The organism is Mycoplana rhizolycopersici (assembly GCF_013378445.1).
Lineage (GTDB): Bacteria > Pseudomonadota > Alphaproteobacteria > Rhizobiales > Rhizobiaceae > Mycoplana > Mycoplana rhizolycopersici.
Genome location: NZ_JABXYK010000004.1, coordinates 172221 through 287563, shown reverse-complemented (window position 1 = coordinate 287563; position 115343 = coordinate 172221). Strand labels below are relative to the sequence as shown.

100 protein-coding genes (2 of these 100 cut by a window edge) are annotated in these 115343 nt (G+C 63.4%); 42 read left to right on the top strand and 58 right to left on the bottom strand.

From position 1 onward, the window contains the following. A protein-coding gene (locus HV823_RS08620) for a DMT family transporter (protein WP_176949303.1) crosses the window boundary here: on the top strand, nt 1-2 show a 2-nt sliver of it. It extends 913 nt beyond the left edge of the window; only 2 of the gene's 915 nt are visible here; its start codon lies off the left edge, out of view; its stop codon straddles the left edge of the window (only 2 of its three bases are visible, at nt 1-2). 3 nt (nt 3-5) lie between these two features. Here HV823_RS08620 and HV823_RS08615 read toward each other — a convergent pair whose 3' ends face one another. Continuing rightward, on the bottom strand, nt 6-920 hold the full coding sequence (locus HV823_RS08615; RefSeq protein ID WP_176949302.1) for an SMP-30/gluconolactonase/LRE family protein: 915 nt from the start codon (nt 918-920) through the stop codon (nt 6-8). 119 nt (nt 921-1039) lie between these two features. Then, nucleotides 1040-1435, bottom strand: coding sequence for a VOC family protein (locus tag HV823_RS08610; RefSeq protein WP_176949301.1), 396 nt, complete (start codon nt 1433-1435; stop codon nt 1040-1042). A 237-nt stretch (nt 1436-1672) separates the two neighbouring features. On the opposite strand from HV823_RS08610, the gene HV823_RS08605 reads away from it, so the two are divergent. From HV823_RS08605 to HV823_RS08595, 3 genes are read left to right on the top strand one after another with little or no spacing between them, the layout of a single operon-like run. After that, nucleotides 1673-3064: an aspartate aminotransferase family protein gene (locus tag HV823_RS08605; protein ID WP_176949300.1), complete on the top strand. Its 1392-nt coding sequence runs from the start codon at nt 1673-1675 to the stop codon at nt 3062-3064. Further along, nucleotides 3061-4449: a glutamine synthetase family protein gene (locus tag HV823_RS08600; RefSeq protein ID WP_176949299.1), complete on the top strand. Its 1389-nt coding sequence runs from the start codon at nt 3061-3063 to the stop codon at nt 4447-4449. Before HV823_RS08605 ends, HV823_RS08600 begins: the two co-directional genes overlap by 4 nt. 27 nt (nt 4450-4476) lie before the next feature. Further along, complete coding sequence (locus HV823_RS08595) at nt 4477-5511, top strand: histone deacetylase family protein (protein WP_176949298.1); 1035 nt, start codon at nt 4477-4479, stop codon at nt 5509-5511. A gap of 117 nt (nt 5512-5628) precedes the next feature. On the opposite strand, the gene HV823_RS08590 is transcribed toward HV823_RS08595, so the two are convergent. The 3 genes from HV823_RS08590 to HV823_RS08580 form a co-directional block, all read right to left on the bottom strand. Beyond that, the gene (locus HV823_RS08590; protein ID WP_176949297.1) at nt 5629-6123 is read right to left on the bottom strand and encodes a nuclear transport factor 2 family protein; all 495 of its coding nucleotides are present in this window, start codon (nt 6121-6123) and stop codon (nt 5629-5631) included. 143 nt (nt 6124-6266) lie between these two features. Next, nucleotides 6267-7409, bottom strand: coding sequence for an L-lactate dehydrogenase (locus tag HV823_RS08585; protein WP_176949296.1), 1143 nt, complete (start codon nt 7407-7409; stop codon nt 6267-6269). Between the two features lie 60 nt (nt 7410-7469). Further along, nucleotides 7470-8747, bottom strand: coding sequence for an L-fuconate dehydratase (locus HV823_RS08580; protein ID WP_176949295.1), 1278 nt, complete (start codon nt 8745-8747; stop codon nt 7470-7472). Nucleotides 8748-8916: 169 nt separating this feature from the next. On the opposite strand from HV823_RS08580, the gene HV823_RS08575 reads away from it, so the two are divergent. Beyond that, on the top strand, nt 8917-9753 hold the full coding sequence (locus HV823_RS08575; RefSeq protein ID WP_176949294.1) for an amidohydrolase family protein: 837 nt from the start codon (nt 8917-8919) through the stop codon (nt 9751-9753). 89 nt (nt 9754-9842) lie between these two features. Here HV823_RS08575 and HV823_RS08570 read toward each other — a convergent pair whose 3' ends face one another. From HV823_RS08570 to HV823_RS08520, 11 genes are all read right to left on the bottom strand, one after another. Beyond that, complete coding sequence (locus tag HV823_RS08570; RefSeq protein WP_176949293.1) at nt 9843-10025, bottom strand: hypothetical protein; 183 nt, start codon at nt 10023-10025, stop codon at nt 9843-9845. Nucleotides 10026-10267: 242 nt separating this feature from the next. Beyond that, nucleotides 10268-11455 carry a saccharopine dehydrogenase family protein gene (locus tag HV823_RS08565; protein ID WP_176949292.1) on the bottom strand — a complete coding sequence of 396 codons (1188 nt, stop codon included), beginning with the start codon at nt 11453-11455 and terminating at the stop codon, nt 10268-10270. Nucleotides 11456-11586: 131 nt separating this feature from the next. Further along, nucleotides 11587-13092, bottom strand: a complete 1506-nt coding sequence (locus tag HV823_RS08560) for an aldehyde dehydrogenase family protein (protein WP_176949291.1) — start codon at nt 13090-13092, stop codon at nt 11587-11589. Nucleotides 13093-13209: 117 nt separating this feature from the next. After that, on the bottom strand, nt 13210-13557 hold the full coding sequence (locus tag HV823_RS08555; RefSeq protein WP_246300976.1) for a cupin domain-containing protein: 348 nt from the start codon (nt 13555-13557) through the stop codon (nt 13210-13212). A 32-nt stretch (nt 13558-13589) separates the two neighbouring features. Further along, the gene (locus HV823_RS08550; RefSeq protein ID WP_176949290.1) at nt 13590-13937 is read right to left on the bottom strand and encodes a cupin domain-containing protein; all 348 of its coding nucleotides are present in this window, start codon (nt 13935-13937) and stop codon (nt 13590-13592) included. A 9-nt stretch (nt 13938-13946) separates the two neighbouring features. Further along, a complete protein-coding gene (locus HV823_RS08545) occupies nt 13947-14309 on the bottom strand; it encodes a cupin domain-containing protein (RefSeq protein ID WP_176949289.1) in 363 nt (120 codons plus the stop codon). Beyond that, nucleotides 14302-15594 (bottom strand): nucleotide disphospho-sugar-binding domain-containing protein, encoded by a 1293-nt coding sequence (locus HV823_RS08540; RefSeq protein ID WP_176949288.1) that lies wholly within the window; start codon nt 15592-15594, stop codon nt 14302-14304. Before HV823_RS08540 ends, HV823_RS08545 begins: the two co-directional genes overlap by 8 nt. A 53-nt stretch (nt 15595-15647) precedes the next feature. After that, nucleotides 15648-16718 carry an ABC transporter ATP-binding protein gene (locus tag HV823_RS08535; protein WP_176949287.1) on the bottom strand — a complete coding sequence of 357 codons (1071 nt, stop codon included), beginning with the start codon at nt 16716-16718 and terminating at the stop codon, nt 15648-15650. Next, complete coding sequence (locus HV823_RS08530) at nt 16715-17563, bottom strand: ABC transporter permease (RefSeq protein ID WP_176949286.1); 849 nt, start codon at nt 17561-17563, stop codon at nt 16715-16717. The genes HV823_RS08535 and HV823_RS08530 overlap by 4 nt, the downstream gene beginning before the upstream one ends. Beyond that, nucleotides 17560-18357 (bottom strand): ABC transporter permease, encoded by a 798-nt coding sequence (locus HV823_RS08525; RefSeq protein WP_176949445.1) that lies wholly within the window; start codon nt 18355-18357, stop codon nt 17560-17562. Before HV823_RS08525 ends, HV823_RS08530 begins: the two co-directional genes overlap by 4 nt. 290 nt (nt 18358-18647) lie before the next feature. Next, a complete protein-coding gene (locus tag HV823_RS08520) occupies nt 18648-19706 on the bottom strand; it encodes a polyamine ABC transporter substrate-binding protein (RefSeq protein WP_343051810.1) in 1059 nt (352 codons plus the stop codon). A 221-nt stretch (nt 19707-19927) separates the two neighbouring features. On the opposite strand from HV823_RS08520, the gene HV823_RS08515 reads away from it, so the two are divergent. The 3 genes from HV823_RS08515 to HV823_RS08505 all read left to right on the top strand — a co-directional run bounded on the left by HV823_RS08515 (nt 19928) and on the right by HV823_RS08505 (nt 23708). Next, nucleotides 19928-20860: a GntR family transcriptional regulator gene (locus tag HV823_RS08515; RefSeq protein WP_176949285.1), complete on the top strand. Its 933-nt coding sequence runs from the start codon at nt 19928-19930 to the stop codon at nt 20858-20860. Between the two features lie 4 nt (nt 20861-20864). Next, nucleotides 20865-22160, top strand: a complete 1296-nt coding sequence (locus HV823_RS08510; protein ID WP_176949284.1) for a glycosyltransferase — start codon at nt 20865-20867, stop codon at nt 22158-22160. 69 nt (nt 22161-22229) lie between these two features. After that, entirely contained in the window at nt 22230-23708 is a 1479-nt protein-coding gene (locus HV823_RS08505) for an aldehyde dehydrogenase family protein (RefSeq protein WP_176949283.1), read from the top strand. Nucleotides 23709-23812: 104 nt separating this feature from the next. On the opposite strand, the gene HV823_RS08500 is transcribed toward HV823_RS08505, so the two are convergent. After that, the gene (locus HV823_RS08500; RefSeq protein WP_176949282.1) at nt 23813-24406 is read right to left on the bottom strand and encodes a TetR family transcriptional regulator; all 594 of its coding nucleotides are present in this window, start codon (nt 24404-24406) and stop codon (nt 23813-23815) included. Between the two features lie 184 nt (nt 24407-24590). On the opposite strand from HV823_RS08500, the gene HV823_RS08495 reads away from it, so the two are divergent. After that, nucleotides 24591-24986 (top strand): RidA family protein, encoded by a 396-nt coding sequence (locus HV823_RS08495; RefSeq protein ID WP_176949281.1) that lies wholly within the window; start codon nt 24591-24593, stop codon nt 24984-24986. A 155-nt stretch (nt 24987-25141) separates the two neighbouring features. After that, entirely contained in the window at nt 25142-26764 is a 1623-nt protein-coding gene (locus tag HV823_RS08490) for an ABC-F family ATP-binding cassette domain-containing protein (protein ID WP_176949280.1), read from the top strand. Between the two features lie 90 nt (nt 26765-26854). On the opposite strand, the gene blaOXA is transcribed toward HV823_RS08490, so the two are convergent. After that, nucleotides 26855-27661, bottom strand: a complete 807-nt coding sequence (gene blaOXA, locus HV823_RS08485; protein WP_176949279.1) for a class D beta-lactamase — start codon at nt 27659-27661, stop codon at nt 26855-26857. 107 nt (nt 27662-27768) lie between these two features. On the opposite strand from blaOXA, the gene HV823_RS08480 reads away from it, so the two are divergent. After that, nucleotides 27769-28686 carry a LysR family transcriptional regulator gene (locus HV823_RS08480; RefSeq protein WP_176949278.1) on the top strand — a complete coding sequence of 306 codons (918 nt, stop codon included), beginning with the start codon at nt 27769-27771 and terminating at the stop codon, nt 28684-28686. Here the strand turns inward: HV823_RS08480 and HV823_RS08475 are convergent. After that, the gene (locus HV823_RS08475; RefSeq protein ID WP_176949443.1) at nt 28680-29354 is read right to left on the bottom strand and encodes a hypothetical protein; all 675 of its coding nucleotides are present in this window, start codon (nt 29352-29354) and stop codon (nt 28680-28682) included. The genes HV823_RS08480 and HV823_RS08475 overlap by 7 nt on opposite strands. A 494-nt stretch (nt 29355-29848) precedes the next feature. Between HV823_RS08475 and HV823_RS08470 the strand changes: the two genes are divergently transcribed. Then, entirely contained in the window at nt 29849-31084 is a 1236-nt protein-coding gene (locus tag HV823_RS08470; RefSeq protein ID WP_176949277.1) for an AGE family epimerase/isomerase, read from the top strand. 143 nt (nt 31085-31227) lie between these two features. On the opposite strand, the gene HV823_RS08465 is transcribed toward HV823_RS08470, so the two are convergent. Then, entirely contained in the window at nt 31228-33990 is a 2763-nt protein-coding gene (locus tag HV823_RS08465; protein WP_176949442.1) for a DNA translocase FtsK, read from the bottom strand. Nucleotides 33991-34284: 294 nt separating this feature from the next. Between HV823_RS08465 and HV823_RS08460 the strand changes: the two genes are divergently transcribed. After that, nucleotides 34285-34473, top strand: a complete 189-nt coding sequence (locus tag HV823_RS08460) for a hypothetical protein (RefSeq protein WP_176949276.1) — start codon at nt 34285-34287, stop codon at nt 34471-34473. Here the strand turns inward: HV823_RS08460 and HV823_RS08455 are convergent. Beyond that, the gene (locus tag HV823_RS08455) at nt 34445-34987 is read right to left on the bottom strand and encodes a DUF922 domain-containing Zn-dependent protease (protein ID WP_176949441.1); all 543 of its coding nucleotides are present in this window, start codon (nt 34985-34987) and stop codon (nt 34445-34447) included. The genes HV823_RS08460 and HV823_RS08455 overlap by 29 nt on opposite strands. Nucleotides 34988-35078: 91 nt before the next feature. Further along, a complete protein-coding gene (locus tag HV823_RS08450) occupies nt 35079-35783 on the bottom strand; it encodes an SDR family oxidoreductase (protein ID WP_176949275.1) in 705 nt (234 codons plus the stop codon). A gap of 295 nt (nt 35784-36078) precedes the next feature. Between HV823_RS08450 and HV823_RS08445 the strand changes: the two genes are divergently transcribed. Next, a complete protein-coding gene (locus HV823_RS08445) occupies nt 36079-42564 on the top strand; it encodes a phage tail tape measure protein (RefSeq protein WP_176949274.1) in 6486 nt (2161 codons plus the stop codon). 10 nt (nt 42565-42574) lie between these two features. Then, nucleotides 42575-48343: a hypothetical protein gene (locus HV823_RS08440; protein ID WP_176949273.1), complete on the top strand. Its 5769-nt coding sequence runs from the start codon at nt 42575-42577 to the stop codon at nt 48341-48343. 18 nt (nt 48344-48361) lie between these two features. Here the strand turns inward: HV823_RS08440 and HV823_RS08435 are convergent, their stop codons facing one another. The 7 genes from HV823_RS08435 to HV823_RS08405 form a co-directional block, all read right to left on the bottom strand. Beyond that, nucleotides 48362-49480 carry an RHE_PE00001 family protein gene (locus HV823_RS08435; protein WP_176949272.1) on the bottom strand — a complete coding sequence of 373 codons (1119 nt, stop codon included), beginning with the start codon at nt 49478-49480 and terminating at the stop codon, nt 48362-48364. An 80-nt stretch (nt 49481-49560) separates the two neighbouring features. Next, complete coding sequence (locus HV823_RS08430) at nt 49561-50322, bottom strand: amino acid ABC transporter ATP-binding protein (RefSeq protein WP_176949271.1); 762 nt, start codon at nt 50320-50322, stop codon at nt 49561-49563. Further along, nucleotides 50319-50999 (bottom strand): ABC transporter permease subunit, encoded by a 681-nt coding sequence (locus tag HV823_RS08425; RefSeq protein ID WP_176949270.1) that lies wholly within the window; start codon nt 50997-50999, stop codon nt 50319-50321. The genes HV823_RS08430 and HV823_RS08425 overlap by 4 nt, the downstream gene beginning before the upstream one ends. Before the next feature lie 179 nt (nt 51000-51178). Continuing rightward, nucleotides 51179-51952, bottom strand: coding sequence for an amino acid ABC transporter substrate-binding protein (locus tag HV823_RS08420; protein WP_176949269.1), 774 nt, complete (start codon nt 51950-51952; stop codon nt 51179-51181). A 327-nt stretch (nt 51953-52279) separates the two neighbouring features. After that, a complete protein-coding gene (locus HV823_RS08415; protein WP_176949268.1) occupies nt 52280-52717 on the bottom strand; it encodes a DUF1810 domain-containing protein in 438 nt (145 codons plus the stop codon). 46 nt (nt 52718-52763) lie between these two features. Beyond that, a complete protein-coding gene (locus tag HV823_RS08410; RefSeq protein ID WP_176949084.1) occupies nt 52764-53045 on the bottom strand; it encodes a hypothetical protein in 282 nt (93 codons plus the stop codon). A gap of 61 nt (nt 53046-53106) precedes the next feature. Continuing rightward, nucleotides 53107-53541 carry a MerR family transcriptional regulator gene (locus tag HV823_RS08405; protein ID WP_176949267.1) on the bottom strand — a complete coding sequence of 145 codons (435 nt, stop codon included), beginning with the start codon at nt 53539-53541 and terminating at the stop codon, nt 53107-53109. 67 nt (nt 53542-53608) lie between these two features. On the opposite strand from HV823_RS08405, the gene HV823_RS08400 reads away from it, so the two are divergent. Beyond that, on the top strand, nt 53609-55975 hold the full coding sequence (locus HV823_RS08400) for a heavy metal translocating P-type ATPase (protein WP_246300975.1): 2367 nt from the start codon (nt 53609-53611) through the stop codon (nt 55973-55975). An 86-nt stretch (nt 55976-56061) separates the two neighbouring features. Continuing rightward, the gene (locus HV823_RS08395) at nt 56062-57291 is read left to right on the top strand and encodes an ABC transporter substrate-binding protein (protein ID WP_176949266.1); all 1230 of its coding nucleotides are present in this window, start codon (nt 56062-56064) and stop codon (nt 57289-57291) included. A 50-nt stretch (nt 57292-57341) separates the two neighbouring features. Here HV823_RS08395 and HV823_RS08390 read toward each other — a convergent pair whose 3' ends face one another. Then, nucleotides 57342-58169, bottom strand: a complete 828-nt coding sequence (locus HV823_RS08390) for a MerR family transcriptional regulator (RefSeq protein ID WP_176949265.1) — start codon at nt 58167-58169, stop codon at nt 57342-57344. A gap of 204 nt (nt 58170-58373) precedes the next feature. On the opposite strand from HV823_RS08390, the gene HV823_RS08385 reads away from it, so the two are divergent. Both HV823_RS08385 and HV823_RS08380 read left to right on the top strand, forming a co-directional pair. Beyond that, entirely contained in the window at nt 58374-59651 is a 1278-nt protein-coding gene (locus HV823_RS08385; protein WP_176949264.1) for a 4-aminobutyrate--2-oxoglutarate transaminase, read from the top strand. A gap of 91 nt (nt 59652-59742) precedes the next feature. Beyond that, nucleotides 59743-61224, top strand: coding sequence for an NAD-dependent succinate-semialdehyde dehydrogenase (locus HV823_RS08380; RefSeq protein WP_176949263.1), 1482 nt, complete (start codon nt 59743-59745; stop codon nt 61222-61224). 108 nt (nt 61225-61332) lie between these two features. On the opposite strand, the gene hpaR is transcribed toward HV823_RS08380, so the two are convergent. The 3 genes from hpaR to HV823_RS08365 all read right to left on the bottom strand — a co-directional run bounded on the left by hpaR (nt 61333) and on the right by HV823_RS08365 (nt 63792). Continuing rightward, on the bottom strand, nt 61333-61833 hold the full coding sequence (gene hpaR / locus HV823_RS08375; RefSeq protein WP_176949262.1) for a homoprotocatechuate degradation operon regulator HpaR: 501 nt from the start codon (nt 61831-61833) through the stop codon (nt 61333-61335). Nucleotides 61834-62037: 204 nt separating this feature from the next. Then, the gene (maiA, locus tag HV823_RS08370; RefSeq protein WP_176949261.1) at nt 62038-62712 is read right to left on the bottom strand and encodes a maleylacetoacetate isomerase; all 675 of its coding nucleotides are present in this window, start codon (nt 62710-62712) and stop codon (nt 62038-62040) included. A gap of 63 nt (nt 62713-62775) precedes the next feature. Further along, complete coding sequence (locus tag HV823_RS08365) at nt 62776-63792, bottom strand: fumarylacetoacetate hydrolase family protein (RefSeq protein WP_176949260.1); 1017 nt, start codon at nt 63790-63792, stop codon at nt 62776-62778. A gap of 85 nt (nt 63793-63877) precedes the next feature. Here HV823_RS08365 and HV823_RS08360 point away from each other — a divergent pair, with 85 nt between their 5' ends. Next, nucleotides 63878-64450 carry a DUF2585 domain-containing protein gene (locus HV823_RS08360; RefSeq protein ID WP_176949439.1) on the top strand — a complete coding sequence of 191 codons (573 nt, stop codon included), beginning with the start codon at nt 63878-63880 and terminating at the stop codon, nt 64448-64450. A 32-nt stretch (nt 64451-64482) separates the two neighbouring features. Here the strand turns inward: HV823_RS08360 and hmgA are convergent, their stop codons facing one another. Then, nucleotides 64483-65844, bottom strand: a complete 1362-nt coding sequence (hmgA, locus tag HV823_RS08355) for a homogentisate 1,2-dioxygenase (RefSeq protein WP_176949259.1) — start codon at nt 65842-65844, stop codon at nt 64483-64485. A 211-nt stretch (nt 65845-66055) separates the two neighbouring features. Here hmgA and HV823_RS08350 point away from each other — a divergent pair, with 211 nt between their 5' ends. From HV823_RS08350 to HV823_RS08330, 5 genes are all read left to right on the top strand, one after another. Continuing rightward, a complete protein-coding gene (locus tag HV823_RS08350; protein WP_176949258.1) occupies nt 66056-66352 on the top strand; it encodes a WGR domain-containing protein in 297 nt (98 codons plus the stop codon). A gap of 103 nt (nt 66353-66455) precedes the next feature. After that, nucleotides 66456-68165, top strand: coding sequence for an ABC transporter ATP-binding protein (locus HV823_RS08345; protein WP_176949438.1), 1710 nt, complete (start codon nt 66456-66458; stop codon nt 68163-68165). A gap of 113 nt (nt 68166-68278) precedes the next feature. Next, on the top strand, nt 68279-69163 hold the full coding sequence (locus HV823_RS08340; protein WP_176949257.1) for a helix-turn-helix domain-containing protein: 885 nt from the start codon (nt 68279-68281) through the stop codon (nt 69161-69163). 157 nt (nt 69164-69320) lie between these two features. Further along, the gene (locus HV823_RS08335; protein WP_176949256.1) at nt 69321-71540 is read left to right on the top strand and encodes a TonB-dependent siderophore receptor; all 2220 of its coding nucleotides are present in this window, start codon (nt 69321-69323) and stop codon (nt 71538-71540) included. Nucleotides 71541-71782: 242 nt separating this feature from the next. Beyond that, nucleotides 71783-71920: a DUF1127 domain-containing protein gene (locus HV823_RS08330; protein ID WP_176949255.1), complete on the top strand. Its 138-nt coding sequence runs from the start codon at nt 71783-71785 to the stop codon at nt 71918-71920. Nucleotides 71921-72127: 207 nt separating this feature from the next. Here HV823_RS08330 and HV823_RS08325 read toward each other — a convergent pair whose 3' ends face one another. The 12 genes from HV823_RS08325 to HV823_RS08270 all read right to left on the bottom strand — a co-directional run bounded on the left by HV823_RS08325 (nt 72128) and on the right by HV823_RS08270 (nt 84270). Beyond that, a complete protein-coding gene (locus HV823_RS08325) occupies nt 72128-72928 on the bottom strand; it encodes an NAD-dependent epimerase/dehydratase family protein (RefSeq protein WP_176949254.1) in 801 nt (266 codons plus the stop codon). A gap of 136 nt (nt 72929-73064) precedes the next feature. Next, the gene (locus HV823_RS08320; RefSeq protein WP_176949253.1) at nt 73065-74345 is read right to left on the bottom strand and encodes a TRAP transporter large permease; all 1281 of its coding nucleotides are present in this window, start codon (nt 74343-74345) and stop codon (nt 73065-73067) included. Continuing rightward, nucleotides 74345-74866 (bottom strand): TRAP transporter small permease, encoded by a 522-nt coding sequence (locus tag HV823_RS08315; RefSeq protein ID WP_176949252.1) that lies wholly within the window; start codon nt 74864-74866, stop codon nt 74345-74347. Before HV823_RS08315 ends, HV823_RS08320 begins: the two co-directional genes overlap by 1 nt. Before the next feature lie 88 nt (nt 74867-74954). Continuing rightward, on the bottom strand, nt 74955-75929 hold the full coding sequence (locus HV823_RS08310; RefSeq protein WP_176949251.1) for a TRAP transporter substrate-binding protein: 975 nt from the start codon (nt 75927-75929) through the stop codon (nt 74955-74957). A gap of 67 nt (nt 75930-75996) precedes the next feature. Next, on the bottom strand, nt 75997-76866 hold the full coding sequence (locus HV823_RS08305; protein ID WP_176949250.1) for an amidohydrolase family protein: 870 nt from the start codon (nt 76864-76866) through the stop codon (nt 75997-75999). Continuing rightward, entirely contained in the window at nt 76867-78003 is a 1137-nt protein-coding gene (locus HV823_RS08300) for a mandelate racemase/muconate lactonizing enzyme family protein (RefSeq protein WP_176949249.1), read from the bottom strand. Between the two features lies 1 nt (nt 78004). Further along, nucleotides 78005-78910, bottom strand: coding sequence for a 5-dehydro-4-deoxyglucarate dehydratase (kdgD, locus tag HV823_RS08295; RefSeq protein ID WP_176949248.1), 906 nt, complete (start codon nt 78908-78910; stop codon nt 78005-78007). Between the two features lie 63 nt (nt 78911-78973). Next, nucleotides 78974-79717, bottom strand: a complete 744-nt coding sequence (locus tag HV823_RS08290) for a FadR/GntR family transcriptional regulator (protein WP_176949247.1) — start codon at nt 79715-79717, stop codon at nt 78974-78976. Nucleotides 79718-79911: 194 nt separating this feature from the next. Then, nucleotides 79912-80943: an acyltransferase family protein gene (locus HV823_RS08285; RefSeq protein WP_176949246.1), complete on the bottom strand. Its 1032-nt coding sequence runs from the start codon at nt 80941-80943 to the stop codon at nt 79912-79914. Continuing rightward, nucleotides 80940-82229: an O-antigen ligase family protein gene (locus tag HV823_RS08280; protein WP_176949245.1), complete on the bottom strand. Its 1290-nt coding sequence runs from the start codon at nt 82227-82229 to the stop codon at nt 80940-80942. The genes HV823_RS08285 and HV823_RS08280 overlap by 4 nt, the downstream gene beginning before the upstream one ends. A 7-nt stretch (nt 82230-82236) precedes the next feature. Next, nucleotides 82237-83508 (bottom strand): polysaccharide biosynthesis/export family protein, encoded by a 1272-nt coding sequence (locus tag HV823_RS08275; protein ID WP_176949244.1) that lies wholly within the window; start codon nt 83506-83508, stop codon nt 82237-82239. A gap of 84 nt (nt 83509-83592) precedes the next feature. Next, the gene (locus tag HV823_RS08270) at nt 83593-84270 is read right to left on the bottom strand and encodes a sugar transferase (RefSeq protein WP_176949243.1); all 678 of its coding nucleotides are present in this window, start codon (nt 84268-84270) and stop codon (nt 83593-83595) included. A gap of 742 nt (nt 84271-85012) precedes the next feature. Here HV823_RS08270 and HV823_RS08265 point away from each other — a divergent pair. Both HV823_RS08265 and HV823_RS08260 read left to right on the top strand, forming a co-directional pair. Beyond that, on the top strand, nt 85013-85303 hold the full coding sequence (locus HV823_RS08265) for an exopolysaccharide production repressor protein (RefSeq protein ID WP_176949242.1): 291 nt from the start codon (nt 85013-85015) through the stop codon (nt 85301-85303). A gap of 136 nt (nt 85304-85439) precedes the next feature. Beyond that, nucleotides 85440-86444: a glycosyltransferase family 2 protein gene (locus tag HV823_RS08260; protein WP_176949241.1), complete on the top strand. Its 1005-nt coding sequence runs from the start codon at nt 85440-85442 to the stop codon at nt 86442-86444. Between the two features lie 209 nt (nt 86445-86653). Here the strand turns inward: HV823_RS08260 and HV823_RS08255 are convergent, their stop codons facing one another. Next, on the bottom strand, nt 86654-87607 hold the full coding sequence (locus tag HV823_RS08255; RefSeq protein WP_176949240.1) for a polysaccharide pyruvyl transferase family protein: 954 nt from the start codon (nt 87605-87607) through the stop codon (nt 86654-86656). Nucleotides 87608-87656: 49 nt separating this feature from the next. Then, nucleotides 87657-88616 (bottom strand): glycosyltransferase family 2 protein, encoded by a 960-nt coding sequence (locus tag HV823_RS08250; RefSeq protein ID WP_176949239.1) that lies wholly within the window; start codon nt 88614-88616, stop codon nt 87657-87659. Nucleotides 88617-88737: 121 nt separating this feature from the next. Between HV823_RS08250 and HV823_RS08245 the strand changes: the two genes are divergently transcribed. The 11 genes from HV823_RS08245 (at nt 88738) to HV823_RS08195 (ending at nt 101899) form a co-directional block, all read left to right on the top strand. Further along, the gene (locus HV823_RS08245) at nt 88738-90219 is read left to right on the top strand and encodes a lipopolysaccharide biosynthesis protein (RefSeq protein WP_176949238.1); all 1482 of its coding nucleotides are present in this window, start codon (nt 88738-88740) and stop codon (nt 90217-90219) included. 368 nt (nt 90220-90587) lie between these two features. Further along, entirely contained in the window at nt 90588-91742 is a 1155-nt protein-coding gene (locus HV823_RS08240) for an acyltransferase family protein (protein WP_281374056.1), read from the top strand. A 16-nt stretch (nt 91743-91758) separates the two neighbouring features. Next, nucleotides 91759-92538: an endo-1,3-1,4-beta-glycanase ExoK gene (gene exoK, locus HV823_RS08235; RefSeq protein WP_176949237.1), complete on the top strand. Its 780-nt coding sequence runs from the start codon at nt 91759-91761 to the stop codon at nt 92536-92538. Between the two features lie 89 nt (nt 92539-92627). Continuing rightward, nucleotides 92628-93839, top strand: a complete 1212-nt coding sequence (locus HV823_RS08230) for a glycosyltransferase family protein (RefSeq protein ID WP_246300974.1) — start codon at nt 92628-92630, stop codon at nt 93837-93839. Then, nucleotides 93829-94851, top strand: coding sequence for a glycosyltransferase family 2 protein (locus tag HV823_RS08225; RefSeq protein WP_176949236.1), 1023 nt, complete (start codon nt 93829-93831; stop codon nt 94849-94851). Before HV823_RS08230 ends, HV823_RS08225 begins: the two co-directional genes overlap by 11 nt. Beyond that, entirely contained in the window at nt 94848-95795 is a 948-nt protein-coding gene (locus HV823_RS08220) for a glycosyltransferase family 2 protein (protein WP_281374054.1), read from the top strand. The genes HV823_RS08225 and HV823_RS08220 overlap by 4 nt, the downstream gene beginning before the upstream one ends. Then, on the top strand, nt 95792-96787 hold the full coding sequence (locus HV823_RS08215) for a glycosyltransferase family 2 protein (RefSeq protein ID WP_176949235.1): 996 nt from the start codon (nt 95792-95794) through the stop codon (nt 96785-96787). Before HV823_RS08220 ends, HV823_RS08215 begins: the two co-directional genes overlap by 4 nt. Nucleotides 96788-96791: 4 nt before the next feature. After that, nucleotides 96792-97697 carry a UTP--glucose-1-phosphate uridylyltransferase gene (locus HV823_RS08210; protein ID WP_176949234.1) on the top strand — a complete coding sequence of 302 codons (906 nt, stop codon included), beginning with the start codon at nt 96792-96794 and terminating at the stop codon, nt 97695-97697. A 94-nt stretch (nt 97698-97791) separates the two neighbouring features. Then, complete coding sequence (locus tag HV823_RS08205) at nt 97792-100119, top strand: polysaccharide biosynthesis tyrosine autokinase (protein ID WP_176949233.1); 2328 nt, start codon at nt 97792-97794, stop codon at nt 100117-100119. 142 nt (nt 100120-100261) lie between these two features. Next, nucleotides 100262-100759 carry a DUF1269 domain-containing protein gene (locus tag HV823_RS08200; RefSeq protein ID WP_176949232.1) on the top strand — a complete coding sequence of 166 codons (498 nt, stop codon included), beginning with the start codon at nt 100262-100264 and terminating at the stop codon, nt 100757-100759. 48 nt (nt 100760-100807) lie between these two features. Beyond that, nucleotides 100808-101899 (top strand): AI-2E family transporter, encoded by a 1092-nt coding sequence (locus tag HV823_RS08195; protein ID WP_176949231.1) that lies wholly within the window; start codon nt 100808-100810, stop codon nt 101897-101899. A 23-nt stretch (nt 101900-101922) separates the two neighbouring features. Here HV823_RS08195 and HV823_RS08190 read toward each other — a convergent pair whose 3' ends face one another. The 10 genes from HV823_RS08190 to HV823_RS08145 form a co-directional block, all read right to left on the bottom strand. Beyond that, nucleotides 101923-102228, bottom strand: coding sequence for a hypothetical protein (locus HV823_RS08190; RefSeq protein WP_246300973.1), 306 nt, complete (start codon nt 102226-102228; stop codon nt 101923-101925). Between the two features lie 154 nt (nt 102229-102382). Continuing rightward, nucleotides 102383-102643 carry a YMGG-like glycine zipper-containing protein gene (locus HV823_RS08185; RefSeq protein ID WP_176949230.1) on the bottom strand — a complete coding sequence of 87 codons (261 nt, stop codon included), beginning with the start codon at nt 102641-102643 and terminating at the stop codon, nt 102383-102385. Between the two features lie 46 nt (nt 102644-102689). After that, nucleotides 102690-105797, bottom strand: a complete 3108-nt coding sequence (locus tag HV823_RS08180; protein ID WP_176949229.1) for a complex I subunit 5 family protein — start codon at nt 105795-105797, stop codon at nt 102690-102692. Then, nucleotides 105791-106159, bottom strand: coding sequence for a sodium:proton antiporter (locus tag HV823_RS08175; protein WP_176949228.1), 369 nt, complete (start codon nt 106157-106159; stop codon nt 105791-105793). The genes HV823_RS08180 and HV823_RS08175 overlap by 7 nt, the downstream gene beginning before the upstream one ends. Before the next feature lie 10 nt (nt 106160-106169). Beyond that, nucleotides 106170-106859, bottom strand: coding sequence for a hydrogen gas-evolving membrane-bound hydrogenase subunit E (gene mbhE, locus HV823_RS08170; protein ID WP_176949227.1), 690 nt, complete (start codon nt 106857-106859; stop codon nt 106170-106172). Further along, entirely contained in the window at nt 106856-107200 is a 345-nt protein-coding gene (mnhG, locus tag HV823_RS08165) for a monovalent cation/H(+) antiporter subunit G (RefSeq protein WP_176949226.1), read from the bottom strand. The genes mbhE and mnhG overlap by 4 nt, the downstream gene beginning before the upstream one ends. A 2-nt stretch (nt 107201-107202) precedes the next feature. After that, a complete protein-coding gene (locus HV823_RS08160; protein ID WP_246300972.1) occupies nt 107203-107448 on the bottom strand; it encodes a hydrogenase subunit MbhD domain-containing protein in 246 nt (81 codons plus the stop codon). Nucleotides 107449-107450: 2 nt separating this feature from the next. Continuing rightward, nucleotides 107451-107711 (bottom strand): MrpF/PhaF family protein, encoded by a 261-nt coding sequence (locus HV823_RS08155; RefSeq protein WP_176949225.1) that lies wholly within the window; start codon nt 107709-107711, stop codon nt 107451-107453. Continuing rightward, entirely contained in the window at nt 107704-108237 is a 534-nt protein-coding gene (locus tag HV823_RS08150; RefSeq protein WP_176949224.1) for a Na+/H+ antiporter subunit E, read from the bottom strand. Before HV823_RS08150 ends, HV823_RS08155 begins: the two co-directional genes overlap by 8 nt. A gap of 145 nt (nt 108238-108382) precedes the next feature. After that, nucleotides 108383-109525, bottom strand: coding sequence for an alpha/beta hydrolase (locus HV823_RS08145; protein ID WP_246300971.1), 1143 nt, complete (start codon nt 109523-109525; stop codon nt 108383-108385). A 335-nt stretch (nt 109526-109860) separates the two neighbouring features. Between HV823_RS08145 and HV823_RS08140 the strand changes: the two genes are divergently transcribed. The 4 genes from HV823_RS08140 to HV823_RS08125 form a co-directional block, all read left to right on the top strand. Continuing rightward, on the top strand, nt 109861-111291 hold the full coding sequence (locus HV823_RS08140; protein WP_176949223.1) for a basic amino acid/polyamine antiporter: 1431 nt from the start codon (nt 109861-109863) through the stop codon (nt 111289-111291). Nucleotides 111292-111533: 242 nt separating this feature from the next. Next, on the top strand, nt 111534-112967 hold the full coding sequence (locus HV823_RS08135; protein ID WP_176949222.1) for a basic amino acid/polyamine antiporter: 1434 nt from the start codon (nt 111534-111536) through the stop codon (nt 112965-112967). A gap of 24 nt (nt 112968-112991) precedes the next feature. After that, nucleotides 112992-114230, top strand: coding sequence for an arginine deiminase (locus HV823_RS08130; RefSeq protein WP_176949221.1), 1239 nt, complete (start codon nt 112992-112994; stop codon nt 114228-114230). 66 nt (nt 114231-114296) lie between these two features. After that, nucleotides 114297-115343, top strand: partial view of an efflux RND transporter periplasmic adaptor subunit gene (locus HV823_RS08125; RefSeq protein WP_176949220.1) — the 5' portion only. 57 nt of this gene lie beyond the right edge of the window; only the first 1047 of its 1104 coding nucleotides appear in the window; the start codon lies at nt 114297-114299; the stop codon falls past the right edge of the window.

The window sequence follows — 115343 nt, the reverse complement described above, 5'->3', positions numbered from 1 at the left end:
AGGACCTACGGAACCTGTGCGCCCTTTGCCGTCGTGTAGATCGCATAGACCGATGTCGTCGCAGTGATGAACAGCCGGTTGCGGCGCGGACCGCCGAAGGTGAGGTTCGACACGGATTGCGGCACGCGAATGCGTCCGAGCAACACGCCATCGGGTGCGAAACAATGAACGGCGGGACCGCCGCTGGTCCAGACATTTCCGTTCGTATCGACACGCAGGCCATCGGGCACGCCACCTTCGACGAGCGCGAACACGCGGTCGTTGGCAAGGCGCCGACCGTCCAGGACATCGAAGGCACGGATCTGCGGCGGCCATTGTGCGTCGTGGCTCGAAGCGGAGTCGGCGATATAGAGAATGCTCTCGTCCGGCGAGAAGGCGAGGCCGTTCGGCTGGCCGAAGTCGGTAACGACAGCGGCGATGTCCCCGCTCGCAGGGTCGAGGCGGTAGACGTTGCGCGTCTGCTGTTCCGGTTCGGCCTGATAGCCTTCGTAGTCCGACAGGATCCCATAGGTCGGGTCGGTGAACCAGACGGAACCATCTGAGCGCACCACCACGTCGTTTGGGGAATTCAGTCGCCGTCCTTCAAAGCGGTCGGCAAGAACGGTAATCGTGCCGTCATATTCCGTCCGCGTGACCCGCCGGGTTGCATGCTCGCATGAAACGAGCCTCCCCTGCCGGTCACGGGTGTGGCCGTTGGCAAAGTCGGAAGGCTGCCGGTAGACCAAAACGCCGCCGTCCGGCGTCCAGCGCAACATACGCTGGTTGGGGATGTCGCTCCAGAGAAGCTGGTTGGCGTCGGAAAACCATACCGGCCCCTCCGCCCAGCGGCAGCCGGTATAAAGCTCTTCCAGCCGTGCGCTGCCGACGATCAGGCTGCTGAACCGCGGGTCGAAAATCTCGTAAGGCTTTTCCTGCGTCATCGGGCCTCCCCTTCCCTGTCGCTCGCATCGTCCTTGCCGCAGTCTGCGTCCAGCAGAACGACGTGACGCAAAACTGCCAGTTGCAGTTTCCGCGATCAAGCGGCCCTGGATACCTCTGCCTACTTGTAACGGCCATGCCGCTGCAGGACCTCGATCTTGTAGCCGTCCGGATCGGTCATGAAAAAGAAGCGGGCGATCAATTCTCCATCGCGCTTGAACTCCACGATCTTGTTGGGATCAAGCCCCAGCTTTGTCAGCCGCGCATGCTCCGCATCCAGATTATCGACCGAAACGGCGAAATGCCCGTAGGCGTCGCCGAGAGCGTAAGGTTCGGTACGGCCCTTGTTGATCGTCAGTTCGAGCTCGAATTCGCTCTCCTCGTTGCTCAGGTAAACGAGCGTAAAGGTATCGAAATCCAGCCGCTCCGCCACGTCCAGGCCAAAGGCGTCGCGGTAAAAATCGACCGAGCGCTGCTCGTCGAGCACGCGGATCATGGAGTGGATGGACTTCGCCAAGGTGGCCTCCTTGTTCTCTTCAAAGTGCGGCAAGCATGCGCCGAAACTGCTGCGAGCGGTAGCAGCGCCTCGCCACAAACGCAATTTTTTCGCCACGGCTTCGTCAGGAATGCATACAGGCTCTGCGTTGACAATTGAGATCACATCTCAATATAAGTGATCACATTTCGGAAAGACGCAAAAGCGCGCCGAGCACAAGCTGAACACGATGAGCTTCGAGGGGTGCGCATCTTGTCAATGCACAAGGCAACAACGTCCGGCCAGAAGTCCGAACTGGAAGCGCGCGCGGCAGCGATGCTTGAGACCGAACGGGAACTTTTCGCCGAGCGCCGGCCACGCACAGCGGCAGCCCATGCGCAATCCGGACCCGGCTTCTTCGACGGCGTGCCGCAGCACTGGATGCTCGACTGGCCCTCCCCGTTCCCGCCGATCATCGAAACGGCGGCCGGGGTGACCCTTACCGATATTGACGGCAACCGGCTGACGGATCTCTGCCTCGGCGACACCGGCGCCATGTTCGGACACGGGCCCGAGCCGGTGCTGAGAGCCCTCGCCAACGCCGGCACCCGCGGGCTGACCACTATGTTGCCGTCCTCCGACGCCCATTCCGTCGGCAAGCTGCTTGCCGAGCGCTTCGGCCTGCCACAATGGCAGCTTGCCGCCACCGCCAGCGACGCCAATCGCTTCGCCATCCGTGTGGCCCGCGCAGTCACCGGCGGCGCTAAACTGCTGGTCTTCGACGGCTGCTATCACGGAGCCGTGGACGATACGCTGGTCGATCTCGTCGATGGGCGTACGGTCTCGCGTCGCAACCTGCTCGGCCAGGTGCGCGACCTCGGCGAACTGACCGTCTCCATTCCCTTCAACGACGAGGCGGCCCTTGCGTCGGCCCTTGCGGCCAATGACATCGCCTGCGTGCTCGCCGAACCGGTGATGACCAATTGCGGCATGATCCTTCCCGACCCGGGCTTCCACGACGTGCTGCGCCGGTTGACACGGGCTGCCGGCACGTTGCTCCTCATCGACGAGACGCACACCATCTCGACCGGCCCCGGCGGCTACAGCCGGAAGCATGGGCTTGAGCCTGACCTGATGGTCATGGGCAAGCCCATCGGCGGCGGCATTCCGGTCAGCGTCTGGGGCATGAGCGAAGCGGTGGCCGAGAGCCTGCACGTCGTTCGCCGCGAGCAGAGCGGCCACGGCCATTCCGGCATTGGCACCACGCTTTCCGGGAGCGCGATCCAGCTCGCCTGCCTGCGCGCCTGCCTGGAAGAGGTCATGACCGACGCGGCCTACGAGACCATGAATGCGCGCGCAGACCGGATCGAAGCCGGTTTCAAGGCCGCGATCGCGGCGAACGGGCTGGAGTGGACGGTTTCGCGCGTCGGGGCGCGGCTTGAGGTGGTGTTCTCGCCCCATACGGTGCGGAACGCCGTCGAAGCGCGCCTTGCCGCTTCCGACACGATCGAGCAGGCGCTGCATCTCTCCATGCTCAATCTCGGCTATCTGCTCACCCCGTTCCACAATATGGTGCTCGTCAGCCCGGCGCTTACGGCCGGAGAGGCCGACGGCCTCGTCGAGGCGTTTGCCGCAGTGCTCGGGCGGCTGGTGAAGGGGAAGGACGCATGAGCAGGGACACATCCGCACGCCCCGAGGGCATAGCCGACATCGTCGAAGCTGAAGCCTTCCTTGCTGCCCATCCGGAAATCAGCGCCTTCGATCTGGTCCTGATCGACGCCAACGGGATCGCGCGCGGCAAGATCATACGCCGCCACGAACTGCTACCGATCTTCCGCTCCGGCCGGCATCTGCCGGGCTCCATTCTTGGCCTGGACGTCTCCGGCGAGGACGTGGAGGAAACAGGACTGGTCTGGTCGGACGGTGATGCCGATCGCCGCGCCTGGCCGATTGCCGGTTCGCTGGTGCCGCTGCCGTGGACCAATCCACCGCGCGGCGAGGTCCGCCTGTCGCTGTTCGAACTGGACGGCTCGCCGATGGCCGCCGATCCGCGCCAGGTTCTCTCCCGACGCGACACGCTGCTGAAGGCACAGGGTTTTCATCCTGTTCTCGCCTACGAATTGGAATTCTACCTGCTGGACCGCGAAAGGGACGCAGCCGGCAACTTTCAGCCGCTACGGCTGCCGCTTTCCGGTGAGCGCCCGGAGGGCATCCAGGTCTACGGCGTAAACGAGCTCGACCGTCTTGAACCCTTCATCGACGCGGTCTACAGGGCGGCGGAAGCGCAAGGCCTGCCTGTCGAGACGATGATCTCGGAATACGCACAGGGGCAGTTCGAGCTGACCTTGCGCCACGGCAGCGCGCTACGCGCCGCCGACGATCTCGTCATGCTGAAACGGCTTCTGCGCGCGCTGGCGCTACGCCACGGCATGATGGCCTGCTTCATGGCCAAACCGTTTCCCGGCCGCGCCGGTTCGGGGATGCATGTGCATGCAAGCCTTGCCGATGCCGCGGGAGAAAACCTGTTTGCCGATCGCGCAGGCGCGCTTTCGCCGCTGATGACGCAGGCAGTCGCCGGGCTGTTGCAGACGATGGACGAATCCATGCTGGTTTTCGCCCCGCACCTGAATTCCTGGCGGCGCTTCTCCGCCCAGAGCTACGCACCGACGACGCCGACCTGGGGAACGAACAACCGCTCCGTCGCAGTGCGCATCCCAGCAGGCGCCGGTGCCGGACGGCATCTGGAACAGCGGGCGGCGGGGATCGACGCCAATCCCTACCTCGTCGGTGCGACCGTCCTTGCCGCCATGCAGAGAGGCATCGCTGCGAAGGCGGATCCGGGTCCGCAGACGACCGCGTACGCGGAAGGTGCCGGCGACAGCCTTCCACCGGACTGGCGCAGCGCCATCGACAAGGCGGCGGCTTCCTCGTTCCTGAAGGAGGCGCTGGGCGAAAGGATGCACCACGTGTTCCTGGCGCTCAAGCGCGCGGAATACCGCCGCTTCGCCGCCGAAATCACGCCCCTGGAGCGCTCGCTCTACGGTGAAATCGTGTGACGCCGTTCCCATCAGCAGGCCGACCGCATGAAGACCTTCTACACCGCCGACCACCACCTGCATCACAGCGGCATGGAGGTTTCCTTCGGCAGCATCGTCGAAACCTTCGAAAAGCCCGAGCGGGCGGAAATCGTGCTGTCCCGTATCAAGGAAGTCGGGCTCGGCCCGGTCCTCGATCCGCAGCGTTACGAACGCGAGCCGATCGAGCGGGTGCACACGGCCGACTATCTCGATTTTCTGGAGAACGTCTTTGCCGAATGGCGCGCGGCCGGCCGCGACGGCGAGGTCTGGCCCTATAGCTGGCGTCACCGTTCGATGCCGCCGATTGATAGCCCACCCTCCGGTCTCGACGCGCGGCTGTCCTACTACTCCTTCGACATGGCCGGCTCCATCACTGAGACCACGTGGCAGGCGGCGCGGCGCGCAGCCGATACGGCGCTGGCGGGCGCGGATGCGGTGCTTGCCGGCGACCGTGCCGCCTTCTCGCTGTGCCGGCCTCCGGGCCATCATGCCGGACGCGACTTCTTCGGCGGCTACTGCTACCTCAACAATGCGGCGATCGCTGCCCAGCGCCTGCGCGACCGCGGCCATGACCGCGTCGCGATCTTCGACATCGACTATCACCACGGCAACGGTACACAGGAAATCTTCTACGACCGCGCCGACGTGCTGCTCGCCAGCCTGCACGGCGATCCGGACTTCGAGTTTCCCTTCCATCTCGGCTATGCGCGCGAGCGCGGCGCAGGTCCCGGCGAGGGTTACAATCTCAACTATCCCCTGCCGGCCGGAACCGGCTGGGCGGAGTGGCGGGACGCCTTCGAGGATGCGCACGCACGCATCCGCGATTTCCAGCCGTCGGCCCTCGTCGTCTCGCTTGGCGTGGATACGTTCAAGGACGACCCGATCTCGCAGTTCATGCTGGAAGGCGGGCACTTCCTCCTCATCGGCGCGCGCATCGCCGCCTTCGACGTGCCGACGCTTTTCGTGATGGAAGGCGGCTATGCGGTGGAGGCGCTCGGCGTGAATGCCGTCAACGTGCTGCAGGGATTCGAACGCGCCTGACGCGTCCCGCAAAATTGTGCGGCGGTATTTCGACAACAAAAACCCCTTCACCGAGCATCGCCCCGCGATGCCCGGCCAATTGTCAGCTCGTGGAATCAGCCCGCAGGCTACGGTGCTTCAGGCTCTCGGCCTGCTTCCCGGATCCTTGGCGGCGCGCGGCTCCAACGGCAGGCCGGGCACACCGGTCCAGATGCCGGACGGCTTCACGAAGCCGATCATCTCTGCCGCCATCAGCGTATCGACGAACTCGACAAACTCGATGATGCGGCCGTCGCTGAAGGTCAGCTTGTCCAGCATCTCCGTATCGATGAAGGTGTCTGTCGGAATGAACCGTATCGAACCGGAACGATGGACCAGCACCGTGTCTCCGTCGACATGCATGCTCTCGATGTCGAGGCCCGAGACGTCCCAGTTCGTCATGAGGTCGCCGAACCGGGCGCTGATTTCGGACGTACCCTCGGTCATGTGCGTCAGCGGTCCGAGCCTGTAGTTTCCGGCGATGCGGAAGCAGGCGTTCGGATCGACCAACGCCATGATCTGTTCGATGTCGCTGTCGTTGCGTGCCCGGTAGAATGTCCGGACAGTCCTCTCGAGTTCTCTGCGATCCATCATGGATGCGTCCCTCCGTTTGAACGGCGGAAGTCTGCACCCGAATGCCCTGGCAGACAATCGGGTGGCAGCATCCAATGGTATTAGCGTAAACTAATATTAAGGGACGCACCAAACAGAGACGCAACCCGGTGGAATTGCACGCATCAGTTACCCTGGTGCAGATTGCGCCGCGAGAGGTTCCGCACGTCCCGCTCGCCGCAAAGCGCCATGGTGATGTCGAGTTCCTTGCGGATGATTTCCAGTGCCCTCGTCACGCCCGCCTTGCCGCCGGCTCCGAGGCCATAGAGGAAGGGACGCCCGATATAGGTGCCCTTGGCACCGTAGCAGAGCGCCTTCAGCACGTCCTGGCCGGAGCGGATACCACCATCGAGATGCACTTCGATGTCGCCACCGACCGCATCGACGATGCGTGGCAGCATGCTGATCGAAGACGGCGCACCGTCGAGCTGACGGCCGCCGTGATTGGAGACGATCATCGCGTCCGCGCCGGTCGAAACCGCCATGCGGGCATCCTCTTCGTCGAGGATACCTTTGAGGATCAGCTTACCGCCCCAGCGCTCCTTGATCCAGGCGACGTCCCTCCAGGACAGCTGCGGATCGAACTGCTCGGACGTCCACACCGAAAGGGAGGTGAGGTCGGTGACGCTTTTGGCGTGGCCCACGATGTTCCCGAACGACCGGCGCTTCGTGCCGAGCATCTGCATGCACCAGAGCGGCCGCGTCGCCATCTGCCAGATATGCTTCGGCGTGAACTTCGGCGGCGCCGACAGTCCGTTACGAATATCCTTGTGGCGCTGGCCCAGAATCTGCAGATCGAGCGTCAGCACGAGCGCCGAGCACTTCGCAGCCTTCGCCCGCTCGATCAGGTTGATGACGAAGTCGCGGTCCTGCATCACATAGAGCTGGAACCAGAACGGTTTCGTCGTGACCGAAGCAATGTCCTCGATCGAGCAGATGCTCATGGTCGAAAGCGTGAACGGGACGCCGAACTCTTCTGCCGCCTGCGCCGCCAGCATTTCACCGTCGGCGTGCTGCATGCCGGTCAGTCCGGTCGGCGCAAGCGCCACCGGCATGGAAACCTTCTGCCCGATCATCTCGCTTTCGAGGGACCGGTTGGTCATGTCCACGAGAACCCGCTGGCGCAGCTTCACCTTCTGGAAATCTTCCTCGTTGGCGCGGTAGGTGCCTTCGGTATAGGCCCCGGAGTCGGCGTAGTCGAAGAACATCTTCGGCACCCGGCGCTTGGCCCTCGCCTTTAGGTCGGCAATCGTCAGAATATCGTTCACGCTTCACCCCTACATGCGGCGGGGCGCAATGCGACGCGCCCCGAATTCGACTGTCATCTTTTAGGAGCGGAACGTGTATTCGGCAATGGATTCCGGCTTCATTTCGATGGAGAAGCCGGGGCGCGACGGCGGCATGTAGGCAGCATTGCGGATAATGCATGGATCGACGAAATGCTCATGCAAGTGATCGACATATTCGATGACCCTACCCTCCTTCGTGCCGGATACCGCGACGTAGTCGATCATCGACAGATGCTGCACATATTCGCAAAGCCCGACGCCCCCCGCATGCGGCCACACGGGCAGCCCGTATTTCGCCGCCACCAGCAGAACGGACAGCACCTCATTCAGGCCGCCCATGCGGCAGCTGTCGATCTGGACGACATCGATGGCGCCCTCCGCGATGAACTGCTTGAACATGATGCGGTTCTGGCACATCTCGCCGGTGGCGACCTTCACCGGGCCGATGGCCTCGCGGATCTTGCGATGTCCGGCGATATCGTCGGGACTGGTCGGCTCCTCGATGAAGAAGGGATTTGCAAAGGAGAGCCTCTTAACCCAGTCGATTGCCTGCCCGACCTCCCAGACCTGGTTCGCATCGATCATGAGGTAGCGGTCGGGCCCGATCACCTCGCGCGCGACCGTCAGCCGGCGGATGTCGTCGTCGAGATCGCGACCGACCTTCATCTTGACGTGGTTGAACCCCGCATCGACGGCCTCCTGGCACAGGCGCCTGAGCTTCTCTTCCGGATAGCCTAGCCAGCCGGCCGAGGTGGTGTAGCAGGCATAGCCCTCGCGCCGCAGCGTCTCGACCCGCTCAGCCTTGCCAACCTCGGCCTTCTTCAGGATCGCCACCGCCTCGTCGCGGGTCAAAACGTCCGTCAGGTAGCGGAAGTCTACGATGTCGGCGATCTCCTCCGGTGAGAGCTCGGAGACAAGCTGCCACACCGGCTTTCCGGCCTGCCGCGCCAGCAGATCCCACATGGCGTTCACGACCGCACCGGTGGCAAGGTGCATCGCTCCCTTGTCAGGACCGATCCAGCGCAACTGGCTGTCGCTGGTCAGATGCCGCCAGTATTTTCCGGGCGCCGCACGTACCTCTTCCAGCTCCGTCCCGACGACAAGGTGCTCCATCGCCCGGATCGCCATGCAGCAGATATCGTTGCCCCGGCCGATCGTGAAGGTCAGCCCGTGGCCGGCAAGGCCGTCCACGTCGGTGTCGAGGATGACGTAGGCGGCGGAATAGTCCGGGTCGGGGTTCATCGCATCCGAACCATCAAGGCTCCTGGATGTCGGAAACCGCAGGTCGAACACGCGCATGCCGGTGATGCGGGCCATCTTTTCCTCCCCTTGCGCGCCGGACGCAACCGGGCGTTTCCGGTGTGCCTTTCAGCGCTTGAAATCCGTCTTCTGTTCTTTATACATAAAGGACAAATTTTGCCGCTGTCAACAAATGCCGGGGCGAGGAAATCCAGCATCATGCGCACGGCGCCGGAGGGAGGAAACCATGTTCATCGACACCCATCTGCATCTCATCGACCAGTCGCGCCTTGCCTATCCCTGGCTCTCCGGCGCAGGCGACCTGAATCGCGACTTCACCTATCCGGAATATGCGCAGGAGGCGAAAAGGCTCGGCATCGAAGCGGCCCTGCACATGGAAGTGGATGTCGCCACCTCGGACATAGAGGTGGAGACAGAAATGGTGCGCAGCCTGGCAGAGACGCAGGGCGACCTCATCCGCGGCGTGATCGCCGCCTGCCGCCCGGAGGAAATCGGTTTCGCCGACTATCTGGAGAAATGCGAAGCCGACCCGTTCGTGAAAGGGCTTCGCCGGGTCCTGCACGTCGTTCCCGATGACATTTCCGAGCAGGCCCTGTTCCTTGACAATCTCAAGCGGATGGGCGGGAGCAGGTTGACCTTCGATATCTGCATGCTGGAACGCCAGCAGCCGCAGGCCATCGCCCTCGTGGACAGCGCGCCGGACGTCCGCTTCGTGCTCGACCACTGCGGCGTGCCGGACATCGTTTCGGGCGCGCTGGACCGCTGGAAAAAGGGGATCGCCGAGATCGCCAGGCGACCGAACGTCATCGCCAAGGTTTCAGGTGTCGTCGCCTATGCCGATCCCCGGAGCTGGACTGTCGAGACCATTCGACCTTATGTGGAGCACATCGTTTCCAATTTCGGCTGGGATCGGGTTGTGTGGGGCAGCGACTGGCCGGTGTGCACGAAAGGCGGCGGGCTTTCCACCTGGGTCGGGGCGACGCAGGCCATCTTCGGGCCTTGCTCAGCCGACGAGCGCGAAAAGCTCTATCGTGCGAACGCGAAACGTGTCTGGAAAATTTGAGGGACTACGCCGGCTTGCGTGCAGGCCAGGCGGGAAGTTGGGTCGCACCGAATGCGATGAACGAGAAAGATCGCCCAAGCGGCGATGCGTCAGTGACCAATCAGGCCAAGCACGATCGCTGCAACGAACAGCAGGGCCGCGCCGGCGACCACCTTGCAGACAATGCCATCCAGGACTTTTTTGCGCGTTGCGCTGGCGCGCGCGGACGGCGTTTCATGCCTGTGGCCGAAGCCGGCCTTGCCGAAAGCATCCACGTTGCTCATCGTCGCCATCCTTAACCTGTTAGGACTTCGTCCTGAACGCGGCGCCCGCACGAGCACCACCTGCCGGGCACTTCATGTCCGGCAGGATTTGATTATAAAGAATGTCTATAAGAATGATAGGGTTTAATTTTCTCTTTTTCGCCACATTGATGAACGGACGTTTACGGCTTTCGGCAGGTGCGCGACACACATATTCCGCATGGCGGGCGAAGGGGTCGGCGGACCTTCGCCGACCGCCGAGCCCACCTCATTCATGATACCGTTTTGGAAATCCTGAACTTCCGTTTCTCGAGTTCAGGGAAATAGCTCGCCACATCGAAATAGCCTTCGGGGGCGTAAACGCCCGGCTTTTTCGGATGCTTCAGGATCAGCTGGGCTGCAATCGAGCCGTTCATGGACGTGCAGGCATCCACGTAGGGGCCATACATCGGCTCGGACGAAACCACGACCTCGACGCGCACCGTGCAGGGCTTGCCGCCCTTTCGGCCATGGCCGATGGCGAAATGGATTTCATGGCTTTCCTGCGCCGGGATCCGGTCGGCGTTCTTTCTTATATTCCGCTCGATCACCTTGTTCAGAACGTCGAGCGGCTTCACGCTGACGCCGCCGATCTCGACCGGCTCGTTGAAGTCGCCAAAGCCGGCCTTGACCAGCCCCACCCAGGCCTCGTGTTCACGATGCGGCAGGTGCAGTTTCCATGAGAATTCCCTGATGCCCTTTTCGCGGATGCCGTCGGCCAGCGGCACTGTCAGTTGCTCGGAATGCGGCGAATGCATGAACTCGCAGCGTCCCCATGGCTCCGGCAGGTCAAGATATTCGGAGCCGCTCATCGGCGCGCATTCGACGTGCTTGCCGTCATAGAACTGCGTGCTCGGATGGGCGTATTCGGCAAGCACGGTCGAGACGCTGTAGGGCGGGACGAGCACCGGGTTCTCGTCGCCCGTCAGGTCCGCTGCCCAGTAGAGGTTGATCTTGTCGATCTCGTCCAGTTCGTCGGCAACCGCGCGGCAGATGACGTTGGACATGCCCGGATCGGCGCCGACGCCGATCACGGCTGTCACGCCAGCCGCCTTGAACCGCTCGTGTTCGGCGATCTGCTTGACCGTATAGGTGCCAAGGCCGCCAAGGTCGACATACGAGACTCTTGCGGCCAGCGCCGCCTCGAAGATGGCCATCTGGAAGCCGAGCAGCGTCGGCACGCAGTTGATGCAGATGTCGGCACCGGAAATCGCAGCCGAAAGGGCGCCCGGATCGGTGACGTTCAGGGCAACAAGCTCGATCCGCGGATCGCCCAGTTCCATCGCCAACGCCTCCATCTTGTCACGCGAGGCATCGCACAGGCGGACCTTTTCGATATCGACGATGGCGCGATCCGAAAGAAGGTCGCGAACAATGCCGGCGCCCATGAAGCCCGCGCCGCCGAGGATGGTGATGATCATGTTGGGTGTTCCTGTCTCAGTTATTCAACAATTGCATTGCAAGCCGCCTGCCGACGTCGAAGTTGGGCAGAGCGCGGCGGCAGCGGCGCTTCGTTCCCTCATGCGGAGCGAGCCGCCGGCCACGCGCCGCCTCACACATGTTTGCGCCCCTCGGCCTCGTAGAACCAATCGTCCGGATAGGGATACCACCAGTCCTGAACGACCGGCTTGTGATCGATGATGACCATCTTGGAGCGGCGAAAAGCGTCGAGGCCGAGTTTTGACAGTTCGCGCCCCAGGCCCGATTTCTTCCATCCGCCGAAGGGAAGCGCGTCGTTGTCGATCAGCGGATTGTTGACCCAGACCATGCCGGCCTCCAACCGGTCGGCCGCCTCCATCGCTTCCTCCAGCGAAGTCGTGAAGATCGAGGCGCCGAGCCCGAATTCGCTGTCGTTTGCCCGCTCGATCGCTTCGTCGAAGTTGCGGACCTTCATGATCGCGGCGACAGGACCGAAGCATTCCTCCTGCATGATCGCCATGTCGGACGTGCAGCCGGTGAGGATGGTCGGCTCGTAGAACCAGCCGACCGGTTCGCTTTCCGGGATCTTTCCGCCGATCACGACCGTCGCACCCTTGATCTTCGCGTCCTCGACGAGACGGATTACCTTGTCGCGCGCCGCCTTTGAGACGAGCGGGCCGATCTCCGCCTTGCCAAGCCCGTTGCCGATGCGCAGCCGCCTGGTCTCGGCTACGAACTTTTCCACGAACGCGTCATGCACGCTGTCGACCACGAAGAAGCGTTCTGCCGACGTGCAGACCTGGCCGGACATATGAAAGGCGGCGGTTACGGCGCCGGCGGCTGCGACGTCGAGCGGCGCGTGTGCCGTGACGATCATCGGATCGGAGCCGCCCGCCTCGATGACCGCCGGCTTCATCTGGCCGGCTGCGGCCATCGCCACCGCCCTGCCCGCGGCGACCGAGCCGGTGAAGGCGACGGCATGGGTCTTGGGCGAGGCGATCAGCGCCTCGCCGAGCTCGACCCCGCCGGGCAGGCAGGCGACCAGGCCGGTCGGCAACGCCTCGAAGACGGCCATGAATTCGAGCGTCGACAGGGTCGTCGCGGGCGCCGGTTTGATGATGCAGCCGTTGCCGGAAGCAAGCGAGGCGGCAACCGTCCAGCACATCAGCAAAATCGGGAAGTTGAACGGCATAATGTGGACGCTCAGGCCCAGCGGCTCGTAGCGCGCGTGCTGGAACGAGCCGGCCTGCGTCGTGCCAGCCACCTTGCCTGCCTCGTCGCGCGCCATTTCGGCGAAATAGCGGAAGGCACCGGCGCAGTTGGCCACCTCTCCGATCGCCTCCGGATAGGGCTTGCCCATCTCCCGCGACATCAGCTCGGCGCAGCGGCGCATGTCGGTCGCCTCGATCCGGTTGGCGATCCGGTGCAGCAGCGTCGCCCGCGACTTGGCGTCCAGTCGCTTCCATCTGCGCTGGGCGGCCGCGGCCGTGTCCAGCACGGCATCCATTTCGTCGATCGTCGTGATCGCAAACCGGCCGACTTCCGTCAGCAGTGCCGGATCGATCACCCGATGGTGCGGTCCCCGGGCGGGCACGTAGTCCGGATGCCGATAGAAGACGGGTTCGGCGGGGTTGAACATGGTCGTTCCTCTCTCACTCGGGATGGGTTGACCCATCTTCGGCTTGTTTTTCGGGACAGCGAGCCTCTCGCCTTGCCCCTCACCCTGGGCATCCAGACTGAACGCCCCCAGCCCCACTCACCGGATCATGTAGACCTTCTTGATCGTCTCGTGCACGGTGCACTCGCCCTTCCAGTCCTGCGGAAAGAAGGCAGCGGTGTCGGGCGTGATCTCGATCACCTCGCCGCTCTCGTGCACATAGGTGCAGCGGCCTTCGAGGAAGTGACAGAACTCGTCGCGGGTGACGTGGCAGAACCATTTTCCGGGCGTACAGACCCAGAGGCCGCATTCCGATTCCCCGTTTGCTCCCTTGTGGATCACCTTGCCCGACGTCCGGCTCTCACCCTCGATCATTGTCGGGATGACGCCCCAGTCGACGAGATCCGACTGCTCGAGTGGTTTCTTCATGAAGGGGGTGATCGGCATGATCGTGTTTCCTCTTTGTCTTTCGGTATCGTTCAGTCGCCGCGGCTCATGAAAGCCTTGGTCAGGGTTTCGGTGATGATCGAGGTTCCGGTCCAACCGGCCGGAAAGAAGACGGCAGCGCCCGCAGACACCGGGATCTCCTCGCCGTTTTCGTGGACGTACACGCCCTTCCCGCCGAGAAAATAGCAAAACTCGTCGCTCGGAATGGTGATGGCGCGCGTTCCCGGCGTGCAGGACCAGACCCCGCATTCGCTGGAGCCGTCCGGGTTTACGGACAGCACCTTGCCGCTCATATGCGGGTTGCCTTCGGTGGCGGTGGCGCTTGCACCCCAGTCGTCGAGTGCGACGGCTGCGGTCTCCGGCCAGTAGGGTGTGGTCATGGCTTCACCTCACACGAGCATGTAAACGTTGCGCATGGTCTCGATAACGGTACATTCGCCAGCCCAGCCGCCGGGAAACATCACGACGGTACCCGGTTCCACCTCGATGACCTCGCCGTCGTCGGATCGGTAGATCGCCCGCCCCGCCACGAAGTGGCAGAGTTCTTCGCGCGGGATGGAAAGCCGCCAGCGGCCGGGCGTGCAGACCCAGATACCCGTTTCCGGCTGGTTGTCCGGCCCCTTGAACAGAAGACGGCCGGACGATTTCGAAACGCCTTCGATCGCGTCCGACTGCACGCCCCAGTCGACGAGGTCGTCATAGGTGGTGGCACCGTGGATGTGCGGTGCGGAGGATTTGAGCGTTTCAGCCATGGTACGCCCCTGTCCTGACCAGTTCGTCGAGGATCCCCGCTGCCTTCTTCGGTCCGCTGCGCGCCTGCATGTGGGCGCTGGTGGCGGCAAGCTTCGTCTTCATTGCCGGATTGCCGATGCAGGCATCGAGCTTGGCGGCAAGATCGGCATCGCTCCAGTCGTAGCGCGGCATCTTGAAGCCATGGCCGGTCTCGTCGACGCGGGTGGCGTTGTCGTGACCGTCCCAGACATAGGGCATGATGATGGCCGGCTTGCCGAAGTAGAGGCATTCGGTAAACGAGTTGTTGCCGCCGTGATGGATGACGGCGTCGACCTGCGGAATGACGGAAGGCTGGGGGAACCAGCTGTCGACGATGACGTTGCCGGGCAGGTCCTCGTACTGGTCCTTGTAGTCGCCGACATTGACGAGAGCGCGGTAGGGCAGCTTGCCGATCGTCGAGATCAGGCGCTTCAGCAGGTCGGTGTCACCCGCACCCAGTGAGCCGAAGGAGATGTAGATCAGCGGCTTGTCGTTCTTCTCCGCAAAGACCGGTACCTCATAAGCCTTCTCCTTGCGCACGCAGCCTTCGAGATACTGGAACTGCATGCCGTCGAGCGGATGCTCGCGCTCGAACTTCACCGGCTCGGGATAAAGCAGCAGGTTCATGTAGGGCGAGGCCTCGAAGAACTGGCCGGTCGGATAGGGCTCCTCGCCATTCTCCGCAAGGAACGCATTGAAGTCGTCATGGATCGGTTTGATCACACTGTTGAAGTGGTTGCGATAGGCCTGGTGGCCGGCGTAGTCGTTTTCGCCGCAGCCGGAGAGATGCGGCGGGATCTTCGGATCCTCGATCTCGTTTTCCGAACACGAGATGATCCGCACCCAGGGCTTGCCGAACTGCTTGATGGCCGGGAAGAGAATGACGTTGTCGACGCAGATCAGGTCCGGCTTGATCTTCGCCAGCACGCCCGGCAGGTCTTTCTGCGCCCACTTGGCGCTATCCACGATCGCCGTCCAGCAGTCCTTCACGTAGTTCTCGACCTGATCGATCGGGGATTTGCGGAAGTTCGGAATGTGGCCGTTGATGAAGTCCTCCCAGAACTTCGCCATCTGCTCCGCCGGCATGGGTTCCGACAGGTTTACCGGATGCGCCTCGAAGCCGTAGCCTTCATAGACCGAGACGAAGCCGGGATCGGACAGGAACACGGCCTTGTGGCCGAGCGCTTCCACGGCCTGAGCGATGCCGACCGAATTCAGCGCCGGCCCGAAGGCCGCCTCCGGAAAGAATGCGATGGTCTTGGACATGTGTTCCCTCTTTTATGTCGTCCGTGAATTCCGTGGCTCCTGGAAAACGCCCTCTATCCGCCGGCGCCAGCGCCCCCTCCCGCAAACAGCCGGCAGCGGGCCGGGTCGATCTTGAGGCTCAACGCGTCGCCGACCTGGTAGGCGGTGCCCCCCTGGGCCGGGACGCGAACCTGCAGCGGTACCGGCGCGGCGGGCGTCTTTACATGCAGCACACGGTCGAGGCCGTGATAGGCGATGTCGGCGATCGTGCCGGCCAACCGTTCGCCCGGCGCGCCGACGGCGATATTTTCCGGCCTGGCCGCGAGCGTCGCAGGACCGGGCCTGGCATTGACAACGGCCAGCCGCAGGCCCTCGGCCTCGAACACGCGATCCTCCGTTACCCGGCCGTCGATGAAGTTCATCACGCCGATGAAGTTTGCGACAAACCGATCGGCCGGCGCCTCGTAGATTTCCTCGGGCGAACCGCATTGCAACAGCCGCCCGTCCTTGAGGATCGCCATGCGGTCCGCCATCACCAGGGCCTCTTCCTGATCGTGCGTGACGATGACGAAAGTGATGCCGGCCTCGTTCTGCATGCGCTTCAGCTCGAGTTGCATCTTTTCGCGCAGTTTCTTGTCGAGCGCGCCCAGCGGTTCGTCGAGCAGCAGCACCTTCGGCCGCTTGACGAGTGCACGCGCGAGCGCCACACGCTGCTTCTGACCGCCGGAAAGCTGCTCGGGCTTACGGTCGGCGAACTGGGTCAGGTCGGTGGTGGCCATCGTCTCGTCGACGCGGCGGCGGATCTCGGCCTTGTCCAACCTTTCCATTTCCAGCCCGTAGCAAAGGTTCTGCCGCACCGTCATGTGCGGGAAAAGCGCGTAGGACTGGAACATCAGGTTCAGCGGACGCTTCTCCGGTGGCAGCGGCGAGATGTCCCGCCCTTCGAGCAGGATGCGGCCGGCACTCGGCGTCTCGAAGCCCGCCAGCATGCGCAGCAGCGTGGTCTTGCCGCAGCCCGAAGGTCCGAGCAGGGCAAAGAACTCGTTCTCGAGGACGTCGATGGAGACGCCGTCGACGGCGACGACCGGCCCGAAATTCTTCGCCACGCTTTCGATCCGAAGGATGGGGGACGTTTCTGCGTTCATCGGACCTGTTCTTTGTTCAGCCATTGCGAAATCAAGAGCGCCGTTGCGCTGACGCCCATGACGATGGTGGCAAGCGCATTGACCTCGGGCGTGATGCCGAAGCGGATCATCGAGTAGATCTGCATGGGCAGGGTGATCGACGAGCGGCCCGCTCCCGCCGTGAAGAAGGCGATGATGAATTCGTCGACCGAAAGCGTGAAGGCGAGCAGGGCACCGGCGACGATCGAGGGCAGCAGGACGGGAAAGGTGACGCGCCAGAACGTCGTCCAGCCCGAGGCGCCGAGATCGCGCGAGGCCTCGACGATCGAGAAGTCGAAGTTCTTCAGCCGTGCCCGCACCACCGAGCAGACGAAGGCGAGGTCGAAGACGACATGACTGACGATGATCGTATGCAGCCCCATCGTCAGGCCCAGCCGTGAAAAGAAGGTCAGCAGCGCCACTGCAAGCACGATGTCCGGGATAACCATGGGTGCAAAGGCTAGAGCCTCCAGCCCGTTGCTCTTGCGACGCCGGGTCTCCATGCCGAGCGCCAGCAGCGTGCCGAGGATCGTGGAGACAAGCGTGGCGAAAATGGCGACGACGAGCGTGTTCCACGCGGCGTGCAGGATGTCGGAATTGCCGAGAAGTGCCGAATACCATCGGGTGGAGAAACCCGACCACGCGGTCGGAAGCCCGCTGTCGTTGAAGGACAGCATCACCAGAACCGCGATCGGCAGGTACAGGAAGCCGAAGACGAGCAGCAGCACGACGCGGCCCGGCAACTTGCGGCGAAAAGCGCCCGCACCCGCAGCGCGCGCCGCAACCGGGGTGCCGGCGACCGTGGCAGTCGCTGTATCGCCGGTCATGCCTGCGCCTCCCTGCTTTCGCCGCTTGCGCGCGCAGTGGCGCGGGCCTGCACGAAAAGAAGCACGATCATCGTGACGATGAGGGCTGCACCGAGTGCTGCGCCGAAGGGCCAGTCGTTGGCGGTCAGGAACTGGTCGTAGACGAGATTGCCGACCATCTGGAACCGGCCCCCGCCGAGAAGGGCCGGCGTCACGAAGTTGCCGATCGACAGCACGAAGACGAACACGCCACCAGCGGCCACACCCGGCAGGGAGAGCGGCAGGGTGACGCGAAAGAAGGTGCGCACCGGGCCGGCGCCGAGGTCGCGCGAGGCCTCCATCAGTTCCGGATTAAGACGCGACAGCGTCGAATAGATCGCAAGGATGACGAAGGGCAGGTAGTTGTAGACGAGGCCGGTGATGACGGCGGCCTCGGTGTACAGCAGCGACAGCGGCTCACCCGTGTAGCCGAACGAACGCAACATGTTATTGATCAGCCCCTCGCGGTTCAAAAGCACCATCCAGGCATAGGTGCGGATCAGGTAGTTGCTCCAGAAGGGCAGTACGGCGAAGAACAGCAGGATCGGCTGGCGCATGCGCGGCGCACGCGAGATTGCGTAAGCTGCGGGATAGGCGATCAGGATCGCGATCGCCGTAGTCGTCAGCGCGATGCGGGCCGAGTTCAGGAAGATCTTCGCGTAGAGCGGATCGGCAACGCGGGCGAAATTTTCCAGCGTGAAGGTGTATTCGATCCCGCCCCAGACGCCGCGCTGGAAGAACGCATAGGACAGAACCAACAGGCACGGCACCACCATGAAGGTGGCGAGCCAGGCAACGCCGGGAGCGGCGAGCAGGTTCGGTCTGGTGGCATTGAACGACACGGGAAAAATTCGCCTTGCTGATATCTTGAAGAGACCGGCGCAGGTGCGCCGGCTGACTGGTCAGGAAGATCGCCGGAGCCGAAAAAGGCGACGACGTTCCCTCTCCCCACTTACGGGGAGAGGGGCAAAGTGGGGGGTGTTCTCAACGGGGGCCGCTACCTCTGCGGGACCTCTCATCCGCCTGCCGGCATCTTCTCCCGTACGCCGGGAGAAGGGCGATCCGGTCAGTTCGCTGCCTTGATCTCGCTGACAGCGCGCGAGTAATCCCTCTGCGCCGCGCCGAGATCGCGCAGCAGTTCGTTCTTGGCGAGGTCGGCCGGCTGCATCTTCATGTTCGGGTACTGCTCGCCGAGCGACGGATCGAGGCTTTCCATAGCCGCCTTGTTCGGCACCTTGTAGAGGATGTTCTCGGCCGCCCAGGCGTGGTTCTTGGCATCCAGGATGAAGTTTAGGAACTTCATCGCGTTATCCTTGTTCTCGGCGTTCTTCATCACAACCATCGTGTCCACCCAGAGGTCGGAGCCTTCCTTCGGCACGATGAACTTGATGTCCTTGTTCTCGGCGATGCCGTAGTTGCACCAGCCATCCCAGGCATGCACGAGCGAAGCTTCGCCGGAGACGAGCTTGGAATAGAACGTCGTGTCGTCATAGGCGAGTAGCGTCTTTTTCGCCTCGATCAGCAGGTCGCGCGCCTCGTTGATCTTGGCCGGATCCTTCTCGTTGACCGAGTAACCCTTGCCGAGCAGGCCTGCACCCATCAGCCAGCGGTCGGTCGCGAGCATCGTCGTCTTGCGCTTGATGTCGTCTGTGGGCTGCAGCAGGTTCATCCAGCTGTCCGGCGTGCCGCTCACCTTGTCGGAACGGTAGCAAAGGCCCGTCGTCCCCCACGCGTAGGGAACCGAGAACTGGTTGCCCGGATCGTAGGCGAGGCTGGCGGCCTCGGGATAGAGATTGGCGAGGTTCGGGATTGCGCTCTTGTCCAGCGGCTCCAGCATGCCCTGCGCGTTGAGCACTTCGGCAAAGGGCGAGGAGACGAAGACCACGTCATAGCCCTTGCCGCCGCCGGCCATGATCTTGCCCATGATCTCTTCGTTCGTGGCGTGGTTCACCACCTCAAGCTCAAGCCCGGTCGCCGCCTTGAAGCTTTCGGCGATATCCTTCGCCATGTAGCCGTCCCAGTTGGAGATCACCAGATCTGCGGCCGTTGCCATCCCCGCGGAGAGGCTGACGGCAACGAATGCCGCGGCCGCGCGCAATGCGACCGTTCCGTTTTTCGCTTCCACGAAAAAACTCCCTTGTTTGATTTTGTTCCTGGCCTCTGTGCGATGCAGCCCGCCGGTTGATCCGAACTCTTTGCTGCGTCCGAAAGCAGTATTAATTAGAAAAAAAATACGTCAATAGGGATTCTGATAAAATCCGAGGCGATAGAATTTTGTCGGCGCCGGACTTGCGAAAGCTGGGCGCAACAGGCAGCATGCGCCGCGATGGAGGCCAGTTTGAGCGCATGAATCCGGAACCGAAGCGCCCCAATTATCGCCATGTCGAACTGGCGCAGAAAATACTGGATATTGCCGGCGAGCGCGGCATCTCGCCGGGTGAGCGGTTGGCGGAACAGGCGCTGGCCTCGCTCTGCAGTGTCTCAAGAACCCCGATCCGCAAGGCATTACAAGTACTTGCGGATCGAGGCCTTGTCACGCCGGAGGCGGAAGGGGGCTATATCCTCGCTGTCGATCCGGCAGCCACTGCACGGCTGGACGACACGGGCGAGACCGAAGGCGAAAGCGAAATCCATGCCGCGATCCTACGCGACCTCGCAGCCGGCCGCATTGCCGAAACGCAGACGATTGCCTCGCTCCAGCGTCGGTATGACGTGTCCCGCCAGACGGTACAAAATGCGCTGATGAAACTGTCGGAGGAGAACCTTGCCGAACGGGGCGCCGGGCAGCAGTGGCTTTTGAAGCAGTTTGCCGTCAGTGGCGACGCGGCGATGCGCAGCTACGAATTCCGCCTTGTGACGGAGCCACTGGCGCTTACGCTTCCCGACTTCCGCCGCGACCTGCCGGCGTTGACTGCGCTTCGCCAGTCGATGCTGATCCTGAAGGGCATGAGCGAGGCGACCTTCGATCGAAAGCTGTTCGAACGCACCGATTTCGACTTTCACACGCTCATCGCCAAGAGTTGCGGCAATCCGTTCATGGCAGAAGCGCTCGTCAACCACCATCGGCGTCGCAGAACGACGCCGCCTGCGGGCCATGTCGCCGTCTTCCGGCTCATGCAGTCCAACCTCGAGCATCTGCAGATCCTCGAGCAAATCGAGCGCGGGCAAATGGAGCTTGCCGCCGATCTCATGAAAGTGCATCTGCAGCTTTCCCGACAGCAACGGCCGCGTATCGCCGGCCGCGGCGTACCCGCCACCTTCAAGATCGTATCGCGTTGAACCCATGGCAGCATCCAAGACCATCGCCCTCTTTCCCGAAGCGAGCTTCGGCGCAGCCCTGAATTGCGTCGGCATCGCCCAGGAATTGCGCCGGCTCGGCGCGCGACCGGTCTTCATCTGCCATCCCGGCTTTTCGGGCGTCTTTTCCGAATACGGCTTTCCCGAGTACCAGCTTGCAGACGACGCCTCCGGCAACCCGACCGACTGGAACGACTTCATCGAACGCCATCAGGACGCTTTCCGCCAGGCGCCTTTCGACCAGCTGGAAAGCTATGTCGGCCCCACCTGGGATGCGATCGTAGACACCGCGATCCGGGTCGAGGAGCCGTTGCGCCAGTTGCTGGCAAGGCTGAAGCCGGATGCGATCGTGCTCGACAACGTCGTCATGTTTCCGGCCATCGCCAATGCCGGCGTACCCTGGATCCGCGTCGTATCCTGCGCGGAAACGGAGGTGCCGGACGCGAACGTGCCGCCCTATCTTTCCGGCTGCGGCGGAACGCCGGACAGGAGCTGGCAAAGATTTGCGAAAGCCTATGAACAGGTGACAGCGCCCGCCCACCGGCGCTTTTCCGCCTTCCTCGCCGAATGTGGGCTGAAGCCGCTGGAGGCTTCGCATTTCCTCTCGGCCTCGCCCTGGCTGAACCTGCTGCTGGCGCCGCAGATCATTCGGCACGAACGCGAAAAGGCGCTTGATCCGCAAAGGTTCGTCTTCCTTGACGGCTGCGTGCGCCATGAGGCGCCCTATGCTCCGCCGCGGTTTGCCAGCTACAACGACGCGCCGCTGGTGCTGACGAGCTTCGGGTCGCTGGGGGCGATGGATGTGGCGATGACGAAGCGGATGATCGAGGTGTTCTCCACCCTGCCCTATCGTTTCCTCGTCAATGCCGGCCACTGGCGCGACGAATACCGCGACGTGCCGGACAACGTGTTTATCGACAGCTGGTTTCCGCAGCCTTCCGTCGTGGAGCAGGCGAGCCTCTTCATCCATCACGGCGGCAACAACTCCTTCTGCGAGGCGCTCTACTATGGCGTGCCGTCGCTGGTCATGCCCTATTGCTGGGACGGGCACGACAACGCCACGCGGGCGGCAGAAACCGGTGTCGGACGGAAGCTCGACCGCTATGACTGGAGCCCGCACGATCTCGCCGCGGCGACCGGCGAACTGATCGCGGACGGCGCGATGGCACAGCGGCTGAAAGCAAATGCGAAGACCATGCAGGCGGCGGCCGGCGTCACGCGGGCGGCGGAGGAAATCCTGAAGGCGGCGGATACCGCGGCCATCGGCGCGCGGGCGTCCTGACCCGATCCGAAGGATGGGCCGGGCGCGCCAACCACGAAAAGACACAGATAACATCAAACGGGAACGACCATGCGCGACAAGCTTTTCATCGATGGACAATGGCTGGCCCCGGTCGAAGGAGGAACATTTCCGGTCATCGACCCGGCGACGGAGGAAACGGTCTTTCATGCCCCGGCCGGAACTGCGCGCGACATCGACCATGCCGTTCGCGCCGCCCGCCGCGCCTTCGACCATGGGCCGTGGCCCCGGCTGACCGGAAAGGAACGCGCCGCCTGTCTGCGCCGGATCGCCGGGATCATCCTCGCCCGCAAGGAGGAACTGGCGCGCATCGAGGTGCGCGACAATGGCAAGCCGCTGCCGGAAGCAATCTGGGACATGGAGGACACCGCCGGGTGCTTCAGCTTCTATGCAGGGCTCGCGGAGGAGCTGGACGAAAACCCCGAGGAGGCGATCGCGCTTTCCGAGCCGCGCTTCTCGTCGAAGGTGGTTCGGGAGCCCGTTGGCGTGGCCGGTGCCATCATCCCCTGGAACTATCCGCTGCTGATGGCCTCGTGGAAGGTGGCGCCCGCGCTCGCGGCCGGTTGCACCATGGTCCTGAAGCCCTCCGAACTGACGCCGCTGACCGCACTGGAACTTGGCGCGATAGCAGAGGAAGCCGGCCTGCCGGCCGGCGTGCTCAACATCGTCACCGGCCTCGGCCCGGATGCCGGTCAGCCGCTCTCCGAGCATCCCGGCATCGACAAGCTCGCCTTCACTGGCTCGGTCCCAACTGGCGCGAAGATCATGGCGGCGGCGGCCCGCGACATCAAGAATGTCAGCCTGGAACTCGGCGGCAAGTCGCCCTTCGTCGTCTTTGCCGACAGCGATCTCGAGAAGGCCGTCGAGTGGATCATGTTCGGCATCTTCTGGAACCAGGGTCAGGTCTGCTCGGCCACCTCGCGCGTGCTGGTGGAGGAAAGCCTCTATCCGGCTCTGCTCGAAAGGCTGGTGGTCGAGGCCGCAAGGATCACGATTGGCAACGGCCTTGAGAACGGCACGCTGCTCGGCCCTCTCGTCTCCAGGGGACAATACGAGAAGGTACTGGCGGCAATCGCACGCGGTGCGAAGGAAGGAGCGACGATCGCGTCCGGCGGTAAACGCCCCGCCGGGCTCGACACCGGTTACTTCCTGGAGCCGACGATCCTGACCGATCTGGCCGAGGACAACTTCGTCTGGACCGAGGAAATCTTCGGCCCCGTCGTCTGCGTAAAGCCGTTCCGCGACGAGGCGGATGCCATTCGCCTTGCCAACGACAGCCGCTTCGGGCTGGCCGCCGCAGTGATGTCGAAGGACCGGGCACGCTGCGAGCGCGTCGCACGCGCCTTCCGCGCCGGTATTGTCTGGGTCAACTGCTCGCAGCCGACCTTCACCGAGGCGCCCTGGGGCGGCTACAAGCAGTCCGGCATCGGCCGCGAACTCGGCCGCTGGGGACTGTCGAACTACCTCGAGACCAAGCAGATCACGGCCTTCGAGGCCGATGAGCCCTGGGGCTGGTACATCAAGGGCTGAGCGCCGCAACCTCAACGCCGGCCCGCCCGTCCAAGTGGATCGGTGGCCGGCATCTTCGAGCGGCACCGCCCACAACGGCCGGCCGACCGCGCTTGCGCCCCGGCTCAGCCGGGCTTTGCGAGCAGGCCGGATGCCAGGCAACGGAACGCCTCAAGCGCCTTCGCCAGCACCTTTTCCGGCTCCTTGCTGGCGGCGATCCAGAGCGCCGCGTTCAGGGCGGCGCCATTCAGAAGCCGGGCTGCGGCCTCGGGATCGACCGGCTTCAGCCGGCCTTCTGCCAGAAGGCGCTCCACCTTGGCGATGGTCGCCTGCAGGCAGCTGTTCTGGCTCGGCCACTGCGAGGGGTCGCCCAGCACCGCCGGCCCGTCGAGCAGTACGATTCGCTGCACCTCGGGCTCCAGCGCCATCTCGATATAGGCCCTTCCCTCCGCCAGAAGCCCTGCCCACTCATCGCCGGCGGCGTTACCAATTGCCTGCGCCCGGGCCGCCATCTCGCCGTCGATGCGGTCCACCACCGCCTGCAGAAGGCCGCGCTTGTCGCCGAAGTTATGGTACAGCGCGCCGCGCGTCAGCCCGACGGCGGCCGTAAGGTCGTCCATCGAGGCGCTGGCATAGCCCTTCTCGGCAAAGGCCTTGCGCGCCGCCTGGATAAGCTTGCCCCGGGTCTCCTCCATCATTTCCGATCGCCGCGTCGCCACCAGACCAGACTCCCATTTTCAGATACGCGGCGTATGCCAGCATTGACATACGTCACGTATGCGAGATAGTTTTACATACGAGACGTATATCAACCTGTCTCTGCCGTGGAAAGGCCGCGCATGGGCCGGCCATCCCAGCCGCGCAGCTTCCGTTACAAGACAACCCGAATTCAAGGAAAACGAGATGCAACGCGAACCGATCTTCCCCGCCAACCGCCACAGCCTCTATGCGGCACACCGGTACTCGGCGGCCATCCGCTCCGGCGACCTGCTGTTCGTTTCCGGACAGGTGGGAAGCCGCGAGGACGGCACGCCGGAGCCTGACTTCGAACGCCAGGTGCGGCTTGCCTATGACAACCTGACCGCCGTGCTGCGGGCCGCGGGCGCCTCGCTCGACGACGTGGTCGACGTGACGACCTTTCACACCGACCCGCCGGCCCAGATCGAGACGGTCATGAAGGTACGGGAGGCGGTGCTCGGCGGCGCGCCCTACCCGAACTGGACGGCGGTCGGCGTCAACTGGCTGGCCGGGTTCGATTTCGAGATCAAGGCGATCGCCCGCATTCCCGCCGAAAACTGAGCGAGGCCGGCCCGGAGCGGGAGGCATGCGATCCCGCTCCGGGGCTGGCGTTCGGCAATCCGCTGATGTATCTGGCCCCATCCAATGGTGCTCCAAGGGATCGCGACCGGCGATCCACCACGTGACGGCGCCGCAACAGACGGGGCCTTCGCCGCATGATCCGCATCGAGAACGTCAGCAAGCAGAACAGCCATCGCCTGCTTTTCATCGAGGCATCCGCAGCCTTGAACAAGGGCGAGAAGATCGGCCTCGTCGGCCCGAACGGTGCGGGGAAGACCACGCTGTTTCGGATGCTGACCCAGCAGGAGCAACCCGACGAGGGGCAGGTTTCGACCGAGAAGGGTGTGACGATCGGCTACTTCGATCAGGACGTCGGCGAGATGGGGGGCCATAGCGCCGTCTCCGAAGTCATGAACGGCGCAGGCCCGGTCAGCGAGGTCGCAGCCGAACTGCGCGCGCTGGAAGCCGAGATGGTCGATCCCGACAAGCTCGACGAGATGGACCGCATCATCGAGCGCTACGGCGAGGTGCAGGCGCGCTACGAGGAACTCGACGGCTATGCGCTGGAGGGCCGCGCGCGTGAGGTGCTTGCCGGCCTCAGCTTCAGCCAGGAGATGATGGACGGCGACGTCGGCAAGCTCTCGGGCGGCTGGAAGATGCGCGTGGCGCTGGCCCGCATTCTTCTCATGCGCCCCGATGTCATGCTTCTCGACGAACCGAGCAACCATCTCGATATCGAAAGCCTGATCTGGCTTGAGGAATTCCTGAAAAATTACGACGGCGCCCTGCTGATGACCTCGCACGACCGCGAGTTCATGAACCGTATCGTCGGCAAGATCATCGAGATCGACGGCGGTTCGCTGACGACCTATTCCGGCGACTATGCCTTCTACGAGCAGCAGCGCGCGCAGAACGAAAAGCAGCAGCAGGCCCAGTTCGAGCGCCAGCAGGCGATGCTGGCCAAGGAAATCAAGTTCATCGAGCGCTTCAAGGCACGTGCATCCCATGCCGCCCAGGTGCAGAGCCGCGTCAAGAAGCTGGAGAAGATCGACCGCGTCGAGCCGCCCCGTCGCCGCCAGACGGTCGCCTTCGACTTCCTGCCGGCGCCGCGGTCCGGCGAGGACGTGATCAACCTCAAGGGCGTGCACAAGAAATACGGCAGCCGCACCATCTATGAAGGCCTCGACTTCATGGTCCGGCGGCGCGAGCGCTGGTGCATCATGGGCATCAACGGCGCCGGCAAGTCGACGCTGCTGAAGCTCGTGGCCGGTGCGACCGATCCGGATCAGGGCAGCGTCGCGCTCGGCGCGAGTGTCAAGCTCGGCTATTTCGCCCAGCACGCAATGGACCTGCTCGACGGCGACAGCACCATCCTCGAGTGGCTGGAGGAAGCCTTTCCGAAGGCAGGTCAGGCACCGCTGCGTGCGCTGTCGGGCTGCTTCGGCTTTTCCGGGGACGACGTGGAGAAGAAATGCCGCGTTCTCTCGGGTGGCGAGAAAGCGCGGCTCGTTATGGCGCGCATGCTGTTCGATCCGCCGAACCTTCTCGTGCTCGACGAGCCGACCAACCACCTCGACCTCGACACCAAGGAAATGCTGATCAAGGCGCTGGCGCAATATGAGGGCACGATGCTCTTCGTCTCGCACGACCGCCATTTTCTGGCCGCCCTTTCGAACCGCGTCCTCGAACTGACCCCGGACGGCATCCATCAGTATGGCGGCGGCTACACGGAATATGTCGAGCGCACCGGGCAGGAAGCACCGGGCCTGCGAAGCTGAGCGGCTGCAGCGCCCCGAAGTCCGCGCAACGCGTAACAGGCTCGCGGCACGCGCCGCGAGCCTTAGCAGCAACCAAAGGGCGGGAAGATCCTACTGCGCTACGACGAGCGACGGCAGTTCATTGAACAGCATGTCGCGCACGCGCGCTCCCGCCGACCCTTTCTGGCGCTTTTCCTCCTGCACGAGGCGGGCGAAAACCACCGTGCGATCGCCCTTGGTCGCCCAGCCGACATACCAACCCCAGGGATGATCATAATCCAGCGTCCCGTCCGCCTGACGCGGATAGGCCATGCCCGTCTTTCCCTGCGCCGACCAGCCGCCGGCGAGTTCCGTCTTTTCCACGACCTTCATCGTCATGTCGAAGGCGTGATCGGACACAGGCAGTTGGCGGTTGACGAGCCTGCGCAGGAACGCGACCTGCTCCAGCGGCGATATCTTCAGCGACGAGGAGATCCACGCCCGGTCCAGACCGTTATCCTTGCCGGGATCACCGGAAAAATCGGCATTGCCATAGTCGAATTTCGTAGCGTATGCGCGCAACTTCTGTTCACCGAGCGAATGCGCCATGACCTGCGAAAACCAGACGACGGAATACTTCATCCAGCGCTGCGCATCGGTCGGCTGCTTCCAGTTGTCCCCGCCCCAGTCGGCATAGCCGTCGCGAAAAGGCAGCTTCGGCGTGTGTTCGTCTTCCAGGAATCCGGAATCGTAGCCGATCAGGCTAAGCGCTACCTTGAAGGTCGACGCCGGTGTGAAGCGCTCCGCGCAATTGCCCTCCTCCACGATCGTCTTGTGGCTCTTCGCATCGGCGATCACCGTACAAATTGTTTTGGCTTCTGCGGATGATGCAAGCGACCACGCAGCCATGAATCCAATGAAAGCAATATGCTTCTTCATAGAAATCCTCTTTTTCCAGAACCGATGGACACGTTGCTACCAGCAGTTTGACCGGGGCACAAAGGACGAATACTGGTAAGTGACATTAGAAAAACTAGGCCATAGCCATGGTAAGACCACATCTTCCGCTGAACGCATTCCGGGCATTCGAGGCCTCGGCACGCCACCTGAGTTTCACCCGCGCGGCGATCGAGCTGAACGTGACGCAGGCCGCCGTCAGCCATCATGTGAAAGGTCTGGAGGAAATGCTGGGGACGTCGCTCTTCAAGCGCCTTCCGCGCGGGCTGATGATCACGCCGGAGGGCGAGAGGCTCTTGCCGGTCCTGCGCGACAGCTTCGACAGGATGGCGGATGCGGTCGAGCGCTTCCGCGGCGAAGGCATCCGCGAGATCCTGAACGTCGGCGCCGTCGGCACCTTCGCCGTCGGCTGGCTGCTGCCACGTCTTCAAACCTTCGCGGAACGGCACCCGTTCATCGAACTGCGGCTCTCCACCAACAACAATCGAGTGGACCTCGCAGCCGAAGGCCTCGACTTCGCAATCCGCTTCGGCAGCGGGGCGTGGCATGGCACGGATGCCGAACTGCTGTTCGACGCGCCGCTTTCAGCACTTTGCCTGCCACGCACGGCGCAGGAGCTACGGGAACCCGCCGACTTTCTCGGTCGCACGCTGCTGCGCTCGTACAGACCCGACGAGTGGACGCGCTGGTTCGAAGCCGCAGGCCTGCGTCGCGTCGTCCAACACCACAGCAGCATCGTCTTCGACACCTCGCTGGCAATGATGGAAGCGATCTTGCAGGGCGCCGGCATCGGCCTCGCGCCGCCTCGGATGTTCGAGCGACAACTGACTTCCGGCGCCATCGTGCAGCCGTTCGACGTGAACGTTCCGGTCGGCAGCTACTGGCTGACCAAGCTGCAATCGCGGGCAGTGACGCCGGCGATGGGTGCCTTCCGCGACTGGCTTCTCGACGCGTCGGGCGCGGGCGTCACACCAAGAAAGGAGGCGCCCGTCCCGTCACCTCAGTAGCACGGGGGATAAGGATAGTAGCCGCAGGGGGGCGGCGCGTCGTAATAGGGCCTGTACCCGGCAGCCGCGGCAGCGCCGATCGCCGCACCTGCAGCCAGCCCCGCTCCATAATAGGCACCGGGGTGGGCATACCAGCCGCCATGCCAGACCGGTCCGTGCCGCCATGCTCCACCGGCAACGACGGCTCCGCCGTAGGGGCCACGCGCGGCAAACCAGTCGATGAACAGGGAAGCAGGACCATCCGCGCTAGCCAGTGCGCCCTCGAGAATCGACACTTCGAACGTGAGCGCCCCTCCTTCCAGCTTCGGCGACTTAAGGACAACGACGGCATCCTCGACGCCTTTGCCATCGCGGCTCAGAACGGAGATCGTGGCATTGGGCGGATCCTTGGCGAAACTGTCCTTGCCCTCGTCCCACTGCTTGATGAACTCCGCTGTCGCGACATGGCCGGCGGCACGAACGGGGCGATCCGCAAACACGATCGTGCTGGCACCGACATCGTTCATCGTCAGCTTGCCGTCGGCAAGCGTCGCGCCTGCGGAATTGATCACGGCAAGCGAGGGCACCATCTGCTGTGCCTGCGACGCGCCGACGGTTTTTTGCGCCGGTGCGGATATGGCGTCCTGCGCTGCGGCGAAACCGGAAAAGGCAAATGTCCCTGCGAACATGGCGACTGAAAGTACATGGCTTCTGAGCGTCATTCTCGAACTCCCTCCGTTGACCGCCCGCGAAAGCAAGGACCGCGAACGAGACTGTCGCCTGCGGTCGAAGTCGGCCTGCCGCCACCGTTTCCGCACGGGGTCGGCCTTTGCCATCGAGCGAAGATTGTTTCAGGCAATGAATGGTCTGGCTGCAGAACTTTGGACGACTTCGCAGTCTCCGCACAGGCGGCGGCCGAAGTACCAGCGGAACTCTACGCGAACGCATATAAGCTGTAAATCACATAAGGGCCGCGGGGATATTCTTCATCCAAACTTGCCCCACCGGAAGAACTGCGCGATAACGCCACACCCATTCTGTCGAGTCCGACCGGAACTTTGCCATTCTTTTGCCATTCCAGGGCCGTGCGCTCGTCGCTCACGCCGCGGTGGCAAGAGACTGCCCAGGGCAGCCCGCAACAGCCTTGTCGTCGGCAGTCGCTTTTAGCACGAGGAGTACGAACATGGGTTTGAATGAACAGCTATCCTGGCGCGAGCGCCCCTATCATCGCGCGTGGCTGTGGGATCAGGCGAACCGCCTTTTCGATTTCTTCCAGAACCCCGCCTTCAACCCCAATGGCGGCTTCTACGAACTCGATGCCGAGGGGCGGCCACTCAATGCGGGAAATCCGATAAGGGGCATTCATTCGACGGCCCGCATGGTTCACTGCTTCTCGATCGGCAGCCTGCTTGGCCGTCCCGGCTCCGACGACATCGTCGACCATGGCATGAAGTATCTCTGGGAAAAGCACCGTGATGCCGAGCGCGGCGGGTATCACTGGTCGCTCGACAATTCCGGCCTGCTCGATGCCACGAAACAGGGCTATGGCCACGCCTTCGTGCTGCTCGCCGCCTCAAGCGCCAAGGTGGCAGGACATCCGGACGCCGACCGGATGATGGCGGATATCACCGAGATCCTGAATTCCCGCTTCTGGGAGGAACAGCACGGCGCGATCGCCGAGGAATTCGGCGCCGATTGGTCGCCAGTGCCCGGCTATCGTGGCCAGAACTCCAACATGCACCTGACGGAAGCGCTAATGGCCGCCTTCGAGGCAACCGGTGACACGGGCTACCTGAAGAAGGCCGAGCGCATCGCCGATCTCATTATCCGCAGGCGGGCCGGTGAAAACGGCTTCCGCGTGCCCGAGCATTTCGACGAGAACTGGACACTGGACAAGGACTACAAGGGCAACGAGATGTTCCGCCCCTCCGGCACCACCCCCGGCCACTGGCTGGAATGGGCGCGTCTGGTCCTGCAGCTCTGGGCGCTCGGCGGCAAGAAGCACGAGTGGATGCCGGAGGCCGCAAAGGCCCTGTTCGCGCAGTCGATCGCACTCGGATGGGACAAGGAAAAGGCCGGCTTCTTCTACACGCTCGACTGGAATGATGAGCCGGCGAAGCGCGAGAAGCTCTGGTGGCCGATGGCCGAGGGTGTCGGCGCAGCATCCTTCCTGTGCGAACACCTGCCGAGCGACTTCCACGAGACATGGTATCGCAAGATCTGGGACGGCATCTCCCGCCACTTCATCGATGGCGATCGCGGCGGCTGGCACGCAGAACTCACCGAAGACCTCGCACCGAGTTACACGCTGTTTGCCGGCAAGGATGACATCTACCACGCCCTGCAGGCCTGCCTCATCCCGCTCTATCCCGCGACCGGCAGCCTGACCAAGGGCATCCTCGAGGCGAACCGCAAGTAGAGCGGGTCTGCCCGTCAGCGCTCGTCATCAACGAAAAGCGGCGCGAGGAGAATATCCCCCGCGCCGCTGCTAACTTCATACAATGTCACCGCGATTGGCCGCCCTTCCCTCCCGGTTCGCGACCATCCGTTCGTGCCGACGCCTCAGTCCTCGTCGTCGACCATTTCCATCGGCGCGGCACTGTCGCGGCTGCCGCTCCCGCTCAGGATTTCGCGCTTGCCGACGTGGTTCGCAGGTCCGACCAGTCCATCGCGCTCCATGCGCTCCACCAGCGATGCGGCGCGGTTGTAGCCGATCGAAAGCCGCCGCTGGATATAGGAGGTCGAGCATTTGCGGTCGCGCTGGACGACCTTGATCGCCTTTTCATAGAGATCGTTGCCGTCGTCCTCGGCCATGGCCGTCTTGTCGAACACGGCGGTGTCTTCCGGCTCCGCCGCATCTTCCTCCTCAGCATCTTCCGTAACAGTGCCGAGGTATTCCGGCCGTCCCTGGGTCTTCAGGTGCGCCACGACGGCCTCAACCTCGGAGTCCGAGACAAACGGACCATGCACGCGGGCGATGCGGCCGCCACCGATCATGTGCAGCATGTCGCCCTGCCCGAGCAGGTGCTCGGCGCCCTGTTCGCCGAGAATGGTGCGGCTGTCGATCTTCGACGTGACCTGGAAGGAGATGCGGGTCGGGAAGTTCGCCTTGATCGTGCCGGTGATGACGTCGACCGAGGGACGCTGCGTCGCCATGATCAGGTGAATGCCGGCGGCGCGCGCCATCTGCGCCAGACGCTGGATCGCCCCTTCGATCTCCTTGCCCGCCACCATCATCAGGTCGGCCATCTCGTCGACGATGACGACGATGTAGGGCATCGGGGTGAGATCCATCTCCTCCTGCTCGTAGAGCGGCTCGCCGGTCGAGCGGTCGAAGCCCTTCTGCACGTCGCACATCACGGTCTCGCCCTTGGCGCGGGCAGCGGCCGCCCTGGCGTTGAAGCCGTCGATGTTGCGCACGCCGAGACGGGACATCTTGCGATAACGGTCCTCCATCTCGCGCACAGCCCACTTCAGCGCCATCACCGCCTTCTTCGGGTCGGTCACGACGGGCGTCAGCAGGTGTGGGATGCCGTCATAGACGGAAAGCTCCAGCATCTTCGGATCGACCATGATCAGGCGGCATTCCTCCGGCTTCAGCCGGTAGAGCAGCGACAGGATCATGGTGTTGATAGCGACCGACTTGCCCGAACCGGTGGTGCCGGCGACAAGGAGGTGCGGCATCTTGGCAAGTTCGGCGATCACCGGCTCGCCGCCGATGGTCTTGCCAAGGCAGACGGCGAGCTTGAACTTCGTCTCCCAGTAGCTTTCGCACTCGATGAGTTCGCGGAAATAGACGGTCTCGCGTACCGCATTCGGCAGTTCGATGCCGATTACGTTCCGGCCGGGAACGACGGCAACGCGCGCCGACAGCGCCGACATGGAGCGCGCGATGTCGTCGGCGAGCCCGATGACACGCGAGGACTTCACGCCCGGTGCCGGCTCGAATTCGTAGAGCGTGACCACCGGGCCGGGCCGCACGTCGATGATCTCGCCCTTGACGCCGAAATCCTCGAGAATGCTTTCCAAAAGGCCGGCGCTCTGTTCGAGCGCTTCCTGCGTCATCGTGTGCGCCTGCTCGCCGGTCGGCTGCTGCAACAGGTCCACGGGCGGGAATTCGTAGTCGGGATTGCTGTCGACTGCGGCAAACAGCCCGGAACGGGCCAGCGACCGCGAAATGGTGGAAACCGGCTTCGGCGCGGCTTCGACAACCGCTGGGACAGCAGGCTCGGCCGGCAATGCCGCCGGCACGTCCTCGGCTGCCACGGCTTCGGCCGGCTGGACATCCACCACCGGGGGGTGATCGCCGATCGAGATCGTGCTGACCGATGTCGGCCAGACCGTGCCCAGCCGGAATGCGGCGAGCGAAGGCAACGCGGAGAGTGGCGTATAGCCGGGAAGGGTCACAGTTCCTTCTTGCGTTGCGACGGTAGCAGGCTGCTGCTCGGCCACGGACCGCGTCGGCGCGGGAGCGACCGCCGCCTGTGCCGGGCTTTTGGCTGCAGCGACGGTTTCAGGTCGCGCGATCGGCCGGGAATTCGGGGTGTCGCGAACGCCCGGCACCGACGGCGCGTGGCGCCCCGCCTTCTCCGCGACCTGGATCCCTGCATCTGCTACAGGGACAACATTCCCGTTTCGCCCGCGAATGCTAACCTCGCGGTAAAGCGACGGCGTGGTGTTCGCGGCAGCGCGGAACGTAGGTAGAGTGAGCCGTTCGGCCGCAGCGAGCGGCGACAGGTCGACATCGAGGCTCATCGTTTCGAAGAGCGCATGGTCGGAGATGTGCAGTCCGAATGCATGATGGGCACTGGCTGCCGCCGCGACAAGGGCGGGAGTTGCGTCGGCAGGTCCGACAGTCTGCATCGGCGCCTTTTCCGGAACGGCTATGCGCACCTGTTCGTGGCTGGCCTGCGCCATTTCCCGCTTCAGGCGCAGATAGAGTGCCAGCGCGCCGGCATTGTCGTCACTGCCTCTTTCGGGCGGCACGGACCTTGCAGCGGCCGTGCGCCCGTTTGCCGCCGACGCTTCCCGCTGGCCTGCGCCTTCGATCCTGCGCATCGCGTCGCCGTCTATGTCCACGCGCGCCTCAGCGGGTGCTGCGGGGACCGGCACTACAGGCGCCTCTTCAACGATAGGCATTTCGGGTTGCACCTGGACCTCGACAATCTCGTTTGCCTCTTCCTGTTTCGGCGAAACGGGCTCGGCCTGCTTGCGCGAATAGGCGCTTTCGGGCGTGCGCGTGAAGCGAACGTTCGGTCCGAGAATGAACGCGCTCTGCCAGGCCGGCAGCGCCGCGTCAGCCTTTACCTCGCCCGTAACCGTCATGCCCGGAAGCGTGACGTGTGGTGTCGGCCGCTGCTGCGGACCTTCGGTGTCGCCGCTTGCGACTTGATCTTGGGCTATAGGCGAGATCGTTCGGGAAAGACGCATGGAAACCTGCAACGCTGGAACTGGCGGGAAGCCGTGAAAACCCCTGCCTTGGGAATAGAAAATAAAGGTTAACAGCCCCTTTCCGCAGGAATGGATTCGGAGAGGTGGCGCGCCCCTCCTCAGATGGCGTAGAGAAGAAAATTTTATATTTATCAGTATTTTAGAAGGATTCCCCGCCCAGCAAGGGAAATGGCGAGCATTGAATTCGTCAGCGCGCCGTCGATCGTGCGCCCGCTCGGCCGCAGATCAGAGAAGAAGCAGTTTTTTAACCAGCGAAAGAACGTCGTCGAACGGGAGCATGGACAGGCCGACGACGGCGAACGGCAGAAGCGCCGTGGCCGAAAGCGGGTCAGCTATCGCCCACGAGATCGAGGATGAGCTGGTGGATGTTGCCGCCGTTGCTCAGCTCCGTGCGGTCGAAATCCCGGCTGCGCTGCCTTTGCGCCTGCGAAAGCTCGCCGAGCCTCTGCGTCAGGACCTTGCGGATCTTGCGGCAATCGGGGTCGTCAGCCACCGTCAGCCCCACCGCATAGGCCTCGATCTGCCTGACCATGTCCTCGATGATGTCCCCATGGATCTTCTCATGCGCCCGCACGCCGGCGAGGAAGGTATCCCAACGTTCGCCGAGCGCGCCCTTTGGCCGGGCCGAAGGCTTCGGCAGCATGTAGGTGATGATCAGCTTCGGCCGAGCCGACGACAGCACGCAGCCCCCGTCCCGCGGCTCGTATTTTCGCGACCACGTCAACTTGAAATCTGTAAAGGCGATGGCGCGACCGACGCCGACCTTCGGCCCGCGTTCACCGATGGAGCGGTACAGTTCCATCCCGGTCGTGCCGCTGATGGCATAGGTCTTCACCTGTTCGACGGGCTCCCAATCCGCATGCGCAAGCATGGGCGAGAGCAACACGACACCGGCCAGAATGCCGCTCAGGGTGCGTGGTTTCACATCGTTCTCCAAGGAATGAGTTCGCGGGCTGATGCGCTCAGATAGAGCGCATCAGCCCGCCATCAACGCGGATGTTCTGGCCGGTGATGTAGCCAGCCCCTTCGGACGCCAGGAAGGCGACCGTGGCGGCGATCTCAGCGCTCGTGCCGTAGCGCTGCATCGGCACGCCGGCGCGCCGTTCCTCGGTCGCCGGCAGGCTGTCGATCCAGCCGGGCAACACGTTGTTCATGCGAACGTTGTCAGCGGCATAGGTGTCGGCAAAGAGCTTGGTATAGGCAGCAAGCCCGGCCCGAAAGACTGCCGAGGTCGGAAACATCGCCGTCGGCTCGAAGGCCCAGGCCGTGGAGATATTGACGATCGCACCGGATTTCTGCGCCTGCATGATCGGCGTGACCAAGCGCGTCGAGCGAATGACGTTCATCAGATAGACGTCCAGCCCCTTGTGCCAGTCCTCGTCCGTGATCTCGATGATCGGCGCGCGCGGCCCGTGACCGGCACTGTTGACGAGCACGTCGATACGGCCCCAGTTCTGCATGGCAAGGTCCACGAGCTGTTTCAGGTCATCGTTCGACTGGTTCGAACCGGTCACTCCGACCCCGCCCAATTCCTTCGCCAGGGCCTCGCCCTTGCCGGAAGACGACAGGATGGCCACGCGGAAACCATCGGCCGCGAGCCGCCGCGCCGCTGCGGCTCCCATGCCGCTGCCACCTGCTGTGATCAGAGCCACCTTCTCGGCTGCCATGTCCGTTCCTTCCCAATCCCTGCGATGCGTCTGCGGCGCGATCCTATCACTCTCCTCTGCATGGTCGAGCCTGCCGGCGCGATGAGAAGTGGAAATCTGGTACCTGGCAGGGTTGGTCGACTACAACAAATACTTGCTTTAAAAATTAATATATATATCTATAATTGCATTTCGATATCGATGCGCGCCCGATCCGTCGCCATCCGCCGACCCGCATGCCCCGATCCCATGCCGATAACGCGCGCAACAGCGCCCATGCAGACTGTTTCAACTCCGCGTGATCAGGGAGGTCACCTTGGAACGGCTCGCTTTGAAGCTTTACCAGATTGTAGCGGGCAAGAAGACGCTCGTGCTGGAAATCAGCCAGAGCGGCAATCGCATGATCCGGCGACCTGCCATCGACACTGTCGCGTTCCATCACGTCGAACTCTTCGACGGGGAAAAAAGAAAGCTGCGGCTCAGCCTCCGGGTGATGGCCGGAAAATTCAGCTATTACGAGGACGAAGACGACCACCTGGCCCTGTCGATGACGCTGCCCTTCCCGTTGGTGCGGCTTACCGCGAACGACGCACGATTCATAGCCGGATACCTTATCAACATCCCGGCCTCCAACATGTTCGCGAGCGACGGATCGCTCTATGTGCAACTGACCTACCGGGCCGCGCACGTCACCAGCGCACCCGGACTGGATTACGGAATAGCCAAGTACTATCCGATCGGCACGCTTTCCGAGGCGCCCGGCCCGCTGGACGGCTGGATATTCGGTACAGACGCACCATCCGCTTTGAACGGTGACGCGTTCCCGCTGCCTGCCCGACTGTTTCGCGAGGCCCGGGGCATCATCGTGCAGGACATCACAGCTATTGCGCCGAAGCCCAAATTTCCGAACCCGCGCTCGGTGATGATCCGTCCCGTGGGTATCCGCCGAAACAGCCGCACTTCAAAATCGCATGACTTCGTCACTTTCGGCACGCGGTTGCGGATCGCGCCGGCAAGCTCTGGCACACCGGGCAAGGCGACGATCGTTCTCGACGAGCGGAATCCAAGCCTCGATACCGCGATCGACGTCGCCAAGGGTATCGAAATCGAACTGATCCCCGATGCGTTTTCCCCGGCGGAAATCGCCGCACCACAGCCGGCCTCGTTCTATCTGCGCGCGGGCCCGTTGCCGCCGCAGCCATTCGCCACGATCTGGAACGAACGGGTCGTACGACCTTATCTCAAGGCTTTGCGAACCATCAACGACGCCTCCGACGTATCCTTCGTTCCCGAATTACACAACGTCAGACCTGCGAAGGACGCCAGCGGCGATTTTGAGACACTGTACGATGCCGTGCTGCGGGATATGAGCGGCAATACAGATCCCGAGGAATTATGCGCCGTCGCCATCCGGCCGGTCGGCAGGAGCGCCATCTTCCTCGCCGACGCCGTGTTTCCCGGACTTCTGACCCATGCAGGCAAGTCGGTGACGCGTGCAGTGAGGGTGACGGTCGAACGAACCAGCCTGGAGGAAACCTTCGAATGGTTCGACGCGCCGCCCGCCACCGCAAAGGCGCCCGAGATCAACGTGAGGATCGAGGCCGAGGGGACCGGCACGGGCACCGGCGGCCCGCTGCGCATCGGCGCGCTCGATCTCGACGTTCCCGAAGCGATGCGCGCCAAGACGGGAGGTATGGACATCCGCATCGCCGTCACGTTCGATCCGGCCGCGCCCGGCCGGGAGCATTTTGCCACGAAGGAGATGGACCCGAAAAAGAAAAGCGGGCGCGCCCGTCGCCCGCGTGCCGGGGAAGCGGTGCCCCGCCTTCGGCTGCGCATCGAAAAGTTTGAACTGCGGGACGCAAGGCCAGGCGCGCAAGATCCCGTTCCCGATGCTGCGCGCGCCTTCGACGCAGTGCTCCAGGACCTCACGAGGCCCGAGGCCGGCGATAGCACACAGGCGAAACGGGAGCGGCGGATAGCCCGCAATCTGTCGCGCGAGACGCCGGTCGTCATCGTCGATGCTGCGGTGAACGGCAGCTACGGGGAGACGCCGTTCTTTCTGCGCGGGGATGAGACAACCGCCACGAATCGCAATCGCCACCTCGCCCTGACGCTGCACCGGGAACCGCTTGCTTCGGGCACATCCCCGGCCCAGCAGAAAAAGCGGACGATCGTCGTCGATCCCGAACCCTTCGCCATAGCGATGGTGGACGTGCCGACGTTCGTCCCGTCGGCAAGCGATGCCCAGGAGAATGACGGCGAGATCGCCAATTGGGAACTGTCCGAGAACGGCGGGGCCAAATGGGAAGTCGCCGGCGTCACCGAAGGCTTCGACCTATATTTTCCACCGCAGGCGACAGGCGAAGCCTTCGAAAAGGGTGAACCCTGGCCCTCCATCTCTGCAGCGGGATCGGAAGTGGCACTCGACTACCGGCTCGGCACCGTTTCGCGGCTGGCGCTGTTGTCGTCCTACTATCGCCAGCGATACTCGGAAGCGCCGTGGAACGTTCGCCGCGTGCTCGGCTTTGCCGGCGAGCGTGCGCCCGGCGCCGGACTGCGCACGGCGCGGATGGAGTTTCTCTACGGGCTCGCGGGCCGGATGACGACCCCGGGATTGCGGCTCACCGAGCACGGCGCCCGCATCGGGGCCATCCGGGATCCGCTGCCCGCCCGCCCGGCCGGCATCCGGCGGAGGCTGGCTGCGGCGAGCAGCAGCGCACCCACCTCCGCGCAACCGCTCGTCGAGGCGGAACTCTATGATCGTTTCCGGGACCTCTGCGCCTCTTTCGCCAAGCTCTACGGCACGCGACTTGCCGCGTTCGAGGCCTATCGGGAGGGTAGCTATGGGCCGCTGTCGGTCGAGGAGAAGGTCGCTTTTGAGCTTCGCGACGATGCAGACCTGGACCGGGAGCCCTGGAACCCCGAAAGCGCTTCTGCCGGCTTGAGGGGCGGCGCAACGCGCGGCTTCGAATCGAGCAACATCTTCGAAGAGGTCATGAAGGAACCGCGCAGCACGCGTGGCCAGATCGTTCAGCCCGGATTCTCCGCCCTCGGCGGATCAGGCTTCGTCCGGGCCTTCTTCGCAGACGACAAGACACGCATCGTTTCCGACACGAATTTCGGCCGGACCGAGACCTACAGCGTCGAGCGGATCGGCCGCATCGGCGTCTTCTGGAACATCGCCAAACACGTCATCGTCTATGAGCGAACGGTGCTGCCGCATGACCAGTTCGCCGATCAGCAGGCCGGACAGCATTTCGGCCGACCGATCGTCCGCAAGGCGGCCGAATACATCGATATCATCCAGTCCGATCGCACCTATCCGGAAAGCGGCGCCGCCCCGCGTTCACGCGGCTTCGTCGAGGCCTGCCTGTTCCGCTCCCGCCGCATCCCCGTCGACGGCCGGTGGGGCCGCGACGTCAACGGCGGCTGGATCGTCCCCCTCTGGCAGCCCGACGCCGATCCGGAGGTCTATCCCAAACCCGATATCCGGCTGCAGATCGCCGCAGCGCACATGGACACCGCAGCCTCCACACAAGCCCGGCTGAGCGATCCGAGCCAGCTCGTCTTTTTCACCACAACGCGCAAGGAAGGCGACGATCCCAATCTCTGGGCATCATGCGCGGGCATCGATTTCGTCAACGCGCCGCCACCTTTGCCCGTCGGCAAGCCTGTTATCGACGCCGCCGATCCGGATGCGCCGGCACCCGACGAAATGATGCGCGATCCCCTTTTCGATGCCTGCACCTTCGATCTCGATACCTCCGGCACGGCCGCCAATCTGATGGACGGACGCAGCGCAGCCGACCCGGTCGGCGCGGTCCTCGAAAACGTTACGATGATGCGCTCGTCCTCGAGCGGGCAGGACGGCGGCGGGCCGGGCAAGGCGCTGGCGGTCCGGCAGGAGCTCGATCGCGTCCTTACCGATGCGCGCCGGCTCGAACGCGTGCTCGATGACGGCCTCGCGCAAGCGCAGGCGGCACTCGCCAGTCTCGGCCGGCTCAGCCTTCACCGCCCCGACGAGGCGGCAATCAGGCGGGCGCTGGATGCCGAGATCGACCGTCTTGGAACCATCAAGAGCGTCATCCGGAAGGAAGCCGCGAATGCACGCCAGGCGATCGGAGCCGCTGCCCGGCGGGCAAAAGATGCCTTTGCGGATGCGAAATCACATTGGACCGATAAGGTTGATACGGCCGAAGCGCGGCTTTGGTCCGGCGTGGAAGCAGCCCTTGTTGCGCGCGCCGACCAATTGCTGAAGGCGAGCGAAGCGCTGATCGACGGATTCGACAAGCTGGCGGAGGGCGTCACCCCATCGACGGCGGAAGTCCTGGCACGACGCATCGAGGAGGCGTTGACGCCCGTTAGAACCGCCATCGCACGTAGCCCCGGCAAGGTCGGCGAGGCGCTATCCCGGCTAGACCGGGCGATCGACGGCTTTGCGGGTGAAATGAACGCCGCGCGGAATACGCTCAAGACGGCGGCTGCAAAGCTTCGCGATGAACTGGAGGCCGCGGAGCCGGACGAGGCGAGGACGCTTGTCGCCTCGTATGACGCGCTCCACCGCTCGCTGCTCGCCAAACTGGAAACGATCGCGGTGACGGCGCGCAGGCAGTTGCCGCGCTCGATCAAGACCCTGCAGCTGTTCGCTGGCGGAAAGAAGACGCTCGACGAATTCCTGAACGACGTGCGGGACACGCTCGTCTCGCTCCACCGACAAGCGCTCAAGACGGCGCAGAACGCCGCATTCGACCTCGCGGCAATTCAGACGGCGGTAGGGGCGGCGATCGACAAGGCGATCGCATCGCTGGATGGCGCATGTCTCGATCTCACGGGCCTCGTCGCCCAGGGGCGCCAAATGGCTGCCGACAGCGACGACGCGGTCGCCGCCTTCGGTCGCGATCTCGACCAGCACCTCACCGACGAGATCGACAAGTTTCATGCCGTCTGCGCTGTGGTGGGTTCGTCCATCGAAGAAAAACTGGCGGCGTTGCGGACTGCGCTTGGCGCGCTTCGTTCCTTCGCCGTTGATCTGGCGGGCAAGGCAGCAGCGACAAAGGATGCCATCAAAAGAGCGTCAGGCAATCTGCTGGACGAGTTCGGCGCCACCGTCGACGTCGTGGAACAGGAAATTGCCGATTCCATAGCTATGGTGCAAACCGCACAGGACGCGATCTCTTCGCTGGAAGATCGCCTGATCCGATCGGTGGACGAGTGCATCGCAGCGCTGAAGGCCGGAACCGGCGATCTCACCGCCATCATCGCAGACGCGGCAGGCAAACTCGGCGACGCCGCCGATGCGGTCGCAGCAGGCCTGCGCCAGCAGGTGCCGGCATCGATCAGCGACCAGATCCGTATTCTCGAAGCGGGCTATGAGCGGCTGTCGCAGGCGCCGACGTTCCAGAACCCCGGCGACACGCTGGCGCTGGTGCGTGCAGCGGGTACGTCGCCCATCCTGCCGAACCTGAAATTCAACCGCGAGCGCATCGCCTATTTCTTCGACGATGCGCGCGATGCCATCCGGACTTCGCCGGTCGTCGCGCTGATGAACCGCCTCGATGACGATCTCAAGGCGCTCGGCATCCGCGTTCCCACCGACGAGATCCTCGATCGCCTGGTTCCCAAGGGCATGGACCAGTTCGATTTCGGCAAGCTCTTCCCCGACCTTGGCGGCCTGAAGCTGGACGGCCTTTTCAGGAACCTGAAAATGCCGGCATCCCTGAACGAGAAGGTCAAGCTGACGCACGGTTTCGACAAGGCGACGCTGACGGCGTGGGCCAAGGCAGAAGCGGCAGCGCCCTTTCCGGATCGCTGCGAAATCTTCGAGGCGGGGCCACTGGAACTGTCCATGGCCGGTGGCCGCTTCGAGGCACTTGCGGATTTCGCAGCAGGTTTGGACGGCATCACGCGCCGCACGACGCGAGGAGAAATCGTGGGCGACTGGCAGCTCGCCTTCAGCGGCCGGCCGTTGGTGACGCTGGAGCGTACGCGCGTCACGTTCGAGGACGGCAAGGGGCTGGATGTCGACATCGATCCGAGCCGCATTCGACTGGATCGCTCGATCCGGTTTCTGTCGGACCTGGTCAAGTCCTTCAGCGAACCGGGCGCGGGTTTCTTCCTCGAAATGCTGGAAGAAGAGGGCTTCCCGGCTGGCCTTGCCGCACGGCTCGAACTGCCGATGCCGCCGCTCTCCTTCGGCGCCTTCTCGGCAACGGGCCTGCGCTTTTCGAGCTCCTTCGCCCTTATCAAGGCGAGATCCGGCGGAAAGCGCGGCGATTTCGCCCTTTCAACGACGCTGGCGATGGGACGCAAGGCCGAGCCGTTCGCGCTGCGTGTCTGGCTCATGGTCGGCGGCGGTTGGCTCGAGACGCGCGCGACCTATTTTCCGGCCTCCGGCCGCCTCTCGAGCGCGGTCTCGATCGGCCTCACGGCCGGCCTCGGGCTCGACTTCGCATTCGGGCCATGCCGCGGTTTTGTCTACGCGATGTTTGGCGTCTACGCCGAATTCGAGAGTGACGGAGGTGGCGGAACCAGCTTCTCCATTGCCGTGATCTTCCTCCTGCGCGGCGGTATCGTCATCCTGGGACGCTTCAACATCGGCCTGTCGCTGCTGCTGGAACTCGTCTATCGCGACGACGGCTCGATGGTCGGACGCGGGACGATCGAGGTCAGCTTCCGGATCTGCTGGTGTTGCGAAATCAAGGTGCGCCAGTCGGTGACCTATCACCTGGTGAAATCGTCATCATCCGGCAAGGCCGCGGCAGCCTCTTCTCGACCACACTATCTCGACAGCTTTGCATGAGGGCCACGCGATGAAATTCGTGCTTCTTTGTGATCTCGTGCGCGCCCCCGGCGCAAAGGACGCGCCCGTGGTCGGCATGCGCCTGACAGGCGCTGCACTTCGCGCCACCGATCTGGACGAGGATGTCGCCAAGGCCGCCGAACCCCTGTTCTCCGACGTCCGCGAGCTGCCCCTGCCGGAGGCCGGAGGCGCGGACTTTTCCGGCTATCTCGACCGGCTGGAGAAGGGGGCCGGTCCGCTGTTTCCCTGGATCGGCGGCGATGTCGAATTCGAAGCGCTCTGGGCGTCCTTTCCCGCCGGAAATCCAACGGCACCGCCGGTTACCGACCCCAGCGGCTTCACCCTTCAGGACATCCCCCTTCCCGCCGGCGGCGGTGCTGGCACACCGGACTACCAGTTGACGGACGCGGCTATTGCCGCGCTTCGTCACGCCGCACTTGCCGAGCTGGCATCAGCCGAACATACGGCAAACTTCACCCAGCTTTGCCCGTTCGTGCTGGCCGGGCTCGGGGACGACAACTCCAGGCAGCGCATCGACGAGACCTACGAGGACAAGCGTGATTACCGCTACGAAGCGCTTATGGCCGCCCTCGCTTGCCTGCCAGCGCCGATACCGCACGGCGTCCTCAACCTTGTCCGGTTCGCCAGACTGACAGCAATCAGGAAACCGAACGCTGGCGAAAAATGCCTGATGGTGGCAGCACCCCGGCTCAAGCTGATTTCCGGAACGGTTCTGGAACCCGATTTCTCACAGGTCGTATGGTCGGGCAGCGGCACATCCGCAATCGCGACCATCCCGTACAAGGCCCCCTTCACCATCTATGCCGTCGAAGCGATCTGCCGGGCGATCGATCCTGTCTCGGTTCCGGCAAGTGCGGCGAGCTTCATCGACCTCGAAACCCTATGGGTGCGACGCAGGCATAGCGACGCGGCATCCGACAACCCGCGCGCCGGCATCGGGTTCGAGGACTGGCTCGCGCAGCTTCCGGCGCGTGCGAGCGAGGGCTTCGACCTGCCGCGCCTCCTCCTGCTTGCTCTCGAGGGCGATGCCGCAGCACCCGGATCACCGCTGAACGCCTCTATCGCTGCGGGCGACAGACGCGAAGGTGCCCGCCGCCTGACGCTTGCCACGCTTGCCGCCCTGCGCGACATCGTCGGGCCTGGCCTCGTCACGAGGCCGGACGGCTCGGTGCTCGAAGGACCGAATGGCTCGCCGGCTCACCGGACGATCATAGCGCAGGTCAATCTGCTGGTCCGCGAAGCGAAACTTGATGCAGAAGGTGCCGCGCGGTTTGCCACGCTGCTGGAACAGGACGACAAGGCGTTTCGCGACGCGGTTCGCATGGGCGGAACAGGTGCCGGCGCGGCGCTGTCCGCATGGGTCGCGCTGCTCGCCGGCGTCATCGCGCCGGCACTGGATCTGCCTACGGACGGCGAGGCCTTCGTAGTGGCGATCACCGAGCAGACCGCCGGTGCGCCGGACCTCGATGGCCCCTATGAGGCGGCACCCTTGCGCAAGATCGTGGATGCCGCGGTAGACCCCGCCAATGCGGCCGCCATCCAGCTCGCCATCTGGCGCAAGGCGGCCGAAGCCGACACTACCTTCCAGCGTTGGCTGGTCGATGCGGCCGAAGCCTTCGCGCGCCTGCTGCAGCAGCAGTTCGACATGGTCTCCGTTCTGCGGCGCGCCAACATAGACTTGCCCTGGATCTGTGATGCCGGCATCTGGCGCAAGTCTGCGCCAGGCACCGCGCGCGATATCGATCTCCTGCGCGGAAGCGAGACGGAGAAAGGCAGCATCCGCGAGGCGATCGGAGCCTATGCTCTCGGCACACTCTGTGAGACGACAGGGTCAGCGGCGGGGCTGGAAGCCGCCTACGAAAGCCTTCATGGACGGGTCGCAGCGCTACCGGCCGGCGTTCGCGATGCATTCGCGGACGCGCTCGACGCTGCCGTTGCCGGGCGTGTCCGATCGTGGTTCGCCGAGCCCGACATGGACGATGGCGGCGAAACATTGCTGAGCGGCCCTCTGGCACCCGACGCCCATCCGCTGGCCCTGCAGATCGACCGTTTCGTCGTCAGCCGGTCCTCCGAGGCGGATTTCAACGACGACCTCGCCGGCTACGGCATTCTCATGCGCCGGTCGCAACCGCCGGGCGATTGGTGCTGCCTGACGGCATCCTATGCGGAAATCGATCCGGACCAGAAGCTTGGCAGCGGCCCCTGTCCGGTCGAGTTCAAGATGGCGGACAGGACCGTACTCGGTGCACTGCCGGTCGGCTACATCGGCCCCGCGCCGCAGGCAACGGTCGTCTATGACAATCATCCGATCATCGGCGACATGCAGGACAGCACAGCGATCGAACGCCAACCGGACAATGACCCCGATCCCCGGATCGTACGGCTCGTTCAACCGGCGAAGCAGGACGGCGCACCAAGGGCAACGCTCATTCCGTTCCTCACCTATGGCGCGACCTACGAGATCGCTCCATTCGGTATCTCCAATCAGGGAGCGCTGCCGGAAATGATCAGAAAGACGGAGCATCCGGCCCTGCTTGCGACGGAGAAGCTGACAGATGACCTCTTTGAAGCCGACAGCGACATCGTCCGCCGCTTCACCTATCTGCGCCGCACCGGCATTGGCGCGTTGCGTGTGGCAGCCAATCCCATGCCGGATGGGCAAAGCTACCATCCGCTCGTTCCCGGCAAGGAAACGCGTCCGCTGGCGGAGGAAATACTCTTGCCATCGCAAGTGGTCGAGCCGTGGTTTCCAACCCCGTCCTCTTCGGCCAACCGGCCACTGAAAATGAAGACGGCGGTTCTTCTTGCCGACGGCAGCCGCGGCAAGGTCGATGGCAGGTGCGGCAAGCTGCAACTGCGTATCGATCCGCCGGTCACGCCGCTTGAGGATTTCGACAGATGGATCGCCTTGGACGAGGCTCTACTGGCAGGCGACGACCCGAACCGCGACGAATTTCGCACCTTTCGAAAAGGCTTGCGGGACCGGCAGCAAGCACTGACGCAGGAGCTCGATGAATGCGAAAGGCAGCTTGCGACGGCACGGGGGAAAGACGCCGAAGAACTGCAAAGGAGGATTGCAAAAATCCGCGAGGACCTCGTCCTGCAGGATCCGGCGGTGGACGGGCTTGCCATCCGCGTCGTGCGCGTGCGGCGCGATGGCGCAAATGTTGCTGCGGACGGCGCCTTTGCTCCGCTGATACTGCCATGGGCATGGCAATGGCAACCGGGCACGACGGTCGATGCACCGTTCGCCACAAGGTCGCCGTTCATGCTGAATTGCAGGCTTGGAGGCCAGGATGACGACCTGTTCGACCAGGACAGCCTGACGGTCACGCTGGCTGCCGGTGACGTGGTGATCGTGCAGATATTCGCAGCCGTGCGCAGGGAACGCTTCAGCGATCCGGTCTTGCCCGACGGCCAGCGCCGCTTCGATCGGGTCGTGCGTAACAGTTGCGTCGGCAGCCTGCCCGACAAGCCTCTGCCCGACCGCGCACTGCCGGTGGACAAGGACGGCCATGCCTATCGCCTGTTCAGCCTGCATGCCTTCGCCGTCGAGGGCGCGTCCCAGGAAATGCCCTCCCGGACCGAACTTGCCGCCGCCATAGCTGGCCGTGTCGTAGGCGGCTCCGCGGCTGCAGACGAACGCGGTGGAGATATCCGTCTGGAGTTCACTCGTACGCCGAGCGTTGCGATGGACGCCGTTGGATCGATCACCGTTGGCACGCAGGCCTGGCGATGGACGGGACGGCCGCTGCCGGCCTTCCCGTTCAAGCCGGCAGCCGGCTTCAACGATTTTCCCGCCGGGGACCCTGCAGATCCAAACGACAGCAATCCGGCGAACCGGCGCGAACCGCCCTCGCCGTCAAGCTATCCCCTGCTCTGGGACGTCTTCGGCTTTGCCGAGCGGCTGGACGAGACGCTCGGCGATCTCACGGTAACGGTCCCGATTTCCGAGACCGTCACCGCGGGCGACCCACCGCAGCCTCTCCCCATACGCATCGCACTCAACGCGCCGCAGCGCCTGGAGCCGGCCCGCTATCTCCGCTTCAGGGCACGCGCCGTATCGCGCTACACGGCGGCCTACGAGAGGGCCGGGATTGCGCTCGAACGCCCGCGCGCCCTTTGGGCAAATGCCGGCGCCAGCTGGACCACCGGCTGGTACCGGATGCTGCGGCCTGCCACGGCAACGAAACCTCCGCCGAAACCGGGCATCAAGGCGGTCCTTCCATTGACGAGGGCTGTGCAGGATGGCGGCGAGCTTTCGCCGGTATCCGGCGTGCTGGTGATCGTTGACGGCGCCTGGTACGAACAGGCCGGCCTTGCCGATTGGCTGCTCGCCGGCACAGAGATCGCCTATCGCAGGAAACTGGTCGATCCCGAAACCGGCAAGGAGACCCCCGCGCGTGCGGCCGAATTCGGTCCCGACCCGCTGGTGCGAACCCACGGACTGGGGCGCCAAACGCAGGCTTCCGTCTCCCCGAAGATTGAAGAACTCACGAGCGTGGCGCCGCTCGCGGTTGCAGGTCCGCTCGGACATGGCTTCGACACCGGTACCGCAACCGGCCTCTTCCTAAACAGTTCCTTCGCCGTCCGGGCGCCCGGCTTTGCCGATACCGATCCCGCCGCCTGGTGGATGGGCAAGATCGCCTTCCGCCGCCTCGCCCTCGCCGAAGCCACCGAAAGCTACTGGGACGACGTGCAGGCTTCGCCGATCCACTCGACATCAGCGCAGATTTCGCTGACCCAGCACGACATCGCCGCGAGCGGCGAAAAGGCAACGATCCAGCTCGTGCTGCAAGCCCGGCTCGGCGCCGGAAACCGGGAGCTTACGGTCAAGGGCGTTCGCGCCGGCGGGAAGTGGGCGCTCGATTTCGGGGAAGGAACGCTCGACATGAAAGCGTCCGGCTTCGACGCACGTGTCATAGCGGTTCGCCGGTCGTCCCTGATCGACCCCGAAAATGCTGGCGGACCGCGCTATGCGTGGTTCGACATCGTGCTGCTGCTGCGAGAAACCGGTGGGCACTGGTTCCTCGCATGGCAGGACCGTTGGTTCAACGCTCCGCCTCCCGGCGGCACCGAGGATACGTCGGGCGAGCCGTTGACGCTCGACATGAAGGTTGAAAAGACCTGCGCGAGCGTAGGCGACATCCGGGTCAGCAGCGCACTCCAGCTGTCGGAGCCGACCGAAGGGCGCTGGACGCAATTCCTGCCCAACATGGAGGTGCTTGGCCGGCTCGGCAAGGTGCCCGTGGACAGCCTTCCGCTGCAGCTCCATCCGCAAGACAGAGCAAAGCTGCTGCTCGCTGCGGCAGGTGGCTGGCCTGCAACGAACGGACTTGCGAAGGAGCGGGCGGCGGGCCGGAAAGACCAGGGGCTGTTCAGCCTGCTTCTGGTGACTGCAGGGATCGCCAACGGCGCGGGCGGAACCGACGAAGCCTACGTTGGCCTCTATCATTCCCCGGACGGCCAAGCGGACGGCAGCGGCAACATCACGCTCGAACCCTTCGAAACGGGAAATCCGCCGGTGCCGCCGGAAAAAGGTCCGCTCTACGGCCGCATCCTGACCGTGCGCACCGGAAAGCCAACGGTGGCGGACAGCGATATCGCCACATGGCGTAGCGATGCCTGGCGCGCATTCTTCCCTCCGGAGGTCGAGGACACAATCGACCCGCACCGGGTGTTCGCCGAACAACCGCCTGGAGACGCCCTCCTGCAGATCATCGAGATGTATGCACCGATCCCCTTCCGGGACAGGTGACGGGAACTTCTTCACCGGTCAGAGGATGCTCCAGGCGCGGAAACGTTCGCGCCCGGTGATCTCGCGAAGCTGCAGCTCGGCGGCAAGCCCGAGTGCGCCCTGCGGGGTGACGCCGAGTTCCTTGGCGATGATGCCGGCAGACACCACCGGACGCGCGATGACGAGATCAACCAGCTTGGGTAGCTTCGAATTGGCGCGTTTTCCGACCAGCCGCCGCTCCAGCTGCAGCTTCGCCAGAACCAGCCGGTCGTGCGTCTTCAGACCCAGTTCGGACGCCAGTTCGAAACCTTCGAGGATCGCCAGCAATCGCGTCTGGCGATCCGGGGCGTGACGGCGCTCGCGCGCGACGGCGCGCAGGCCGGCATTCACGGCGGTGAGATGGGCTCCAGTACTCGCCTCTCTTCTGAGGAACGACGCGACGAGCTGGCGGCCGAGCCAGGGGATATGTTGAAGAACCTGCAGCCTGTTCCAGGCATCGAGCAGGAGCGCCGCACGCAGGACGGCAGGCAGACCGGCCGTCTGCGCAAACACCGCACGCCATTCCGCCAGGCGTTCCTCCTCGTCCCAATCGGCATCGTACACCAGTGGATCGCGCTGGGAGCGGCTGGTGCGCACCGAAGGCGCGATCACGTCGTCGAGCACGGCGCTGCTGCGCGCCAGCAGCGCATCGATTTCCGCAAACTCGGCGCCCACCTCATCGTCCGCTGCGTCGTCGCGGTCGCCATCGCCGGCCGCAGCGCCATCCAACGTCGGCGAAGCCGATACCGCCATCTGGTCGCTACGCCCTTCCTCCGCGCGTCCGCGCAGGCGTGCCAGCCCCGCAGCTGTCAATGCCCAGGGCGGCGGCTGATCGAAGATCTGGCGCCGCGCGCGAAGTACGGAATGGGCGATCGTCAGCTCGTGCGTGGGCGTGCGCACATCCATGCGCGCATCGTGCAGGACGAGATCCTCCACATGTACCAGTTCGCCATCGACCCAAAGCGAGGCGGCGGCGTCCTGAAAGTCTTGGCGCTGCAGAAACCCCTCGCGGATCGTGGAGCGCAAAACGCGCTCGTCCATCCGCGCCAGCGCCTCCACCGCCCTGCAGCAGGGCAGAAAGAGCGTCGCGAGATCGAGATTGCGCGTATCGTAATGCATGGCGGCACGATGTCCGACTCGCTCAACGAAAGCAAACGATGCGTTTTCTTTCACCGATCGGCGGCAAACGTCGAGCCAGCTCAGATCACATAATCGGCCGTGACATTCAGCGAGGCGATGAAGCGTTTGGTGCGCTCGCGCTCCGGCTGCGAGAAAATCTTGCCCGGCGGGCCGCTTTCCACGATGGAACCGCCGTCGAGGAAGACGACCTTGTCGGCGACGCGCGAAGCAAGGCGAAGGTCGTGCGTGGCCATCATCATCGTCGTGCCTTCGCGGGCGAGCCGACCCAGCACATCCACAACCTCTTCCGCCAGCTCCGGGTCGAGCGCCGAGGTCGGTTCGTCGCACAGCAGCACACGCGGCGATGGCGCAAGCGCACGAGCGATCGCCACGCGCTGCTGCTGCCCGCCGGAGAGCGTCGCCGGCCAGGCATCGGCCTTGTGCACCATCCCGACTTTTTCCAGCAGCTCCATCGCCCGCGCCCGCGCGCGTTCCGCTGGCCACCGCAGCACGGTCACCAGCCCCTCCATCACATTCTCCACTGCGGTACGGTGGGGGAAAAGCTGGAAATTCTGGAACACCATGCCCGTCTGCCGGCGCAGGCGCTGGATGTCGACCCAGCGGACCCTCACACCCGGTGAAAAGGTCAGCACCTCGTCGCCGATATGCACGGAGCCGCTGGTCGGTATCTCGAGCAGGTTGACGCATCGAAGCAGGGTGCTCTTTCCCCCGCCGGATGGCCCGACCAGCGCCGTCACCGTGCCTTCGGGCATGTCGACGCTGACATCCTTCAGCACGACATTGTCGCCGAAGCGCTTCTCGATGTTCGTCAGCTCGATCATGCGCGTGCCTCCAGGAACCCGCCGTAGCGGGCAAAGCGTTTCTCCAGCCGCACCTGCAACGCGGAGAGCACGGAACTCATGGCGAGGTAGACCAGCGCTGCGAGGATGTAGAGGATCAGCGGTTCGTAGGTGGTAGCGACGATGCGCTGCGCCGTCTGGAAAAGCTCCGGAACGGTGATCGCTGCGGCAAGCGACGTGTCCTTGACCAGCGATATGAAGGTGTTGGAAAGCGGCGGCACAGCAGTGCGGCCAGCCTGCGGCAGGATTGTGCGGCGCATCGCCTGCCCCCAGGTCATGCCGATCGAGTAGGACGCCTCCCACTGGCCGCGCGGCACCGAGGCGATGACCGCGCGAATGATTTCGGACGTGTAGGCGCCGACGTTGAGCGTAAAGCCGATCAGGGCAGCCGGAAACGCATCGAGCAGGATGCCGACGCTCGGAAGCCCGTAGAAGATCACGAACAACTGCACCAGCAGCGGCGTCCCTCGAAAGATCCACACATAGAAGCGGGCGATCGCCACGAACGGTGCGGGAGCGAACAGGCGAACGATCGCAACGAGCAGTCCGAGTGTCAGACCGAAGGCGAACGACAGAAGCGTCAGCGGGATCGTGAAGATGAGACCGGCCCACAAAAGCGGGCCGAGCGATTCGAGCATCAGTTGAAGCCAGTGCGGCAAGGCGGACTCCGGAAACAGGCGACGGACATGCGAACCGACGCGAAAGCTGCGAAATGCGGGCAATCTACAGGAGGAGCGGCGGCCGCGTCACCTCGTTTTCGAGAGGAAGCGGTTCGGCGACAAGCAGGGGCCCCGGAAACACGATCCGTGCTCCGGGGGCCCATCGAGATCTGGGAGGCTTACTTGGAAACGTCCTGGCCGAAATACTTGTCAGAAATCTTCTGATAGGTGCCGTCGGCCTTGATCTCGCCCAACGCCTTGTTCAACGCCTCGACCAGTTCCGGCTCGCCCTTGCGCACGATGATGCCGGAGTAATCGGCGCCCGGCTGTTCGGCCACGATCTTGACGTTCGCATCCGGCTTCTGCTTCTTGAAATCGAGGAAGGAGAGGCTGTCGTTGATCGTCGCGTCGGCGCGGCCGGTCAGCACCAGCTGGATCGACTGGTCGAATCCGTCTGTGCCGACGAGCTCGGCACCGCTTTCCTGCGCAAGCTTGCCGAAATTGGAGGTCAGCGACTGGGCGGAAGTCTTGCCCTTCAGATCGGCGAAGCCCTTGATGCTGTCGTCGTCCCCGCGCACGATGAGCACAGCCTTCGAAGCGATGTAAGGATCGGAGAAGTCGTACTTCTGCTTGCGCGCATCGGTAATGCCGACCTGGTTGATCACCGCATCGTAGCGGTTGGCGTCGAGACCGGCGATCAATCCGTCCCATTTACCCTCCAGGAATTCCGCCTTGACGCCCAGGCGGTTGGCGACCGCCTCGCCGATCTCGACGTCGAATCCGACGAGCTTGCCCGACTTGTCGTGATAGGTGAAGGGAGCGTAGGTCCCTTCGGTGCCGATCTTGAGGACGCCGGCGGACTGGATCGCGGCAAGGTTCTCGCCGGCATGTGCCGGAAGCAGGAAAGCCGCCTGCAGGAGCGAGGCAGCGGCAAGGGTCTTGAACCAGGACATGTCGATCTCCGTATCTGGTCATTGGCTGGTGATCATTAGATCGCAGATATTTCGGTTGCGCGGAGCGCAGAAAACTGCGCGCAAAACCGACAGATGCAAAAAATTTTTCCCTTTCGGTCAATTTATGCGCACATCTGCCGCTCCGTGGGACGAGAGACGCGAGACGCCGATGATATCTAGCGGACAATGTCGGGAAGTAGGGGCCTGAACGGGCCTTGGAGGAGGCTGCGTCCGCAAAGTCACAGCCCCGCATCTCAGGCCGCCACGGTCCAGTCGGGCGGGCGAAGTGTCTTTCGCGCGCCTTGTGTGGCGGCACAGAGCGCTTGCCTAGGGATGCCTTGACAGCAATTTCAGCGTCTCCTGGTCCGTCACTCCATCATAGAAGTGCGACAATGCCTGTTCGAAAAGCGCTGGATCATCGCCGATCGCTGCAAACAAGGTCAGACAGGATTGCAGCTTCCTGTCATCGGGAGAACCCATGATCGCATGCGCCGATTTGTCGGGGACGGCAAGAAGCGCGGCGACGCATTCCCGGAGCCTGCCGCCGAGGATAGGGTCGGCGAGATAGGCCCGCGCCTCGCCTCGGGATCGGATCGCATAGCGTTGCGACATCGCCGACAGGCCTAGTCCTTCGAACTGCGGAAAGATGAACCACATCCAGTGGGTTTCCTTCCGCCCGCGCTTCAGTTCGCCCAGCGCACGGGAATAGGTCCCCGCTTGCGCCTCATGAAATCGAGCAAGTTCGTAGGTGGAATGATCGGCCATCGCTCTACTCTTCGAAGGGCTGCAAGCGCAGCAGCCGGGATCCTTCCTATTTTCCGCCGAGCTTGCGAAGCTCCTCGCGTGCCACCGCCGCCAGCGGATGTTTCGGATGGCGCCGGATGAAAAGATCAAAGGCCTCTGCCGTACCACTCTGGCGTGCCAGATCGAATTCCTCCTGGACGGCGATGTTCGGGTCGCGCGCCGGCGCCATGGCGGGCGCGGAGGCCGCACCGGCCGCCTCCGAGGCAAGGGGTGCGACGTGAAGGCCGGCAGCCACGGCTGCGCCCACGGCCATCTTGCCCATCCGCATCGGTCGCTTTTTCTCGTTCATCCGCCTATGCCTACACGCATACCGCGGCATTACCAAGGCCTGGAACGGACTGGCGCCAGCGTCAACGCGGCGGACGTTGGTGACGTTCGCAGGCACCGCACTGGGCCAGTGTCTCGATTACCTTGCATTCGGCGATCGTGCCGTGACTGCAATCCGAAAGCGTCCGCTCGAGTTCCGCCTCCAGCAGCTTCAGCCGGGCGATGCGTTGGCGGACGTCCTCCAGCTGGCGTCGTGCGATTTCGTCAGCATCGTGGCAAGGCATGTCGGGATGCGAGGAGAGATCGATCAGCTGCCGTATGGCATCGATCGAAAGCCCAAGGTCGCGCGCGTGCAGAATAAACACGAGCCTGTCATAGTGGCGCGCGGAGTAGCGGCGCTGGTTGCCGGCATTGCGTTCCGGCTCCGGCAGAAGGCCGATCGCCTCGTAGTAGCGGATCGTCTCGACCTTCGACCCGCTGGCTGCGGCGAGCTTGCCGATAGAAAAGACGTGTTCCATGAATTTTTCCGCTTGAAGCTCTAGTGACTACAGGAATTATAGGTGGTGCAAATCAAGGAGATTTGCAATGCACGATCACCGTCCCCAAGCCTCCGCCACGCCCTCCCCCGCGGAAGAGCACAAGCGCGACCAAGACGCGAATGCGGGCCATGACCACGCCTGCTGCGGTGGGCATGCCCATGCGGAGGCGGCAGAGACCTGCGACCAAGGCCACAACGACGAGCACGCGGGACACGCGCACGGTGCAAGCTGCGCATCCGACGGTCGCGCCGTTGCCGACACCGCGCTCCCGGAGGCAGGCGACGGTTACCGGCGCCTGCGTGTGTCGGGGATGGATTGCGCCAGCTGCGCAAATACGATCCGCACGGCCGTGGGCGGCATGGAGGGCGTATCGGACGTCCGCGTCTCGGTCACCCGGGAGATGATGTCGGTCTCGCTCGACGAGACAAAGACGCCGCTTGCAGCCGTGCGCGATCGCGTGGAAAGCCTCGGCTACGGCGCCGAGCTGCTCACCGAAGACGAGCCCGCGCGGCGACCAGTGCCTATCGCGTGGTGGAGAACCTTCAAGGGACTGCATGCCATCGTCGGCGGCGCTGCCACGGCGCTCTCCTTCGCCGTAAGCCATTTCTCCCCGCAGGTGGGGCACTGGATGTTCGTCGCGGCAGCGATCCTGCTGGCGCTGCCGTTCGCGCGCCGCGCGTTCGCAGCAGCACGCGCGGGCGCGCCGTTCACGATTGAAATGCTGATGACGATCGCCGTATTCGGCGCCGTCCTGATCGGCGAGCCGGCCGAGGCGACTGTCGTCGTCTTCCTCTTCGCAAGCGGAGAAGTTCTGGAAGCCTATGCCGCCGGGCGCGCCCGTGCTGGTATCCAGGCGCTCGCCTCCCTCGTTCCCGATCGGGCCTTCATCGAGGAGAACGGGCTCGTCCGCGAAATTCCCGCCTCCGAGATACGTCCCGGCCAGATCGTGCTTGCCCGCCCCGGCGACCACGTCGCTGCCGACGGCACCGTCGTCGAGGGGCGCGCGCATCTGGACGAAGCGGCCATTACCGGGGAAAGCGTTCCGGTTTCGCGCGGTCCGAAAGAGAAGGTTTTCGCAGGCTCCATCGTCGTCGATGCGGCGCTGAGGATCCGCGCAGAAAAGACGGCCTCAGACAACACGATCGCCCGCATCGTCCAGCTCGTCGAGGAGGCGCAGGACGCCAAGGCGCCGGCCGAACGTTTCATCGACGCGTTCTCGCGGATCTACACGCCGCTGGTTGCAGCCCTCGGGTTGCTTGTCGCCGTCATTCCGCCGCTGGTCATCGACGGCGACTGGGACACCTGGATCTATCGCGGCCTCGCCCTTCTCCTGATCGGCTGCCCGTGTGCGCTGGTCATTTCCGTTCCCGCGGCGGTGGCCTCGGCGCTGTCTTCCTCCGCGCGTGCTGGCATTCTCGTCAAGGGCGGCGTCATTCTGGAAACGATCGCCAAGGCTGACGTCGTGGCCTTCGACAAGACGGGCACGCTGACGAAGGGCAAGCCGGCAGTGACCGAGGTTCATGCCGTCGAAGGCGGCGCGGCCGAACTGCTGGCGCTCGCATCGGCCATCGAGGCGGGATCGAACCATCCGCTGGCAGAAGCGATCGTTGCAGAGGCGAAGGCAAAGGGCCTGGCGTCGGTGATCGCGTCGAGCGTCAAGGCGCTGGCGGGCCGCGGTGTTTCCGGCTTGGTGGACGGTCGCGCGATCTTCATCGGCGCGCCACGTTTCGCAGCCGAGGAGGGCAAGATCGGGCCTGCGCTTGCAGACAGAATCAAGACGATGCAGCAGGCCGGCAATACCATCGCCGTGATCATCGCCGATGGCGTCGGCATAGGGGCCATCGCGCTACGCGACGAGCCGCGCGACGACGCCCGCCAGGGCATAGAGGCGCTCAGGGCTCTTGGCGTCGAGACTGTCATGCTTTCCGGCGACAATCCGGCGACGGCGGCCGCCATCGGCCGTGCCCTTTCCATCGACGACGCGCGCGGCGGATTGTTGCCGGCAGACAAGGTCGAGGCTTTGAAGGCGATGTCGCAGAAGCGCGGCGTGGTGATGGTCGGTGACGGCATCAACGATGCGGCGGCGCTGGCCGCAGCCAGCGTCGGCATGGCGATGGGCTCCGGCACCGGCCTGGCGCGCGAGACCGCAGGCGTGGCACTGATGGGTAACCGCGTCGTGGATGTCGCGCGCGCAATCGCGCTCGGCCGGGCGACCATGGCGAACATCCGCCAGAACGTCGCCATCGCCCTCGGCCTGAAGGCGGTGTTCCTCATCACCACGGTCTTCGGCATCACCGGCCTGTGGATCGCCGTCTTCGCCGACACCGGTGCGACGGTGCTGGTAACGCTGAACGCGATGCGGCTGCTGCTACCGCGTGCAGGCGCGATCGGCGCAAAATCGCCCACTGCCTAGGTCGCCACGCATCGCCAGCATGGCCTGCACTCCGCCGAAGTGGTAGAATTCTGCCGCGTTGTCCACGGTGGGATGGAGGGGCGACGATGAGACGATTGCCGGCAGCGACGGGCTTTCTTGCAACATCGGCATTTGTGCTTTTTGCAACCACCATCATTGCGGCGGCCGCTCCGCCGGACGAACTCGTGGCGGCGGCCCAAAAGGAGGGGCGTCTTGCGGTGATCGCCCTGCCGCGAGACTGGTGCAATTACGGTCGCATCATCGACGGCTTCAAGGCGCGGTACGGCCTGGCGGTGGACGAATTGCAACCGGAAGCGTCTTCAGAGACGGAACTCGATATTGTTCGAGCAAGTCGTGGCAATGACGATCCGATGGTGCCGGACGTCATCGACGTGGGTCTGTCCTTCGCGGAAGCCGCAAGAAGCGAGGGGTTGCTGCAACCGTATAAGGTATCGAAATGGGATTCCATTCCCGAGGCGGCAAAGGATCCTAACGGCTATTGGTACGGCGATTACTATGGGCTCCTCGTCTTTGAAGTGAATGCCGACCGTGTCGCCCGCCTTCCCGTTGATTGGCCGGACCTCGCATCGCCGGAGTTCAGGAATGCGATCGGGATCGCCGGCGCGCCAGGCTCGAACCAGACGATCCAGACGGTGCTGGCCGCGGGCCTCTCGGCAACGAATGGGCGGATCGAGGAGGCTGCTCAGCGCGGACTGGAGTTTTTTGCCGAACTGAACCGGCGCGGCAATCTCGCACCCATGATCGGCAACGCCGAAACCCTTGCTGACGGCCGCACACCAGTTCTGATCCGCTGGGATCATCTGGCACTCGGCGATCGCGATGCACTTGCGGGCAAGACGCGCATCACCGTCGTCCGTCCGCGAACAGGCATCGTGGCCGGCGTTTATGCGCAGGCCATCAGCGCATATGCGCGGCGTCCGAATGCTGCACGGCTCTGGATGGAACATCTTTATTCAGACGAGGTGCAACTGATCATGCTTGCCGGCCGCTGCCACCCGATCCGGCTTGGAGCGCTGCTGCGGGAACGCAAGGTTCCGGTGAACCTCCTGCAGGACCTGCCGAGCCCCGAGAGCGACGGAAAAAGCGGTCGCGCCGAACCCGTTTTCCCGACCATCGAGGAACAGCAGCGGGCACGGGACATCATCCTGAAGGGTTGGGACGGCATCGTGGGGATAACAATCGAGTGCCAGCCGCCCCGGGAGCCGGATCCCGGCCCGATCTCTCGGCAGCGTGCGCCCGCGCAGCCGACTGTCGCCTTCCAACAATGCGCCCGGCCGTCGCCGACAGTTCAATAGCGCATTGGTAAGAAACGACCCGTCTGCAATCGCGCGAAACCGTACAGGTCTCAGAACGTCGGCGGGGTATTGATCCAGATGAGCACCGTCTCGCCGTCGTGGCGATTGCGCCAGGAATGATGGCGGCGGCTGTCGAAATAGAGCGAGTCCCCCGGTCCAAGGTCGTGGAACTCGTCCCCGTCCAGCACCATCTCGAAACGACCGGAAAGCACATGGATAAATTCCTCGCCCTCGTGCCGGTAGGCCCCGTCGCTCGAGGCGCCGGGGGACAGCACGAAGCGATGGCAATCCATCATGTTGCGCCCGTCCGCCAACACCTGCACGGTCACGCCCGGTGACGTCTCCGGCCAGAACTTCCACTCGCCGGCGCGCACGAGGCTGCGCAGCTCGGCCTCGTCCTCGCCCGACAGCTTCGAGACCGTGGTGCCATAGTATTCTGCAAGGTCGTGCATCACCCGGAACGTCACCCCCTGAGACGTGCGCTCGAACGTCGAAAGCACGGAGGTCGCAATGCCGATGTCGCCTGCGACCTGGTCGAGCGTCCTGCCTGCCGCATGACGCAAGGCCCGGAACTTGCGGCCCACACCAAGCGATGCATCACCATCGACAACCGTCATGGCGGCGCCCGCCTCCAAGCCGGCGCCCTCGCTGTCCAGCGCCTGCCGTATCGCCGCCGGATTCAGGCCCCGCTCGGTGCGGTACCAGGCGATTTTCTTCAGTCGCGCCACATCATCGGCACTATATTGCCGGTGGCCGGTGTCCGAACGTCCGGGCACGACCAGCCCCTGACTTTCCCAAAGGCGGAGCGTGGACGCGGAGACGCCGGCCATGCGGGCCGCCTCCGCTACTTTGTAGTGAACGTTGTCCCGCTCGCTCATGCCAATCAATCCTGATTCCTGTATAATTGCCGCGTTATAACAGCTTGCGAAGCGGTGCGTGGCACGACGTTTCCCGCCGTTGTCGAAAGGGCCGTTCAGTAACAAAATACCCGTTGCAATCTTACAGAAAAAATGTAGCTATTCCACAAAGTCTTGCAGAAAAAATGCAAGATATAGCCTTTCTCTAGCGCCAGGATCTGCATCATGACCGCGACCTCCTCCCTTACAGACCGCAAGAACGCTGCCATCTCCCGTGGGGTTGGCATGACCACGCAGATTTATGCCGACCGCGCCGAGAATTCGGAGATCTGGGACAAGGAAGGCAACCGCTACATCGACTTCGCCGCGGGCATCGCGGTGGTCAACACCGGCCACCGGCATCCGCGCGTCATCGAAGCGGTCAAGAAGCAGCTGGACCGCTTCACCCACACCTGCCACCAGGTCGTTCCTTACGAGAACTACGTTGAGCTTGCCGAGCGTCTGAACCAGCTCGTCCCCGGTAACTTCGCCAAGAAGACAATCTTCGTGACGACTGGCGCAGAAGCCGTCGAAAATGCCGTAAAGATCGCCCGCGCCGCGACCGCCCGCCAGGCGGTCGTTGCTTTCGGCGGCGGCTTCCACGGCCGCACCTTCATGGGCATGGCGCTGACGGGCAAGGTCGTTCCCTACAAGGTCGGCTTCGGCGCGATGCCGGGCGACGTCTTCCACATCCCCTTCCCCGTCGAGCTGCATGGCCAGACGGCGGAACAGTCGCTCGCTTCGCTGAAGAAGCTGTTTGCCGCCGATGTGGACCCGAACCGCGTCGCCGCGATCATCATCGAGCCTGTGCAGGGCGAAGGCGGATTTTACCCGGCAACCACGGCATTCCTGAAGCAGATCCGCGAAATCTGCGACCAGCACGGCATCCTGTTGATTGCCGACGAAGTGCAGACCGGCTTCGCCCGCACCGGCAAGCTCTTCGCCATGGAGCATCACGGCGTCGTGGCGGATCTGACGACGATGGCCAAGGGCCTCGGCGGCGGCTTCCCGATTGCGGCTGTGACCGGCCGTGCGGAGATCATGGACGCGCCAGGCCCGGGCGGCCTCGGCGGCACCTATGCCGGCAACCCGCTGGGCGTGGCCGCGGCGCACGCCGTAATCGACGTGATCAAGGACGAGGATCTCTGCAACCGCGCCACCAACCTGGGCAACCGCCTCAAGCAGCGTCTTGAATCGCTGCGGGACAAGGTTCCGGAAATCGTCGACGTGCGCGGGCCCGGATTCATGAACGCGGTCGAGTTCAACGACATGACGACCAAGCTGCCGAGTGCGGACTTTGCCAACAAGGTGCGGCTCAAGGCTCTTGAGAAGGGCCTGATCCTGCTCACCTGCGGCGTCCACGGCAACGTCATCCGCTTCCTTGCGCCACTCACGGTTCAGGACGAGGTCTTCGCCGAAGCTCTCGATATCCTCGAAGCCGCGATCATCGAAGCCCGCGGCTGACGCAAGGCCGAACCTGCAACCTGCCCACAGCAACCACGCCTGGACAAGACCGTCCGGGCGCACCCTGCGTGATACCTGAAGGAATGACGAAATGGCCTTCTACGACGCCCTTACCAGGCACCTGAAATCCACGGATTTCCTGCGCGATTCCGGCTATGTCAACGGCAGCTGGGTCGGCGGCAACGGCAGTTCGACCTTCGATGTTCTCAATCCAGCGACCGGCGAAAAGCTGGCCACACTGCCGGAGATGGGGGCGGAGGAGACCGCTGCTGCCATCGACGCCGCATACAAGGCACAAGGTCCCTGGGCCGCACGGCCTGCCAAGGAGCGCAGCGCCATCCTGCGCAAGCTGCACGACCTCATGATCGCCAATGCCGACGAACTCGCAGCGATCCTGACTGCAGAGATGGGCAAGCCGCTCGCGGACGCGAGAGGCGAAATCCTCTACGCCGCGTCCTACGTCGAGTGGTATGCGGAAGAAGCCAAGCGCATCAACGGCGAAACCATACCCGCCCCGTCCGCCGACAAGCGCATGCTGGTGATCAAGCAGCCCGTCGGGGTCGTCGGAACGATCACCCCGTGGAACTTCCCCTCCGCGATGATCGCTCGCAAGGTGGCGCCGGCGCTCGCGGTCGGCTGCACGGTGGTTTCCAAGCCGGCGGAGCAGACGCCGCTATCGGCGCTTGCCCTCGCAGTACTTGCGGAGAAGGCGGGCGTTCCCGCCGGCGTATTCAACGTCGTCATCGGCACCGACGGCCCGGCGATCGGCAAAGAGCTCTGCTTCAACCCAAAGGTCCGCAAGATCTCGTTTACCGGCTCCACCGAAGTCGGCCGCATCCTGATGCGCCAGTGCTCCGACCAGATCAAGAAGGTGAGCCTCGAACTCGGCGGCAACGCGCCCTTCATCGTCTTCGACGACGCCGATGTCGATGCCGCCATCGAGGGAGCGCTCGTTTCGAAGTACCGCAACGCAGGCCAGACCTGCGTCTGCGCGAACCGCATCTACGTCCAGTCGAAGATCTACGACACCTTTGCCGAGAAACTCGCCGCGAAGGTGAGCCAGCTTTCTGTCGGCAACGGCTTCGAAGCTGGCGTCGCGATCGGCCCGCTGATCGAGGAGGCGGCCATCGACAAGGTCGAGGCGCACATCGCCGATGCGGTGTCCAAGGGCGCAAAGGTCGTTGCCGGCGGCAAGCGCGTCGACGGCAAGGGCACCTTCTTCAGCCCCACGATCCTGACGGGCGTGGACAGGACGATGAAGGTCGCGCGCGAGGAAACCTTCGGTCCGGTGGCACCGCTCTTCCGTTTCGAGACGGTCGAGGACGTCATTGCCCAGGCAAACGACACGGAATTCGGCCTTGCGGCCTATTTCTATGCCGCAGACCTGAAGAAGGTCTGGAAGGTTGCCGAGGCGCTGGAATACGGGATGGTCGGCATCAACACGGGCCTGATCTCTTCGGAAGCGGCACCCTTTGGCGGCATCAAGCAGTCCGGCATGGGGCGCGAAGGCTCCACGCACGGCGCCGACGACTATCTGGAGATGAAATATCTCTGCATGGGGAACGTCGCCTAAAACCGGCACGCGGATGTGCCTTGGCCATTCGCCAGCAGCTCAGATCAAAAGCGCCTCCGCCATGTCGTCATGGCGGAGGCGCTTTACGTTTGGTGCTCGGAGGGCATTTCAATGCTCGCGACCGGCTGGCGATGTCTCCTTTAGCATCGCCATCTCCTCCAGCAGGTCGATCAGGTGCTCCACCCGCTCCTTTCCGTACCGCTGCTCTATTTCGGTGTAGATTGCATGCGTGCTCGGCGTAACCGCGTTGATAAGCGCTATGCCGGCGGGAGCGACTTCCAGCAGAATCCGTCGCCCGTCTTCCTTGTCCTTGCTGCGGGTGATGTAACCGCGTTCCTCGAGCGACTTGATCATTCGGGTCAGGCTCGGCGCCAGAATGAAAGCCTTCTCGGCGACCTCCGAAGCGTCCAGCGTCCCCGCCTCCGCCAGCACGCGGATGACCCGCCACTGCTGCTCCGTCACATCGTATGCCGCAAGCATCGGACGAAAATGGCTCATCACAGCCTCGCGCGCCCGCAACAACGCGATCGGCAGGGAACGGAGCGTGTTGCGCGGCAGCAGGCGGTCGTCGGCAAAACGCGGGACAAAGGCTTGGGTTGGTTCGCTCATGGATCGTCTATCCGAGATTACGCGCTGGCGGCCAATTGCGGGCTTTGGATCGCCGCGGTACCGGCGCCACGATGCTTCTCAATGGAATGCCATATGCGTGGGGAAAACGACGGCGCCGCACCCTGCCATCGACGAAATGAACGCCGTAGCTGCAAGGATTCGACGCACTGCCCCATCGCATTGATGACGGGCCTGCCGTTGCTTCTATTCGCCGCAAAATGGCACATCTCTTGCGGATTGCAATTTCACCCGGTCGGGATGGCCGTCACGAAAGGCCGTCCGTTCGTTGCAGAGGTCAACGACGCGTCGTACACGACCCAGCGCCGAAAGATCGACACCCCATCGCTCCGCATTATAGACCTGCGGCACGAGGCACATGTCGGCCATCGTCGGACTATCGCCATGGCAGAAGACCCCGGTTCGCGGATCGTCCAGCATCCGGTCGACGGCCAGGAGACCCTCGCCGATGAACTTCCTCATCCACGCCCTTCTCGCCACGTCGTCGCCCGCCGTCAATTCCATCACGTGGCCGACCACACCCAGATTGCAGATCGGGTGAATGTCCATGGCAATCGCATAGGCGAGCGCCCGAACCCGCTGGCGACCGGGAGCATCTTCGGGCAGCAATCCCGATCCGCCGCGGGTTTCGGCAAGGTATTCTATGATCGCAAGCGATTGCGTCATCATCAGACCGTCGATTTCAAGCGCGGGCACCAGACCTTGTGGATTGCGGCGAAGATGCGTAGCCGCCTTGTGCTCGCCATCCAGCAGGTCCACCGGTACCGTTCGATAGGCGATCCCGAGGCTGTTGAGAGCGATACGGACCCGATAGCTCGCCGATGAGCGCCAATAGTCATAGAGAACGGTTTCGTTCGACATGATGTCTCCCGTGTCGCGACGCGGGCGGGTCCTCCCGTCGACTGGTCGAACGCGCCCCTCTCGTCAGTCGCGTTGGTATTGCTTCACCGTCTGCTCGATCGCACCGAAGATCGAATGGCCCGCGCCGTCCTTCATCTCGATGCGCACCGTGTCGCCGAAGGTCATGAACGGGGTTTTGGGCGCACCGGACTCGATCGTCTCGATGGTGCGGATCTCGGCGATGCAGGAATAGCCGGCACCCCCTTCCGATACGGGCTTGCCCGGTCCGCCATCGAGCTTGTTGGAAACCGTGCCCGAGCCGATCACGGAGCCCGCCACCAGCGGCCGGGTCCATGCCGCATGCGCGATGAGCTGGCCGAAATCGAAGGTCATGTCGATGCCGGCATTGGCGCGCCCGAACGGTTTGCCGTTCAGCGAGACGAGCAGCGGAAGGTGCAGCCTGCCGCCATCCCAGGCCTCTCCCAGTTCGTCCGGCGTGACGGCAACCGGCGAGAACGCAGAAGACGGCTTGGACTGGAAGAAACCGAAACCCTTCGCAAGTTCTCCCGGGATTAGGCCGCGCAGCGACACGTCATTGACCAGCATCACAAGCCGGATGGAAGCGCGGGCTTCTTCGACGCTTGCGCCCATCGGCACGTCGTCGACGACAACCGCAATCTCCCCCTCCATGTCGATGCCGTAGGCTGCATCCGCCATCACGATCGGATCGCGCGGGCCGAGAAAGCTGTCCGAGCCACCCTGATAGATCAGCGGATCGGTCCAGAAACTCGTCGGCATTTCGGCGTTGCGGGCTTTGCGCACCAGTTCCACATGGTTCACATAGGCCGAACCGTCAGCCCATTGATAGGCACGCGGCAAAGGCGAGGCCGCTTCGTGTTCATGAAAGCGGATGGTGGGCTGCGAGCCGGTTTCGATGCCTTCCGCAACGCGAGCCAGACGCGGACCGGCATGCGCCCAGTCGTCTAGCGCCGCCTGCAATGTGCGGGCGATGTGCCCGACTTCCGAACAGCGGGTCAGATCCCTCGACACGACCACCAGCCTGCCGTCGCGGGTGCTATCCTTGAGTGTGGCAAGTTTCATGCTCTCTCCCTGGTCTTGTATTCTCCCACGCCACTATGGCATCTTCACCTCGACGCGTCGCCTGTCACGTCAGCCCGCCTAAGGAATCTCCCGCTTGAACCGCACGTTTGTGAAGTCCCTTGGCGTCGCCGCCGCCGCCATCGCCGTTACAGCTGTAATCCTGCACCTGATGGGGCGAATCTGGATCTGCAAATGCGGTTATGTGAAGCTCTGGCATGGCGTGGTCGTGTCCTCGGAAAACTCGCAGCACCTGACCGACTGGTATACGCCGAGCCACATCATTCACGGCATCCTGTTCTACGCGCTGTTCACCTGGCTGCTTCCACGCGCCAGCATCGTGACCCGCCTCGCCCTGGCACTCGTCGTCGAATGTGCGTGGGAAATCTTCGAGAACACGGACCTCATCATCAATCGATATCGCGAGGCGACCATCTCGCTGGACTACTACGGCGACAGCATCATCAACTCGGCGGCAGACATCGCCGCGATGGTGATCGGCTTTGTCCTTGCCGCCCGACTTCCCGTCTGGGCCAGCATTGCAATCATCATCCTCTTCGAGGCGGTGACGACCTACCTCATCCGTGACGGCCTGGCGCTGAACATCCTGATGCTGGTCTGGCCGCTGGAGGCGGTTAAGGCCTGGCAGGGCGGCGGCTGACCGAGCCGCCGCCGGCATGCTGCTTTTCCCCGTCATTTGATGCCCGACGTCCCGTCGAACTTGCGTTCCAGCCCACCCCAGCATTCGATGTAATCGTCCTGCAGCGTCTCGAGCTCGGCGGCAAACCGCGTCAACTGCTGGGGAATGCGGGTCTCGAACATGAACGCCATGGTGTTGTCGAGCTTCACCGGCTTCAGTTCGCCGTTCGAAGCCTTCCCAAAGCCGGTAGCGTCCGGGCCATGCGGCAGCATCATGTTGTGCAGGCTCATCCCGCCCGGCACGAAACCCTCTTCCTTTGCGTCGTACTGGCCATGGATCAGGCCCATGAACTCGCTCATGATGTTGCGGTGATACCAGGGCGGGCGGAAGGTGTGCTCGGCCACGAGCCAGCGTGGCGGAAAGATGACGAAATCGACATTGGCCGTTCCCTCCTCGCCCGACGGAGCCGTCAGGACGGTGAAGATGGACGGATCCGGATGGTCGAACAGGATCGCGCCGACCGGCGAGAACGTGCGCAGGTCATACTTGAACGGGGCGTAGTTGCCGTGCCAGGCGACGACATCGAGCGGGGAATGGCCGATCTCGGTCACGTAGAACTTTCCGCACCATTTGACGTGCAGGCGGCAGGCCGTCTCCTTGTCCTCGAAGGCGGCGACCGGCGTCTTAAAATCGCGCGGGTTGGCCAGGCAGTTGGCGCCGATGGGTCCGCGATCGGGCAGCGTGAACTTGGCCCCGTAGTTCTCGCAGATATAGCCGCGCCAGACATCGCCTTCCCCCAGCCGCGAGACCTTGAACAGCATGCCGCGCGGAACGAGGCAGATCTCCAGCGGCTCGACATCCATGATGCCCATTTCTGTGAAGACGCGGATCGCGCCGGTCTGCGGCACCACCAGCAGCTCGCCATCGGCGTTGAAGAAATAGTCGTCCGTCATGTCGGCATTGAAGACATAGGCATGCGCCGCCATGCCGACCTGCGTCATGACATCTCCCGCCGCCGTCATGGTGCGGATGCCTTCGAGGAAGTTCAGCTGCTCGGCGGGCGCCGGCAGAGGACTCCAGCGCAGCTGTCCCAGCGGAAGGGAGTGATCGTCCAGGCAGGGGGCGGACTTCCAGTACGGATAGCTCGCATTCGAGAACCGGCCGGTGTGGCGCACGCTCGGGCGAATGCGATAGAGCCATGAACGCTCGTTGGTGCCGCGCGGCGCGGTGAAGGGCGATCCCGAGAGCTGCTCCGCATAGAGACCGTAATTGCATTTTTGCGGACTGTTCTGCCCCTGCGGCAGCGCGCCTGACAGGGATTCGGTCTCGAAGTCGTTGCCGAAGCCGGGCATGTAGCCGACGCTGTTGCTGATCGCCGCGCCCTCGCGGGCACCTGCCTCCGATTTGTCCAGCATGACCGGCCTCCTCCGCCAGATCCAAATTGGTTACATTCGTAACTATCAATTTTGTAACTATCAAGCGGGGCACCGGATGACATCGCCGCCCGCCCAAAGGCACGTCACGACATTCAGGGAACGTCACCCATCATCGCCATGAATCGGTTAGGCGCGACCGATTCAAACCTTTCATTGGACGTCGGAATCCGCCTCCCCGACACTGCACGCCATGAGCCAGACGTCGCCCCTCCCCCAGAACGATGAACCCGTTTTCCTTCGCCGGGTCGATCCGGCCTGCAACATGGCCCGCTTCTACGCCCTGACGCTCGAGCCGACGCTGTTCGGAGAGGTTGCCGTCATGCGCCATTGGGGGCGCATCGGCACGCGCGGCCGCAGCAAGTCGTGCTTCCTGGGGTCGATCGAAAAAGCTGTCGATGTCCTGCACCGGCAGGCGAAGCGCAAGAAGCGCCGCGGCTATGTGGCCGGGTCAACGAGCGACGCAACCTGCACCCAAGCCGAAACGTGATCGTCCATTACGGGCAAAGTGACATCACAGGCTTCCCAAAACGTGCGCCACGTTATAGTTGACGGCGTTTCTCCATTTTCGCATGCAGCAGAGTTCCGGTTCGATGCTCGCCCGTTTCTTTTCCTACTACGCTCCCTACAAGAAGCTCTTCGCGCTCGATTTCGGCTGCGCGGTGCTGGCCGGCCTGCTCGAACTCGGGTTTCCGCTTGCCATCAAGTATTTCATCGACGACCTGCTCCCCGGCAGGAACTGGGGGATGATCCTCGGCGCCGCAGCGGTCCTGCTCGGCATTTACGTCACAAACACGATCCTGATGGCGATCGTGAACTACTGGGGTCATGCGCTCGGCGTCGGCATCGAGACGGACATGCGCCGCAGCGCCTTCGATCACCTCCAGAAGCTCTCCTTCTCCTACTTCGACGAGAACCAGACCGGCCGCCTGATCACCCACGTCACGAAGGATCTGGAGGAGGTCGGCGAGGTCGCCCATCATGGCCCCGAAGACGTCTTCATCGCCATCATGACGTTCATCGGTGCGTTCGCCCTGATGTTCGTGGTGCATCCGCAACTGGCGCTGATCACGCTGATCATCGTGCCCTTCATGGCCTGGCTGGTCAGCCGCTACGGCGCGCGCATGACGCAGAATTGGGAGAGGCTGTTCGGCCAGGTCGGCGACTTCAACAACCGGGTCGCCGAAAGTGTCGGCGGCATCCGTGTCGTCAAGGCTTTTGCCAACGAGGATCACGAGCGCGCGCTCTTCTCCGTCAACAACGAGAACTACCGCAAGACCAAGCTGAACGCCTACGCCTACATGACGGCCAGCATTGCGCTCAGTTACCTGAGCACCCGGCTCGTGCAGCTGATCGTCATGGTCACCGGCACATGGTTCGTCATGCAGGACAGCCTCAGCTATGGCGGCCTCGTCAGCTTCATCCTGCTGATCGACGTCTTCTTCCGCCCGATCGACAAGATCACCTCCGTGCTGGAAAGCTATCCGAAAGGCATTGCCGGCTTCCGCCGCTTCACGAACCTGATCGATACCGAACCTGACATAGCCGACCGGCCGAACGCGGTCGCCATGGCGCATATCGAAGGCGACATCGTCTACCGGAACGTCAGCTTCGCCTACCGCGACGGTCGCCGCGTGCTTGACGATCTCAACCTGACGATACGGCACGGGGAATCCATAGCCTTCGTCGGCGCTTCCGGCGCCGGCAAGACGACGATCTGTTCGCTCCTGCCCCGCTTCTACGAAGTCGGTTCCGGCGCCATCTCGATCGGCGGCGTCGATATCCGGGACATCACGCAGGCATCGCTTCGGGCGCAGATCGGCATCGTCCAGCAGGATGTCTTCCTCTTCGGCGGCTCGATCCGTGAGAACATCGCCTACGGCAAGCTGGGCGCCACGGAAGAGGAGATCATGGAGGCGGTGCGACGCGCCAAGCTGGACGACCTGATCGCCATGCTGCCGGCCGGCCTCGACACGATCGTCGGCGAACGCGGCGTCAAGCTCTCCGGCGGTCAGAAACAGCGCCTTGCCATCGCCCGGATCTTCCTGAAGAACCCGCCGATCCTCATCCTGGACGAGGCAACCTCGGCGCTGGACACCGTCACCGAGCAGGCCATCCAGCAGGCGCTCGCGGAACTGTCGAAAGGTCGCACGACGCTGATCATCGCCCATCGCCTGGCGACTATCCGCAATGCAGACCGCATCGTCGTCATCGACGAGGGCGGGATCGTCGAGCAGGGCGATCCGGACGAGCTCCAGCAGCGCGGCGGCATCTATTCCCGCCTGCTTCGGGCACAGTTCTGATCTCCGCCATGGGTGGATTGCAATGCCGAACGCATTGCAATAAAATATGACTATAAAGTGAAGGTTTAAACGCTGGGTGCCGGGAAGACGTCCCCGCATCGATGGACTGGGCGATGAATTTTCAGCCGCGCATGAGCAACAAGATCAGCGGATTCCATGTGGTCGGCGGGCTGCGCCGTCGTCATTGGAACGGCATTGTCGCCGACCTGTGGGACGTGGAATGCGCACCCAACGCCGGCGGCTTCTATGTCGGGCAGGATCCACGCATCTTCATTGTCCTCGAAGCCGAGGGCGGTGGAATCTGCAACCTCAAAGTCGCGCCTTCCGCCCGGGGCACAGTGCAGAATTATCATCGCCAGGCAATCTCCTATATCCCGGCCGGGATGGAACTGTGGGCCGAAGTGGTCGATCTCAGCTTTGTCCGGCATCTCGACCTGCATTTCGACATCGATATTCTGCGGCAGCGTCTGGCCGACGAATTCGACAGCCAACCGGTCGAAACCCCGCGGCTGATGTTCGACGATCCGCGCATCATGTCCCTTGCCGAACTGATCGCTGCGGAATGCGCCAATCCCCGGCCCCTGCACGATCTCTATGGCGACGGGCTATCGCTGGCCCTTATCATCGACCTGTTCAAGGTCAACCGCTCGCAGCCACGCAAGCGCAGCCAGCTCGCCGCCTGGCAGCTGCGGCGGGCGACCGACTACATCGACGAGAATTGCCTGCGCAGCATCCGCCTGGAGGAACTGGCGGCCCTGACCGGCCTTTCCCAGTCGCACTTCAGCCACGCCTTCAAGGCCACCACCGGCCTTGCGCCCCATCAGTGGCAGATGAACGCCCGCCTTGACCGGGCGAAAAACATCCTGCTCAAGCATGACATGCCGCTGACCGCCATCGCCGCGGAAACCGGCTTTGCCGACCAGGCTCACTTCACCCGTGTCTTTCGCAAGAACGTCGGCACGACGCCCGCCCGGTGGCGCAAGATGACGCGTGACTGAACCCGCGGCCGAAATCTGTGTGCGGCGCACGAAAGTGCCAAGAACGTTCAATTTTCCCCGAAGCGGTCAAGCGCATCTATTTAAGTTGATATAATTGCTCATGTTACTTGGTGCCCACTTCGGCACCTGATCACGTAAAGCGGGGAATGCGGGGGCAATGATCAGCAAGGTTAAGGGCACGGCAGGTACAAGCATCAGGGCTGCACTCCGGGGCGGTGTCGCGGGAGCGGCAATCCTGGCGGCCATGACGGCTGCAGCACAGGAACAGCAGGCAACGCCGCTTGCGACAGTCGTCGTCGAGGGTACTGGCGAAGGCAGCGGTACCGGTCCGGTGGAAGGCTATGTCGCAAAGGACACCACCACAGGCTCCAAGACGGATACGCCGCTTTCGGAAATCCCGCAGTCCGTGTCGGTCATCGGCCGACAGGAGATCGAGGATCGCGGCATCGTCAACAAGGTCGACGAGATCCTGCGCTACACGCCCGGCGTGACGGCCGAACCTTTCGGCGTCGATCCCGACACCGACTGGTTCTACATTCGCGGCTTCGACGCGACCCAGACGGGCGTCTTCCTCGACGGGCTGAACCTCTTCAGCTATGGCTTCGGCGGCTTCCAGGTCGACCCGTTCATGCTGGAACGGGTGGAAGTGCTCAAGGGGCCGGCCTCGGTGCTCTATGGGGGCGCCAATCCCGGCGGCATCATCAATATGGTCAGCAAGCGGCCCACGGGTGAAACTTCCGCCTATGTCGAGACCGGCATCAACAGCAATGCCAACGCATTCGCCGGCTTCGATGTAAACGGCATCCTCAACGAGGGCGTCAACTATCGCGTTACCGGCAAAGTGGCCGGCGGAGAGAACTACACCGACTATTCGAACGACCTGCGCGGGTTCATCATGCCGCAGGTGACGTTCGAAAAGGACGACGCGACGAGCCTGACCGTTTACGGCGTTCTGCAAGGCCTCGACCAGAGGCACAGCGGCGGCAGCTTCCTACCCTATATCGGCACCGTGGAAGCAGCCTCGTTCGGCAAGATCGACCGGAGGGCATTTTTCGGCGAACCGGACATCGACACCGGCACCTACGTCCAGCAGATGCTGGGCTACGAGTTCAAGCACGAGTTCGACAATGGCTGGCGCTTCACCCAGAACCTGCGCTACGGCCATCTCTACAAGCACGAGAACGCGCCTTATACCTATGGCTACTACGATCCTGACGCCGTGTTCCCCGCGCCATCCTACGTGAACGCGCCGGTCACGCCCGACAACCTGCTCTATCGCCTCGGCTTCGAGCACACTTCGAAGGTTGACACCTTCGCGGTCGACAATCGCCTCGAAGGCGAATTCGACACGGGCGCACTCAATCACACGGTCCTCGTGGGCCTCGACTACAAGTTCTACAGGCTCGATCAGGAACAGGCATCCTCCGCCGCCACGCCGATTAGTGCCACCGACCCGATCTACGGCGCGCTGCAGCCGCCCAACAGGATCTACATCAACCAGGAGATCACCCAGCAGCAGCTCGGCGTCTATGCCCAGGACCAGATCCGCTTCGGCGACGGCTGGATCGTGACGCTGAACGGCCGCTACGACTATGTCGACACCGAGACGGAGAACGGCCCGACCTATTGGGATCCGGCCCAGAACTCGACATTCGATTATAATGAAAGCGCGCTCAGCGGCAGGGCCGGACTGGCCTACGAGTTCGCCAACGGCGTGACGCCCTACATCAGCGCCTCGACCTTCTTCAACCCGATCGTCGCGGTGACCCTGACCGGCAACACCAAGCCGGAAGAGGGCGACCAGTTCGAGGCCGGCGTCAAGTACGAGCCCGCCTTCCTCGACGGCGTGTTCACGGCTGCGGTCTACCAGCTTACCAAGCAGAATGTCGTCGTCACCGACCCGCTGACCATGCTCTCCAGCCAGATGGGAGAGGTGCGCTCGCGCGGCATCGAGCTGGAAGGCAAGGTCAACATCAACGAAAGCTGGAAACTGATTGCCGGCCTGGAGTTCATCGACCTCGAGATCACCAAGGACGCCAATTCCGCCCTGATCGGCAACACACCCTACCTCATTCCCGACACGCAGGCCTCCCTGTGGCTGGATTACACTGTCCAGGACGGCGCGCTGGAAGGCATGAGCTTCGGTGCGGGCGTGCGCTATCAGGGCGAAAGCTGGGCCGACAACGAGAACACGGCGAAAGTCCCCTCGGCCACCGTATTCGATGCCGGTATCCGCTACGAGAAGAACGACTGGGGTGCCGCCCTCAACGTGGCCAACCTGTTCGACAAGGAATATGTCAGCGGCTGCGGCGGCCTTCTGGTTTGCGGCTATGGCGATGCCCGGACGATCACGTTCAAGCTCAGCAAGAAGTGGTAACGAGCCAGGGGTATTTGAATGCGGGAGGGAGGAGCGAAAGCTTCTCCCTCTCATTTTGTTTCGCCGATCCGGCAAGGACTTCTGCCGGCAGGAAAAATGCCGAAAAAATCGCCATAGGCTACCGGCTGCTAAGCCAATAAGCAAGCATCTGCATTTTCGCATGCCTCTCCTGCGTGCTTATGCCTTCATAATAGGCACGATTTGCACCATATCAGGCGCATTCAAAGATATGGAGAAAAGAGATGAACATCCGTCAGAAGATCAAGGACTTCGCAGAACGCCGCAAGGCCATTCGTGAACTGAGCATGCTCGACGACCACACGCTGGCCGACATCGGTCTGTCGCGTTCGCAGATCCGCTCTGCCGTTCACGGCCGTTAACAGAACGACCGAACTATCGGCGACCGGAGCATCCGGTCAGCCGATCGCGCCCGGCGAATTTCTGGCGCGGTCGACAGAGCCTCGCAACGGCGGCTTGGAACCAAAAGTTCCCTTTCGTGCCGCCGTCATGGCTTCCCGGGCAGCAAGGCCCGGCACCATCAAAATCCGCACAACTCCCGAAAGAAAGCTGCTGACGACGCCCCCAACCTAGAGGTTGGCAGGATGCTCGCCGCAAACAAAGGCGCCGCCTTGATAATGGGTTGCGGGATTGGCGGGATCCTCCGGGCCGACAGATGCCAGGATTTCGGCGCGCCATTGCTCGGAGCTGTCCTTCGGCCTCCAGCCGAGGAAAGCCGCGTTAGCGTTGTCCCACCACTGTTCCTCGTTGTCCGATGCCCCGTAGACGACCGTGTGACCGATGCGCGGCGCGGCGAATGCTCGCCCGCACAGCGAAAGCATGTCGCCATAGCTGAGCCACGTCGCCAGCATTCGCGGATTGGCGGGCTTGGCAAAGCAGGATCCGATCCTGACCGACAGGGTCTCGATCCCGAACTTGTCGAAATAGAGACTGGCGATCGCCTCGCCGAACACCTTTGAAACGCCGTAGAGCGAATCCGGTCGCGGCACCACTTGGTTGTCGAGCCGCTCGTCGCGCCGGTAATAGCCTACCACGTGGTTCGAACTGGCGAAGATGATGCGCGGCCGGTTATGGCGCCGCGCAGCCTCATAGAGATTGTACATGCCGACGATATTGCCCTGCACGATCAGGTCGAAGGGCCGCTCGACCGAGATCCCGCCGAGATGGATCACGCCGTTGACGCCTTCCAGCAGATCGTCGACGCCTCTCGCATCGGAGAGATCGCAGCGCTTGAACCGCTCGTGCGGCTGAACATCAGATATGTCCGCCGTATCCGACAGCACCACCGTCTCGGCCAGGTCGCGCAGCAAGGGGCGCAATGCGGTTCCGACGCCTCCAGCGGCGCCCGTCATCAACAACGTCTTGAGCATGGATACTCCCAAACACTTCCAAACCTGCAGCCAGACCGCAGACTTGTCCTTCATTTTGCCAATCATAGTATGACGCGTCAGAGACGCGTCAACGAATATCGATGCCGAACCAATAGGTTACGGCGATGCCGTCGGCCTATTTGAACAGGCTCGGGAGCCAGAGCGACAGGCCGGGGATGTAAGTCACCAGCATCAGCACGGCAATGCTCGCCCCGAAGAACGGCCAGATGGTCCGCATCGCTTCGCGGATCGAAATGCCGCCCACCGCGCAACCGACGAACAGCACGGTTCCGACCGGCGGCGTATTGAGGCCGATGCCGGCATTCAGGATCATGATGACGCCGAAATGGACCGGATCGATGCCGAACGCCTTCGCAACGGGAAGGAGTACAGGCGTCGTGATGATCACGAGCGGAGCCATGTCCATGAAGGTCCCAAGCACAAGCAGTGCCAGGTTGATGAGCAGTAGCACGACGATCGGGTTCTCGGAGATGGAGCCGATGACGGCAATCATCTGCTGTTGCACCTGCAGAAACGCCATCAGCCAGCCGAAGGCGGCGGCCGTCCCGATCACCAGCAGCACCATCGCAGTCGTGCGGACCGCCTGCAATACGGCCTCGACGAAGCCGCTCCAATCAAGCTCGCGATAGACGAGCAGCGCGACCACAAGCGCGTAGAACACGGCGATGCACGAGCTTTCCGTCGCCGTGAACACACCGGAGCGCACGCCGCCGAAGATGATGCCGATGAGCAGGAGCCCCGGGGCCGATGCCAGCATGTAGTAGCCCAGCCGGCGAAACCCGGGAAAGGGCTCGGACGGGTAGCCGCGGCGGCGGGCGACGAAGTAAGCCGTCACCATCAGTGCCGCCGCCAGCAGCAAGCCGGGCAGGATCCCCGCCGTGAAGAGGTCGGCCACCGACACGTTTCCACCGGCTGCGATCGAATAAAGGATCATGTTGTGCGACGGCGGGACCATCAGCGCGATAATCGCGGCATTGACCGTCACGGAGACAGCATAGCTCCGGTCGTACCCGCGTGCGGCCATCTGCGGGATCATCAGGCCGCCGACAGCGGATGCGTCGGCGACCGCGGAGCCGGAAATGCCTCCGAACAAGGTCGAGGCGACAATGTTGACCTGTCCCAGGCCGCCGCGCAGATGCCCGACGATGCTCGCCGCGAAACGGATGAGCCGGTCGGCGATGCCGCCGCGAACCATGAGATCACCGGCGAAGATGAAGAAGGGGATCGCCATCATGGCAAAGACGCTCATCCCTGAATTCATCTGCTGGAAGACAACGATCGGCGGCAGTCCCATGAAGAGCACCGTCGCCAATGCTGCGATGCCGAGGCAGAAGGCGATCGGCATGCCGATGAACATCAGTACGGTGAAAACGCCGAAGAGAACCGTATAAGCCATTACGCCAGCTCCTGCGCGGTGATTTCGGCCGCCGTCTGCTCACCGGCCACCACATCGGCAAAACGCTCGGCCGCAAAGAGCGAAATCAAAAGCCCGCCCGCGATCATCGGAAAGAAATCCACCCCGCCCGGCCAGCCGAGCACGGGAATCGTTGCGGCCCAGGTCCCGGCCGCAAGGACTGCCGAGTACCAGGCCATGGCCAAGCCAAAAAGCACGATCAGACCAAGGCTGATCAGATCCATGGCGCGGCGCACGGCGACAGACGCGCCATGTCGAACGAAGTCGAGGCCGAGATGCACGCTTTCGCGCACGCCCACGGCAGCCCCGAGCATGATGAACCAGGACATCAGGTGCAGCGACAACGGCTCCGACCAGCTCGGCGTGTCATTCAGAACGTAGCGGGCGAACACCTGCCAGCCGACGGCCGCCGTCATCGCCACCAGCCCTACGCCCGAGATATAGAGCGACACCCGGCTGAGCCAAGCAAGCACCGGCCGCCCCGCATGCAAGTAAGTCGACATTGCCTTTTCCTCCAAGGGCATCGATCGCGCTCCCCGACGCGATCGGAAACGGCGAGGGCCGGACCGGATGCCGATCCGGCCGACCATGTCAGTCGGTCGCGCGAATGCGCGCCAGCAGGTCCTTCATCTGCGGATCGGTGACGAACTTCTCGTAGACCGGCGTCATGGCCTCGGCGAATTCCGCCTTGTCGACCGTGATCACGTTGACGCCGGCAGCGCGGACCTTTTCTTCTGAGGCCTTCTCACGCGCCTGCCAGAGTTCGCGCATCTTGACGACCGAGTCCTTTGCCGACTGCTTGATCACCTTCTGGTCATCCGGTGAAAGCTTGTCCCAGGTGATCTTTGAGATGACCAGGATTTCCGGATTCAGCGAATGATCCGTCAACGTGTAGTTCTTCGCGACCTCGAAGTGGCGCGACGATTCGTAGGACGGCCAGTTGTTCTCCGCCCCGTCGACGACGCCGGTCTCGAGCGAGGAATAGACCTCACCGAAAGGCATCGGCGTGGCGTTTGCACCGAAGGCCTCCATCATCGCGATCCAAAGGTCAGACTGCTGCACGCGGATCTTCATGCCCTTCAGGTCAGCAAGCTTCTCGATCGGCTTGCTGGTGGTATAGAACGAGCGTGCACCGGAATCGTAGAACGCCAGGCCGATAAGCCCATGCGGCTCGAACGCGGCGAGCACTTCCTCGCCGATCGGCCCGTCGACCGTCTTGTGCATGTGCTCGGTCGAGCGGAACAGAAAGGGCAGGCCGAGGACGACCGTCTGCGGCACCAGATTGTTGAACGGGGCCGCGTTGACGCGGTTCATGTCGATGACGCCGAAGCGCGTCTGTTCGATCGTGTCCTTTTCGCTGCCGAGTGCGGCGTTGTTGGTGACGTCGATCTTGATACGGCCATTGGTGCGCTCCGACACCAACTGCCCCATGTACTTCACCGCCTCCACCGTCGGATAACCATCCGGATGAATGTCGGCCGAGCGCAGCGTGATTTCCTGCGCCTGTCCTGTACCCGCTGCCAGGGCGAACCCCAGTGCAGCACAAAGCGATCTTGCGATATTCATGCTTTCTTCCTCCTCCAAGATTGCCGTTCAGAGCCTCCTCGCTCCCACGGCAGATGTCAGTTACCGCTCATGAATAGACCGGCAATCCGAACAGTCGTTCCGGATTGTCGACGAGCGCCAGCCGGCGCGCATCTTCGTCCGACAGCCAGCCGAGCACCGTGTCGGTCAGGTCCGCGTCGTTCGGATAATCCTGCGTGGTACGCGCCAGATTATGCGGCCAGTTCGTCCCCCAGACGATGCGCTCGGGCGCATGGGCGGCGATATCGCGGGCAACAGCGGCGACATCCTCATAGTCGGGCGGCCCGCTTTTGGACGATTCATAGACGCCCGCGAACTTGAACCAGCAATTGCCCGCATCAATCAACCTGCGCAACGCATCGACTTGGGGGCTTTGCGGCGAGACGCCGCTGAAGAACTTTCCGTGATGATCGAAGACCCAGCGGGATTTCAGTTTCCTGAGCCGGTCCTGGTGCGCTTCGATGTTGCTGCCGTCGATCTGCACGGCGACCATCCAGCCGCGGGCGGCGGCACGCGCGTCGACCGCTTCCAGATGGTCGAGCCCGACCGCTCCGCCGGGAAGATCCATGATCCGGGCACCGACGACGCCCCCCTCCGCCAGCGCATCCAGTTCCTTCTCCGGCGTCTCACCATCGATGACGGCGATGCCGCGAGCAATGCTGCCCATCTCGCGCAGGCAGGCAATCAGGTTGGCGTTGTCGCGCTGGTGGGCGTTGCCCTGGGTTATGATCACCCGATCAATGCCCAGCCAGGTCATGAGGCTGCGATACTGACCGGCGTCCGGCAGGGCACCGCCCGGCAGCGGCGGCCCGCCATCCCGCGCCGGGTATCCCGGCATATACATGTGCATCTGACTGTCGACCGCTCCCCGTGGGAGCCTGATCCGAGGCGACTTTCCGGAAAGCGATCTGACGATCATTCAAGCATCCCCCATGCGGAACTCGGCAAGCGCATCACGATCGATGTCGATGCCGAGGCCCGGACCATCCGGGATTTTGACCACCCCGCGGACATGCTCGATCGGCTTGGTGACGATAGCCTGACGGAACGGGTTTTCCGTGCGGTCGAACTCCAGGATCGGCTCGATCGGATTGACGCGCACCGGGTTCGGCACCATGGCCGCCATGAATTGCAATGCCGCCGCGATCTGGACCGCGGTTCCCCATACGTGCGGCACAATCCGGACGCCGTGCAGCGCTGCCATGTCGGCGACACGGCGGGCCTCGCTGAAGCCACCGACCCCGCAAAGGTCAGGCTGCAGAATATCGACGGCACGGGTTTCCACCGGCTCGCGCATGCCCCAGCGGGTGTGCCACGTTTCGCCGCCTGCCACCGGTATCGGCTGCCGCGCGCGCACCGCGCGATAGGCGTCGAGCTGTTCGGGTACGACCGGCTCCTCGAACCAGTCGATATCGTATTGGGCTGCGCGGCGGCCGAGGTCGACCGCCTCAAGAACGTCGTAGCCGTGATTGGCGTCGATCATCAGCCGCATCTCGGAACCGATCGCCTCGCGCACGGCGCGAATGACCGCCAGGTCCTGCTCCACGCCGAACCCGATCTTGATCTTGGTCGCGTGGAATCCTTCCGCCCAATAGCGCGCCGCATCCGCCGCATTGTCCTCCACGCGATCGACGCCTTCGCGCTTGAAGCTGCCCGTCGCATAGGCGCGCACTTCATTGCGAAACCGTCCACCGAGCAGGGTGGAAACCGGGACCCCGAAGCGCTTTCCCTTGATGTCCCACAGCGCGATGTCGATACCCGAAAGGGCGGTGATCGTCAGGCCGCGCTGACCCTGGTCGCGCAGGGCGTTGTAGAGCACCGCCCAAAGCTTTTCCGTCTCCCGCGGATCCGCACCGACGAGCCATTGTGCATAGGTCGCGACCACGGCTGCATTGGCCCGCGCGGGACCGAGGCACTCGCCCCAGCCAACGGTCCCGTCGTCACATTCGATCTCGACGAGAACGTGGGAGCGACGGTCGAAGCGCATGGAAGCGCTTTCGAATGGCACCGCCAACCGGTGCTCCAGAAGATGGGTCCGGACGGCGGCGATCTTCATCTCAACGCTTCCACGGCGCGATGAGGCGCTCCAGCATGCCTTCTTCCTCCGCCGTCAGGTCGTCCAGCGGCGGGCGAACCTTGCCGGCGGCAAATCCCTGCAGGCGAACGCCCGCCTTGATCGCCGCGACCGCATAACCCTTGCGCCGGCTGCGAAGCGCCATGAAGGGATAGAAGAACTCGTTGAGGATGGCTTCACAACGCGCGCGGTCGCCGCGACGCAGGGCCTTGTAGAATTCGACGGCCAGTTGCGGAACGAAGTTGAACACCGCCGACGAATAGGTCGTGAAGCCAGCCCCGAGATAGGCTTCTGCAAAGAGCTCCGCCGTCGGCATGCCGCCGAGATAGGTCAGGCGATCGCCCATGGTCGCCGTCACCTGGCGCACGAGGCCGATATCACCCGTCCCATCCTTGAAACCGACGAGATTCGGGCATTCGTCACACAAGCGCTTCAGCGTATCCACCGCAAGGACGGAATTGTCGCGGTTGTAGACCATCACGCCGATGCCGACCGACTGGCAGATCCGCTTGACGTGCTGGTAGAGCCCTTCCTGCGGCGCGTCGATAAGGTAGTGCGGCAGAAGGAGGATGCCGTCCGCTCCCGCCTTCTCCACTTCGCGCGCCAGCTCAACGCCGACATGCGTACCGAAGCCACATCCGGAGACGATCGCCGTCTTTCCCGAGGCCTCTTTCGCTGCGCGCACGATGCCCGGAATTTCCGACGGCGCGAGCGAGAAGAATTCGCCCGTCCCGCCTGCCGCGAAAAGGACCGGCGCCTCGAAGCCCGACAGCCAGTCGATATGCCGGCGGTAGCTTTCCGGCTTGAACTGCCCCTCCGCATCGAAATGGGTGACAGGGAACGAAAGCAAGCCTGCGCCAAGCGCGGCCTTGATCTCCTGCGGGGTCACGGGCGGTCCTCCTGCGTCTGCCAGTCGTAAACTTGTATTACGTATTACCGGCAAGCATGTCAATTAGTCATCATACAAGTTTCGCTGCTCATGCAGAAGTTTTCGATAGCGCGCCTGGCTGCCGCGCAAATGCCGGCGCATCGCTGCGCGCGCGCCCTCCTCGTCCCCATTGGAGATGGCCGAGACGATCTCCTGATGTTCCCGCAGAAGCAGGTTGATGTAGGCGGCATGATCGGCACCCGGCTCGTCGTTTCGAAGTGCTGCGCGCGGAATGACATTCTTGCCGACCATGGCGAGAAATTCGCGAAAGCGCGGGTTGTTGGTCGCCTCGGCAATGGCGATGTGCAGGGCGAAATCCGCCTCGCTCGTCGGCAGCGAGGCTTCAAGGCAGGCGCGCACGGCAAAATGCCGCTCGATGATGACCTCCTCCTGGGCAGGAGAGCGCCGGAGCGCCGCAAGTCCCGCCGCTTCGACCTCCACCGCCGTGCGCAACTCCAGAAGCTCGATCATGGACGATACGCGATCATGGTCCACATTTTTGAGGAGCAGCCCGGGCGAAGCGACATCGAGCACGAACACGCCGGCGCCCTGGCGAGCCTCCACGAGACGATCGGCGCGCAGCGCTGCGATGGCCTCGCGGACGACGGTACGGCTTACCCCGTGCGCTTCCGTCAGTTGCGCCTCGCTCGGCAGCCTGCTGCCCGGCGGGAACTGACCTCCGGCAATCGCCCTGCGCAACTCGTCCGCAAGCCGCGTCGTCAAAGTGCCTGCAGCACTCCCCATGCCCGACTTGGCCTGAATGGTCATTGGCACCCCCTGCCTGCGATTGTTGTCAGACGTCATCCGCAAGCCAACGAACTTGCTTGCACCGGCATATACCACAAGCGGAGGATTCCACAAACTTGTATGATGTGTTGGGCGAGGCGGATGGAGCAAAAGACCGAACGCTCTGGCCGCGTAAGGGCCGCATCAGAAACCTGGCGCCTCGAGACCACGTGTGGCTAGATGCTGCGCCCCGCTCCCGTCAGGGCCTCCGGGCCGGCCGGGGTCGCGGACGGGATAGAGGGCCGGCGGCGCAGGTTCAGCAAAGGCTGCTCCAGCAGTCGATAGGCCGCGATGCCGCCGGAAACTCCAACGATGGAGGCGATGAGCAAGGTCGTGAGCGGTGAGACCCCTAGCCGCTCGCCGAGCTTGGCCACGACCGAGATTGCAAAGGTATGCCAGAGATAGATGGAATAGGAGGCATCGCCCAAAAGCCTGGGCACGGCCATCTGGCGCACCAGTCCCCCCTTCTCCAGGCTGACGGTGCCGAGCACGAGCATGGCCGCCAGCGGGCCGCAGGTCCATTCGTCGAAGGGTAGCCTGAAGATCGCGATCGCCGCAAAGCCCGAGAGCGAGACCGCCAGAAGCCCGCCGCCGACCACAGCTCCCGGAACACGCCCCGACAGCCAGAGCTGGCCCAGCATCATGCCGGCCACGAATTCAAGGATGATCGGCCGCATATAAGTCGCAGCCAACGCGTTGTCTGCGGGTATCAAGGCGCCCGCCAGCGTCAGCCCCCCCATCGTGATCGCCACCGCCGGCAGCTGGCGCCGCCGCGGCAGAAGTAGCGCGAGTGCGAAGACCGCGTAGAAGAACATCTCGTAGTTCAGCGTCCATCCCTGCACGAGGACCGGCCAGATTTCGCCCGAACTTGGCGAGCGCATCGGAATGAAGAACAGCGACGCCATCACGTGGGCGATCGTCAGCTTCAGGTTCGGAAACAGCCCGACGAGGCCGCCGGCGACCATCACCAACGTCGCCAGCCAGTAGATCGGCACGATCCGCACGGCCCGGTCAGCCAGAAAACGCGCCGGCGTCACCGGCCGCCGCGCCGTGATCACCCACATGATAAAGCCGCTGATGACGAAGAAGACGTCGACGCCGGCCGCACCGATCGCGAAGCTGCCGCCGGTCTTCTCGGCGGCATGGAAGACGACCACGGCGATGGCCGCCAACGCCCGCAGATACTGAATGCCGTAGAGCGTCTTCATCGCCACCCCACCTTCGCCAGCGATGTCACCGGCAACCGACGCACGACCGGCATGGATGCAAGGACGGGCCGCTTCTCTTGTGTGCGTACGGTCAGCCTGCCGGCTGCGAAATAAAGCAGGAACGAGCCGATGTGATAGGGGTTCATGATATCGATCTCGAAGAAGGACCGCATGGCAAGCAGGATGCCGATCCCGAGCAGCAGCGCGGCATCGGCACTACCGTTTCCGGCCAGAAACCGGCGGAGATGGCCGGCGACCGTGACGATCAGCACCATGAAAAGCAGCGCAAACCCGATGCCGCCCGTTTCCACCATCGCCTCGATCGGCGTGTTGTGGAAATGAAAGCCGGCGCGGCTGCCGATGTAGAACTCTTCCCAAAGCCGTTCCGCCTCGGAGAATCCCTGCACCCAATAGGCCTGATAGCCGACGCCGAGCCAGGGATTGTCTGCGGCAGCCGCCATGCCCTGTTGCCAGAGATAGGTGCGCCCGGTCAGCGTTGCGTCCTTGCCGAATGCAGCCAGCACCATCTCGTAGCCTCCTGCCGACACGAAGGCAGCGCCACCGATGACGAGGAAAATCACGGCGGCGATGAACAGCGATCTGCGGTTGTCCGGAGAAAGCCAGAGGAGCACGCGCAGACTGAGAAGGCAGGCGACCGCGGCTCCGGTCGTCAGGACCGAAGTCGCCGATTGCGAGGCCGCGAGCGCATAGGCCGACAGCAGGAATACGCCAGCCGCGCAAAGACGCCAGAAGCCCTTCTCCCGCAGGATCAGGATCGTCGCGACGGCGAAGTAGACCCCGAGCGAGGCGTAGAAGCCCAGTTGGTTCTTCGAAGCGAAGGCGCCGACGAAGCTGACGGTGCCGTCAAGTGGATCGGCGTGATAGACCCCGAAGGCAAAGGAATAGGCGAGCACGAGGGCAACACCGGCTGTAGCGCCGCGCGCAAGCGTGCGGATATCCAGCACCCGCATTGCGATCAGGGCACAGACCACATGCGTGAAATACTGGATGCCCGTGCGCGCGGTCTGGCTAGGCGCCGCCGACCAGAACATCGACAGGCAGGCAAAGATGGTGAAGCCGAATATCCAGAGATAGCGGGTGTAGTTGCCCAGAACCCTGCGATAATCGACCAGAACCAGAGGCAGCCAGAGCCCATAATAGGCGAGGATCGAGACCTGCCCGAACCGCGCGGAATAGGCGAAGACGAGCAGCGACAGCGCCACGGCGCCGATGCCGAAGAGCTGGTTTTCGCCCGGCGTTACGAGGTTTGCCTTGGCGATCCGCATCGGCCACTCATCGCATCGCCACGTTGTAGCGCACCTTGATCACGTCGCCGGGAAGAACCTGCGTCGTTTCCGTCGCAGCAATCTCAGCGGCCTTGCCGTCCTTCTGCCGGACGATGACGAAGGAGATATCCGCATCGGACGGGTTCTGCTTGGTGACCGCGGCGTCGGCCGACTGCAGCAAAGCCTCCGACATCAGCTTGCGGCTGGTAGCGAGCTTGAGCGTGACGGCTTCAAGTTCGCTCTCGGTGTTCTGCAGTTCCTGCGCCAGCGATGCGTCCCAGTCATTGACGAGGTTCGTCTCGTCCTGGCTTGCCTTCGTGGCATCCTGCTTCGCCTTGAGGGAAGCGGTATCGATATCGAGGAGCGCGGCCTGCAGATCCGCAACGCGCTGCTCCAGAGCCAGCTTGCGCGAACTGATCGTCAGCCCCTTCTCGGCAAGGCTGTCGACCTTCTTCAGGTCCTGCTCGACGAGGTCGAGCTGGCGGTTCTGCGTCTGCGATTTCTGCTCCAGGGCGCCGATCTCGTTTTGTAACAGCGTCTTCAGATCTGCCAGCGCCGTCAGTTGCACCTTCTGCCGCCGGTCGCGCGATTGCATCAGGGCCGTCTCGCTCTCGATCAGGCTTGCCGTTTCCGGCACGTCCTTCAATTCCTCGGGCACCTTGATGCTGTCGCTTTCGGCGATCTCCGCCTGAAGCCTGGCACGACGCGTCAGCAGCCGGTTGCGCTCGGCAACGAGGACGGCCGTGTCGCCGTCGGCACGGATGAAGTCGCGGGCGAAACGCTGGCCAGCGTCGCCGCGGCGCAGGCCGCCGCCCAGGCTGATGGCCTTGAGCACCGTCATATTGGGGGCGAAGGGATACTCGCCCGGCGTCTGCACTTCGCCCGCAACGTAGATGGGACGATACTGTGCAAGCTCCACGGATGCGGAAGGCAGATCGCGCAGGGCGAACAGCTTCTGCATGCGCTCGCCGATCTCGGCCGCCACCTCCTCGGTGGTCTTTCCCGAAACCGGCAGTTCACCGACCAGCGGCAGGGAGATGGTGCCCGACGCGCCGACGGCGTAGTCGCCGCTGACCGCGGACCAGTCGCGCACCGCACCTTCCGCCGTCTGCCACTCGACCACGCGAACCCGCAGCTTGTCGAGAACGTCGAGGCGGTATTCGTCCGCCAATGCCGGCGCAGCCTGCAAAAGCAGGGCTACCGGCAGGCTGGCGATGGCGAGACGCCTTGCAGCGTCGCGAATACGATTCGGCCGGTCGGCCGTCGTTGCAGATCTCATGCTGAGCATCCGTTTCTTCTGAATGGCTGCGCTACGGCCGAAGACGAAGCGCAAAATCCTGGACCGGGTGATGGCTGGACGCGATCAGTAGCTGCCCCGCGACAGGCAGACCGCCGGGATCGTCCGCGCGACGATGATCACGTCATTGGCAAGAGACCAGGTCCGGACATATTCGGTATCGAAGGCGATACGGGTGGAATAGGAGACGTCGTTGCGACCGCTGACCTGCCAGAGGCCGGTCAGCCCGGGGCGGGTCTGGAGATAGTAGCCGGCCGCTGCCTCGTAGAGCTCGAGTTCGTCTTCCACCACCGGCCGCGGGCCGACAATGCTCATCTCGCCGCGCAGGATATTCACCAGTTGAGGCAGCTCATCGAGGCTGAGCTTGCGCAACACGGCACCGACCGTGGTCACGCGCGGATCGAACTTGAGCTTGCGGGTCGCCCGCCATTCCTCATAGGCCTCGGGATTGGATTGCAGGTAGGCCTGGAGAACACGGTCGCCATCGGGGCGCATGGTACGGAATTTCAGGCAATGGAAAGCGCGGCCGTTGTGGCCGACCCGGCGATGGCCGTAAAAAACGCTGCCGCCGTCGGACAGCTTCACCAGCGCGGCGATCAGCAGGAAAATGGGGCTCAGGAACAACAGGGCCACGAACGCCGTGGCAACATCGAAACCGCGTTTGGAGGTTCCTCCGAGTGGGGGCGCGCCCGTCTTGGCTACGCTGATGAACGTCGAACTGGCCGATCGTGTCGCGGACTTCATAGAGTGGGCTCCGTTCCGTTTTGGCGATAGGTCTCGTCTGCTTGGACGAGTGACATCCAAAGCGAATGGTATGGTCAGATTTTGGTCTTGGAAGAGAAATATTTTTATCGCGGCACAGATCGACGCTACTTAAGGACCTTATAATATATAAATTTGACAATCCCTTTGAGCGATACAGTGTAATTCTAAATATACACAGGCCAGTTTCTGCCGTTCTTTCTCGGAAAATACGGCTATTTACGTTTTATTAAGCCGCGACGGCCCCGGAAATAAATGAGATATATTCAGATCTCGATCAGAATGACGTTTATGACCGGAGAACGCGACGAAAATGATTTGTCTCAATATGACATTCTGCGTCGCAACATTATTTTGCATTGCACACAATCGACATCTCTCGGCGGGAAATCCCTGTAACAAAAGTTGATCGGAATAGGTCAGTCGTGCTTACCAATAGCTGCGCAGGTCAAATTGCTGTTCCCGCATTCGCTGTAACGCGGCCGAATTGGGGCAAAAACGTGGCGGATCACGATTCGAGACTTCGCGCGGCACGCTGCACCTGTGCCGCTCACAACCTCTTGAATTGCAGCAATTTGCCGCGGGCTGTATCTGCCGCAAGGCTGACAATTGAACCGACGGCATCCGACGAATATACTCTCGTCACGGCAAGGAGCCGGATGCCGGGAGGAGTGCGCATACCGATGTCGTTTTCATCCCCTTTCAGGACTGCGAGTTAGCGCCGATGTATGGTCCGCGCGTCTTCTTCAGCATGATCGGCGCTCTGCTGGTCTTCGCCATTGCGACTTATGCGCTGAGCGGCTCGCTGTCCGCGACCCTGGTCCAGACGCTGATCTGCGCCGTTCTTTTGCAAGTGGGCTACTTTGCCGGAGTGCTCTTTCTGGTGTGGAAGGAAGCTCGCGAACGGCGCCGAAAGACGGATGAAGCCATCCGCGCCAGCGCAACAGCAGAGCCCAGCAGCGGTGCCGGTCTTTCCGTGTCCTCGCTGAACAAGCCCGGACATCCCAACTTCTGAACGCCTCCCCTGGCCGCACCGGCCAGCGCTGTTGCCAACACACCCAAATCGCCTCGCCTTCATCTTCTCGCCATGTTGCGTTGCACCATAGAAGCGAGCGCCCTGCGCTTGATCTGCAATGGAGGCCGACTGGACGATGAACAGGGAAGTGTGCGTCATCATCGCTGCGAAGAATGCCGCCCAGACCATCGGGCGCGCCGTCGCCTCGGCGCTGGAGCAGCCAGAGACCAACGAGGTGGTGGTGGTCGATGACGGCTCCTCAGACGCCACCGGCGAAGCTGCCAGGGCCGCCGATGACGGAAGCGCCCGCCTGAGCGTGCACCGCTTCGACATGAACCGGGGGCCGGCTGCTGCGCGAAACCATGCCATAGGCGTCTCCCGCTCACCGCTGCTCGGCGTGCTGGACGCCGACGACTTCCTGCTTCCCAGCCGCTTTGAGCGGCTGCTTGCGGAGCGCGACTGGGATTTCATCGCCGACAACATCGCCTTCGTCGACGAGGCACGCGCGGCACGTGCTCACATGGAAATCAGCGAGATCGCGCCGCAGCCGCGGCTGCTTGACCTGGAGGGTTTCGTGGAAGGCAATATCTCACGTCGCGGCGTCCGGCGCGGCGAGATCGGCTTCCTCAAGCCTTTGATCCGCCGGGAATTCCTGGACCGGTTTGCGCTGCGCTACAAGGAGGGACTGCGCCTCGGCGAGGACTATGACCTCTATGCGCGCGCGCTTGCATGCGGCGCGCGCTACAAGATCATCCACAGCTGCGGCTACGGGGCCGTGGTGCGCGGCAATTCGCTGAGCGGCAGCCACCGCACGGAGGATCTCAAGCGCCTCTATGAGGCCGATCGCGCGATCCTGGCCCAACCGGGCCTGTCGCCGACCCAGCGGGCGTTGATAGGTCGGCACGAACGCCACATCCGCGCACGCTACGAATTGCGCCATTTCCTCGACCTGAAGAGGGAACAAGGCATCGGCCACGCGTTCTTCTATGCCGCAACCCATCCAGCCGCCGTGCCCGCGATCGCGGGCGGCATATTCTTCGACAAGACCGCGCGCTTCCGTCGGCAGGCGGAGGAGCCGGCGGCACTCGGGGGCACCGGCACGATCCGTTACCTGCTGTCGTCACCGAACGCCTCTGCATGAGAAGATAGCTGCGCGGCGGGCAGCCGTAGGAGGCCATGCACTCGAACTGACGGACTGCCGGAAGCATCCGGCGTCCGTAACAATCCCGTCGGCATCAGCAAGCCGCCTTACGGGCGTCGCATGAAATAGTATCCACGCGACGCCCTTCAGGTCTTTGTTTTTTGCGCATGTCGTTGTCGAAGACCGCTGCGCACTTTTGCGCGACAGCTTTAGAAATAGTCCCGGTGAACGCCGTCCAGGGCCTCGCGGAACCGGGTCTTGCGGGAGGCAAGAGCGGCGTCAGCGCTTAGTTGCGGCTCGGCGCGACCGGCCTGCCAGAGCGCCAGCGCGGATGGGACGGCCAGCATCTGCTTTGCGGCTCCACGCAGTCCCGCCTTGCGCGGCTCGCGCTCGCGCACCATCACCTCGCCGTCCGGCGCGGGCGAGGTGTCTGGCTGGGCTGCGACAGCTTGCGGGTTTTCGAACTCCACACCCCAGAAACGCGTACCCTTCAGGATAGCCTCGGCCCGGCTCGACACCGGGACATGTCGCGGTCGATAGGAGACGCCAAGCGTATTGGCCCAGTCGTTCCACTTGAAGCTGTTGATGTTGCGCGAGGTGGAGACCGCCACCCACGGCACCCGAAACGCATCGGCCAGGATCGCGCCATGCATGGATTCCGCGACGATCATTTCGGAGCGTGCGATCTCGGCGATCACCTCCTTCGCATCGCCGCGCGGATCGATGTAGTTGATCCCGACCGTCGCGCAGACCTCCGGCCAGAGGCCGGCAATGGCCGATTCCCAGTGGGGAACGAAGCTCTTCTTGTGGGCCTTGGGCAGGTGGCGGAATTCCGGCATCTCCGCCACCATCACCGCCGGGTCCACGATGCCGAGCGCCTCGTCCACCCCGACCTTCTTCGCCGTCAGCGGCCCGCGCACGGCGCGGATGTCCCAAAGGCTGGTGTCGCTCATGTCCGGCAGGCTGCCATAGCCGAAACCGCTGCCGATCACGAGCTTGCGCCCCTCGTCCGGCAGCAGAGCCTTGTTCAGGACGGTGCCTACGCCGACAAGCAGAACGTCAGGATGGACGTCGCGAAAGCCAGGCAGCAGGAAATCCCAAAGCCAGAGATTGAGGTCGTCACCAAAGTTGCCGTGATGCGATTCCCAGTAATAGGGCTTCATTCAGATCTCCTGAGAAGTTTGTTTCCAAAGCGGAACGGATGCGGGAGTCTCAGCGGGCGATCTTGCCGGCGGCAAGCTCGAATACGCTGCGCAGCAGCACCGGATCGCGCCAGACCCATTTTGCGAGGAGGTCGAGTTGCGGCAGCTTGCGGCTGCGCACCCGTTTCGCCTGGCCCCACAAGGCCTGCCGCCGCGCCGTGCTCTTGTAGGAGCGGATGGACGCAGCCTCGCTCGACCGGCGCGCGAAGCGCCCCTCGAGCATGTCCAGAGCGATCCATGTGTTGAACTGCTGCTTGAGGAACTGCGGAGAATCGTTGTCGATGCCGTGGAAGATGTTGATCCCCTCGCCGCGCACCGCACCGGGCGCATCGCACAGGATCACGCGATCGGCCGCCTTGACGCAATCGCAGAAGAACAGCACGTCTTCGGCCGCCAACCGCAACCGCGCGTCGAAGCGAACCGTCTCGAAAAGCTTGCGGCCGATGACCATGCAGGACAGGTGCAGAAAGCTCCAGTTCTTCAACATCACACTGGAGAGTTCCGGCAGTTCCACGGTAAGCGGTGTTTCCCGCAGCCGCTCGACGCGCTCGGTCTTTTCGAGATCGGAGACGCCGAAATGGTAGTAGAACGCGTCGCCGCCGGTGATCGAGGCCCAGTAGCAGTCGGCCCCGAATCCCGTCATGCCTTCATAGGCGTTCTTGAGGTGGTCCGGGGTCCACACATCGTCGGAATCGAGGAAGGCGACGAATTCGGTTTCCGCCGGCACGTTGTCCAGCGCGGTATTGCGGGCCCCGCCCGGTCCGGCATTCTTCTGCCGGATCACCGTGATGCGGGTGCGCTGCTCTGCGGGCAGCGGCGCCAGTTCCTCGTCGATGGAAAAAGGTGACTGGTCATCCACAACAATGATATCGAAATCCGTGAAACTCTGCTCGAAAACGGAGGCGAGCGCGCGCCTCAAGATGCCTGCTGCCTTCTGGTAGTAAGGGATTGCGACCGTCAGTTTCGCCATCATTTCGCCCTTTCGGTTTCTCTAGAAAGAGGTGTGCCGGCTTCCTCCCAAAGGCCGATTCATTCAATAAAGACTTGAAAAATAAGCGACTTCCCTCTCCTCCAATCCTCGGGACGCTGCCATGCCCACAGTCATCAACGCGAAATCTGTCACGCGAAACGTCGGTTGGAGCGTCCTATCCAAGACAAGCACATTCGGGCTGAAATTTGTCACGGTTCCGATTCTGGCAAGAATCCTTACCCCTGAAGAATTCGGTGCGGTAGCGGTCGCGCTGACCGTCGTGCAGTTCCTGGCCATGATCGGCGGCGCCGGTCTGGCATCCGCGCTGATCATCCAGCGCGACGAGGACCTGCGCACGATCCACTCCGTTTTCTGGGCGAATCTCGCCATTTCCTGCCTCATGGCCGTCGGCATCTTCGTCTGGGCGGAACCAATCGCGACCCTGCTCGGCGCCTCGGAGGCAGCCTACCTCGTGCAATTGATGAGCCTGCTCATTCCATTGCAGCTCGGCGGCGACGTCGCCTATGCCTTGCTCGCACGGCGCATGCAGTTCGGCAAGGATGCGTTCTGGAACATGGTTTCCGAATCGGCCGGCGCGCTGGCCGCCGTTGTCCTGGCGTTGGCCGGATTCGGGATCTGGTCCCTGATCGCACAGCTGTTCCTGTCAGCGATCATCCGCCTTGTCGGTCTCTTTGCGGTGTCGCGCTATGTGCCGCGGCTGCAGATGTCTGTCGGCCGCGTCCTCGGGCTGACGCGGTTCAGCCTCAGCATGATGGGCTCCGAGATCGCCAACTTCGTCAGCTTCCAGTCGCCGATGGTGATCATCTCGCGCTTCCTCGGCCTGGCCGATGCCGGCGCCTACTCCGCGGCCAACCGCTTTTCCAGCATTCCGAACCAGGTGGTCCTTTCCGCCGTGATGGGCGTGCTCTTTCCCGCCTTCAGCAGCATGATGCAGGACAGCGCCCGACGCTCCAATGCGCTGATGCTCAGCACACAGGTCACCACCGTCCTCCTGGCACCGATGATGTTCGGCCTGTGGGCGCTTGCCGAACCGGCCATGCTGATGCTGTTCGGCCAGCAATGGGCCTATGCCTGGCCGGTGCTGGGCCTTCTCGCCCTGTCGAAGGGCGTCCTCACACCCTGCAGCACCTTCATCCCCTACCTGAAGGGCGTGGGCCACGGCGGCACGCTGTTCTGGTGGGCGATCCTGCGTGCGGTCATCACGACAGCCGCCGTCGCCTTCGGCGCCTACAACGGCTCGCTGGTGGAAGCGATGATCTGGCTTTGCGCGGTCAACGTCGTCGTGCTTGTCGGCTATTCGCTGGTCGTGTTCCGGGCGGACGGGACGCCGTTCGTCCGCGGCTTCCTCGTCTGCTGCCGCCCGATGTTCACCGCCGCCATCATGGCCGGCGCGGTCCGCCTCCTGCTGGAACGCTACGGCGATCTCGTGCCCCACGCCGCCCTGCAGGTCGTGATCGGCACGGCAATCGGCGGATTGATCTACGGAGCGCTTATGCTGGCGACGGAGCGCCCTCTCCTGCGCAAGCTCAAGGACCTTGCCATGAGGCGGTCCACTGCACCGGAAGCCAGCCCCGCCGAATAAGTCGGCGGAGTGGAGTGGCGCCTCATTTTCGCCTCAATTGAGCAACCTTGAGCCCATAATTGTGCTTGGATGCGGCGTTTCGAAACAGAAATTCAGAGAAATTCTCGCCTCGCGATACACTTGAAGCGTGTATGTATCTGAGTTTATGAGCAGTTTCTGCAATTTACGAGACCGGCGACGCTTTTTCCCGTTCACAGCCTTGTGATCGCAACCGGACGGCCCGCACACCCGCACCCGCCATTGTGCAGTGCAACCTGCCGCCGCGCAGATTTTTGCTGCACTGCCATATTTTTCAGCCCGAACCGCCCTACCATTTTCGATGCGGGCTCAAGTCTGCTCTGTCCAAACGGCTGCCGGAAACGGCACCAATGCAAGGGGTAGCTGACATCGTGGAAATGAACGCGGGCGTTTCTTCGCGGATCAATCTGATGCGTATCGTCCTCATTTCGGGGATCGTGTTCGTACATGTGCCCTACGATCCGGCCAACAGCCCGTTCCTGGGTGAAAATGGCCTGATCGACTGGCTGCGGGTGTTTCTCGGCGACAGCCTCTTCCGGGTCGGCGTGCCATGTCTCAGCGCCATTTCGGGCTATCTGCTGTTTCGCCGCGGCCTCGACGGTTTCAGCTACGGGAAAACGCTGCGCACGAAGGCGGCGACCGTTCTCGTGCCCTTCCTGCTGTGGAACCTCTCGTTCCTCGCCTTCGTCTTCCTGGCGCAGCAGAACAAAATCGGCTTCGGCTATCTGCCCGACGTCGTGAATGCGACGCCGCGCGAAGCCGTCACGCTTGCCTTTGCGCTGGAAGGCTGGCCGATCAACCTGCCGCTCTATTTCCTGCGCGACCTGCTGCTGTGCCTGATCCTTTCGCCAGTGCTTGCGGTGCTGGTGATGCGCTATCCGCGTGTAACGCTGCTCGCCTTTCTCGCCTATGCCGTTCTGCCGGTTCCGAACGGGATCTTCTTGAAGAAATCAATCCTTTTCGGTTTCAGCACGGGTATCGCCGTCGCACTGCACCGCGTCGACGCAAGCGCGATCGATCGCAATGCTGGCCGGATCGTCGCAGCGGTGTTGGCAGCCGCCCTTTTGCTCTCGATCGCGCTCTACGCGATCGGCCCGGAATTCCCGGTCTGGCTGGACATGCTGCGCGCCCTCACGGCACTCTCGGGCATTGTCGGCGCATGGGCGCTTTCCGAGCTTCTGCTGCGCACACGGCTGGGGGCGGGGCTGTCAAAGGGCGGCGGCCTGAGCTTCTGGATCTTCTGCGCCCACTATCCGCTTCTGGTGGGGTTCTGGATTGTGTGGAACCGGGCCGGCATCGATCATTTCGCCGTGTTCTATTTCACGGCGCCCCTGCTGACGATCGCGATCCTGGTCATCTCCCACGCCATCGCCCAGCGCTCGTTTCCAACCCTTCACGCGCTCCTGACCGGCAGTCGCGCAGGCCGCAAAGGCCTTCCGCGCACGACTTCCGCCACGGGCGCCAGTCCCCAGCATGACGTCCGCTACTCGACCATTAAACGGTGAAAGGATGCGACCGACCATGACCAAACGACCCCTTGTTGCAGCGTTCGCCGCCGCTTTCGCGACCGCGCTCTCCGTCCAGGCCCTTGCCCAGGAAGGTGCCACGGGCACCTCCTTCGTCGACAACTTCGACAAGCTCGACACCAGCTTCTGGTACGTCTCCGACGGCTGGAACAATGGCGGGCACCAGAACTGCACATGGTCGAAAGACCAGGTCAGCGTTTCGGAAGGCATCCTGAACCTTACTTTCGAGAAGAAGGCGCTCGGCGAACGTGAGTATGCCTGCGGCGAGGTGCAGACCCGCAAGCGTTTCGGATACGGCGCCTACGAGGTCCGAATGAAGACCGCTGACGGGACCGGCCTGAACTCCGCGTTTTTCACTTTCATCGGCCCGACCGACAAGAAGCCGCATGACGAGATCGACTTCGAAGTCCTCGGGAAGAACCCCGCGAAGGTGCAGTTGAACCAGTATGTGGCGGCCAAGGGGGGCAACGAGAAGCTGGGGGACGTCCCCGGCGGCGCCAACAAGGGCTTCAACGACTACGCCTTCATCTGGGAGAAGGACCGGCTTCGCTACTACGTCAACGGCAAGCTTGTCCACGAGGTCACGGACACCGCAAAGCTGCCGAGCAACGCCCAGAAGATCTTCGCAAGCCTCTGGGGGACCGACACGCTAAGCGACTGGATGGGCACCTTTGCCTACAAGGCCCCGACCTCAATGCAGATCGACCGCATTGCATTCACCGCCGAGGGCGACGCCTGCCAGTTCGCCGATTCCGTGGTCTGCCTTCTGAACTGAAGATGGCCGGGCAAGCGGCCCGACCTGCATATGAACTTCCGCCTATCGAAAAGCGCCCGCGAATCCGGGCAGGAGAACGGGAAATCTGAATGCTGCGTATTCTCTATCTCGCCCACGACCTCTCGGACCCGGCCATTCGACGCCGGGTCCTGGCGTTGCAGACCGGCAATGCAGCGGTGACGCTGGCTGGTTTCCGTCGTGGCGAACAGACGGCCGCGGCCATTAACGGGGTCACGGCGATAGAACTGGGAACGACGGAAGATGCACGCTTCCTGCAGCGCGCCGGCGCCGTTGCACGCGCCTGCATGAACCTCGGCACGACATTGCACGGCGTCGTGCGGCCCGACCTCATCATCGCCCGCAACCTTGAAATGCTCGCGGTCGCCCGGCGCGCGGTGGCTCTCTTCGGCGACGATATCCCGATCGTCTATGAATGCCTCGACATCCACCGCCTGCTTCTTCGAAACGATTTCGGCGGCCGGGCGCTGCGCGCGGCCGAGCGCCGCCTGGGAAGCGAAGTGAGCCTGCTGATCACGAGCTCTCCGGCCTATGTCGAAAACTACTTCCAGCCGCTCTCCGGTCTGCAGGCACCCGTAATGCTTCTGGAAAACAAGGTTCTCGAACTGGAAGACGAAAATCCTGTCGTTCCCGCGCCTCGCCCGCCGACGGAAAGCGAACCGTGGAAGATCGGCTGGTTCGGCGCGCTACGGTGCCGCAAGTCGCTTGATCTTCTGTCCCGGTTCTCGCGGGCGATGGAAGGCAAGGTGGAGATCGTCGTCCGCGGCCGCCCGGCCTATACGGAACTAAAGGATTTCGACAGCTTCATGCGGGGCGAACCGTTCATGAGCTTTCGCGGTGCCTACCGCAATCCGGAGGACCTTTCGGAAATCTACGGCGAGGTCCAGTTTTGCTGGGCAATCGACTTTTTCGAGGAAGGGCAGAACTCCGCCTGGCTCCTGCCGAACCGGATGTACGAAGGCTGCCGCTACGGCGCCGTCCCGATCGCGATCGCCGGGACCGAAACCGCCCGCTTCATCGGCGGCAGGGACATCGGTTTCGTGCTGCAGCAGGCCTCCGTCGACGCGCTTGTCGAGCTGTTCTCCGGCATCGACCACAAAAGCTATGTCGACGCGGCGACCCGCATCGCCGACCAGGGCGCGAAGCAATGGACCTTCCGGCGCAATGATTGCCTCGAGCTCGTCAACCACCTTTCGGCGATAGCCAACGCCCCTGAACCAGCCTCCCGCAATACCGCGCAGGTGGCGGCCGCAACCATGGAGATGGAACTGAATGACAGGTGAAACGCTGACGTCCGTACGCTGCCTGATCGTCATCCCCTGCCTGAACGAAGTCCGCCACATCGGCCCTTTGATCAGCCGGCTCGACCGCGCCATCGAAACGTTGAATGCAGTCCTCGTTGTCGTTGACGGCGGCAGCACGGACGGCACCCGCGAGATCGTCCACAACATCGCGGCGTTGCGCGACGACATCGCGTTGCTGGACAATCCGAAGCGGATCCAGAGCGCCGGGATCAACCTTGCGGTCGCCGCCTTCGGCGACCAGTACGACTACCTCATCCGGATCGACGCCCATGGCGACTATCCGGAAGACTATTGCGAGACGCTCGTGGCCGAGGCGACGGCGACCGGTGCGGACTCCGTGGTCGTCGCGATGGAGACCGTCGGTACCGGCGCGTTCCAGAAGGCGACGGCCTACGCGCAGAATTCCAAGCTCGGCAATGGCGGCGCTCGCCACCGCGTCGGCTCCAAGAGCCACTGGGCGGACCATGGCCACCATGCGCTGATGCGTATCGCAGCCTTCCGCGCGGTCGGCGGCTACGACGAGGACTTCAGCCACAACGAGGATGCCGAACTCGACTTCCGGCTCAATGCCGCCGGCTATCGCATCTGGATGACGGACAGGACCAACATGGTCTATTACCCGCGTTCCAGCGCGGGTCCCCTGTTCCGTCAATATTTCGCCTATGGCCGTGGGCGGGCTCGAAACCTGCTCAAGCATCGATCCTGGCCGAGCCTGCGCCAGATGATCCCGCTGAGCGTTGCACCGGTCGCAGCCGGGGCGCTTCTCGCCGTGATCAACTGGGCGGCCGCAATCCCCTTCGTCTTCTGGGCTGCGGCCTGCCTGGGCTATGGCGTGTGGATGGCCGTCGGACAGCGCAATCCCTACGGCCCGCTCGCGGCGGTCTCCGCGATGATCATGCATTTTGCATGGTCTGCCGGCTTCTGGCGCGAATTGCTCTCCCCGCGCCGGCGGTCGGCCGCGACCTTCGGCCAGGCACGGGTGACGCCATGACGGCCACTCGCGTGGAAACGCTGCCCTTCACCCTGATCGACATCGCGGTCTGCACCTTCCGCCGCCCGGCGCTGGAGCAGACGTTGCGTTCGCTTGCCGCAATCGAGGTGCCGGAGAACTGCTCCGTCCGCATCATCGTCGCCGACAACGACGGCGTGTCGAGCGCTGCGGACCTGGTCGACGCGCTCCGTTCGGAGCTTCCCTTCGCCATCGACTACGTGCATTGCCCCGCGGCAAACATTTCGATCGCCCGCAACGCCTGCCTGGACCACAGCCGCGGCGAGCTTTTGGCATTCATCGACGACGATGAGATCGCTTCGCCCGGATGGCTTGTGCACCTGACGGAACGCATGAACGAAACCGGCGCAGATGTCGTTCTCGGCCCGGTCAAGGCAACCTACGCAACGCCTGCACCGCAATGGATGCAGCATGCCGACATTCACTCGACGCGCCCCGTGTGGGTCGGCGGCGAAATCCGAACGGGCTATACCTGCAACGTCCTAATGCGGCTCACCTCTCCCGCGCTTGCGGGACGACGCTTCAGCCTTTCTCTCGGAAAGACCGGCGGCGAGGACACGGAATACTTCACGCTCGCAACGCAGGCCGGCGCCCGTATCGATTTCGCGGCAGAGGCATGGGTATTCGAACCCGTGACGGCAGGCCGCGCCACGTTCGGCTGGCTCGCAAAACGCCGCTACCGTATGGGGCAGACCCATGGCCGACTGATCGCCGGGCGCACACAAGGCGCAAGGCGGATCGCTCAGGTCGGCCTTGCCGGCGCCAAGTTCGTCGTCTGCGCGGCCGCAAGTGCGATCACGGCATTCTCGCCTCCGCGCAGCAACAGTTTTCGGCTCCGCGCCGTTCTGCATGCGGGCGTGATCAGCGGCCTCGCCGGCGTGCGCGAGATCGAACAATACGGAATGACCGAGGTGCACAGCCGATGATCGAACCGCCCGACGTCACCTTCGTCATCGCCGCCTACAACTCGGCCGGGACGATTAGACATGCGATCGAAAGCGCGCTTGCACAGCGCCACGTCTCGATCGAAATCGTCGTCGTCGACGATGCCTCTTCGGACGATACGCGGGAGGTCGTGGGGCAGTTTGCCGATCCGCGGCTGAAGCTGATCGCGCTGGAGCGGAACAGGGGGCCCGGCGGCGCGCGCAATGCGGGCCTTGAAGCTGCCCGTGGGCGATGGATCGCGATTCTGGATTCCGACGACACCGTCGATCCCGACCGGCTCGCCCGCATGATCGCACGGGCAGAAAAGGCCGATGCCCAGATCGTGGTCGACAATCTCGACGTGGTTTCCAGGGACGGATCGCGCCAGCGCATGTTTTCGGAATCCGACCTCGCGCGGCAGAGCCAGCTGACGCTGCCGGCCTTCATCGCCTCCAACGCGCTCTTCCGGTCGGAACACAACTACGGCTACATGAAGCCGGTGTTCCTGCGCGGCTTCCTGCAGGAACATGCGCTTCGTTTCGACGAAACGCTGCGGATCGGCGAGGACTATATCCTGCTGGCGTCCGCGCTCGCCCGCGGCGGCCGGTGCGTGGTCGAACCGACCGCAGGCTATATATATAATGTACGCGACGGCTCGATATCGCGCGTCCTGAGAAAGGACCATGTCGAGGCAATGCTGGTCTCCGACCAGCGCTTCCTCATGGACAACCGGCTGAATTCGGCCGCCCAAGCCGCCCAACGGGTGCGCACGCGCAGCCTCAGGGAAGCCCGCTCCTTCCTCGATCTCGTCGAACATCTGAAACGCGGCTCTCTGCTGCGAGCCTTGCGAACGGCGATCAGCGATCCGGCAGCCGTGCGGCATCTGCGCATGCCGATCGAAGCACGCCTGCGCCGGCTCATCGGACGCCCGACGCGCGCCATCAAGCAATCAAGCAGATCCCCGGGCAAACGCCCCCATACCAGCAAAGGATAGCGCCATGGACTCAATCAGACGCGTGCGCAAAGCCGTCATTCCTGTCGCAGGAAACGGCACCCGCTTCCTTCCAGCAACCAAGGCCATGCCGAAAGAGATGCTGACGGTGGTCGACCGACCCGTCGTTCAGTACGCGCTGGACGAAGCGCGCGAGGCAGGCATCGAGCACATCGTGTTCGTGACCGGCCGCAACAAGCAGGCGATCCAGGATCACTTCGACGATGCGCCGGAACTGATCTCCTCGCTGTCGCGCTCCGGCAAGACGGCGCAGGTTTCAGAACTCGAGGCGATGCTGCCGCCAGCCGGCACCGTCAGCTTCACCCGCCAGCAGGCCCCGCTCGGCCTCGGCCATGCGGTGTGGTGCGCGCGCGACCTGATCGGCGACGAGCCGTTCGCCCTGCTTCTGCCGGACATGATCTGCCATGGCCCCCGCGGCTGCATGGCCGGCCTGATGGATCTCTACAATTTCGCCGGCGGCAACGTGGTGGGCGTCGAGCAGTGCCCGCCCGAGGAGGCCTACAAATATGGGATCGTCGGCAAGGGCGATGCGGTTCCGCATGGATTCGAGGTGACGGCGATGGTGGAAAAGCCGCGTACCGGCGAGGCGCCCTCCAACTATTTCCTGAACGGGCGCTACATCCTGCAGCCAGAGATCTTCGCCCTGCTCGCCCGCCAGGAGCGCGGCGCCGGCAACGAGATCCAGCTGACCGACAGCATGCTGCATCTGTCGAAAGACCAGCGCTTCCACGCCCATCCCTATGAAGGGCAGACCTTCGATTGCGGTTCGAAACAGGGCTTCATCGAGGCGAATGTCGCCCTCGCCCTTTCGCGTCCCGACATCGGCGGGTTGGTGTTCGAATCGGTCAGGCACATGGTCCTGACCCACGAGAGCCGCATTCAGGCCGCATAAGATGGGCCCCGCCCGTCCCGGGCATGTCCCGCCAACGACCTGTCCCGGCCTGAAGCCAGGACAGGTTTCCCTATCCGGGAACAGCGAGGTTTTCATGAACCAGAGAAGTTTACCGCTGAGCAGATCGCTGCCGCACACGATCGACAGCTCCGATGCCTTCATCGACCTCGACCGCCTCCTCTCGGCGGTCCAGCGGCGGTATAAGACGCTGGCGTTCTTCACGATTGCGGCAATTCTCTGCGGGGCGGCCTATCTGGCATCCGCTACGCCGCTCTATACCTCGATGACCCAGGTCCTGATCGACGACAGCCTGTCGCGCTATGCCGAGGAGCAGGACAGTTCGACCCAGAACAGCCAGCAGCTCGATACCCGCATCGCCAGCACCGTCGAGATCCTCAAATCCGGAAAGCTCGCGCTGCGTGTCGTGGATCAGGCCGATCTCTCCGACAATCAGCTGCTGACCAACCCGCCACGCTCCCTCATGGCAACCGTCAAGGGATGGGTTGCTGCGGTCAGCGGCGTCTTCGCCAAGGGGTCGCGTGTATCCGAAGACGACTTGGCCAACGCCCGGCGCCAGAAGGCTGCCGCCATGCTGCAGCAGTCGCTCAGGGTCGAGCGCGTCTCGCGCTCCTCGGTCGTCTCGATCGCCTTTACCTCACCCGATCCGCGGCTGTCGGCCCTCGTCGCCCGCACCTATGCCGACGCCTATCTCTCCGACCAGTTGAGCGCAAACTTCGAGGCCTCGGAACGGGCCTCCGAATGGCTGCAGGAGCGCATCGACGACCTCGGCAAGCGCGCCCAGACCGCCGCCATGGAAGTCGAGACCTACAAGCGCGACAACAATCTCACCTCCACCCGCGGCGCGCTGATGTCGGAGCAGCAGCTTGCCGACCTCAACAGCCAGCTCATCATCGCCCAGGCGGACGCAGCGAGCGCGTCCGCGCGCTACGACCAGCTGAATTCGATCATCCAGACCGGCCCGGAGAAGGCCGTCGAAAATTCCGTCTTGACCGCCAAGGAAATCGACAACTCCGCCATCCAGGACCTGAGAAACCGCTATGGCAGCGTCAACAAGCGCGAGCAGGACGTGACGCAGAACTTCGGCGCCGACCATCCGCAGGCCGTCGCCCTGCGCGCGGAAAAAGTCGATCTCTCCCGCCAGATCTTCCGCGAGCTGCAGCAGATGACGGCGACCTACCGCAACGAATACGAGGTCGCGCGCTCACGCGAGCAGTCGTTGCGCGACAGCATCGACCGCGTGGCCGGCCGCAACTCCGACGCCAACGAAGCGCAGGTAAAGCTGCGCGAACTGGAGCAGAAGGCAACGACGCTGAAGGCGGTCTACGAATCCTACCTGAACCGCTATGAGCAGGCGAGCCAGCAGCGCTCCTTCCCGATCGCCAAGGCGCGCGTGATCTCGGAAGCCGGCGTCCCGGTCTCGCCTTCCAGCCCGAAGAAGACGATGATTATGGCGCTTTCCGCCGTACTCGGCCTGATGGCGGGCGGCGCCTTCGCCTTCCTGCAGGAGATGGGAGAGCGCGGCCTGCGGCTTGAAAGCGATGTCCGCTCCCAGCTCAGACATCGCTCGCTCGGCTATCTGCCGCTCATCGGCCGCAATACCGCAAGTCAGCGTTCGCCTTTCGGCAGGCTCTTCGGGCGAAAGCGGCATGAGGACGGAGAAGCAGATGAGCCGATGCCGCTCGAACAGATGACCCGCATCGTGCGCGATGCCCCGCAATCGACTTTCGCCGAAACGCTTCGAAACGCCAAACTGGCCTGCGAGATGCTGTTGCAGAAGCGGCCAAACAAGGTCATCGGGATCATCTCGGCCGCCCCCGGCGAGGGTAACACGACGTTTGCGGCAAACTTCGCGCTGCTGCTCGCCTCGGCGGGCAAGCGCACCCTGCTGGTGGATGCCGATCTGCGCAATCCAAGCCTCAGCCGCATGCTGAAACCCGCGCCCAAGGCGGGGCTGGTGGAAGCGGTGCTGGGCGACGTGCCCTGGGCATCCGCGATCAAAATCGACCAGCAGACCCGGCTTGCGATCCTGCCGAACGTACCGGACGGGGCAACCGAACAATTCCACTATACCAACGAAATCTTCGCCTCTCCCGGCATGGGCACGTTGATGGAAAATGCGCGAAAGACGTTTGATTACACCGTCGTCGATCTGGCGCCGTTCGGCCCGGTCGTCGATGCCAAGGCCTTTGCCCAGCATGCCGACGGTTTCATCCTCGTTCTCGAATGGGGCAAGACGCCGTCACGACTGGTACGCGACATCCTGGAGGCCGAGATCGATATCAATTCAAAGGTTCTGGGCGTGGTTCTGAACAAGACCGACATGGAGCAGTTGCCGGCCTATGGCGACAGCGGTGGCTCGGAGAAATTCCGCAAGAACTACACGCGCTACTACGTGGAGTAGCGTCGCGGCCGGCACAGTCTGGACGACGCGCTGGCAGAAAGAGACTGGATGCCTAACTTCGGGACTGGATGCTAGTTCAAACCCGAAAGGGGCAGGCTATCGTCCGCGCGAATCAATGCGGAACCCATTGCCAGGAGTTGTCATGTCCGACCTGATCGCCATCGTCTATCCGACCGAAGCCAAGGCGGAGGAAGTTCGCCAGCGCCTGATCGACCTACAGAAGGAATACCTGATCACGCTGGCCGACGCGGTGATCGCCACGCGCGACGACAGCGGCAAGGTCCGGCTGAACCAGATGCTGCATACGACGGCCGCAGGTGCGCTGTCCGGCAGCTTCTGGGGTCTGCTCGTGGGCGTCATCTTCCTCAATCCCTTGCTCGGCGTCGCCGTCGGTGCCGCATCGGGTGCAGTCGGCGGCGCGCTGACCGATGTCGGGATCAACGACGACTTCATGAAGCAACTGGCGACGAAGCTTAAGCCCGGAAGTGCGGCGCTTTTCGTGCTGGTCCGCGAAATGACGGCCGACAAGGTCCTCAAGGAAATTTCCGGTTTTGGCGGCGAAGTCCTGCGGAGCTCGCTGGACGAAACGAAGGAAAAGGTCCTGCGCGACGCATTGCAGTCTGCGTCCAACCCCGCGTAAGCTTGCCTTGGCCGCAGCGGTAACGGCCGCGTTCGACGGGGATCGCGCATGATGAAAATCGAAGACGGGCGCATGGCAATGCTGGTGGTCGCCGGCGTGCTCGTGCTGGCACTTCTGTACGTCGCACATGCGGTCTTCGTACCGCTGACATTTTCAATCCTGGTGATTGCACTGGTATGGCCGCTGCAGGCGATGCTGCAGCGGCTCATGCCGCGCATGCTCGCCCTGCTGGTCACCCTCATCGTCACCATTCTCGTCGTCGTTGCCGTTGCGTCTTCCATTGCCTGGGGCATGAGCGTTCTCGGGCACTGGCTGTTTCTCAACGCCAGCCGCTTCCAGACCATCTATCTGGACTGGACGAATTGGCTGGAAGACCATGGGATTGCGATCGCCGGCCCGCTCGCAGAGCAGTTCAACGTCGGATGGCTGGTGAGCATGCTGCAAAGCGTCGCCGGCCGCATGAACAGCTTTGCCGGGCTCACGCTCGTCGTCTTCATCTCCGTCCTGCTCGGCCTTCTGGAGGTCGAAGATTTCAAGCGGCGGCTGATGCTGCCAAGCGTTCAGCCGCAGGGCGCGCTGATACTCGACGCTAACCTGACGATCGCCGCGAAGCTCCGGCGGTTCATGGCCGTGCGGACGTTTGCAAGCTTGCTGACCGGGCTTGTGGTCTGGATCTTTGCGCTTTTCGTGGGGCTGGAACTGGCCGCCGCCTGGGGCGCGATCGCCTTTGCGCTCAACTATATCCCCTTCCTCGGGCCGTTCATCGCAACGGCGTTCCCGACACTCTTCGCCATAGCGCAGTTCGACACCTGGCAGTCGGCGATCATGGTGTTCGTCGGGTTGAACATCATCCAGTTCATCATCGGCAGCTATTTCGAGCCGCGGCTGACGGGAGCCTCGCTCGCGATTTCGCCCTTTGCTGTGATCTTCGCCGTGTTCTTCTGGAGCTTCATGTGGGGACTTCCGGGCGCCTTTATCGGCGTGCCGATCCTCATTTGCCTCATCGAGTATGGTCGGCGGGTGGAAACCACACGCTGGATCGCCGTGCTGCTGTCGGGAGACGACGAAAAGTCCGCTCCCGTATCCTCCGTGGCAAGCTCCAAGAAGGCACACGGAGCGGCATCAGACACCGCTCCGTAAACCGCAAGCTCGGATTACCGGCGCTATCGCCGCAGGCGGCGTACGTCGACGACGCGCCCGGTGTGCCGGTTGATCGCGATCTCGAAGCGGCTGCCGCCGCGCCATGCGCGATAGACGAAGAAACGGCCGCGGCAATCGATCGCCCGCACATCCCGGAACCCCCGGTTACGCAGCCTCCGCCTGCCCTCCTCACAGGAAATCGAGCGGCCGCCGCTGACATTGGTGCCGATCTGAATGTTGACCGTCACGGCCTCTGCCGGAGCCGGTACCAGCACCGGCGGCGTCGCGACGAGGACCGCAAGCAGGGATGCAATAATTGCTCTGTGCAAAGAAACGCTCCTTCACAAATATTTCCATTTGATCGCCGCCGTGCCGACACGCGGCGCTACGGCCATTTTTCCCTCCGCGTGTGATTACGCGCGGAGGGAAGCATTTCCACTGCCGGGTATCGGCCAGCCGAAAGCCGGCGACAGAGGCAATCCGTTATCGCGGGCAGGCGGCGACGTAGCGACGGCCGTAGCGGTCACGGTAGTAGCACTGGCCGGGGCGTCCGGCGACGTTCCCGATCACCGCGCCGGAAACGCCGCCGATGGCTGCGCCCACTGCAGCGCCCCGGACGTCGTTTGTGATGGCACCGCCCACCACCGCGCCGGTAGCTGCACCGATGCCGGCACCTCTTTCAGTTGCCGTGCAGCCCGAGGCGACGATTCCGACCAAGGCAAGTATCAAGCAAGCGTTTCGCATGTTCTTTCCTTTCCTTCCCTTTGAAGATGCTGCTCATCGATCGACTTCACCATTTTGGGATTTCGATCGCCACGAAATAAAGCGCTATGACATAGTACAGGACTTGAAGCGCATAGGTCTGGCCGTCGCCAGTGTACACGCGACGCGCCGCCCCAGCCCCCCGCTCCACGGCGATTGCCACTCCGCCCCAGAAGCGCTCGACGGGGGCCTTCTGCAGCGGGGCCAGCATCGCCCGGTAGAATTGATAGAAGCGGGCCACACCCGGCACCTGCCCGGGGCGGCGGCCTCCACGGTAGATCAGCCAAAGGGCAAGCCAGCCGAGTGCTGCGATCACGACGGCGATGACAATCGCCCTGGTCGGATCCCAGTAGGCGTAGATCAGTTCGAGCGACATGCCTTGCCAGACAAGCGTAGACGCGAATTGCGGGTCGATCGCGGCAGACACCGGAACCATGAAGAGCTTCGGGAAGAACGACAGCAACAGGATGCCCGCAAGCAGCACGAACTGCGGAACGAGAAGGGCGGCTGGCGCTTCACGCACGTCCGTAAGCTCGCGTTTGGGCGGCCCCAGAAACAGCGCATGGCCGAAACGGAACATGTAGAGAAGGCCGATCAGCGTGGCGAAGGCCCCAAGCGCAAGCGGGCCGTACCACTCCTTCTGCAGCATGGCTGTCAGAAGCAGCCACTTGCCGCCGAAGCCCGCCAGCGGCGGCAGCCCTGACATCGACACCAGGGCGGCGACCGACACGACGAAGGTGAGCGGCATCCTGCGCGCAAGGCCGCCGCAGTCCTCCAGCCGTCGCAGGCCCGTGCGATAGATGATCGCTGTCGCTGTCAGGAACAGTATGCCTTTCACCATCAGGTGGTTTGCGACGAGATAGAGCGCAGTGACCCAGCCAAGGTGGCTCATCAGCGCTATGGCGGCGACGATATATCCGGTCTGGCTCAGGCTCGAATAGGCAAGCATCCGCTTCATGTCTGTCTCGTGCAGCGCCAGCAGCGCGGCTCCGGCAGCCGTCAGCATGCCGATCCATCCGACAACGTGTGCCAGCTCGAGCCCGACCTGCGAGCGGGTGGCCAGATAGGCTACCATGAACAGTCCGAAAGCCGGAACCTTGGTGACGAGCGGGGAGAATATGGCCGACAGGTCGCCGTCGGCCGTCGCATGTGCGTTGGGCAACCACACATGCACGCCGATGACGCCGATCTTGATCAAGCAGCCGATCGCAAGCAGCACAAAGGCGGGTGCCGCAGCAGGCCCGGCCGTTGCGTAGGCGGAAAGGCTGGTCGTTCCGAGTGTGGCTGCGACAAGTCCAAAGCCGGCCAGCAGGAGGAAGGCGGCAGCGAGCGAAAAGAGAAAGAACTGCAGGACATATCGGCGCGCCGGCGGAGAAAGGGCAAGCAAAAACGAAGAGGCGAGCGTCACCATTTCCCAGCAGAAGAAGAACTCAAGGCTTGTTGTTGCCCGCAACAGTGCGATCATCGACAGCAGCAAGACGGCCATCAGCGGGTAGTAGCCGTGCCGCGCATCGTCGCGATAAAGTGCCGCCGAAGCGATCACGACGCCGCCTGCCAGAAAAAGCGCGCCGAACAGCCCGCTGATGCCGCCGACGCCCTGGAGCAGCCAGAACCCCACGGCGGATACCAAGAGCAGCATCAGAACGCATTTCCCCCTGCCGGGGAGGCCTTCGGCAGCGAGCAAAACCGCACCGGCCGCCAGCGGGGCAAACAGCCATGCCGAGGCCGCCCCCGCCTCCCCTGCCGCAACAACACCGCCAGCCAGAAGCAGCGCCACACATGCAGCAGGAGGCATCAGACCGCGGCGCCAGCGCATCAATGCCGGAACCGTGGCATCCTCGCTTCTTTGGCCGCCCACCGCCCGGCAGAACCACCGGAACATGTAGGCGGCTTCGAGCAGCGAGCCGAGCAGCACGACGGCGATCCACACGTGGTCCCCGCTCGCCGCCAGCCGCATCACCAGTTCCCACTTGGCCCAGAAGCCGGGGAACGGCGGCAGCCCTGCGATCGCCACGAGCAGTGCTGCAAAGACCATCACGAAAGGCGCGCCGGTGGACAGTACGTTCCAGTCGCGGATCCGCTCGCGGCCGAGAGCGCCTGCCAGCCAGAACAATCCCGCCTTGGCGAACAGGTGATTGGCGAAAAGCCCACCGATCACGAACGCCATATGCAGTTCGGCGACTCCAGACTGTGACAGCAGCGCAAGCGCCATCGTCAGGAGCCCCATCTGCGCGACTGAGGAACATCCCAGCATCCGCTGCACGTTCGCCTGCCGCAGCCCGATCAGATTGGCAGCGAGGAATGTGATCGCCGCCGAAACGGCGATCAGCGTCAGATGCGGTTCGAACAGCGGCAGAAGCTTCAGCAGCGCGAAGAACACGCCGGCAGAGACGCCGACCGAAACGATCGCGGCAACGCCTGCGGGCGCGGTCTCATAGACGTCCAGGCCCCAGCCATTGGCGGGGTATGGTTTCAACTCGATGACGAGGCAGGCCAACACCAGTATCAGCGCCGTCGCCCCGACCGGCCCCGCGATCAGCTCGCGCCGGACAATCATCTCGTCGATGCTGAGCGTCCCGGTGACGTGATAGAGAAGCGCTGCACCGAGAAGGAAAAGGGACGAGGCCAGTACCGTCGCCATGATGTACTTGAAGCTCGCCGCAAGCGCCGCCGGCGACCGCCCCAGCCCGAACAGGCCGTAGGTTGCGACGGAGACGATTTCCAGGAAGACGAAGAGATTGAACAGATCCCGCGTCATGATCATGCCGTTGATGCCCATGACGAGGATCAGGTAGAGAAGCAGGGTCGTGTAGCTTTCCCGCAAGGCGCGCCACAGTTGCCAGGCGCCGAGCACCGCAACAAGATTGACGAGAAAGGCAAAATAACCCTCGGCGACCCCGAAGCGCAGGCTGATCGCCAGCGGAGGCAGGCTGCCCGCCGTCTCGATTTCGATCGCGTCTCCCCCTTCGAGAACGCGCCAGAAACAAATCGCCGACAGCGCTGCAATGCCTGCGAGCGCCGCCCAGAAGGCGACCGCCGGCAGCCGCTTCGACAGGCGATAGAGCAGCGGTATCAGGAAGCCGCCGCCAAGCCCCAGCAGGAAGATGTTCAGCGGATGGATGAGCCCCTCTACCATTTCGACTCCGTGAAGGCGTCGATACTGAGTGTCTTGCGGGCCTGATGGAGCCTGACGGCATAGGAGAGCATGACAGCGGTGACGGAAAAGCCGATGACGATTGCCGTCACAACAAGGGCGGCCGGGATCGGATCGACGGCGCTGCGGACGGCCTCCCCCACGGGCAGCGCCTTGTCTATGATCGGCGCGGTGCCGTCCGTCACATAGCCGGTCGCGACCATGACGATGTGGATACCGGTGTTGAGGATCGAAAAGCCGATGATGATGCGCAGGATGTTCCTGTGCGCGAAGACGCCCCACAGCCCGACCAGCATCAGCAGCAGACCCGTCACCAGAAGCACATGCGAAATCGGCAGTCCCATCCTGCCCCCGTCAGCTTCGGAAACGATCGATGATGACACTGAGCTCCGCTCCGACCTTGATGCCGAGGAGTGCGGAGATCAGCGGAATGGCGCCGGCGCTGACAAAGGCGCCGAACACGCCGGGCGGCAGGAACCGGCTGTCCAGGAAGCCACCTGCGAGGATCAGGCCAAGAATGCCGGTCGCGACGTACAACACGCCGGCAAGGGATTCGGCGATGCTGAGAAACCCGTGGTCAAGCACGGCCGACGGTCGCGCCAGCACCATTAGGCCTACGGCGGACGCGACGACCGCACCGCCCTGAAAGCCGCCGCCGGCGGACAGGTGCCCGTTGACGATGACATAGGTGCCGAACAGGAAGATGACGGGAAGCACGACCTCGGCGCCATTGCTGACAAGTTCGCTCGGCGGCCGCGATGCAGGCCGGGAAGCGGCGGAAGTGCCTCGGCTTTCGCCACCCAACAGAAGGCCGACCGTCGCCGCCACCATGAACAGCACGGCGACTTCGCCCAGCGTATCGAAGCCTCGATAGGTGATCAGGATGCCGGTGACGACGTTTGCGGCGCCAAGATCGGCCGGGACCTCGGCCAGATAGCGCATGGCGAGTTCCGATGGAGCGCCGCGCTCGGCATAGCCCGTCGCCACGCCCCACAGAACGACACCGAAGAGAAGGACCGCAACGGCACCGAAGAACCGCTTCATCGGCGTATCCTTTCCTGCTTCGCCTCGCTGTCCCGTTCGGCCAGCGCGTCGACGACCGTACCCGTCGCCATCGGCGTGCGAATGGAATGCGCGGCGCGCGAAATCGCGTGCGAGGACATGGGGTTCGTCAGGATGACGAAATAGGCGATGACCAGCAGCTTGAGCGCCCAGTCGGGATGATAGAAGCCCAGGCCCACAAGAACGAGGATGTTGCCGAGCGTGGACGCCTTGGTACCCGCCTGTATGCGGGTAAACGCATCGGGCATGCGCAGAAGCCCAAGGCCTGCCGAGAACAGAAAAAACGCGCCGACGAGGATGACGATGCTGCCGATCAGTTCCATCGTCACTCCTTTCCGGCGTTCGTCTTGCGAATGGCGTAGAGGAAAACCAGCGTCGACAGCCCGGCGCCGATAGCAGCCTCCGCCATCGCGACATCGGGTGCGGCAAGCAGGACATAGGATACCGCGGCAAAGAGGCTCGCCAGTCCGGCGCTGATCATCGCCGCCATCAGGCCGCGCAGGGAGACCGCGAGGATGCCGCTGACGAGGATGCTGGCGCAGATGACCAGGATGAAGAGCTCGGCCAGCATCGCTAGCGCCCCTTTTCCAGGAAGCGCGCCAGCGCGAGCACCGCCAGGAAGCTGAGGAGTCCGTAGACAAGGGCCACGTCGAGATAGACGAAGCGCCCCGACAGGTGGGCATAGAGCGCCACCAGCGACAGCGAGATCACAGTCAGCGTGTCGATTGCGACCACCCGATCAACCATCGTCGGACCGAGAACAAGCCTCAGCACGGACAAGACTATGCTCAGCAGGATCAGCAAGCCGGCAAACAGGAGGATCGTGTCAGCCAAAAACCCTCCCCAGATGCTTTTCGAACGGCCCGGCAATCATCTCGCTTGCCTCATCGATATCCGTCGTCCTGACATCCAGCCAGTGGACGTAAAGAGCATCGTCCTCGACATCCATCACGAGCGAGCCCGGCGTCAGCGCGATGGAATTGGCAAGCGCCAGCCGGCCGATCGGCGAGCGCAACCGCATGCGGATCTTGACGATGCCCGGGCGAATGTCGATGCGCGGCGAATAAACGTAGCGCAGCATATTGACGTTGGCCTTCACCAGCTCCACGAAAAAGACGCCGGTGTAGGCGAGAAAGTGATAGAGCGTGCGCGGCGTCAGCCGGACATAGTGCCAGACCGTGCTGCGTGTCGTGAAGATCCAGGCCAGCGCGGTTGCGGCAACGACGCCGGTCGCAAGGATCGGCAGGGCGAGCGAACTGTTGAAGATCAGCCACAGGCAGAACAGGAGCAGCCACAGGCCGGCGAAACCCGTAGGCAGGACAAGCCCCGTTCGCTGTCGTTTTTCTTCGGCCGATGGCACGGGCAGGCGCTCCGGAAATGTGCCCCAGAACGGACACGGCAGGCTCACTTCCGGGTCATGATGCACGAGCGCCGGCAATTGTACATGGCACTGCGTCCCATTCGACAGGCCGGCGAACGGTCGCCACTTTCGCGCTTCCGGGGCGCTATTGGGTGGGCGCGGCAGTCGCCATTCGGCCGATCAGGCGTGCGGGCAGGAACAGCGTCAAGGAGGTGGCCCCCTCAACGGCGGCGGCGCTTGCGGCAAGGGCCGACGGTTCCGTAGAGGCCTTCTCGTCGTCCAGCGTCGCCCGCATCAGGCGGCTGTTGTCGATCAGTTTCATCAGCGTCTGTGAACTGGCAAAGACGCTGTGCGTACCGCCATCGAGTTCCGAGACGTCGAGCACGGTGATGCCGCGCGATTGCAGCAGCGCGATGTCGGCGCCGCTGCCGACCCGCGGATGGCCGCCGGCGATCCTCCGCGAGAAACCCAGCGCGCGGTCGCGTCGCGAAACGATGATGGTGAAGGGCTGCGGCAGCTTGCCGATATCGTCCGCCTGGCTTTGGAAGGCGTCGATGTCGATATCGGGTGCGGCGAGAACCACCCCGCCGAGCCGGCGCAGGTAACGCTGCCCGCCGCTGAGCGCGAGGTCCCGCAGCGCCTCCATCACCACGTAAGCCCCCATCGAATGGCCGACGAGAACGACGTTCGTCGCATTGGTCTGTGCGGCGAGTTCGATCGTCTCTGCCAGCCCGCGGCGGCCGACGATGACGCTGTCGCGATCGAAGACATAGAGCGGGATCGCACCGCCGGACGGCCAGGCGTAGTGAAGGGAAACCGAATTGATGCCGTAGTCATGGGTGATCTGGGCGTTGCGGAACAGGCTTTCGGCAATGTTGTTGTTGTAGCCGTGGACGAAAATGAAGATCTCCCGATCCGCCGGCGCGCGCTTGGCCAGGGCCGCGTTCAGCGCGGCGACGAAGCGCCTGCGGTCCTCGATCGGGCGGTAGTCGACGGCGGCAAACTGGCGGGCGGGATCAGGAACGCGGGAACTCGTCTCCACCCGGCCGGGCGTGTGGTTTCCGGGTATGCCGACGTCGAATTCGGCAAAGTTGAGCGCCTGAGACCGTTCGGCCGAATAGGGCAGTGCCGGATTGTCGGAGCGCGCACGGTTGGTGGCAAGGAAGATCGGCACGACGGCGGCGGTTTTCTCACTGGAGACCCCGGCCTGAAGCCCGGTCACCGCACGCCCCCCGCAGCCGGAAAGAACCGCAAGCATCGTCAGCAGGAGTACCAATCGATTGGTCAATGTCGCCCCGTTCGGGTCTTGCCCGGCCCATGAAACGCATGAATGCCGGAAGGACAGCGGGGTCGAACGTCCGGAGCATGCGATGCTTCAATGTGTTCCCGCATCATCTCAATCACTTGACGAATGCGGCTGCAATAGATCACCGGATTCGCCCGACGGCAACAGGCCGCCGGTTCCTGATCGCATGGGGACATCGGCGGCAGTGCCCGGCGGCAAACGGGACGCTCTGCCAAGTCTTGGGATTCGCAGCCGATTACAGAGCGCCGTCGATTGTGCAGGATCACCGGAACCCTGAGGGAATCAGGGACTGATATTGCAAGGGACGGATGAGAGACATGGCGCCGGTCACGCCGCAGAAATTCACGCTCTGGACGCTGACCGCAATGGTGGTCGGCTCGATGGTCGGTGCCGGCATCTTCTCGCTACCGCAGGCCTTCGGTCGCGCCACAGGTCCCTTCGGCGCGCTGATCGCCTGGACCATAGCCGGCGTCGGCATGCTGATGCTGGCGCTCATCTTCCAGACGCTGTCGCGCCGCAAGCCCGATCTCGATGCCGGCATCTATGCCTACGCCAAGGCAGGCTTCGGCAACTATCCGGGTTTTCTGTCAGCACTCGGCTACTGGTCTGCAGCCCTCCTCGGCAACGTGTCCTACTTCGTCCTCATCAAGTCCACGCTCGGCCTCTTCTTTCCCATCTTCGGCGACGGAAACACGATCGCGGCAGTCGCCGTGTCGTCGGTGCTGCTTTGGTGCATGCACGCGCTGATCCTGCGCGGCATCAAGCAGGCGACCGCGCTGAACAACATCGTCACTTTCGCCAAGATCATTCCCATCCTGCTCTTCATCGTCATCGTCGCCCTGAACTTCGATGCCTCGCTGTTCGCCGCGAGTTTCTGGGGCGGTGAGGATGCCGGCCTGTCGGACATTGCCAGCCAGGTTCGCGCGACGATGCTCGTCACCGTCTTCGTATTCGTCGGCATCGAGGGCGCGAGCGTCTATTCGCGCTATGCCCGCAGGCGAGAGGATGTGGGCATAGCGACCCTGATGGGCTTTGCCGGCGTGCTGTGCCTGCTGATCCTGGTCACGCTGCTCTCCTATGGCGTACTGCCGCGGGCCGAGCTCGCCGGCCTGCGCAACCCGTCGATGGCGGGTGTGCTGCAAGCAGTCGTGGGCCCGTGGGGTGCCGTCTTTGTCAGCGTTGGCCTGCTGATCTCGGTTGCCGGGGCCTATCTCTCCTGGGTGCTGCTCGCAGCCGAGATCCTCTATTCGGCCTCGAAATACGAGACCATGCCGCGTTTTCTCTCCCACGAGAACGCACAGGGCGTTCCCTCGAACGCGCTGTGGCTGACCAACATCGTCGTCCAGATCTTCCTGATCGTCACGTTGTTCACGCAGTATGCCTTTCGCCTGGCCCTCGAGCTCACCAGCTCGATGATTCTCATCCCGTATTTTCTCGTCGCGGCCTACGGTCTGAAGCTCGCCTGGAGCGGGGAAACCTACGGCGGCGAACCCGCATCCCGCCGCGGCGATCTCCTTCGCGCCGGCATTGCCACGCTCTACACCGCCGGACTGATCTATGCCGCAGGCTCCGAGCACCTGCTGCTGACCACTGTGATCTATGCGCCCGGCACCATCCTTTATCTGATCGCGCGCCGGGAACAGGCAAAACGGGCCTTCACGCCGCTGGAGCTCGGGCTCTTCATCCTCGCGGTCCTCGGCGCCTGCCTCGCCATCTACCTGATCGCGACAGGTGCAATCACGGCGTGACCCGCCGCTGCGCGAAAGCCGGCCGCACAAAATTAAGGGGCAAGGGGAAGTAACGCCGATCACGGCAGGCAAGCGGTTGCGCTTTTTTCGCGGATGGCGAGGGGGTGGAATTGTGAACGCAAAGCATAGTTTTGGGATTCTGTGCTGATCACAGCCCTTGTTGTTCCGCATTATAGTTTGGGCCGATGCGACGGCATCCAACGAAAATCATCAGTAGTTTTAAGGCACTTATCGGGGGCGAGATGGCTACGGAGACGACGCAGAAATTCTCACTGTTCGCACTGACGGGCATGGTGGTCGGCTCCATGGTCGGCGCGGGCATCTTTAACCTGCCTGGCCGTTTTGCCAGCGCCACCGGACCGTTCGGCGCCATCATCGCCTGGCTGATCGCCGGTACCGGCATGTACATGCTGGCACGGGTGTTCCAGGCCCTGGCGGAAAAGAAACCGGACATCGATTCGGGTGTCTTCGCCTACGCCAAGGCAGGGTTCGGCGACTACATGGGCTTCCTCTCGGCCTTCGGCTACTGGCTGGGAAGCTGCCTCGGCAACGTGTTCTACTGGGTTCTGATCGGTTCGACACTGGGGCGCTTCTTTCCCGACGTGTTCGGCGACGGCAGCACGCTGACTGCGATCGTCGTCTCCCTGATCGGCATCTGGTCGTTCCACTTCATGATCCTGCGCGGCGTCGAACAGGCGACCTTCATCAACACGGTCGTCACCATCGCCAAGATTGTGCCGCTGATCGTGGCGATCATCGCCTTCGTCTTCGTCTTCAACTATTCGCAGTTCGCCGAGAACTTCTTCGGCGGCGTCGGCATGTACGAGAAGTCGCTGGTGGCGCAGGTGCGCGACACCATGCTGATCACCGTCTTCGTCTTCCTCGGCATCGAGGGCGCAAGCGTCTACTCGCGCTTTGCAAAAAAGCGTTCCGACGTCGGCTCTGCCACCATTCTGGGCTTCGTCGCCGTGACCGGCCTGATGGTGGCCGTCACACTGCTGCCCTATGCGACTGCGCCGCGACTTGAAATCGCCGGTGTTCAGAACCCGTCGCTGGCCGGTGCGCTGGAACTCGCGGTCGGCCATTGGGGCGCGGTGATGATCTCCATCGGCGTGCTGATATCGGTGCTCGGCGCCTATCTCGCCTGGTCGCTGATCTGCGCCGAAGTGCTGTTCGCCGCGGCGAACTCCAAGGACATGCCCCGGATGTTCGCAGCGCAGAACCGCAACCGCGTGCCGGCCAATGCGCTGTGGCTGACGAATATCGTCGTCTCGCTCTTCGTGATCTCCACATACTGGTCGCGCGACGCCTTCAACTTCATGCTCGACATGACGAGCGTGACGGCGCTGCTGCCCTATCTTCTCGTCGCCGGTTACGGCGTGCTGATCGCGCGGAGCGGCGAGGGCTACGAGACGACGCCGCAGGAGCGCGGGCGAGACCAGATCTTCGCCTGGATCGCGGTGGTCTACACGCTGTTCATGTTCGTCGCCGCCGGTCTGAAGTATGTGCTTCTGGTCGCAGTGCTCTTCGTGCCCGGCACCATTCTCTACTTCTGGGCCCGCCGCGAGCAGAACGCGCAGATCTTCACGCCGGTGGAACTCGGCATCTTCGCCGTCACGGTCGTGGCCGGCGCAATCGGCACCTACGGCCTGCTGACAGGCACCATTACCCACTAACGAGAAACGTACGGGAGTCCCAAGATGGAAACCAATTTCGGCGTGCATTCCGAGGTCGGCCAGTTGCGCAAGGTCATGGTGTGCGCGCCCGGCCGCGCCCACCAGCGTCTCACTCCCTCCAACTGCGATGACCTGCTGTTCGACGATGTCCTCTGGGTCGACAATGCCAAGCGGGATCATTTCGACTTCATGACCAAGATGCGCGACCGCGGCATCGAGGTGGTGGAGATGCACAACCTGCTGGCGGAAACCGTTGCCATCCCCGAAGCAAAGAAGTGGATCCTCGATAACCAGGTCGTGCCGAACCAGATCGGCCTCGGCTTGCTGGACGAGGTCCGCTCCTATCTCGAAGGCCTGTCCAACCGGGAACTCGCCGAAACACTGATCGGCGGCCTTTCGACCTTTGAGTTCCCGGAAACCGTCGGCGGCGACCAGCTGACGCTGATCCGCGATGCGGCCGGCGTCAACGAATACCTCCTGCCGCCCCTGCCGAACACGCTCTACACCCGCGATACGACCTGCTGGATCTATGGCGGCGTGACGCTGAATTCTCTCTATTGGCCGGCGCGGCACGAAGAGACGATCCTCACCTCCTCGATCTACAAGTTCCACCCCGATTTCGCCGGCAAGGTGAACGTCTGGTGGGGCGATCCGACCAAGGACTGGGGCCTTGCCACGATCGAGGGTGGCGACGTGATGCCGATCGGCAAGGGCAACGTGCTGATCGGCATGAGCGAGCGCACGTCGCGCCAGGCGATCAGCCAGGTGGCCGCCGCCCTCTTCGAAAAGGGCGCAGCGGAGCGCGTCATCGTCGCAGCCATGCCGAAGCTGCGCGCAGCCATGCACCTGGACACCGTCTTCACCTTCGCCGACCGCGACTGCGTGCTGCTCTATCCCGATATCGTCAACGGCATCGACGCCTTCTCGTACCGTCCGGACGGCAAGGGTGGCGTCGAGCTGCACAAGGACAAGGGCACCTTCGTCGAAACCGTGCGCGATGCGCTTGGCCTCAAGAAGATGCGCGTCGTGGAAACCGGCGGCAACGACTATATGCGCGAACGCACCCAGTGGGACAGCGGCGCCAACCTCGTCTGCGCGTCGCCTGGCGTCGTCTATGCCTACGATCGCAACACCTACACCAACACGCTGCTGCGCAAGGAAGGCATCGAGGTCATCACGATCACGGGTGCCGAACTGGGCCGCGGACGCGGCGGCGGTCACTGCATGACCTGCCCGATCATCCGCGATGCAGTCGATTACTGACGACTTAAAAGAAAAACGGTGCGCGGCGAAGGTCGCGCGCCGCCACGTCCGCCATAAGAGGTTCTCATGACGCTCAAGCTTTTCCTCACACGACAGGTGGCCGTGCGCGGCCTGTGTCTGGCCGCCGCATTGTTTCTCGTAACCGGTTGCCAGAACGAGGAGGAAAAGACGGAGCTGCCCCCGCGGCCGGTGAAGACTGTCACCGTATCCTTCAATCCGGACGATACCTTCGGCTCGCTCGTCGGCGAGGTGCAGCCGCGCTTCGAGACCAATTTCAGCTTCCGCCAGGGCGGCGAGGTGCGCGAACGCGCCGTCGAGGTCGGCGAACTCGTCAAGAACGGCGACGTTCTGGCGAGACTTGACTCCGAGGACCAGCAGGACGCCGTGCGCAAGGCGGAGGCCAATGTGTTCTCAGCCAAGGCAAGCCTCGAGAACGCGACCCTGAACCGCGACCGCACGCAGTCGCTCTATCCGCGCACCGCGACACGGCAGGCGCTTGACGCCGCGATCGCCCAGGCCAACATGGCGCAGGCAAGCGCGGATGCCGCCGAGGCGGCCCTGCGCGTGGCCCACAATAACCTCGACAACCGTACGGTGAAGGCGAATGCAGACGGGGTGGTGACGGCGGTCGGCGCCGAAATCGGCCAGATCGTCGGCGGCGGCCAGATGGTCGTCCGGGTCGCGCGGATGGAAGACAAGGACGCCGTGTTCCAGGTTCCGGAGAGCGCGATCCAGGCGGCCAGCCGCGACATGCGGATCGAAGTCCGCCTGCTCAGCAATCCACAGAGCACGACGGGCGGCAGGGTTCGCGAGATTTCGCCGGTCGCCGATCCGATTACGCGCAACTTCACCGTCCGCGTCGCACTCGACAATCCGCCGGAAGACTTCCGCTTCGGCAGCGCGGTGCGCGGCAGTATCCGGCTTTCCGGCGATCCGGTCGCCCGCCTGCCGATGACCGCTCTCTTCAATCAGGGAAGCGGGCCTGCAGTGTGGCTCGTTGACCCCGCCAGCAGCACGACGAAGCTCGTCCCCGTCACCGTGCTGCGCTTCGAGACGCAGGATTTCCTCGTGACGCAGGGGATCGCCACCGGCGATCACGTCGTCGTCGCCGGT

What these genes read in the sequence shown, in the direction of transcription:
- HV823_RS08555 (WP_246300976.1), bottom strand. Translation starts at nt 13,557, where the DNA reads ATGCCGATCACCCCCTTCATGAAGAAACCACTCGAGCAGTCGGATCTC.
- HV823_RS08340 (WP_176949257.1), top strand. Translation starts at nt 68,279, where the DNA reads ATGAATTTTCAGCCGCGCATGAGCAACAAGATCAGCGGATTCCATGTG.
- HV823_RS08380 (WP_176949263.1), top strand. Translation starts at nt 59,743, where the DNA reads ATGGCCTTCTACGACGCCCTTACCAGGCACCTGAAATCCACGGATTTC.
- exoK (WP_176949237.1), top strand. Translation starts at nt 91,759, where the DNA reads ATGACCAAACGACCCCTTGTTGCAGCGTTCGCCGCCGCTTTCGCGACC.
- HV823_RS08255 (WP_176949240.1), bottom strand. Translation starts at nt 87,607, where the DNA reads ATGAAGCCCTATTACTGGGAATCGCATCACGGCAACTTTGGTGACGAC.
- mbhE (WP_176949227.1), bottom strand. Translation starts at nt 106,859, where the DNA reads ATGAAGCGGTTCTTCGGTGCCGTTGCGGTCCTTCTCTTCGGTGTCGTT.
- HV823_RS08385 (WP_176949264.1), top strand. Translation starts at nt 58,374, where the DNA reads ATGACCGCGACCTCCTCCCTTACAGACCGCAAGAACGCTGCCATCTCC.
- HV823_RS08570 (WP_176949293.1), bottom strand. Translation starts at nt 10,025, where the DNA reads ATGGCGACGATGAGCAACGTGGATGCTTTCGGCAAGGCCGGCTTCGGC.
- HV823_RS08320 (WP_176949253.1), bottom strand. Translation starts at nt 74,345, where the DNA reads ATGGCTTATACGGTTCTCTTCGGCGTTTTCACCGTACTGATGTTCATC.
- hmgA (WP_176949259.1), bottom strand. Translation starts at nt 65,844, where the DNA reads ATGCTGGACAAATCGGAGGCAGGTGCCCGCGAGGGCGCGGCGATCAGC.
- HV823_RS08230 (WP_246300974.1), top strand. Translation starts at nt 92,628, where the DNA reads ATGCTGCGTATTCTCTATCTCGCCCACGACCTCTCGGACCCGGCCATT.
- HV823_RS08240 (WP_281374056.1), top strand. Translation starts at nt 90,588, where the DNA reads ATGCAAGGGGTAGCTGACATCGTGGAAATGAACGCGGGCGTTTCTTCG.
- HV823_RS08565 (WP_176949292.1), bottom strand. Translation starts at nt 11,455, where the DNA reads ATGATCATCACCATCCTCGGCGGCGCGGGCTTCATGGGCGCCGGCATT.
- HV823_RS08475 (WP_176949443.1), bottom strand. Translation starts at nt 29,354, where the DNA reads ATGTTCGCAGGGACATTTGCCTTTTCCGGTTTCGCCGCAGCGCAGGAC.
- HV823_RS08215 (WP_176949235.1), top strand. Translation starts at nt 95,792, where the DNA reads ATGATCGAACCGCCCGACGTCACCTTCGTCATCGCCGCCTACAACTCG.
- HV823_RS08605 (WP_176949300.1), top strand. Translation starts at nt 1,673, where the DNA reads ATGCACAAGGCAACAACGTCCGGCCAGAAGTCCGAACTGGAAGCGCGC.
- HV823_RS08200 (WP_176949232.1), top strand. Translation starts at nt 100,262, where the DNA reads ATGTCCGACCTGATCGCCATCGTCTATCCGACCGAAGCCAAGGCGGAG.
- HV823_RS08595 (WP_176949298.1), top strand. Translation starts at nt 4,477, where the DNA reads ATGAAGACCTTCTACACCGCCGACCACCACCTGCATCACAGCGGCATG.
- HV823_RS08480 (WP_176949278.1), top strand. Translation starts at nt 27,769, where the DNA reads ATGGTAAGACCACATCTTCCGCTGAACGCATTCCGGGCATTCGAGGCC.
- HV823_RS08210 (WP_176949234.1), top strand. Translation starts at nt 96,792, where the DNA reads ATGGACTCAATCAGACGCGTGCGCAAAGCCGTCATTCCTGTCGCAGGA.
- HV823_RS08490 (WP_176949280.1), top strand. Translation starts at nt 25,142, where the DNA reads ATGATCCGCATCGAGAACGTCAGCAAGCAGAACAGCCATCGCCTGCTT.
- HV823_RS08390 (WP_176949265.1), bottom strand. Translation starts at nt 58,169, where the DNA reads ATGAGCGAGCGGGACAACGTTCACTACAAAGTAGCGGAGGCGGCCCGC.
- HV823_RS08205 (WP_176949233.1), top strand. Translation starts at nt 97,792, where the DNA reads ATGAACCAGAGAAGTTTACCGCTGAGCAGATCGCTGCCGCACACGATC.
- HV823_RS08505 (WP_176949283.1), top strand. Translation starts at nt 22,230, where the DNA reads ATGCGCGACAAGCTTTTCATCGATGGACAATGGCTGGCCCCGGTCGAA.
- HV823_RS08450 (WP_176949275.1), bottom strand. Translation starts at nt 35,783, where the DNA reads ATGGCAGCCGAGAAGGTGGCTCTGATCACAGCAGGTGGCAGCGGCATG.
- HV823_RS08535 (WP_176949287.1), bottom strand. Translation starts at nt 16,718, where the DNA reads ATGAACGCAGAAACGTCCCCCATCCTTCGGATCGAAAGCGTGGCGAAG.
- HV823_RS08305 (WP_176949250.1), bottom strand. Translation starts at nt 76,866, where the DNA reads ATGATCGTCAGATCGCTTTCCGGAAAGTCGCCTCGGATCAGGCTCCCA.
- HV823_RS08300 (WP_176949249.1), bottom strand. Translation starts at nt 78,003, where the DNA reads ATGAAGATCGCCGCCGTCCGGACCCATCTTCTGGAGCACCGGTTGGCG.
- HV823_RS08225 (WP_176949236.1), top strand. Translation starts at nt 93,829, where the DNA reads ATGACAGGTGAAACGCTGACGTCCGTACGCTGCCTGATCGTCATCCCC.
- HV823_RS08260 (WP_176949241.1), top strand. Translation starts at nt 85,440, where the DNA reads ATGAACAGGGAAGTGTGCGTCATCATCGCTGCGAAGAATGCCGCCCAG.
- HV823_RS08395 (WP_176949266.1), top strand. Translation starts at nt 56,062, where the DNA reads ATGAGACGATTGCCGGCAGCGACGGGCTTTCTTGCAACATCGGCATTT.
- HV823_RS08290 (WP_176949247.1), bottom strand. Translation starts at nt 79,717, where the DNA reads ATGACCATTCAGGCCAAGTCGGGCATGGGGAGTGCTGCAGGCACTTTG.
- mnhG (WP_176949226.1), bottom strand. Translation starts at nt 107,200, where the DNA reads ATGGAACTGATCGGCAGCATCGTCATCCTCGTCGGCGCGTTTTTTCTG.
- HV823_RS08130 (WP_176949221.1), top strand. Translation starts at nt 112,992, where the DNA reads ATGGAAACCAATTTCGGCGTGCATTCCGAGGTCGGCCAGTTGCGCAAG.
- HV823_RS08335 (WP_176949256.1), top strand. Translation starts at nt 69,321, where the DNA reads ATGATCAGCAAGGTTAAGGGCACGGCAGGTACAAGCATCAGGGCTGCA.
- HV823_RS08615 (WP_176949302.1), bottom strand. Translation starts at nt 920, where the DNA reads ATGACGCAGGAAAAGCCTTACGAGATTTTCGACCCGCGGTTCAGCAGC.
- HV823_RS08545 (WP_176949289.1), bottom strand. Translation starts at nt 14,309, where the DNA reads ATGGCTGAAACGCTCAAATCCTCCGCACCGCACATCCACGGTGCCACC.
- HV823_RS08590 (WP_176949297.1), bottom strand. Translation starts at nt 6,123, where the DNA reads ATGATGGATCGCAGAGAACTCGAGAGGACTGTCCGGACATTCTACCGG.
- hpaR (WP_176949262.1), bottom strand. Translation starts at nt 61,833, where the DNA reads ATGAGCGAACCAACCCAAGCCTTTGTCCCGCGTTTTGCCGACGACCGC.
- HV823_RS08310 (WP_176949251.1), bottom strand. Translation starts at nt 75,929, where the DNA reads ATGAATATCGCAAGATCGCTTTGTGCTGCACTGGGGTTCGCCCTGGCA.
- HV823_RS08525 (WP_176949445.1), bottom strand. Translation starts at nt 18,357, where the DNA reads ATGGTGGTGCCGTGCCTGTTGGTTCTGTCCTATGCGTTCTTCCAGCGC.
- HV823_RS08600 (WP_176949299.1), top strand. Translation starts at nt 3,061, where the DNA reads ATGAGCAGGGACACATCCGCACGCCCCGAGGGCATAGCCGACATCGTC.
- HV823_RS08430 (WP_176949271.1), bottom strand. Translation starts at nt 50,322, where the DNA reads ATGATCGAGCTGACGAACATCGAGAAGCGCTTCGGCGACAATGTCGTG.
- HV823_RS08460 (WP_176949276.1), top strand. Translation starts at nt 34,285, where the DNA reads ATGGCGAGCATTGAATTCGTCAGCGCGCCGTCGATCGTGCGCCCGCTC.
- HV823_RS08420 (WP_176949269.1), bottom strand. Translation starts at nt 51,952, where the DNA reads ATGTCCTGGTTCAAGACCCTTGCCGCTGCCTCGCTCCTGCAGGCGGCT.
- HV823_RS08540 (WP_176949288.1), bottom strand. Translation starts at nt 15,594, where the DNA reads ATGTCCAAGACCATCGCATTCTTTCCGGAGGCGGCCTTCGGGCCGGCG.
- HV823_RS08400 (WP_246300975.1), top strand. Translation starts at nt 53,609, where the DNA reads ATGCACGATCACCGTCCCCAAGCCTCCGCCACGCCCTCCCCCGCGGAA.
- HV823_RS08405 (WP_176949267.1), bottom strand. Translation starts at nt 53,541, where the DNA reads ATGGAACACGTCTTTTCTATCGGCAAGCTCGCCGCAGCCAGCGGGTCG.
- HV823_RS08495 (WP_176949281.1), top strand. Translation starts at nt 24,591, where the DNA reads ATGCAACGCGAACCGATCTTCCCCGCCAACCGCCACAGCCTCTATGCG.
- HV823_RS08220 (WP_281374054.1), top strand. Translation starts at nt 94,848, where the DNA reads ATGACGGCCACTCGCGTGGAAACGCTGCCCTTCACCCTGATCGACATC.
- HV823_RS08350 (WP_176949258.1), top strand. Translation starts at nt 66,056, where the DNA reads ATGAGCCAGACGTCGCCCCTCCCCCAGAACGATGAACCCGTTTTCCTT.
- HV823_RS08250 (WP_176949239.1), bottom strand. Translation starts at nt 88,616, where the DNA reads ATGGCGAAACTGACGGTCGCAATCCCTTACTACCAGAAGGCAGCAGGC.
- HV823_RS08185 (WP_176949230.1), bottom strand. Translation starts at nt 102,643, where the DNA reads ATGCGAAACGCTTGCTTGATACTTGCCTTGGTCGGAATCGTCGCCTCG.
- HV823_RS08465 (WP_176949442.1), bottom strand. Translation starts at nt 33,990, where the DNA reads ATGACGGTTACGGGCGAGGTAAAGGCTGACGCGGCGCTGCCGGCCTGG.
- HV823_RS08325 (WP_176949254.1), bottom strand. Translation starts at nt 72,928, where the DNA reads ATGCTCAAGACGTTGTTGATGACGGGCGCCGCTGGAGGCGTCGGAACC.
- HV823_RS08515 (WP_176949285.1), top strand. Translation starts at nt 19,928, where the DNA reads ATGAATCCGGAACCGAAGCGCCCCAATTATCGCCATGTCGAACTGGCG.
- maiA (WP_176949261.1), bottom strand. Translation starts at nt 62,712, where the DNA reads ATGTCGAACGAAACCGTTCTCTATGACTATTGGCGCTCATCGGCGAGC.
- HV823_RS08580 (WP_176949295.1), bottom strand. Translation starts at nt 8,747, where the DNA reads ATGGCCCGCATCACCGGCATGCGCGTGTTCGACCTGCGGTTTCCGACA.
- HV823_RS08140 (WP_176949223.1), top strand. Translation starts at nt 109,861, where the DNA reads ATGGCGCCGGTCACGCCGCAGAAATTCACGCTCTGGACGCTGACCGCA.
- HV823_RS08510 (WP_176949284.1), top strand. Translation starts at nt 20,865, where the DNA reads ATGGCAGCATCCAAGACCATCGCCCTCTTTCCCGAAGCGAGCTTCGGC.
- HV823_RS08195 (WP_176949231.1), top strand. Translation starts at nt 100,808, where the DNA reads ATGATGAAAATCGAAGACGGGCGCATGGCAATGCTGGTGGTCGCCGGC.
- HV823_RS08560 (WP_176949291.1), bottom strand. Translation starts at nt 13,092, where the DNA reads ATGTTCAACCCCGCCGAACCCGTCTTCTATCGGCATCCGGACTACGTG.
- HV823_RS08330 (WP_176949255.1), top strand. Translation starts at nt 71,783, where the DNA reads ATGAACATCCGTCAGAAGATCAAGGACTTCGCAGAACGCCGCAAGGCC.
- HV823_RS08285 (WP_176949246.1), bottom strand. Translation starts at nt 80,943, where the DNA reads ATGAAGACGCTCTACGGCATTCAGTATCTGCGGGCGTTGGCGGCCATC.
- blaOXA (WP_176949279.1), bottom strand. Translation starts at nt 27,661, where the DNA reads ATGAAGAAGCATATTGCTTTCATTGGATTCATGGCTGCGTGGTCGCTT.
- HV823_RS08365 (WP_176949260.1), bottom strand. Translation starts at nt 63,792, where the DNA reads ATGAAACTTGCCACACTCAAGGATAGCACCCGCGACGGCAGGCTGGTG.
- HV823_RS08435 (WP_176949272.1), bottom strand. Translation starts at nt 49,480, where the DNA reads ATGCATTACGATACGCGCAATCTCGATCTCGCGACGCTCTTTCTGCCC.
- HV823_RS08280 (WP_176949245.1), bottom strand. Translation starts at nt 82,229, where the DNA reads ATGCGGATCGCCAAGGCAAACCTCGTAACGCCGGGCGAAAACCAGCTC.
- HV823_RS08265 (WP_176949242.1), top strand. Translation starts at nt 85,013, where the DNA reads ATGTATGGTCCGCGCGTCTTCTTCAGCATGATCGGCGCTCTGCTGGTC.
- HV823_RS08275 (WP_176949244.1), bottom strand. Translation starts at nt 83,508, where the DNA reads ATGAGATCTGCAACGACGGCCGACCGGCCGAATCGTATTCGCGACGCT.
- HV823_RS08440 (WP_176949273.1), top strand. Translation starts at nt 42,575, where the DNA reads ATGAAATTCGTGCTTCTTTGTGATCTCGTGCGCGCCCCCGGCGCAAAG.
- HV823_RS08270 (WP_176949243.1), bottom strand. Translation starts at nt 84,270, where the DNA reads ATGAAGTCCGCGACACGATCGGCCAGTTCGACGTTCATCAGCGTAGCC.
- HV823_RS08315 (WP_176949252.1), bottom strand. Translation starts at nt 74,866, where the DNA reads ATGTCGACTTACTTGCATGCGGGGCGGCCGGTGCTTGCTTGGCTCAGC.
- HV823_RS08410 (WP_176949084.1), bottom strand. Translation starts at nt 53,045, where the DNA reads ATGAACGAGAAAAAGCGACCGATGCGGATGGGCAAGATGGCCGTGGGC.
- HV823_RS08175 (WP_176949228.1), bottom strand. Translation starts at nt 106,159, where the DNA reads ATGGGACTGCCGATTTCGCATGTGCTTCTGGTGACGGGTCTGCTGCTG.
- HV823_RS08575 (WP_176949294.1), top strand. Translation starts at nt 8,917, where the DNA reads ATGTTCATCGACACCCATCTGCATCTCATCGACCAGTCGCGCCTTGCC.
- HV823_RS08530 (WP_176949286.1), bottom strand. Translation starts at nt 17,563, where the DNA reads ATGACCGGCGATACAGCGACTGCCACGGTCGCCGGCACCCCGGTTGCG.
- HV823_RS08245 (WP_176949238.1), top strand. Translation starts at nt 88,738, where the DNA reads ATGCCCACAGTCATCAACGCGAAATCTGTCACGCGAAACGTCGGTTGG.
- HV823_RS08160 (WP_246300972.1), bottom strand. Translation starts at nt 107,448, where the DNA reads ATGCTGGCCGAGCTCTTCATCCTGGTCATCTGCGCCAGCATCCTCGTC.
- HV823_RS08550 (WP_176949290.1), bottom strand. Translation starts at nt 13,937, where the DNA reads ATGACCACACCCTACTGGCCGGAGACCGCAGCCGTCGCACTCGACGAC.
- HV823_RS08345 (WP_176949438.1), top strand. Translation starts at nt 66,456, where the DNA reads ATGCTCGCCCGTTTCTTTTCCTACTACGCTCCCTACAAGAAGCTCTTC.
- HV823_RS08415 (WP_176949268.1), bottom strand. Translation starts at nt 52,717, where the DNA reads ATGGCCGATCATTCCACCTACGAACTTGCTCGATTTCATGAGGCGCAA.
- HV823_RS08180 (WP_176949229.1), bottom strand. Translation starts at nt 105,797, where the DNA reads ATGGTAGAGGGGCTCATCCATCCGCTGAACATCTTCCTGCTGGGGCTT.
- HV823_RS08470 (WP_176949277.1), top strand. Translation starts at nt 29,849, where the DNA reads ATGGGTTTGAATGAACAGCTATCCTGGCGCGAGCGCCCCTATCATCGC.
- HV823_RS08135 (WP_176949222.1), top strand. Translation starts at nt 111,534, where the DNA reads ATGGCTACGGAGACGACGCAGAAATTCTCACTGTTCGCACTGACGGGC.
- HV823_RS08455 (WP_176949441.1), bottom strand. Translation starts at nt 34,987, where the DNA reads ATGCTTGCGCATGCGGATTGGGAGCCCGTCGAACAGGTGAAGACCTAT.